Here is an 81,930-nt window from a genome sequence, read left to right as displayed (position 1 = left end):
CCCAAGGTACCTCAGGTTGGTACGCCAGGGCGATACCTTCAGTGCGTATGGTTCCCTGACCAATGGGAACTGGGAACTTTTGGGCAGCAGGGTAGTGGCGATGCCCACCACGGTCTACGTGGGATTGGCTGTGACCTCGCACAACGACGGTGTTGTTGCCACGGCGACCTTTGACGATGTAGTGGTACAGGGTCTTGCGCCAAGTGGCAATGAGCCACCGGTCGCTGTTGCCGGCGGTACGCCTTTGGGGGGCAGTTCCCCATTGGACGTTTCCTTTACGGGCAGTGGTTCCACGGACGATACGGGTGTAACGGGGTATAGTTGGGACTTTGGAGACGGTAGCCCGCTTTCCACGGAAGCGGATCCCTTGCATACGTACGTTACCGATGGTACGTATACTGCTGTCCTTACGGTTACCGACGCAGAGGGCTTGACGGCCACTGCCACGTTAACGATCGGTGTAGTTGCCGTACAGGACTGTACCGCACTGTCCCCTCCCTGGCAGGGCCAGGACATTGGGGCGGTATCTGTTGGCGGGAGTTCCTGCCAGGACCAAGGCACGGGCACTTATGAGATACGTGCCTCGGGTTCCGATATCTGGGGCAGAGCGGACGAGTTCCATTATGTGTACCAGCAATTGAGCGGTGACATGGAGATCACGGCGCGCGTACTGTCGTTGGACAATACCAATGGCTGGGCCAAGGCTGGGCTTATGATAAGGAGCGGCCTATCGGCTAACGCCTCCCTGGCACTGGTTTCGATGCACCCTAACCCCTTGGGCTCTGGCCCGGGCTACACCTTACAGCAGCGTGATACGGACGGTGGGGCGATGAGCTCCTCCACGGCACATAACATAGGCCCCGTATCGGGCGGATTCCCAAGGTACCTCAGGTTGGTACGCCAGGGCGATACCTTCAGTGCGTATGGTTCCCTGACCAATGGGAACTGGGAACTTTTGGGCAGCAGGGTAGTGGCGATGCCCACCACGGTCTACGTGGGATTGGCTGTGACCTCGCACAACGACGGTGTTGTTGCCACGGCGACCTTTGACGATGTTGTGGTTAATACTTTGGTGACTGCCTTACAGGTTAGATTACCACAGGAATTGGCGAACTTAGAAATTAACGCAGAGCCAATTATATATCCAAACCCAACAACAGATGTAATTAAAATTTCAAACTTATCCAGTTTAAAAAAGGAAGTTTTAATCTTGATTTTTGACTCTTCAGGTAGAATGCTTCAAGAAAAGAAATTTCAGATTTCATATCAAGAAATAGAAATTAATGTAAGTCATTTACCTGATGGGAATTATTTTTTAAAACTTATAGGAGAAGGAAACTCTTTTGATTATCAATTCGGTATTAAGCATTAGTTTATTTCCCTATATATTATATCACAATTCCCATAAATAGGGGAGTAGGCGTAACAAGGGTGGAAAATAGGTGTACCCCAATGTTTTCCTTTTTTGTGGTTTTATTTGCTAACTACTTCTATTAAAGGACTAAAATAACAAACTTCTTTGACAATGAATATTCTATTTAAAAGTTGACTTAAAGTCAGCCAAGGCTAATGATTTTTGGAACGCAAAAATACATAATTTAACTTTCGTGAAAATGAAAGTAAATATATATACTTTCTAGGGGTGCGATAATCTATTCAACTGCTAAGGGCTTATTTACTTTTTGAGATGTTTGAATAGCGTAATATTAACTCTTGGTTCCAAAAAGTTCTTTAGGCATTCCCAAAGCAGTTTCAATTTCATATGCCAACTCTTCCACTACTTTTATATCATTCAGATTTCCAGAAGAAATTGAAAACAAACCATTATTGTTTTTCACTGCGAAATACAGTTGTTTGTCCTGAAAAGACATGCATATGGGACGGTCGAATTTTTCCTTTAAGGCAACGATCTTTTCCATAATTGAAGAGGACAAAACATAGCGAGCCTCCACTTGGTCTGTACTGTACACGGTAAAATTGCGAGTAAATCTTGGATCCTCCAAATGTATTTCTTGTTCCTCTTTGAAATTAAGGCTGGCCCATTGGTCTAATTGTGTCAATTTGTTTTTGGGCAGCATCACCGTGTGCCCATTTAATTTCTTCTTAAAATGCATCCAGCAGAACATACCGCGGAAAGAATAATTGGTGTTATCGCCCAATTTGTTCGTTGCCAAATTCTTGAAGACATTTTGGTACAAAATCCCTAACATATTCAGAATAGGAATAGTCATGATTACGCCTAGAAACTGGTTGGTCATATTGCTTTCTACTATGCCCAAGTCCGCAATGTTTATTTCTGTATCCGTTATTCTGCATCTTATTTGGCCGTAGTTGTAAATGGGCGACCCTTTCTTAATCCATGCAAAAAGCTTGCTCTTTACCGCTTCTTTGGCAGGGGCCATTGCCCCCTGTGTAAATTCAACTTGTGGAAACAACATTTTCACCATCTTGGCCATGGTTTCCTTTTCTATGGTTTTGAACTTTTGAAATGCTTTTGCAAAAGCAATTGTGGTAGGATACAAAAGTATTATTAACCCAATTATTGGATAGAGGGTGGCATAGGGATTATTGGGGGTGGCCTTAAATGGTTCCAAAAAGTTCCAAGTCCTACTTTGTGAATATGGTATAAATTGCAACCCCAGCAATACCAACATAAAAACAAGGTACAAACCCATAATGCCCCACATGACCTTCTGAAAAAGCAATGTGCGTTTTCGCTTTTTGTACAATACATTCAATACCTTACTGGTTTGGAAATAGGCCTCTTGTATTCGTTCTTGCATCGCTTTATCTTGTTGGCCAATCCAAGGTGTTCCATGGGCTGGTCGGTTTTACCAAAACCTGTTTGTACAAGTGGTACACTTCTTCTTTATAAGTCTTGTAATCGGCCCTCATATCCAAAGCAAAACCAAGGACAAAGCTTTTTCCAAAATCGTCCCAAGATGAAAAATTTTTCAATGCCAATTCCCTGCCAAAATTGATAACCTTCCAGGCTTCTTCTTCAGTAATAATATTTCCAGTATATGCCTTACGGGCCTGTCCTACCAATACTGCGGCATCATAACCGGCAACACCTAGTTCCATATCTGAATCAAAGGTGAGAATACCTTTTTGCTTCAGCGTATGTAAAGTTTCACCGCTACTCAATTGCGCTAGATAACGGTTTGCGCGTTCGTTATTTCCAAATTTTCGGGTCATCAGTTCCTCCCATTTTTCTTTGGGCTCGGTTAGAACCATATGCTGTATAAAATCGAAATACCAGCGGCGACCATCTTTCATAAAATACTCGGTCAAATCCCAGTATCCTTCAGGGCTATTTATTCCCCAACCTTCCAAATAGGGCTGAACTTCTTTTGAAGTAAGGAATGATAAGGTGTTGGTGTTGGCTTTCCACCATTCGGCAATGGGTGTGTAAAACGCTAAAGCAAACAACTGTTCTTGATTGAGTTGGTTGTTTGGCGATTTTCTAAATTTTGCCTCGGTAATATCCGGGGCATCGTATTCTTTCTTTCCGATTTTAAAATACCGCACGGCATAAGAGGCAACGGCAATGGCCAAAATAACATAGCCATACCAAGGCAGATTTTCGAACATTTGCATGATTTTATAGATTTAATAGTTGATTGACATTAATTTCTTTTTGTTCCGATTTAGGAATTTCCAATAAGGTATAGTCTTGGTCTTTTCGAATACCGGCAACTATATTCGAGGGAAACATTTGTACGGTGTTGTTATAGCTGGTCACAGCAGCATTGTAGGCTCTTCGCGCAGCAGCTATCTGGTCTTCTATGTCCGATAGTTCAAATTCGATAGTTGTGAATTGTTTGTCCGCTTTTAGATTAGGATAGTTCTCTACATTGATGTTCAGCCCGCCCATAATTTTGGTCAGTTCGTTCGAGGCTTTTATTTTTTCATTGGCCTCTGTGGCCTTCTCTGCACTGCTCCGCAATTCGGTAATCTTTAGTAAGATTTCTTTTTCATGTGCCAAATATTTGTTCAGTATGGCGATTAGGTTCGGTATCAGGTCGAACCGTTTTTTCAGATAAATCTCAATACTTCCAAAGGCTTGTGCCACTTGGTTCTTTTTGCCAATGATTTTGTTATTAAGCACAATGGCCAAGATGCCGATTAGGGCAAGAACCACAATAAGAATAAAAATGATTTTCATATATAGAAGGTTTTGATTGTTAAATGCGTAGTTGAAGAAATTCCCATTCAAAGGGTTTTCCTAAAGACTGAATTGTTTTTAAGTGATGTAACTCAAATTTCTTTAAGGTTTCGTCATATTCAGGTTCATCGTCTTCATTGCGTGTTTCGGTTGTGATTTTCAGAGTCTTAATTGGAAAATCGATGTTGTAATAAATTTCATCACCAGTTACCCTTTGACTTATACTTTCTAAATACGTAATCAATTCAAAAGCCTTGTTTTGATACCTGAATCGGTATTCGTGGGACGACCATGAGGTGCAATTCCTGCACGGCCATATATAGAAATCTATCTGCAGGTCACCATTTGGGAGGATCTGTATGCCTTTAAAAGGTTCCTCCATGGTCGGTGTATTTCGATTGATGATAAACGTATTGGACTGTAACGTTTTTTTGAATTTTCCATTGCGTTTGCCAAAATAGATACCCAGTACTCTAGGATTTGTTTGTAGTGAATCACTTTCAATACCATCGTTATATTCAATCGTCTCTTTTACAGGGCTTTGTATGGCAAATGCCAAATCTTCGTAACCATCACCATTTAAATCTCCCGAGGTTTGCGACAAAATCTCCCAACCCGTCGGGATTATATCTTGTAGCTCCTTTCCCGATTTTGGTAATTCCGGATGCTTTGAATCCTTTTGGGCGTTGAGTTCAAGAGCCCAAAGTACTATGCATAAAAAAATTATGTTCTTAAAACTCATGGGTTGTTTGATAGTAAGGATAGTTCCTTGTTTTTGTAAACATATCGTGCATTATTGTTTGTTATCACTTCATCTTCCGTACCAGGGCCCAGCAATAATTGTTCTGTTTTAAAAGTGAATTCAATAGCATTATTTACCTCTTTTATTTCTATGATATCAACCATGTACTTTCCATCATCTTCCTCGTAGTAGCCTTCTATATCTAGTCTCCCCATATACATTAGGATTCCATTTTCGAGGATAAAGGCCTCGCCTCCAAAAGGGTATTCAAAGGCCAACTGACAGATAATGATGATTTTATCTGAACCGTCAACTTCATAAAAGTGAGGGTCATATCGATAAACATCACCAACACCCTGTGATTTATAGACTATGTTGTTGGTTGAATCCAACATTAAAAGTCGGTCGCCCCAATCGTTCTCGGTATCCGGTGCCACATTTTGCCCGTTTACGGGTTCAAAATTTCCAGCTACAATTTTATACCCATTTACTTCAAAGGCCTGTTCGATATGGAATCTGTCTATTTGGATGTTGTCCAATTTCTTGGGATGGAACTCGGAATACACATTAGTTTCCGCATCATATTCGCCATACCTCCAGCCATTAAATTTTAAGGTTGCATTTTTGGTGTCGTTCTTTTCATTAACAAGGCATTCATCGTTTTTGTCTTTAAACTGCGCCGTATAGGTCATTTCTTTGGTCACTTCTATATCAAAATAGCCGTTGGTCTTTTCCTGGCTCAACATCAAGCTTTTTTTCGTCTCATTAAACTCACCATCACAATCACCGTCCCATTCGCCGCCATAATCTGCAATGGAGTAATTGGAAAGCACTTTGAGAAGCTTGTTTTCAGATTTTACAAAAAGTGAAAGATTTTCTATGGAATATGGATTCACTCTCGAAGACCCGAAATGCGAAACCTTTACCCCAAAGGCCTCTTTATCTTCGGCGATCTTGTAAGGGTTACTTTCTATTTCAATGCCATCTAGCCTTACCGCATCAGATACCCATCCGTTTGTTTCGTGGCTTTCAAAATAGTTGTACTTTATTCTTTCAGTATTGTTGTCGGCAATGACGATGTGGGTATTGAGGGTAAAATACATAACACCCTCATCTACGATTTCTGGAATAACAACAATGGTCTCACCTGGGCTTTCAGGAAAAACCTTGGTAGTTATCAATTTGGTTTTTGCGTGTATCCAATCTAATTTTGAGTTCAATAAAACATCATTGATTAGAGTAAAATCTTCAAAAATTTCGTTCAAGCTTTTGGTGTCTATTTTTTCTATTTTACCATCATTCAAGATTTCGAATGTAACTTCTTCAACTTGTTTAAAATCGCCCCAGAAAATACGGTTTACCGTTATATTGCCTTCGCTTATTCTGGAGACAACTTGAGACATACCTTCTGCAATTTCGTCATAAGCAACTTTTTCATGGGCAATTACTTTTCCGTTGGCATCGTAATTAACCAATAAGGTCTCCATTTCTACCTCGCTCTTTAAAATGGTTATTGCCAGTGAAATATACCTGTCTGACAATGGAAGCCTGTACATAGCAGTAACCTTTGGGTTAAAACCCTCCCTATGGTAATCAGGATAAATCTGGTCTAGTTGTAATGCTTGGGTATCTATTACTTTGTAGTCCTCAGCTTCAACAAAGCTGTCAAAATTTGATTTTTCAAAATGAGGTAAGGTTTTGGTTGGTAAGCTTTTAATTGTTTTATTAAAATCAAAATATTCCACATTGGTTAAAGAATCGATAACTGTTTCATTGATTTCAACGGCTCCTTGGGTTTCCCCATTCGCTTCTTTTTCCTTTTTGGAGCTTTGACCACAAGAAAGAATTAGAAAAGCAATCGCTGTGTAATAATTTTTTATTTTGATTTTGTGAGCCATGTTTTCAGAATTAGTATGATTTCTCAGTCCTTAAACGCACTATGGTAGTGTCATTCATTATAAATTGGTAGCCAACCCGTTCCCCATGCTGTGACCATACCGTGGGAATTGTATCCGTTTTATAACCCTCTTTTACAAATACCAACCTTGTAAGTCTATCATTAGAACTGTCCAATAAAAAGTATCCCCGAGTGTCCGTTCTAATCATATTTTCTGTGCCAAATTCTTCAAAAACCTTTACGTTTTCAATGGGTCTATCGTTTTTATCTAGGACCACTCCTTGATAAAAATTGTTTGGTTTTTGACCACAAGCCAGTAGTGTAAAAACTAGCGCAAAAAAAATATTGTTTACGTTCATCTTTACTCCACTATTTTGGTTTCCCCTTTCTTTATGTCAAAATTTTCGGTATCCAAAATGGTTAAAATATAGGTTTCGTCTATTATCACATTACCACCTGCTCCGCCACCTTCATTACCAATCGTTAGGTATACTATCTGCGGGTCATCCGTACCGTTAATGATCATCTCCTTAAAATCATAATTGCTTAAGGCAAATCCTTCCTCGCCTTTTATGTTTAGAATATTATTGGTGAAGGTGATATCTAGCGTGTCAAAATTGTCATGTTTCTTCCATTGGTTGAGTATGTGGTCTTTCAGCGCCAAAACAAAGTTTTGAGGGTCAATATTCTCCGCAGTTTCTGGGTTCATGTTTGTCTCCTCTTCGGTCAAATCCGTTTTTTTGGAGTCTACCAACACGATATGTTCTGGGCCATACTCAAAAACATCGGTCTGGGAGCGGTGCCATTTTTTTGATTCCCGCATATTTATACCTGTAACCTTATAACTCACCGTAATCGTCTTTTCGGTTTTGTTGTTCTGTACCAGAATCTCATTAAAAGTGGTCTGAATCGTTGCGGTGTTGGGCATGGTGCGACAACTTTTCAGTTTTTCTAGAGCGAGAGTATCTTTGGAAAACCACGTACGTAAAAAGTTCAGTTGTTTATCGGAACATTGGTGGCCCAAATCTAAAGCAGATACAATTTGGCACCATAGTACACGTTTATTCCCAGTGGAGTCATAGCCCCACTCACATTCGTTGCCAATATCATAGGCTATAAAGGCCAAGGCCGCCTTTTCTGGTGGTAGGATGTTTTGAAGATAGCTCTGGTTGATTACCATAGTGCTTACTTCGGCTCCAACTGTTTCATCATATGCCATTTTGCGGTTTACAAATTGAATCGGTTGGTTACCCGGTGCTATTTTTTTCGCATCAATGGCCATTTCTACAATATCCACGACTTCTTGGTCACCCGGCATGACAATACGGTCCATTTTCCATTGAACTGCTATCAAATCGCCCTGTCTGAAATTGTATTCTTGATTATTGTACCAGTCCCAATTATATACCAGTGAAACCTCGGTGCCATCTTTTTGACCAAATATGTAGCTGTAATCAAAATCATCATTATAGTCACTGAATTCAATGGTATCTGTATATATTCTATTAAAATCAATTAATTCGTTTGGGCGTAAAGCACTATAAAATGTTGTTTGCTTTTGATGCCTTACTATGGTGTCAATTTTCTTTTCATACTTTTCTATTTCTTGAGCCTTGGTTATAGTATTCTTTTTCGCTTTAGTACCTTGTTGGCAAGAGAAGAAGAGTAGAATAAGTATAATTAAGATATATTTCATTTCTATTTTTTTAGATAACATCAATAACTTTTTCAAGGATGTAATGTGCAATGGCGATCATCACGGTAATTATCAGTAATAACGCTAAACGGATGATGGTCTTTTTTGGGTTGTTTATTAATTTATTACGTAGATATAGTACATCTAGAAATATGAAACAGAAAGCAATGATTGCTCCACCCCATAATCCTACTTGTATCAACCCGATTTCAAAAAACAAATGAAGTAAATACCACAACCCCTCTTCAGGCACATTATTGGGACCCAAAAAGAGTCTCATATATGCAATGCCCAAAATAAAAGACAACACCGTCCATAATAGGTAGGCAACTATTTGTTTTACAATACGCATCGCCCTTTGTTTTAATTTATTATTTCTATTGTACAAATACGTTCCCTTTCCTTCTCGTCAGGCATCCATTTTAACTGCTCAAAAAAATTGGCATCGGCCAGATTCAATCCTTGTTGTACATCACAGACATAGATAAAGGCATCTTCTTGATTGCTACTTTGTGTTTTGTAAACAGTATTGGTCAATACCCAAGTGTTATCTTTAAATGTAATGTGGTGATATGCCTCGTTTAGCCCCCTATCAGGAAATGCCGTTTTAACGAAAAAGCCATTTTCTTCTGCAACCACATCAATAATTTGGTTGCCACCGTCTTCCGAAAAATTGGTGATTTTTAAAGCAAATGCGTAGCTGTTTTTATTGTTGATGAAAAGTAGTAGTTCATCCCCTTGGTATGGCCCTGCACTCACGATTTTGTCCACTAGGCCATCGTTATCTAGATCGATATCACGAATAAAATAGCGCTCATTGTTTTCAAAATCAGATATATCATAGGCTATTGACCCGTCATAATCTATTGGATCCGGTGTTTCAAGGTCGATTTCAATTGGGTCCGGGTTTTGATTATCATCATAAAAACCTATGACAAATAGTTCTTCCAGTATTCCTTTTTTGGACGGACTGAGCTGAGCGGCAAAATTGGTATCCAATTTGGGATGTGGACCGTCAAACAAAAAGAATAACACCGATTTCGCCTCATCAGATGACAGTTTATTAATGAGGTCGTATCGTTTCCCATTCTTTATATACTCCAATGTCAAATCTTGAAAATAATTGACTCCGTCCTCCTGCCAAGCTCCATTCCTCGCAATGCCGACTAGCTTCTTTTCAAATTTTCTGTAGGTATCTTGAGACAATAATTCAAAGTAGTAATTAATGTAGTTGTAACTTTCTTCGTAAAGTTCGTTGGGTTGGTCCTGCCGCTCGTCCCAACCAAAGTACTCAATGAATTGTTGGAAGCCAGACGGAAATTGATCTAAAAAAAGTGCTTCTTTTTTGTCCCTAAAAGCCTCTTTAAGTTTTTTAATATCAAAAGCCTGATGTATTGGATCAATTTTGCCCTGATCGCTACTGATTTGACTCTCTGACTTTTTTTGATATTCTGTGGCCCGAGGTACCTTTTTAGGTGTTTCCATAGCGCCTTGACCATCTACTTTACCCTCCTTGCAGCTAATTGATAGCATAGCCAGTGAAATCAAGAATAAGTGTCGTATGTGTTTTGTTTTCAGCATAAATTTCTGCGTTATGGACAACTGGAAACGGGGTTACCGCAGAGCAATCTCGAATCTACCCATCCTATTAAACCTTGGTACTCAATCTTTATCCAATCCTGCTTTAAATCGATAATATTCAAATCCTCGTCCGCTGGTACAAGACCAATCTGTTTGCCGGTTTTTAGGGTATCAAGGATGGGTGCGTCCCAATTGGCCCGAATTCCTATGACCGAACTGTGTATCCATAAAATACCCTGGGGCATTTTTATTTCCCCATCATCTACAGTGTCAATCCTTAAAACCCGGAACCATCCGTTTTTTCCTTGAACAATACTAAAAATGTAACCGTACTCTGGTGGTTTAAGGGTTTTAAGGATTTTGCCATTGGGCTCGTCCCGTAGATTGATTCCCTTAGGGTCTAAATCGGCATTATAAACTTCCAAAACGTAATATTCTGGATTTTGTGAAATTGCATAGTGAATTTTACCCCTGTTCGATATACTGATTGTCACTATTTCGTGTGCCAGGGTGTCAATGGTTTCTTGCTGATTACTTTCTGTCATTCCCCAAACTACTTTATTAAAGACCATAATGCTGTCTTTAAGTATTTCAAAATCAATAGTTTCGCTTTTGCTGTTATCAAAATCCGTGGTTGTCCCAATGTAAAAGGAGTCAATAGTCTCGAAGTATTTGTTATGGGTAGATAAAAAATAGCGGGTGTAAGAATCTACAAATTGCAAAAGACTCACAATAACTCCTTGATTATTAGTTACAGCTATTCTTTCGGCATAGAAATTTCCATTTTGGCCATGCTCGTTCAAAATGTTTGGATAATACTTGGCTACCGCCTCTTTATCCAATATTCCATGAAGTGGCAGTTTTTCTTCTTGATTTTCATCAATCCCTTTAGGGCTTTGCACAGTTTTTTGTTTGGAGGCTATTTTTAAATCTTTTGAAGGTTTTGTGTTGCTGTTTACAGAACCAAGGTTCCTTAAACTATCAACTTTAAAATATTCACCCTCTTTATAATAGCCAATTTCACCGCAATACATAGTGGTATCCTGAGGACATGCGTCGTAGTAAAACTCGGCCAATCTATAATTGGTATACATGCCCAGTTCCTCACTTACAAAACCGCCCAAATCCTCTTCATGGTCTATGAAATAACCCGTGCCGGCGTCTCCTATAAAACCAAAGGTCCTGCCACCCAATTCATAAAAATAAATGCCGTTTTCATTAGTGTAGGCCAACGGTTTTCCTGTTTTGTGTTCGGTACTGAGGTGATTCCTTATTTTTTCTTTGATCGCTTTTTCTACTGCGGAATAGTTCTTATCTGGATATTCGACCAAATACAGGTTCGGATATACCTCGGACTGAATAAACCGCATATTCTTAAAAAAGAAATGGTTGATACCAAAAGCCACACCCCCAACTACTAACATCACCAGAGCTACCTGAACCCGCCTTTTACTTTTTAAGGTCCATTTGAACAACCTAAAGCAAAGGATGAGCAGAAGTACAACTATGATAACCAGTATGACGATGATTACTATGAACACAAGGTTGTTTTTTTAAAGTATTATTTGGTTTGATTGGTTCCCGCCGAATCAACAATCTCTTTATCAATATTAACGGTATACAAAGGTTTTTCGGCATAATCTGAATCCTCATGCAGGACCCGTACCAAATATCTGCCTTTGCCCATTGTATTCTGGTATCGGTCGAATAACGGAGACTCTTTTTGCAAGTATTCTTTTACTGTGTGAAATCCTTCATTCTTAAATACCGAAAACGTAAAGTCCTTTCCTGCTGTTTTTGATTCTATTCGGATCGACACTTTGGATCGTTCTTCTATATTCAGCAAAAAAAAGGTCGCAGTGGCATAATAGGCATTGGTAAAAGAGGAATAGCTCATAGGTTCATCAATGTCCATCGCATTTGCGTAAACCAGAGGTTCTACAAAGTTGATGATTTGATACGCTCCATTTTCATTGGGTCTTTGATAGGAAAATAATCCGCCATCGATTTTAAAACGCATAGTGGGACTTTTTTCCGATAGGTTTATCTCATAGTTGATTTTTGTTGGGAACATGGGCTGATACCATTGGTTGTTCAATTCCGATTGGTATTCGAATGCAACATGTTCTAGGTAGATATTCTTTTTATCGATTTTGATGGGATACACCCCTTCCAAAAAGTAGCCTATGCTTTGCATGTCTTTAAGTACTTCACGGATGTGTTCCTGTGATTCGCCTTGAAACATATCAAATCTGGTCATAAAAGCGCCGCTTTTTTTGAAGACCCAATTTTCCACACCCATTTCGTTTTGAAGTCCGAAGTGGATAAACTTTCCTTTAGTAATCCTATAAACCGGCTTAAGCCTGCCGATAGTATTCGAGCAACCAACACATTCCGTTTCCAAAAAATTTTCCAAGAAGGGAATGGAATCGCTAAAATTTTCCAAGGTTGAAATTTCCTCCTCGGTCAAAATATTTTGAAGGGATTCGGTTACATATTGGTTTTCGACTGCTTGATAAGGATAGTCTATTTCCTTCAACAACTTATAAGCTGCAAGTTCTTGTTTGTCAATAAACAAAGACTTGCATGCCCCCAATAGCGAAACAAGAAGTAGCATAACACAACCCCTCATCAAGGTCGTGTTATGCTTTAAGATTTTCGTTTTTAAATGCATGAATCTCTTCAACTCTATTTAGCTCGTTTTTATTGCTAAGGCAGGCTATTTATCAATGCCTCAAGTTCACTTTCAGTTGAGGTTTGTAAATCAGTTTCTTCAATAACAATTGTTTGGCCATCTACAATGGTGACCGATTTAATGGCGTAGAGCCATGCTTCATTTTCCTCACTGGTAAAGATTACATGGCATTCCAAACCGATGGGAATTTGTCCGTAATGCTCACTAAAGCGTCCGGTCGCGGAATCGTAGGTATCCAAATACGCCAAGGCATTAGGCTCCCCAGCATAGGATAGGTATACCCGACTGTTTTCATCATTGAAACCCTCTGGGACTTCTACCAGTATGGTGGTCTTCGGTCTGGGGTCGCTAAAGAATCGGTCTACATTTGTCCATCCAAAATCACCAAACGGTGCTACATAAAAGCGTTCGCCTTGGTCTCCGTCCTGTACGTCTGCTTCAAGGGGATTTCCGTTGGCATCCAAGTTTTCTGTCCAAACAAAACCATCACAATCATCGTCCAGTCTATCACAATCCTGATCGCCACCATTTCCTTTCCAAAGGGTCATTCCCATATCCGCTCCCCCTGTTAAATCAGCAGGGATGGTTGCGACGATATCACAGTCCTCGTCCACAGGTTCCCCATCTTGGGCAATGGTCAAGAAAAACTCGCCACCGGAAACCATCAGGGCCTTATCGCCATTGGGCAGGGCTCCCATGGTGGGTTTGTCGGTCGTCAGCATAGCGCCCCGATCATAAAGTTCCACCACTTGTACATCTACCATTCCAGTAACCGGATTACCATTTCTAGAAAGGCAATTGCCATTGATAACAAAAAACACCCCATTTTCGGTAGTGAAAAAGCCCGTTTGTGAGGCATCCAATTGAAAGTTCTGCACTTTGTTCTCAAGCGAGGCACTTTTAAGTTGGGCAAAAGCTTGGGGAGTGGCCCTTACGGGAATTTCCCTTTCAGAGGATTCATCGTCGGAGCAGCTAACAGTAAAGGCAAATGCTACGATAAATACAGTTTTGATAAAAGGTGTTTTTTTCATGATTCAAAGTTTTGTGGGGTTTGTTTGAATTTGGTATCTCTACATGTTATTTGCTATAATGGGTCATTTCAGCTCCAAAATCGTTTACGAAGGTATCGTCCAGTTCATCGGCCTTCGTGGCCAATTGCGCAATATTCTTCAGTATTTCATCTTTTTGTTCAGAATACAGATCGCTAATATGAATGCGATACGAGAGGTAAATCTGATTGTCCGAAATGGATAAGCGATGTAATCCCGTATCTGCGGTTAAGATATACTCATAGACCTCTGCCAGATTTTTGCGAGGCAGGTCGTTGAGGGGAGAGGTGGCGAAGAGGTAATTGTTGTCGTAAACGAACATTCGTATTTCCGCACTACCTTGGTGAAAATACCATCGCTCTCTACCGGACCTTGCCAAAACGGGATTGCTGTCTAATTTGGATATGGCCTCCTCAACCATTAGACTAAAATCGGAAAGGACCATTTCTTCAAATAGCTTTTCGTCTACGTTTGTTCCACAATTGGGACAATAATCGATCTTTTCTTCAATCAACCCACCGCAGTTGGAACAGCCTAAGGTAAATGTATCTGATAATTCCTTTACGACCTGCAATTCTTCCAGAAGGGTTTCTAAAGGAATGGCAAACCCCATATTATCGGCATCGGAGAATTTTGAGGTTACGATTCCCATCAGCTCCCCTTTCTCATTGATTACTGGTCCTCCGCTATTACCAGGATTAATGGCCGCATCCGTTTGAATAAAGTAGCTGCCACCAATGCTTTGACGAGGATTTGAAACTATGCCTTCGGTAACCGTAAACGGCATACCGTAGGGGTAGCCGAGCACGATAACCTTATCACGGGTTTGTGAAACGGTACTGTGATCTAGCAAGACCGTATTGGCGGGTTTGGGAAGGCTATCCGCCCTAAGAAAAGCGATATCCTTACCCGGATTTGCATATAATACATTGGTCAGGTATCTATTTTTATCCATTGCCTCCACGCTTACGGTATGACATCCTACAACTACATGGTAGTTGGTGATGATGATGTCATTTTCTTGGTTGTAAAAACCTGTTCCCGTGCCGTTCGCGGTATTTATTTTATATACTGAACCTTCAATATTGTTCATAATCACATGTATTTAATTCGTTTTATAGTTCGCCATGAGCTGCTGCATCATCGCCATGGATTGTTGCATTTGTTCGCCCATTAGTTTGGAGAGGTCCATGCCAAAATCCATACCCGTGAAGGCATCTTCCATAATGGCCTGCATGCCCTTTAAGAGTTTGGGTGCCGCTTGGTTCCATTCCTGATTACTGGCCTGTGCCAAGGCATCGGTAATGGGTTTGCTGATTTCCTCGTTTACCAAGTTGTAATAGAACAGGCTGTAAAAACAGGACTGCATTAGGTTGGTGGCATCTTCAAATCGGGAATTTGAGATCAGCTCCTGTGCCTCTTCATAACTTTCTTGCCAGTTTTCCCTAATATTCTCTTTTTTACCACTGTATTTATAGGGCACGAAGGTTTCAATTTGGTAAAGGTCTTCCATGAATTTATCTTGTGGAATTGCCCTTAATTTTTCCAAGTCCGATTTTCCGTTCAGCAATCGGTCATGAAAAGGAATATTACCATCATAAAGTCCATCCACAGCCTTTTCCAATTGGGTTCGCAAAAACCCCTGGGGTTCTATATAAAACTCGATTTTTTTAAGGGTGACGTTCAAGGCGTACCAGGCATTATTACCATGGCGTTTTTCCATATATCGGTCAAAGCGTTGAAGGCCATCCTGCAATATGTTTTGATAATTGGCGAAGGCTTCCCGCTTTACATCCATCGAAAAAGAAATGGTCTTTGGCTCTTGTAGGTGCTCAGCATCAAATTTTTCGATAAACTCATCATCAAGGCTATCCGCATAATAACAAATCTCCCTAAGCACTCCATAAATTTTGTAAGGCTCACAAAGGCTTATGGGGCATGAAAAGGTGAAATACACTAAATTACCCTTTAGCAACAAATTGGTTAAATTCAGGGGAGACATACGCAGCTCCGCCAAACGGCGCATCAAGGGTACTTTTTTGGCATTTTCCAAATTCAAAAAAGGACACTTGACAAAAAGTTCATGGGCTGTTTGGGTGATGGAGATGATTACTGAACCATGTGGAATCTCATAGGTGTCTCCCTTCTTTTTGCCGTCAAGGGTTGGGTCGATATAATCCAATAAGGTAGAGACAATCTTATCGTATTGTTTACCGTTGAAAAGAGCCACCACTTCATCCCATTTTTCATCCTGTCTGGTGGATGATTTTTTTGGATTAATGGGTGTATAATATGTATAATTTACATTCATATTTTATGGTTTGTTCGGTTACGGGTGCAAGAATGGTTAGGCACCTATTGAATTTGGTAATTATGATGCCTTTGAAACAAGCTGTTCCAATTCTTCAAATGCTTTTTGTTGAGGCCCTTTTAACAGGGTTTGCTTTATGGCATCTGCTGCGATTTCTAAAATGCTTCTATGCGTCTTCACACTCTTACCGAAGTAGGCATTCATCATCTTGTTGGGTACGATGTGGTTTATCTTAAGGGTGTTCTCATTTACATGGAACACTTTTACAGCGTTCATGCCATTTTTCTTGATCACAAGACATTGTGCCATTTGATTATTGGCGTCGGTACGGGTTTCCCATATGTCGTAATCTATTGTACACTCGTACTCCGTTTGTGTTTCTAAAAAACCTTTGAGGCTATCTAATGTGTTGTATTTGCTTTTAATCTCTATTAAGTTTTCCATTTTAATACATTTAATTTTACCAAGGACATTCCGAGAATTATGAAAAGTGGCTTAAGTGACGAATCAGTTTATTGCCAAAATAGAATGCTATCCATAGTAACATTCTTTTACATTTTAATTTTCAAGGTGTAATTTCACCATCGTCACTTTTGCAGGTTGTACTTAGTATAAGTACAGATTATTTTAAACAAGCAGATTTGAAATATGCCTTTCAAGATTTTTGTGATTTGCTCGATTAATCGAATTGCAGAAATTGTCTAGAATGTCAATAGTCCATCTCTGTTAATGAACCGTCCAATTGGTATGAAAAGGTGAACGAAGTACCTCCGTTTTCAGGCTGAAGTTTTACAATGTATTCTGCAGCCTCAATATCTCCGTTTTTTGGATAGTTGACGAAGGCCATTTCAAATCTCGGGTTGTCAATGTCTTTCTCGGCATTTAACTGTTCTTTCGATTTCTCAACAAGTTCACCTAAGTTTTTCAGGCTTATTTTTTCATCCAATTGGAACATGAAATCTGCCGCTTTGCTACCATTGGGTACCTCAAGAGTTATTTCCGAAGTTTGGTTCCAATTTCCCATAGAGTAGGTCCATTGTCCCATTTTCATCGATTCCGGATTATCGGTTACGGTGGTCGAGATGCTATTTCCGATGGATTCATTGTAAATAATCGTCAATTCCGTGTAGTAGGCATCGTCACCAAATTCGTTTTTCAGTTCTTTTTCAATGTCCGCAAAACCATCTGCATTAGCAGGTTGTTTTGCTGCACCACCACCGCAGGACGATAATATTGTTGAGAATATCCCTAGGGCTAAAACTTGTTTCAAATTTTTCATTGGATCTTTACTTTATCGCTTGGTGTTATTCCTCGTCTTCTTCCGCTCTTCCAAATAGGAAGAACAATGCTCCTCCACCCAAAACAAGGACAATTCTTAAGATCCAGCCCATGGTGCTGCCCCAAATGTCTATCCAGGCCAAAAGCCTAATGTTGTAATTGAAAATGGACAGTATGGCGGATATAATTCCCATGGCCGCTACTACAAGGCCTCCTTGTCCTAATTTAGATTTGATATTTTCCATTATTATTTGGTTTGATTATTTCGTTGATGGTTAACCCATATAAAGGTTTGTAACATACGGGACCAATAAAGAAATGGTTATTGCTGTCTAAAGATGGGGCAAAGTGATTTCCAAAAAAATAGCCAATGTTTTTGTGTGAAACCACAAGGTTTTTGTGTCAGGAACGATCCTATATTTGTTTTTTGAGAGGAAGGGAAATTGCTTAAAAAATGCCTAAGCAGTATTGGCTAGTGACTATTGAATCGCAGGAACGTAGTGATAAAGGCATCTTTTTTTCGGGAGGAAACGGGAATCTTTTTACCGTTTTTTAAATAGATGATGCCCGATTTATCGTACTTGTCAATAAATTTCAGGTTGACCATAAAGGATTGGTGCGGCCGCGTGAAATTTATCTTTTCCAATTTCTCTTCGTATTCTTTCAGCGGCTTGGAGGCTACGTATTTTTTGTTGTCGGCTAAATAAAAAGTGGTGTAGCCTTTATCGGACTCACAATACAATAATTCTTGTAGGTTGATGACTTGAAAGCTGTCGCTTAGCGATAGTACCAGGGTGGCATCATCTTGGTACCAGACCTTTTTGGCGGTGTGTAATTGCTTTTTTTGTTCAGAAATAGGTAAGGTCCTTATCTTTTTAAGGGCCATTTGCAGCTCGTCAACGTCCACAGGTTTTAATAGGTAATCTACCGCACCTATTTTCAGTGCCTTTAGCGCATATTCTTCATAGGCAGTAATGAATATGGTTCTAAAATCAAGATTTTCAGTCTGGTCGAGAAAGTCGAATCCGGTACCATCGGTAAGGTTAATGTCCAAGAACACAAGTTCGGGCTTACAGGCATTGGAGACCACAATCGCTTCTTTCACGGATGCACATTCGCCGATAATTTCTACGTCGGTTTCAATAGTTTCCAAAAGATTGATCAAACCTTTTCGGATATAGGCTTTGTCCTCAACAATAAGTGCTTTCATGCGTTCTCGATTATTTTATAGGGAATGATCAAGGTGACCTGTGTTCCTTGCTTTTGATAATTTTTCCTATCCTCTATGGTTATGCCACTTGGCACGTTGAAATCCTTCGCCAACAGTCGTAACCGTTCCCCTGTGATGGTCGTAGCCAACGACTTCTTTTTTGTATTCGGTTTGTTTGAAATGGCATCGATTCCAATACCGTTATCGGTAATGGTACAGCTCAACTTTTTGTTCTTAAAGGTTAGATGGACTTCTATTTCGCGATGGTCTTCATCTACCGAAAAAGCATGTTCTATGGCATTTTCAATAAAGGGCTGAATAAGCATTGGTGGGATAAGGAATAGGTTAATGTCTATATTTTCATCGACCACTAAACTATAATCATACGGTGGGTCTGTATCTAAGTTTTGCAATATCATATAATTGTCTATGGCATCCAGTTCCTGGATAAGGGGAACAACTTTATCCCTTGAGTTTTCTAGGACAATACGCAACAGTTTTGAAAACTTGGAAAGGTAGGTAATGGATTTTTTCTCTTCCTTGTTTAATATCATCCCCTGCAAGACCGAAAGTGAGTTGAATATAAAATGTGGGGTCATTTGGGAACGCAATAATTTTTGCTCGGTAATGATGCTTTGATTTTTAAGCTTGATGGAATTAAACTTCTGATAGAAAACCACTGAGCCGAACATGATAGAAATAATTAGAATACCAATAACCGCCCAAAGGTAGTTCTGCCTTGATTTGGCAAGGTCCTGCGATGTAGACATTACGGTCTTGGTGAGCTTCAGTTCCCGGATACTTGCGGAATCCAAGGCTTGTTTGTATTTGTACTCATACTCCAACTGGGCTATTTTTTCAACATTCTCTTTATTAAAAAGGCTATCGTTCAATATTTTGAATTGCTGGTGGCTTTCGAGTGCTTTTTTGTAGTTACCGGTGTTGTTATAGATTTTGGAAAGAACCTCAGAAGCTTGTTTTTGATACTCCAAAAAACCGGTTTTTTTGGAGATTTCCTCTGCTTTTATAACATAGCTAAGGGCTCTATTATACGCTTTCTGGTTCGCATAGGTCCTGGCCAATCCAATATAAGCACCGCATAATGTTTCCTGACTTTCATTTTCTAAACTGATTTTCTTTGCTTCTGTGAAGTATCGATTTGCAGCATTATAATCTTTAAATGCTAAATAAATCCCACCAATATTGTTTAGAATATTTGGTGTCTCACTGTTTGCACCAATTTGTTTACCTATACGTAAAGCATCAAGATAATGGTCGAGCGCTTTTTTATAATCGCCATTTTCCTCGTGTATCGCTCCTATACCATTCAAAGATGAGGAAATTCCTAGTTTGCTATTTATTCGCTCGTAGATTCCTAACGACCTTTGGTAGCTCATCATCGCCTTATCATAGTATTTCTGAATCTTATAAATAGAACCGATATTTGAAAGGTTATGGGCCATACTTATACTATCCCCAAGCTTTTCATTCATGTACAACGATTTACTATGGTGTTCTAGGGCAAGTGGGTAATTACCTTGGTTGTTATAAACAATACCCAAATTATTTAAACTATAAGCAACCCGTTGTTCGTTTTCCTCAGATTTAGCAATAGATAGCGCTTTTTTTAAATATAAAATGGCTTCGTCAAAATTACCCAATTGTTCATTTGCAGTTCCCAAATTCAATAGACTGGCAGAAAGATTATCACTTCCTATCTCTTCTTCTATCCTTATGGCTCCTTTAAAGTGTTCTATGGCTTTTTTTAGTTGCCCTTTATTTCTATAGGTAATGCCCATGGCATTGTAACTGTTTGCTATTCCCTTTTTAAAATCAATAGTTGTATACAATTTCAATGCGGCATTATAGTAGCTAAGTGCTTGATCAAAATTCGATTGTATGGCCTCGGTAATACCACGAATGTAGATACTTCTTGCTTTTCCTTTTCTAAAATGGATAGAATCTGCCATTGCATCCGCTTCTTCTAAGTACTTAAGAGTTTTGGCCATGTCACTACCGAAATGAGAAAAAGCCAGTGTATTTAAAAGATTAACTCTTGTCGTGTCTTTTCTGGTATGAAGTGCCAATTCATTTTTTAGGCTGTCAATTTTGCTGTTCTGTGCCTGTATGGCACCTGTAATTAGCAAAAAGCTCAGAATAAAAAGTGTAATGCGGAAATTTAGATGCCGAAAAGTTAACGTATTTCCCATACTTCCTTTATTCGTCGATACGTATAAGAAATACATAGTTAGAATTGCACAATGCTTAATACTGGTTGGACATTCATTTTCTGTTTCGAGGGCAGGCCTAGCCTAAAACAAAATACGGATTTTTAAACTCCTTCAAGAAATAAAACAGAAGTTTTCTTAGTAATAAGCAGGGGTTAATATATATCTGCTTATTTCTATCAAATATTCGAACGTGTAGAATGATTATTCGCGAAGCTACTACATGAATGTTGGGAAGCAATACTCTTTCCTTTAATTTTATTATAGTTTTTAGAGAACTTTTATTTGGAATATTATTGTGAATTGAAAGGATTCAAAATATTTCATTTCCAATTAGATTAACTACTTCCCTAATCCTCTAATCAATGATTATATCATTTTGACTTCTCAACGTTCTGCCTACTTTCCGATACAGAAATTAGCAAAGATATTGCCTAAAAGCTCATCATTGGTTACTTGACCCGTAATTTCACCGAGGTGATATAAAGCCTCTCTAATATCAATGGCCATTAGATCACTAGAAATATGATCGTCCATACCCATTTTTACTTTCTCAATTTCTTCCAGAGCCTTTAAAAGGGCACTGTAATGTCTGGTATTGGACACTATGGTTTCATTATTTCTTAAAGCGCCTGTATTTACAAATGTCAATAATGAATTTCTTAATTCATCAATACCCAATTTTGTTTTAGCGGATAAGGACTGAATTGAAATACCATCTACTTGGGAAAGAATATTTTTTAATTTATCCAGGGAGTCTTGATTAACCTGGTCAATTTTGTTAATAACGACAATGATAGGTTTTAGGGGGTAATCTTCTTTAATTTTATGAAGCTCTAAAAGGGTATGTTGTTCCAATGTTTTGGAATGTATTGCACTATTTCCATCTACCAAATAAAGGATTACTTGGGCATTTTTAATTTTTTCATAGGTCTTTTGAATTCCTATTCCTTCAACTATATCTTGGGTTTCCCGTATTCCAGCGGTATCTATAAATCTAAACCCAATACCACCGATACTAATTTCATCTTCTATAGTATCTCTTGTGGTACCTGCTATTTCTGAAACAATGGCCCGTTCTTCATTTAACAAAGCATTTAATAAAGTAGATTTCCCCACGTTTGGTTCCCCAACAATGGCTACCGGAATTCCTTTTTTGATTACATTACCTATTGCAAATGAATCTATTAAGTTTCTTAAGACAGATTGAATTTTATCAATTAATTCTTTAAATGCAGTCCTGTCGGCAAATTCAACATCTTCTTCGGCAAAGTCCAGTTCTAGTTCAATTAAGGAGGCAAAATTTAAAAGCTCTTGTCGTAACGTTTGTATTTCATTACTAAAGCCGCCACGCATTTGTTGCATCGCTATCTGATGGTTAGCGGCATTGTCACTGGCAATTAAATCCGCTACGGCTTCTGCCTGACTTAAATCCATTTTACCGTTTAGAAAGGCCCTTAAGGTGAATTCACCTGGCTCTGCCATACGACATCCATTTCTAATGAACAGTTGTATTATCTCTTGTTGGATATACATGGAGCCATGACAGGAAATTTCAACCACATCTTCCCCAGTATAGGAATAGGGATTCTTAAATACAGAGACCAAAACTTCATCCAAAACTTTACTATCTTCTATGATATGGCCTAGGTGTATAGTGTGACTTTTTTGATCTTCCAGTTTCTTATTTGATATAGATGTAAAATGTTTGGCAGCTATACGGAGTGCATCCGTTCCAGAAATTCGGATAATGGCTATAGCGCCGGCTCCAGAAGCAGTAGCTAAGGCAATTATAGTATCATGTGTAACCATAATGCAAAAATAGAGAAAATAAGAAGCTTTGGACTTCTTCAAGATTTAATTTGGCACATTGGTAGTATGCCCTATTTTTTATTAACCAATACATATATCAAATGAAATTGAAAAAAAGCATACCATTTATTTTCTTTTGTCTTTTATCTTCAGTAGTCGTTTTAGCTCAATCAGAGCCAACAAAACTAATTGAATATCAAGTAAGTGCCAAGGAGCAACTAAAAGAGGAAAAAGCAGTTCACAAAAAAGTAAAAAAAGCGGCAAAGGATTCTAAAAAAAGGACTGAAGAAGAAAAAGCCTTAAAAAGGGAACAAAAATTAGAACAGCAGATTGTATCTAAAAGGAAGGAAATAAAAAAGGTTGAAAAACAAATTGGAAAATTAACATCAAAGTTGGAAAGAGGAAGGATTAAAGGAGTTTTATCCCCGGTTGATATTGGTAAATTGAATTCTAAAATTGAAAAGCTGCAATCTAAAAATTCTAAGAATGTGGAGCAGTTAAATAAATTACTTAGAAAAAGGTAAAGTCTATTTTATTGGATTTATGTAACTACTTCAACTTTATTGCGTCATATATGTAGTATTCATCATAAATCAATCAAAAAATGGAAATCGTAAATCCAAATGTCACGTTAAGGGAAGATCGAAACATATTGGTTATAACCCATCTTAGTCAATATTTAGATTTTGTAACCGGATTTGGAGGCTTGGTTGTGCCACTAGTATTGTGGTTAACCACCAAAGATTCGGTAATAGGAATGAATGAACATGGGAAAGCAGTACTTAATTTTCAGTTAACCTTAATACTTTACCTAATTATAGGAATCCCTGGTATTTTATTATTTGGGTTGGGCATACTACTCTTGGTATTCGCCGGTTTATTGTCCATAGTGATGCCAGCAATAAATGCCATAAAGGCAAGTAAGGGTGAGTTACCTAGTTATTTTGGAACAATTAGGTTTATCTCTTAAATATCAATTTTAATAAAAAAAGGGGAGCTATAGGCTCCCTTTTTAAGTTTATACTTTTTAGTTGCTTAACTGTTCAGCATCACAGGCATTACCAACATTACAACTTGTTCACCTTCATCCAAACCATCTATAGGGGTTAGGATACCCGCTCTATTCGGTAAACTCATTTCCAATGAAACTTCATCCGACCCCAAGTTATTCAACATTTCAGTTAAAAAACGGGAGTTAAACCCAATTTGCATATCATCCCCTTGGTACGAACAGGTAAGTCGTTCTTCTGCCTTGTTTGAATAATCAATGTCCTCTGCGGAAATATTCAACTCTGCCCCAGCAATTTTCAATCTTATTTGATGCGTAGTTTTGTTGGAGAATATAGAGACCCTTTTCACAGAGCTCAAAAATTGATTTCTTGCTATTGTTAATTTATTAGGATTCTCTTTTGGTATTACCGCTTCGTAATTAGGATATTTACCATCAATTAATCTACAGATAAGTTCAGTATCGTCAAAAGTGAATTTTGCATTACTTTCATTGTATTCGATAAGTACATCAGATTCACTACCTGCCAATATCCCTTTTAACAAATTCAACGGTTTTTTTGGCATTATAAATTCTGCTACTTCAGAAGCAGATACATCCTCTCTTTGGTATTTAACCAACTTATGCGCATCAGTTGCCACAAAAGTTAGATTTTCTGGTGAAAACTGAAAGAAAACCCCGCTCATTACCGGTCTTAAATCATCGTTACCCGCCGCAAATATGGTTTTGTTTATAGCTGTTGCCAAAATATCCCCTAGTAAGGTTGTGGAACTCGGACTTGACAACTCAACGGCTTTTGGGAATTCTGCACCGTCTGCATACGCTAAGGCATATTTGCCGTGATTGGCACTTATCTCTACTGTATTATTATCGGAAACCACAAATGTCAATGGTTGCTCCGGAAAAGTCTTTAGGGTTTCCAAAAGTAATCTTGCAGGAACGGCAATAGTCCCTTCATTGTCAGAATCCACTTTAAGCACAGAGCTCATAGTGGTTTCCAAATCCGAGGCAGATACGGTTAATTTATCTTGTTTAAGGTCGAATAAAAAATTATCCAATATTGGAAGCGTATTGCTGTTATTGATAACACCACCTAAGATTTGAAGTTGTTTTAATAAGTACGTACTAGAGACTATAAATTTCATTAGATATCCTTTGGTTTTATTCCTTTGGAACAACGCAGCTTGGTAAAAAAGTGACCGTTTGTGGTAATAGCTGTTCCTCCGAACAAAGATATTTTAAATGCTTATTTAACGGAAACAAACTTATTAACAGTCTTAGCGTTCCTATTTATTGGCTAAAGTACTGTAGGTTTTGACCTAATGCCAAAATTTCTTATTAATTGAGGGTAGTTATTAACTATGCCAAATAGCAATATGATTGATAATTTTTATCATCCAAATATTTCAAAACCCATTTATAGAAAATCTACGATTATAGTATCCCTGTAGTCCAAACCTAATAACGAAGATGCACCACCAACGGTGGTAAGGTTACTTTTATAAATTGCTAGTTCTATATAATCGGAAGAATTAAAAAGGGCGAGTAAATCCCCATCTCCCTTTCGTCTGCTTTTGTCAATACTGTAATCTACTATATCGCTATAGGCCTTGTTTATTGTTTTAATTTTATGGTTTCGAACTTGTAATTCAAATTCGCGGCCCTTTCTATATGCCTCGAATAAATGTTTTTGAATATTGGTAACCACGTTGCCATAGTTGTCAATGTAGATAACACTGCCAATAATTTTTCTACCATCTTCCACTATCCTAGGAGAGAATTCCTTTAGTGTGTTTAATTCTGTGAAGGGCTTCCCAACAACCTCTAAAGTACCACCACGGCCAATATGGCAAGCTACTTGTACAAAAACACTCAGAACAGGGAATGAACCGTGGATAGGATCTGGAATACTAATTTCTACAACCTTCTCCGGTTTCATCTCAGAAGTTATCAAACCTATAACACCTGTGTTGGCACTAATAAAATAATGGCCATTTACAAAAACGGCAATATGCTTGTTCTGTTCGGTTGCTTCAGAATCTACACCAACAATATGAATAGATCCTTTTGGGAAATTATGATAGGAGTTTTTAAGAATATAGGCACATTCCTGTATGTTGAACGGAGTAATGTTATGGGAAATATCAACAATCTTCGCATCTGGAAGTTCACTGTATATAGTACCTTTTAAAACCCCAACAAAGTGGTCTTTAAGTCCAAAATCGGTTGTAAGGGTAATGATTGCCATGCAGCAATGTTGATATGTTTTTGATTAAACAAACTTAAATTTTACTTAAATTTGAATCACAAAATTAAACAAAAAAACAGCCAAGCGAAATTAATCTTCAACTGGTTTACATCATTCTAAATTCCACTGTTTGAACGAACTTATTTTAGAACTTTCCGAAATCAATCCAAGAGAATTCTTTGGACAACAAAACGAGAACATTGACCTTTTAAAAAAGTATTTCCCTAAACTAAAAATAGTTGCTCGAGGAAATAAAATAAAGGTATATGGGGATGAAGAACTCTTAGATGAATTTGATAAGCGTTTTGATATGCTTACCGAGCACTTTATCAAGTACAACAAATTGGACGAGAACACTATAGAACGGGTTTTGACCAGCAATGGACAGTCTGATTACCAATCACCGGAAAAAAGTGGTGAAACCTTGGTTCATGGGGTAAGTGGTAGATTAATAAAGGCACAAACCGTTAACCAAAGGCGTTTGGTAGATGCTGCTAAAAAGAACGATATGGTATTTGCCATTGGCCCGGCAGGTACAGGTAAAACATATACCGGTGTTGCACTGGCGGTAAAAGCTTTAAAAGAAAAGCAGGTTAGAAGGATAATTTTGACAAGACCAGCAGTGGAAGCTGGAGAAAATCTTGGTTTTTTACCAGGCGACCTTAAGGAAAAGCTAGATCCTTATATGCAACCTTTGTATGATGCCTTGAGGGATATGATACCATCAGAGAAGTTGGAACATTTTATTGATAACGGCACAATACAGATTGCACCTATGGCCTTTATGCGCGGCAGAACCCTTGATAATGCCTTTGTGATTTTGGACGAGGCACAAAATACCACCCATGCCCAAATGAAAATGTTCTTAACAAGAATGGGAAAAAACGCCAAGTTTTTGATTACCGGTGATCCTGGGCAAATAGATTTGCCTAGAAGAACCATTTCAGGACTTAAGGAAGCGTTATTGATTTTAAACAATGTAGAAGGAATTGAGGTGATTTATTTAGATGATAAAGATGTGATACGTCACAAGTTGGTCAAAAAAGTAATTGATGCCTATAAAACCATTGAACACCAAAACTAGAATACATGTCCAATACAATTTACGATACCAATTTTAATTTTCCAGGGCAAAAAAGTGTTTATAAAGGAAAGGTTAGGGAAGTTTATGAATTAGAGAATGATGTTTTGGTAATGATCGCTACAGATAGACTTTCTGCTTTTGATGTAGTAATGCCAAAGGGAATACCCTATAAAGGACAGATTCTAAATCAGATAGCCACTAAAATGATGGAGTCTACTTCAGATATTGTTCCCAATTGGTTAACGGCTACGCCAGACCCAAATGTAGCTGTTGGAATAGCTTGTGAGCCCTTTAAAGTGGAGATGGTGATTAGGGGTTATATATCTGGGCACGCTGCCAGGGAGTATAAGTTGGGTAAGCGAATGCTATGTGGCGTTCCAATGCCAGAAGGGATGAAGGAGAACGATAAATTTCCATCCCCAATTATAACGCCCGCAACCAAAGCGGAAATGGGAGACCATGATGAGGATATTTCAAAAGAAGAGCTATTAAAAAGAGGCATTGTCTCAAAGGAGGACTATGACGTTTTGGAGAAATATACCAGGGCACTTTTTGAACGAGGTACGGAAATAGCGGCTTCTAGAGGATTGATTTTGGTGGATACGAAGTATGAGTTTGGTAAAACTAAAGATGGTAAGATTGTCTTGATCGATGAAATACATACGCCAGATTCATCTCGCTATTTTTATGCCGATGGATATGAGGAACGGCAAGCAAAAGGAGAACCCCAGAAGCAATTATCCAAAGAGTTTGTTAGGCAATGGCTAATAGCAAATAATTTTCAAGGATTAGAAGGTCAGACTGTTCCAGAAATGACCGATGCATATATTGATAGTGTTTCTCAAAGGTATATAGAACTCTATGAAAACATTACCGGTGAGACCTTTATAAAAGCAGATACAGAGCAAATCCAAGAAAGAATAGAAAAGAATATTTTGGCTTATTTAAAAGGTTAGTTTAGCCAAATGATCAAGGTATTGTTGTAAATAAAACGCTAACAGTCACTCAAAAACACACCTACTGCTAGTCCGCCTTGAGAGGTTTCCTTGTATTTTGAGCTCATGTCCTTTGCGGTCTCCCACATGGTCTGTACCACTTTGTCCAATGGGATTTTGGCTTCTGCTGGATCGGTTCCCAATGCGAGTTCTGCTGCATTAATGGCTTTAATGGCTCCCATAGAATTTCTCTCAATACAAGGAATTTGCACTAAACCACCAATGGGGTCACAAGTAAGCCCCAAATGATGCTCCATAGCAATTTCTGCTGCTATAAGTACTTGTTCCGGTGAGCCACCAAGTAATTCTGTTAGTGCCCCTGCGGCCATAGCAGAAGATACACCAATTTCTGCCTGACACCCACCCATGGCCGCGGATATAGTTGCCCCTTTTTTGAAAATACTCCCAATTTCCCCTGCCACCAATAAAAATTGCTTTATATGTTCAAAATTACCTGCATGGTTCTCAATGACCAAATAATACATTAAAACAGCTGGTATTACGCCGGCGCTCCCATTGGTCGGTGCCGTTACCACTCTGCCTAAAGAGGCATTTACCTCATTTACACTAAGTGCAAAACAACTTACCCATTGCAATATTTGCCTAAATTTAACCTCGGTCTGGCGTATGGTCAGTAGCCATTCCTCTAGATTGGAGTAGGGGAGTTCCCCCTTCAATTTTAGGTGCATGTCAAAGGCTCGGCGTTTAACGTTTAACCCTCCTGGTAGTGTACCTTCGGTATGACAACCTGTGTACATACATTCCAACATGGTGTCCCATATCTGTTTAATTTCAAGGTCTATTTGTTCTTGGCTTCTTAAGGATAGTTCATTATCCAAAACTATCTCAGAGATACATTTTTGTTCTTGGTGGCAAAAACCTAATAATTCGGCACCTTTTTGTATTGGAAATGGGAAGGATTGGAAGGCATCAATTTTTTTCTTGGCATTTTTTCGTTCTTCAACCACAACAAAACCACCACCAATGGAATAATACGTTCTTGAAACCTTTTTTCCATTATCCAATATGGCTTCAAATGTGAGTCCGTTAGCATGAAAGGGAAGAAACTCTTTATGAAAAATGATATCATGTTCAACACAGAAATCAATCATACGTAGGTTTCCAAGATGCAACTTTTTTGATTCCTTGACCGAAGTTACCAACGGGTGTATATCTTCTATAGGAATATGGACAGGGTCTTGTCCTAATAATCCCAAAATTATGGCATAATCGGTGGCATGTCCTTTTCCGGTTAAGGAAAGAGAGCCATAGATATGTACTTTTATAGACTGTACTTGCTCAAAAACACTTTTACCTTTAAGTTCATGTAACCACCTCTCCGCAGCTCGCCATGGTCCTAAGGTATGCGAGCTAGAAGGGCCTACGCCTATTTTAAGCATATCAAAAATGCTTATACTTTCCATATCCTGCATATCCTTTCGCATTCTCTGACTAAAGTACAACGTTTGTTTAAGCTGGCAATACTTAAAAAGACAGATGTTGACGCATGAAAAATGACATCATGTCAGTTTTATTCCATTGGCATATTGTTTGTCAATAACTAATCGATTCAAAAATAAAGCACTAATATTTAAAACATATAAAATGAGTAAGATTATAGGAATTGATTTGGGTACTACAAACTCTTGCGTTTCCGTAATGGAAGGTAATGAGCCAGTGGTAATACCAAATGCGGAAGGGAAAAGAACCACACCATCAGTTATAGCTTTTGTGGAAGGTGGTGAAATTAAAGTTGGAGACCCTGCCAAAAGACAGGCGGTAACTAACCCAAATAAAACTATTTATTCCATAAAGAGATTTATGGGAAATAAATTTTCAGAATCTAAAAAAGAAGCTGATAGGGTACCTTACAAAGTAGTTAAGGGAGATAATGACACCCCTAGAGTAGATATTGATGGTCGTTTATATACACCACAGGAACTTTCTGCCATGATTCTTCAAAAGATGAAGAAAACCGCGGAAGATTATTTAGGTCAAGATGTAACAAGAGCTGTAATTACAGTGCCGGCATACTTTAATGATGCCCAAAGACAGGCTACAAAGGAAGCTGGTGAAATTGCAGGTTTAACGGTTGAAAGAATTATCAACGAGCCTACAGCGGCATCTTTGGCATATGGTATGGACAAGAAAAGTACAGACCAAAAAATTGTGGTATTTGATTTTGGTGGAGGTACACATGACGTCTCTATCCTAGAACTGGGAGATGGTGTTTTCGAAGTACTATCAACCGATGGGGATACACACCTTGGTGGTGATGATGTTGACCAAAAAATTATTGACTGGTTGGCTGAAGAGTTCAAGACCGAGGAAGGACTTGATTTACGTGAAGACTCAATGGCGCTACAACGTTTACGTGAGGCAGCAGAGAAAGCAAAAATAGAATTATCATCTTCTGCACAAACAGAGATCAACCTACCTTACGTTACCGCTACGGCTTCTGGGCCTAAGCACTTGGTGCGTACGCTTACATTAGCCAAGTTCAACCAATTAATAGATGATTTGGTCAAAAGAACAATACAGCCATGTGAAACAGCTTTGAAATCTGCTGGATTGTCAAAAAGTGATATTGATGAAATTATTTTGGTTGGTGGTTCAACTAGGATACCTGCTGTACAGGAAGCGGTTGAAAAATTCTTTGGTAAGAAACCTTCTAAAGGTGTAAACCCAGATGAAGTTGTTGCTGTTGGGGCTGCCATACAAGGTGGAGTGCTTACTGGAGATGTAAAGGATGTACTTTTATTAGATGTAACCCCACTTTCTTTAGGTATTGAGACCATGGGTAGTGTAATGACCAAATTAATTGAGGCCAATACCACTATCCCAACAAAAAAATCCCAAGTGTTCTCTACTGCTGCGGATAACCAGCCTTCAGTGGAAATACATGTATTGCAAGGGGAAAGGCCTATGGCTGCGGATAATAAGACTATTGGTCGTTTTCATTTAGATGGTATTCCACCTGCTAAGAGGGGTACGCCACAGATTGAGGTAACCTTTGATATTGATGCGAATGGTATCATTAAAGTATCCGCTACTGATAAGGCAACCAATAAAACCCAGGATATCCGTATTGAAGCATCATCTGGATTAACAGAAGAGGAAATCAAGAAAATGAAAGCTGAAGCTGAGGCGAACGCTGAATCAGATAAAAAGGCGAAAGAAACTGCTGATAAGTTGAACGAGGCGGATGGTATGATCTTCCAAACCGAAAAGCAACTTGAGGAATTTGGCGATAAGTTGTCTGATGACAAGAAAAAGCCGATAGAAGAAGCCTTGACAGCGTTGAAAACAGCTTATGAAACTAAGGATATTGCAGTTATTACTCCGGCTTTGGATAAAATAAACGAAGCATGGAAAGTGGCATCTGAAGAAATGTACAAAGCACAGGCAGAAGCTCAGCAAGGCGGTGCTCCACAAGGTGAACCAACTGCTGAAGGTGGTGCTCCAGAAGGAGACAATGTGGAAGATGTAGATTTTGAGGAAGTGAAATAACTATAAATAATCTTTTCATAATAACTAAAAAGGGACGGTTTAACCGTCCCTTTTTATTTTTGTTATTGGATTTCTTTTCTGCTTGATTTAAATTGAAGTAATTTTGGAACATGATGAAAAAATACAATTACATTTTTTTATTTCTGATTTTAATTGTTTCTGGTTATGCCTTTAGCCAAGAGGTGCGCATTTTTACATTGCAAGACTTTGATTTAAAGGATAGTGTAAAATCTTGTTTGGTCAGTACCAAATATGGGAAGGAAGAATATGACTTTAATAAAAAGGGGTTATTGACGAAATCTGTGACTAGATACAATGAGAATGATTATGACATCGTATTCTACAAATACAAAAATGGCGAATTGTCTGAGAAAAGGTCCGAGACCTATCGTGATAACGTATTCGACCCAACGACTTCAATAGCACATTTTTATACTTTAGATACGACCTCGAATAGAAAGATAACCGAGAAAATATTTACCTATGATAAGGAGTTTATGGATCAATACATTTACTCTTATGACGATAATGGTGATCTTGTGAAAATGATTCATACAGATAATGAGGGTACAGATGAGACCTTGGTAGAATATAAAAAGTATAAAGGAGAATATACCATTACCTATTTTATTAATAATGTACCGCTAAAATCTATACGTACATCCAGAAAAAGAAAAAAGGATGGCTCCTTTCAAAAAATAGTTTTGACGAAAGAATTTTTAAAGGGAGAAGAAAACATAGCTTTTGAGGAGGTATACGATGAAAAAGAAAGGCTTACAGCCCAACAGGAGTTTGACTATGATGAAGAAAGTAAATCCTTTGTGCCAACGATACGGACTACATATGTTTATGATGAAAATGGCATGTTAACAGAGGAATTGGCAAAAGGTCCGCAAAATACAGATAAAAAGGAATATATTTATCAATATGATCGGGGCGGTAATGGTAATTGGGTCAAACAAATAGTTACACCAGAAAATTCGTATACTACTAGAAAAATCATCTATTATACTACAGAGAAATCAAAGTTAAAGGAATAGCGTTGTTATTTATTTTTTGTACTCTGTTCCCATTCCTCTTTTAAAAGTCCATAACAGCACGTATTTCGTTTATACCCATCTAAAAGATAAACGTCTCGCCTCAAAATACCCTCTAAAGTACAACCTAGTTTTTCTACAGCTTTACGGGATTTTAAATTTCTTTCATCAACCCTAAACTCTACTTTTTCAAAACCCATTCTCGTAAATGCATGATCAAGCATTAAAACCTTCATGTTGCTATTTAGACCAGTACCCTGAAACTCGTTGCCTATCCATGTAGAACCAATATGTACTATTTTATTCTGCCAATTAATATTCATATAGCGCGTACTACCGGCATATCTATTCGTATTTTTATCAAATATTATAAACGGTATGCCTTGTTTGTTTTTATTCTGTTCTAGGGCAATTTCAACATAGGATTTGAGGGCAGCCGGTGTTTCTATATCACTAGGTGAAAATTGAACCAACTTCTTTTGAGATGCTACTGGTATTAAATAATGGTAATTTTCCAGGTTTAGTGGCACTAATCTTACCCTTTCATTTTCTAGTATTAATTCCATTAGTGCTTAATTAAAGCATTGATTAATTCCTTTTTAACTTCATGTCCGCCCTCAAAAACTATTTTTATCGCTCTTCTATTAAACAAGTCATCTATTTTTTTATCCTCATCTTTCATTCTTTCAGGGGTTAAATAAGGGTCGTTATCGCCAACTAGGGTAATAACTTCAGTGTTTGATTTCAGTAAATCCTGAAAATCCAAAGATGTTAACTCATTTGGAATACCGCCGGCATATAACACCAATTTATAGCAATTAACGTTTTTGTTCACTATCCACCTAGTAGCTATAGAAACGCCCTGGGAATAACCAAATACTATTAAATTATGTTCGCTTCCAATACCTTCCGCCTTTAAAACCGTGTCTACATAGGTGATAACATTATTGGTTTCTAATTTGGTGTTTTCCTTGGTAAGCCAACTTGCCCCAACATGTTTATATTTATTGTTTAAGTAATATTTAGAAGGCGCTTGGGGAGCAATAATATAATTTTCTTCTGATGGCAATTCATCAAAATATTTTAAGAAATATCTGCTGAGATAGCCAATACCATGAAATACCAACCAGATGTTCTTTGTCTTTGGCGTAAGCTCATTTAAGGTTTCATAAGTATTTGTATGCGTATAGGTTACATTTTTAGATATACTTGTCATAAATTTCTAATTGGTTGGTATGAGGTACTTGGTTTTCTATTCCTTAATTTTACAAAAAAAACATGGGCGAACATAAAGAAAAAATACTTCAAGTTTGTAATGCATCTTCTAAGAATACACTCATGGAAACCTTACATATTGAATATGTGGATGTTGGAGAGGATTTTTTAGTAGGAAAAATGCCTGTGACCCCAGAAGTACATCAACCAGATGGTGTGCTACATGGAGGAGCAATGGTTGCCTTGGCTGAAAGTATCGGTAGCATGGCATCCTATATTTTTTTAGATGCAGAAAACTTTTTTGTAAGGGGAATAGAAATCTCAGCTAACCATGTTAAAAGTATTCGTGAAGGATTTGTATTTGCAAAAGCCTCCTTTATTCATAAGGGAAGAACCACCCAGGTTTGGGATATTCGCTTAACCAATGAGCAAAATGAGCTAATTTCAGTTTGTAAATTAACGACGATAGCATTACCAAAAAAATAATTTACGAATGACCCTTTGGGACCAAGCTAAATTACACCACAGTAAGAACTTACCTTTTGTATTATATAAAAGACCAAGGGAGAGTTACGTTAATGGAGTATTTCAAAATGATGATGAATTAAACCGTGTGGCAGATTTTACTGAACAGGGTTTTATATTTTCCCCCTTTAATGCGGAAGATCAACCACCCGTTTTAATAAAATTCGATGTAGTGCTACAAGGGACATTTGATGTAGACAGATCAAAAACAATATGCGAACCAATTAATGATCATTCAAATGATTTGGAATTTGTGCGCTATCTAGAAATGGTAGATAAGGCTGTTTCTGTTATTAATTCAAATAAAATTAAAAAAGTAGTTCTTTCCAGAAGTCTAGAAGTTAACGTCACTAAATCAAATTTTGATATTTTCAATGATATTATCCAAATTTATGATAACGCATTTTGTTATTTATGGCATCACCCAGGAGTAGGTACTTGGATGGGGGCTACCCCAGAAGTCCTGTTAAAATGTAATGGAAATAGGTTTACCACGATGGCTTTGGCAGGTACTCAGGTTGTTAAAGAAAATTCTTGTAACCCTAAATGGGGAGATAAGGAATTATATGAACAGCAATTAGTAACAGACTATATTGTAGCTGTTTTAGAGCCTCAAGTTCAGAATATCACTGTTGGGGAGGTTGAGTCATCCAAAGCCGGTAATTTATGGCATTTACGAACCAAAATATCTGGTATTTTTCAAAAAGAACATTTTGGCAAGCTCATTAAAAGTTTACATCCAACTCCAGCCGTATGTGGAATACCATTACAAGCTTCTAAAGATTTTATACTAAAAAATGAAAACTATAAACGTTCGTTTTATACTGGATATTTGGGCGAACTTAATCTTTTGAAGGAACTGTCCAGGAATAAAAATCCACGTAATAATGAAAATAGCGTGTATAAGTCGGTTACTAATACATCGGAACTCTTTGTGAATCTTCGTTGCATTCAACGTATTGGAAATAAGGCAATAATTTATGTTGGCGGTGGCATAACCCAAGGGTCGGACGCAAAAAAAGAATGGGTAGAAACCGTGAATAAAAGTTTTACAATGCTTCGTATTCTGAAAGGTATATAACTTAAGAATTGGGCAAAGTTAGTTACAGTCCGTATTTTTGTATTGCATGAAATATTCTACCATACCCTCGGCACAGACCATTGTTAAGCATTGTAAAGCTAAAGGTATTTCCAATATTGTAATTTCCCCAGGTTCTAGAAATGCGCCATTGACATTGTCTTTTACCGAACACCCTTATTTTAAATGTTTTAGTATTGTTGATGAACGGTGTGCCGCCTTTTTTGCTTTAGGCATAGCACAAAGATTAAAAGAGCCAGTGGCGGTAGTATGTACCTCTGGGAGTGCATTATTAAATTATTACCCGGCAATTGCCGAAGCGTTTTATAGTGAGGTACCCTTAGTGGTTATTTCCGCAGATAGGCCAACGTATAAAATAGATGTTGGCGATGGACAGACCATACGCCAAGACCATGTGTTCATTAGACATATAGGGTATTCGGCAAACTTAAAACAAGACAGGTCACATTCGGTAGAAAGAATAAAAAAATATAGTCCAAACTGGATTTTAAATTTGAATATTGATGAAGTTCAAAAGGAAATACAAGAGTTTAATGATTCGGAAATAAATAAAGCTTTTAACATGGCTTTGCACCAAAGCCTTCCAGTACATATTAATGTGCCATTTGAAGAGCCTTTATATGATCATCAATCAGATTTAAGTGTTCAGGTAAACATTGAACACAAAGAAGTTCCTAAGCAAGAATTATTGCAGCTAAATAAGTTGACCAAAATCTGGAATTTAGCATCTAAAAAGATGATTCTTGTAGGGGTAAATAGTCCAAATACCATAGAACAGGAGTTCCTTGATAAATTAGGAAATGACCCATCGGTAATAGTATTAACAGAAACAACATCAAACCTTTACCACACTAATTTTTTCACCAGTATAGACTCACTTTTGGCACCAATAGAGTTACAAGAGAATAGGGATGAACAGTTTAAAGAGCTTCAGCCAGAAATTTTAATTACGTTCGGCGGATTAATCGTTTCGAAAAAAATAAAGGCTTTTCTGCGGTCTTATCCTCCCAAATATCATTGGCATGTTGGGGATAAAAGGGCCAATAATACTTTTTTTGTACTAGAAAAGGACATTAAGATAGATGTCAATGTTTTTTTTAGGGCCTTGCTTGTATCTGAAAAACCCTCTAGTGCTAACTACTATCCTAGATGGGATAATGTACGAAAGAACTACCTTTCTAAAAGAAAGGAATATAGCAGACAAGTTTCATTTTCAGATTTTATCGTCTTTGATGCTGTTCTTGCAAAAATTCCGGAAAACTATCAATTGCATTTGGCAAATAGTTCCACTATTCGTTATGCCCAGTTGTTTGATGTAAATAAGACAATAAAGGTTTTTTGTAACAGAGGAACGAGTGGTATAGATGGGAGTACTTCCACCGCTATTGGCGCCTCCATCTATGAAGAAAACCCTACGTTGCTCATAACAGGAGACCTTAGTTTCTTTTATGACAGTAATGCGTTGTGGAACAGTTATATACGAAAGGATTTCCGAATTATAGTAATTAATAATAATGGTGGGGGCATTTTTAGAATTTTACCAGGAAAGGAGGAAACCGATAATTTTGAAAACTATTTTGAAACTGTTCATAATTTAAACGCATCGGCACTTTGTAATATGTATGGGATTGGTTATCAACTAGTAAATGATGAACCTTCCCTCCAACATGAGTTATCGCTTTTTTTTGAACCTTCATCAGAGCCTAAATTACTAGAGATACAAACCCCTCGATTATTAAATGATAAAATTTTGATGGATTACTTTCATTTTATATCTTAGAGTCAAATTAACTATTAACTAATTAGACACTAAAAATTATGAGTAAAAGAGACGAACTTATTGAAAAATACGCCGCAGATATTAAGGATAAATTCGGTGAAAGTGCAGATATGGATCTTTTAAAAAAGGTGACCGTTGGTTTAGGACCATCTATCTATAATCTAGATGCTTCAAAAGTTTCAGGTGGTGACGATAAAGAATTGGCTACCGTAAAGAATAATTACTTAATTAAGAAATTAGGCTTAAAGGATAGTTCAGATTTGGATGATGCTATTAAAAGTGTTATGGACCAATATGGTTCGTCAAATAAAAATAAGCATAGGGCTGTAGTTTATTATATGCTTTGTAAGCATTTTAACAAAGCCTCTATCTATTAATAGATTCAGCTAAGAAGTATTTAAGTCGTTCCCTATGGAGCGACTTTTTTTTAATCGAAAATAACTTTATCACCTCTAAACCAACAGTGCAAATATTAAAACGTAATTTTGCAATATGATAGAATTAGGAAGAAAAAACACATTGGAAATACTAAGAGATACCAGTGTTGGTCTTTTTTTAGGTGATGGTGAAGGTCAAGATATTCTTTTGCCGAATAAATATGTACCTACTGAATATGAAATAGGTGGGTCCATTGAAGTTTTTTGCTATTTGGATTATGATGAACGTCCAATAGCCACGACGTTGGAACCTTACATAATGCTTGGCGAGTTCAGGTTACTACAGGTTGCAGAAGTAAATGAATTTGGAGCCTTTATGGAATGGGGACTTGAGAAGCATTTATTGGTTCCTTTTCGGGAACAACGCGATAAAATGAAACAGGGACAATGGTATGTGGTACACTGTTACTTAGATCAAAAAAGTGGAAGGTTGGTAGCATCCAACAAAATAGATAAATTTCTTAGTAATGAGAATTTACAATTAAGAGAATGGGATGAGGTTGATCTTGTGGTTACCAGACAGACAGATCTTGGTTGGGAAGTTATAGTAAACGAAAAACATAAAGGTCTTGTTTATTTTAATGAAGTTTTTAAATCCATTAATATCGGGGATGTTATTCCTGGTTGTATTAAAACTATTAGAAAAGACAATAAATTAGATATCTCACTACAACCCCTTGGAAGTAGGGTTTTAGAACCAGCAGCGAACAAAATATATGAGGTAATCAAACAAAATGGTGGTTTTTTGCCTTTGCATGATAAGTCCGATCCAGAAGAAATTAGGGATACAATGCAGATGAGTAAGAAGACTTTTAAAAAAGGCTTAGGTACTTTGTATAAAGCTAGAAAAATTAAACTTGAGGATGATGGTGTTAGTTTAATTGACGATTAGGCAATTAATCGTAAGAAAATTCATCATTTGATTGACAATCAGATTTATACCTTATAAAATGGAGTTTATATTGGTATTATATATGATTAATACTATTTTTGTGATTTTATAAAGATTAGTTTATATCTTTAATAAGATTTTAATTAAATTTAGGCAAGAAAAGCCCCCTAATTAATACTTTATTATGCCTTTTATAGAAGAGAGCGATCTACTAGAATTACATAAGGATATTGACAAGGCCCAGATTATTAACGAGCGGCTTTTAGATCAGATAAAATTTAAGAATAAAGAGTTAAAGAAAAGTAAGATTCAGCGTAATATATTTGCAGGCATTACAGCATTCTTTTTAATTGGTGGTTTGGCATTTACCTCCTTCACGGCTGGGCTAAGCAGCTCTAATTCCTTTGATAAACAGAATAACAACCTTTTGGTTTCTATCGATAGCTTGGATGCGATTAAAACTAGGATTAGCAATCTAAAAGAGCAAAATGAAGAACTAAGCTTGGTTAAAGAGTTTTATTTGGCAAAGGAGTTTTTGGCTAAGGAAAAAATTTACTCTGTACAGGTGAAATCCTTCGTAGATAACAATGTAACGCTTGCTTCTGAAGCACTAACCAATACGCTGTTTGTAAAAACAAATCCTTTTTATTCCTATTCATTAGGTAATTTTGAAACCTTACAGGAAGCCCAATCTTTTAGAAAGCAGTTGGTTGATATTGGTTTTGAGGATGCATTTGTTGCGTCATATAAAGAAGGTAAGAGAATTCAAATAGAAGATCCCTATTAGTGCCCGAATTTAAGTCTTGGATAAAGGCAGCTAGGCCTAGAACACTTCCGTTATCAATTTCAGGTATTTTGGTTGGTACTGCATTAGCTGGTTATTACGGTAGTGTGGACTATATTGTTTTTTGTTTGGCCTTATTGACTACCATAGGTTTTCAGATTACTTCAAATTTTGCCAATGATTATGGAGATGGGGTAAAAGGAACCGATAATGATAAAAGAATAGGCCCCAAAAGAGTAATTCAAAGTGGTCTAATAACCGCAAAAGAGCTTAAACGAGGTATAATCATTTCTGTAGTTATTTGTTTGCTTCTTGTTTTTAGTCTGTTATTTACTGCTTTTGGCATGCACAATATGCTATTTTCTTTAGTGTTCTTACTGTTAGGTTTTTTAAGTATCTGGGCAGCACTCAAATATACCCTTGGTGAATCCGCATATGGTTATCATGGTTTGGGAGACTTATTTGTTTTTATTTTCTTTGGTTTGGTAGGGGTAATAGGTTCTATGTTCTTATACATAAAGGAAATACCTCCTTTATCTTTACTGCCGGCTGTAAGCATGGGATTATTAAGTGTGGGTGTTTTAAACCTTAATAATTTAAGGGATTATGAATCTGATAAGGACGCAGGTAAGAATACGATTATTGTGAAAATCGGATTTTTAAATGGTAAGGTATATCACTATTTTTTATTGATTATATCCTTTATTTGTCTTTTATTTTTTGTGATTTTCACATACCAGAATTGGCTTCAATTTAGCAGTCTATTGGCCTATATTCCAATATTTATACATCTGATAAAAATTAAGAGTACGAACATTGCCAAAAACGTAGATCCTGAGTTGAAAAAACTTGCTTTAAGTACATTTTTAATGGCAATTCTCTTTTATTTCAGTTATAATATTTTTTTGTAGATTTGAATGTTAACCATCTAAACCATATATTCACTTGGAACAACCTATTAAAATACTCATTGTAGAGGACAATGTTATTATCGCAGATGATATGCAGTCCATGTTGGAGGAAATAGGCTATGAAATTGTTGACAATGTCATTGTTTATGAACAAGCTGTAGAGGTACTGAAAAGCCAGCAAGTAGATCTTGTTCTCATCGATATCATTTTAGCATCTGATAAAACAGGCATTGACTTAGGTAGGCATATTCGAGATAATTACGATATACCATTTATTTTTGTCACCTCTAATTCTGATAGGGCTACTGTTGAGAATGCTAAAACAGTAAAACCCAATGGGTATCTTGTAAAGCCATTTGAACAGCAAGATCTATATACGTCCATAGAAATTGCACTTTCTAATTTTATTTATGGTAAACAAGCGAAAAGTATTGATGATGATAATAGCGAGATAAGTTCAGATGCCCCAATGTCCAATTCTATTTTAAAGGACTCTATTTTTGTTAAAAAACAACATTTGTATTACAGAATTCAGTTTGGGGATATTCAATTTATAAAAGCTGATAATGTTTATTTAGAGGTGAATACCATTGATAAAAAGTTTTTGGTTAGATCGCCATTAAAGGATTACTTGGAGAAGCTGCCCAAGAATAAATTTTACAGGGCACACAAATCTTATATAGTTAATGTGGATCACATTGACGCTATAAATTCCAAGGACATTATGATAAATAATACACTAATTCCAATTTCAAAGGATTTTAAGGAGTTTATTATTTCTGCAATGAATTCATAATTTTACTTCATAATTTTTTGGAGGTGATATTTTAATTTATATGTGATGTTTATATCTTTTTAAAAACCGATAAAACACACAGAATCATCGATGAAATACGCGTATTTAAGCCAAATAACTGCTTCACAACAAAATATAGGGGTTACACAACAATACTGTAAAACTTGAAGTTCTATATAATATTTTTGTTAGGTAGGTATTTGGGAGCTATATAATATTGATTAGATTGTTAAGTAAATTATTCAATACTTGACACTTTCCTATATTTTCCAGTCTATCTGCGATAAACACTTTTACTTTTAAGAATAAAAGTAATACCATTGAGAGCACAATTTATTTCACTTAGAAACCGTTTTTGTAATCCACTTCATATAAGATGTTATGAAAGGTGAACAACAATGATTTGAAAAGGCATTTGATTTGTTTTAGGTTTGCTTTTGAGTTTTAATTAGTATGAAAAGAAATTTCTATTATAGATTTTTATTTGCATTGATGCTATTGTCCACTCTTATGGGAGTAGCTCAAGAATTTGAAAATGCCGAGGAAAACTATTTTGAAATGTTTCAGGAACTTTCAGACGCTGATCTTCGCACGGTATTTTTCTTCAGCACTTCCAATAGATACAATCAAAATTCTGCATATGACTGGTTGGATTCGGTCAACGTATACCTAAACAGTTCAAAGAAAACCAGTGATTCTACAGCCATTGTAAATTATCAGTTAATTCAATCTCAAATTTATAATGATTTAGGGGATTATGAGAAGAGTCTGGCACTTACAAAGGAGCTATATGATACTTTGGAGCTATATAATATAGATACCCAAATACTCATATTGGAATTAATGGATTCCAATTACGCTAAACTTGAGTTGTATGACAAGCAAATTGAAATAAGACGTCGCAAAAGGGATTTAGGTATTACGGACAATATTTTCTTTTATGATATCTACTCCAATTTAGGACAGCACCGTAAGGCCATGAAGGATTATATGACCGAGGAAAAAAAGAATATTGCTGATGATGATTTTTTTGCTCAAGCGGTTTATAATAATAACATAGGGAATTACCTAAGACTGGATAAATCTACACCGACGGCACTGAGTTATTTTAACAAGGCAAATGCTTTGATAGATGTATATTTCAGTGATGTAATAAAAGTTAAGACCGATAATCAAATTAACGAGGCAAATACCCTTAAAGGAATAATTTTAGGTAATATAGGTAAATGCCATGTACAACTTAAAGAGTATGAAGCTGCCATACCTTTTCTAGAAGAAAGTATTTTAACCATTAAGAAACACAAATCAGGCAAGTTTTTATCTGAGCTCATGGAGAACATCCTGGCAATTGCCAATTGCTATTTACAGCTGGATAATTTTGAAAAAGCAACCGACTATTTAACTGATGATTTAAACCCGATCAAAGCAGAGAATATTCTTCAAAAGAATAGATTATATGCCATGTATTATGATAAAACTGGCGATTTTAAAAGTTCTGCCACCTATTTAAAACGTAATATTAGAATAAGGGATTCTATTGATCTTAAGGAATCAAACATCAAAAGTCAACAACTGGCGGCTGTAATAAATCAAGAGGTGGAATATTCAAAGGGTATGATCGAGGAGCAGAAAAAAGCGCTTGAGAAATCACGAAATGATATTGCAGAAAAGGATAAGAGTATTAGTCTAGTATTTATCTCATTGGTATTCACTCTTATGGGATTTGCAGGTTTGGTGTATGCGTACTTAAAAAGTATAAAAAACCAAAGATTAATAGCAGAGCAAAAACATATAATTGAAAATTCGCTTGTTGAAAAGGATTCATTATTAAAAGAGATTCACCATAGGGTTAAAAATAACCTCCAAATGGTTTCTAGTTTGTTGAGTTTGCAAACTAAAAATACACGGAGTAAAGCCGCCATACAAGCTCTGGAGGAAGGTAAAAGTAGGGTTAAGGCCATGGCATTGATTCATCAAAAATTATATCAGAATGATGATTTGTCTGTGATAGAGATGCAAGGGTATATAGAAAGTCTTATTAATAGTGTGCAATCAGTTTACAAAAAAGGCGGACATAATATTAATATTACTATCGATGCAGAGGGAGTGGAATTAGATATTGATCGAGCCATTCCATTCGGACTAATATTAAACGAGTTAGTTTCTAACTCATTTAAATATGCATTTCCACATGATGAGGAAAATGGAAAAATTTATATCCATTTAAGAAAAATATCTGGTAGTGAAGGCTTTTTTGAATACACAGATAACGGAGTTGGTTTACCGGAAGATACACAAGAAAGGGCTGAATCCTCTATGGGAATTCGGTTAATGAACAGACTCGCCAATCAGTTACAAACCACATTGAATACAGATAAAACGTCTCAAGGTGTTCGTTTTTGGTTTAATTTTAAATAAACCACAGCTACCTCACTGTACTTCTTAAAACAAGCTCATGTAGTAGTTTTGGAAAAAAACGTTTAATATAGATAGCGTAAATTTCCTTCCTCCCAATATAGGTCTCAAATTTTTTCTGCTCTATTGCTTTAATGATTTTCTTGGCACAGATAACAACAGGTAATCCACTTGAAGTTGCATCATCATTTTCACCTTGCCTACTTCCGTCAGCAGTTAAAGCGTTTTTGGCTACATTGGTCTGTATAAACCCTGGGCAGATTAGGGTAACACTTATATTGTCTTTTTCGTGCTCCATTCTTAACGCATCAAAGAAACCATGAAGTGCATGTTTGGCCCCACAGTAGCCAGATCGGAATGGAGATGAAAATTTCCCCATTAAACTGGTAACCGTAACAAAATGACCTTGTTCCCGCTCTATGAAATGCGGCAACAATGAATTAGATATGCTTATGGTACCCAGATAGTTAATATCTATTAACTCTTTATATACTTTAAACTTTGTTTTGGCGATTAATGAACGTTGGCTAATACCGCCATTATTTATAAGGATATCTATTTTGCCAAAAAAATAAATGGCCTTATTCACCATTTTGTCTGAAGATTCAAAATCTGAAAGATCCAATGGAAGCACTGCAATATTCTCTGGGTACTTACATGATAATTTAACCTTTTCCAATTCATTTTCCCTGCGAGCAGAAATAATTAATAGACAACCAAGTTCATTAAGTTGATGCGTCAACTCCTCACCTATACCAGAGGACGCCCCAGTAATCCAAATAACATTGCCGCGTATACTTTTCATTGTGCTCTTTTCTTAGCCAAAAATATAGTTAAATTTGAATGAATTTATGAAAGCTATATTTAAAAAGCGTCTCCTAAAGTTTAAAAGCCCTAGTGGTACATCTAGGGGTATATTAAAATCTAAGGAAACTTGGTATTTAATTCTTCAAGAAAATGATAAATGGGGAATAGGCGAGTGTGGAATATTTAGGGGTCTAAGTTTTGATGATGTTCCAGAATTTGAGGATACGTGTGACTGGATTATCAAAAATATTGATAGAGGTGAGGCTTATTTGTTGGAAAATTTGAAAAGCTTTCCAAGCTTACAATTTGGGGTTGAACAGGCATTTTTATCTTTTAGGTCTAGTAACCCTTTTGAACTTTTTGAAACATCATTCTTAAATAATTATAGGGGAATACCTATTAATGGTTTGGTATGGATGGGTGATGCTGGTTTTATGAAGAACCAAATACAGGAAAAACTGGAACAGGGTTTTAGTTGTATAAAAATGAAAATTGGTGCTATTGATTTTGAAACAGAAATTAGGTTATTAGAATCCATAAGGAATCAATTTTCAAAAGATCAAATAGAGCTACGGGTAGATGCCAATGGTGCTTTTATGCCCAGTGAAGCGCTAGAGAAGTTAGAAAAGTTAGCTACCTTAGAACTTCATTCCATAGAACAACCAATAAAATACGGTCAATGGAATGAAATGAAAACACTTTGTGCCCAAACACCGTTGCCTATAGCACTTGATGAGGAATTAATTGGCCTTATAGATGTAACAATAAAGAAAGAACTGTTACTAACGGTTAAACCACAATATATTATTCTGAAACCTAGTTTAGTTGGTGGTTTTAAGGGAAGTATGGAATGGATAAAATTAGCTGAAGAACTTAATATAGGCTGGTGGATAACCAGTGCCTTGGAAAGTAATGTTGGTTTAAATGCCATTGCCCAATGGACAGCAACATTAAATAATGATATGCCACAGGGTTTAGGCACTGGTGGTTTATTTACAAATAATATAGATAGTCCGTTAGAGGTGAAACATGGAGGGCTATACTACAACCGTTCCAAAAATTGGGACATTAATATGTTTAAGAATTTATGTACATAGAGCAGGCTTATAAAGGTTTAAGTGATAGTTGGAGGTATTTTTTAGGTATTATTTTGATATTTTTTGCATGGCAATTTATTGGAGGTATACCCTTAGTTGTAGCCCTGATTTTGTCAGACGATGGTATGTCTACATTAGCTAGTGGTGAAATGGGGGCAATGTCCGATGCCTTAGGTTCAAATACATTTTTCTTTTATATGTTATTAACTTTTGCCATAGGTTTGTTCTTTCTTTTTTTATACGTAAAACTGGTTCATAAACAAACTATTAAATCCTTAACTACTTCAAGAAAAAAAGTGGACTGGAAACGTATCTTGTTTTCATTTTTTCTTTGGGGTATAATTTCAGTATTTTTTATTTTCCTGGATATATACCTTTCCCCTGAGGATTATAAATTTAATTTTAATTTATATCCCTTTTTAATTTTAGCTTCAATCGCAATTTTTTTAATCCCAATACAAACAAGTATGGAAGAATATTTTATGCGTGGCTATATGATGCAAGGACTTGGGGTATTAACTAAAAACAGATGGTTTCCATTGGTTTTTACATCTTTATTGTTTGGCTTAATGCACATATTCAATCCTGAGGTAGAAAAATTGGGTTATGGAATTTTAATTTTCTATGTTGGTACTGGATTTTTTCTAGGAATATTAACCTTGATGGATAAAGGGCTGGAATTGGCACTGGGTTTCCATGCGGCAAATAACTTGACCGCTGCTCTTTTGGTAACGGCAGATTGGACAGCATTTAAGACCCACTCTGTATATACAGATATTTCTGACCCAGTTTTGGGATGGGATGTGTTGGTGCCAGTTTTTGTAGTATTTCCTATTTTATTGGTCGTATTTTCTAAAAAGTATGGTTGGTCTAATTGGAAAGAACGCTTAACTGGTAGAGTGGTTTCCGAAGAAGAATTTTTAAATGCTGATAACACATAATTTATTGTGGCTGAAATACACCCAAAGTTTAAATTAAACGGTTTGGCCCTAAATGAAAGGGATTTAATTGAAGTTGGGTATTGTTTCATAAAAGAAGGACAAGCATTTGAGAGGGAAATAGGGGTATTTTTACTAAACTGGTTAGATGCAACAAATGAAGTTAGTGTACAAACTTCAGGTTCTACTGGCTCCCCGAAAGAGATTATACTACTTAAAGAACATATGGTTAATAGTGCCAAGGCTACTGGTTCTTATTTTGATCTACAACAAGGAGATAGTGCTCTACTATGTTTGCCGGCAAGATATATTGCAGGTAAAATGATGTTGGTGAGGGCTATGGTATTAGGTTTAGAATTGGACACCGTTGAGCCTAGTTCTTCTCCCTTGCATATTTTTAGTAGGGATTACGATTTTTGTGCTATGGTTCCAATACAGGTTCAAAATTCACTTTCGCATTTATCCCATATTAAAAATCTAATTATTGGTGGAACCACGGTATCTTCCTCTTTGAAAAAAGAGTTGAATAGGCTTAGGGTTAATGCTTTTGAAACCTATGGAATGACGGAAACAGTTACCCATATAGCGGTTAAGAAATTAATTGAGGATGAGTTAAAAGGAGAAGGTATTCCATCACTTTTTTTAACATTACCCGGTATTAGGATAGAACAAGATGAAAGGGGATGTTTGGTAATAAATGCCCCAAATATTTCCAAAACTAAAATTGTCACAAATGATGTAGTAAAGTTACATTCAACGACAGAATTTGAATTGTTAGGTAGGATTGATAATGTGATTAATTCAGGAGGGGTTAAACTATTTCCGGAAAATATCGAAAGAAAATTATCCCATATCATAAAGAATCCTTTTTTTGTGGCAGGAATACCTGATGAGGAATTAGGCGAAAAGTTGATTCTTATAATTGAAGGGAAAGGTAATTTAGAAGAAATAGCTAATCTACTAAAGCTGGCTAAGGATTTAGGACCCTATGAAACTCCCAAAACAGTTTGTTTTTTGGAGAATTTTGAACGTACTGAGAATGAAAAAATTCAACGCACGCCCACTTTGAACAAGGTATTTGGAATTCATTAAATTTCCTCTATATTTCTAAATAAGACGTAATAACTCACCAAATGAAAAAACTTCTCTTTTTACTGCTTTTTGTTTTGAGCTTATCCCTACATGCACAACGAATCTTAAAAGAAAAAGAACGGGCCGTGGTTATTGATGATATTTTGGATGACCGTTTAACTAATTTGTTACCCAATTTAATGGATATGGCCGGCATAGACATGTGGGTTGTGATTTCAAGGGAATATAACGAAGACCCGGTTATAAAGACAATGCTTCCCGCCACGTGGCTAAATGCGCGTAGAAGAACAATTTTATTGTTTTATCGAAACAGAGAAAAAAATAACATTGAAAAACTGGCTGTAGCTAGATATAATGTAGGTAAGAACATAGAATCGGCTTGGGACAAGGAGAAAGAACCTGATCAATGGAAGCGGTTAATGCAACTTATTATTGAACGTCATCCTAATAAAATTGGATTAAATTTTTCAAAGGATCACAACATAGCAGATGGCTTGGATAAAACGGATTACGATGAGTTTATGTCCAATCTACCCAAAAAATATAAATCTAAAGTTGTTTCTGCCGAACAACTTGCCGTACGTTGGATAGAAACTCGTACCGAGCGTGAAATGGTTATTTATAACCAGCTGGTAGCTATTACCCATGATATTATTGCGGAGGCGTTTTCGGAAAAAGTAATTACCCCGGGAATCACTACCACAAAGGATGTGGAGTGGTGGATGCGTCAAAAAGTTACCGATTTGGGGCTGGAAACTTGGTTTCATCCAACAGTAGATATCCAAAGGGCTAAAGAAGAGCTGGCTAGTCATTTGTATTCTTTTTCAAGTAGGCCTGAGGATATGGTAATTTCACCAGGTGATTTACTGCATTGCGATTTTGGCATCACGTATTTAAGGTTAAATACCGATTGTCAAGAATTGGCATATGTTTTAAAAGCAGGAGAAAAAGGTGCACCACAGTTTTTAATAGATGGTTTAAAAGAAGGTAATCGAGTTCAGGATTTCTTAACGACAAATATGGTAGGGGGCAAAACCGGAAATCAGATTTTGGCAAAGTCATTATCAGACGCAAAAAACGTAGGATTACGACCTTCCATTTATACACATCCGTTGGGACTTTATGGCCATTCTGCGGGAACCACAATTGGCATGTGGGATTCCCAAGGAGGCGTAATGAAAGATGATGGAGAAAATTACCCCCTAAACACCAATACGGTTTATGCCATTGAATTAAATACTTCGATAACAATACCAGAATGGAACCGTGATATTCGTATAATGCTAGAAGAAGCTGGTTTCTATGGTGAAAATGGGTTTAGATATGTCAATGGTAGACAAACTGAGCTTTTGTTGATTCCTCGTGTAAAAAAACATCAAGGTAACTAAACTTGTATAACGCCTAGATTAAACGGTTTTTCTATGGGTGCGTGGTCTGCAGCTGAAATGCCCATGCTGATCCATTTGCGTGTATCTAATGGATTTATGATCGCGTCTGTCCATATGCGGGCCGCAGCATAATAGGGAGATACTTGATTGTCATATCGTTTTTTGATTTTATCGTACAGTTCTTTTTCTTTCTTTTCTGTTATGGTTTCGCCCTTTTTTTTAAGTGAAGCTTTTTCAATTTGTAAAAGTACCTTGGCGGCAGAATTACCACTCATAACTGCTAATTCTGCACTTGGCCAAGCCACTATTAATCTAGGGTCATAAGCTTTACCACACATGGCATAATTACCAGCGCCATAGCTGTTACCAATTATCACTGTAAATTTTGGCACCACGGAATTGCTTACTGCATTTACCATTTTCGCACCGTCTTTTATTATTCCTCCATGCTCACTTTTACTGCCCACCATAAAGCCGGTAACATCTTGCAAAAATACAAGGGGAATCTTTTTTTGGTTGCAATTCGCTATAAATCTGGTGGCCTTGTCCGCAGAATCTGAATAGATTACACCGCCAAATTGCATTTCACCTTTTTTAGTTTTTACGACCTTTCGCTGATTGGCAACAATACCTACAGCCCAGCCATCAATACGGGCATATCCCGTTAGGATAGTTTGTCCATAACCTGATTTGTATTCCTCAAATTCAGAATTATCAACCAATCGTTTAATAATGTCCATCATGTCATATTGTTCGGTTCTAGAGCTTGGTAATATGCCATAAATATCCTCAGGATTTTCTTTTGGTTTTTGGTTCTTTATCCTATTGAAACCTGCTTTGGGGAAATCACCAATTTTGTTCATAATGTTTTTTATGGTGTCCAAGGCGGCTGCATCATCCTTGGCCTTATAATCTGTTACACCACTTATTTCGCAATGCGTGGTGGCACCACCAAGTGTTTCATTATCTATATTCTCTCCAATGGCTGCTTTCACCAAATAACTCCCAGCTAAGAAAATACTCCCGGTTTTATCAACTATTAAAGCCTCATCACTCATAATAGGTAGGTAGGCGCCACCAGCAACACAACTACCCATGACTGCAGAAATTTGGGTAATTCCCATACTACTCATAACCGCATTGTTTCGGAAAATTCTACCAAAATGCTCTTTATCAGGGAAAATTTCATCTTGTAAGGGCAAATACACACCTGCACTATCAACCAAATAGATAATTGGTAATTTGTTTTCTATAGCTATTTCCTGTGCCCGCAAATTCTTTTTTGCGGTTATTGGAAACCAAGCACCTGCTTTAACAGTAGCATCATTGGCCACTACTATACATTGCCTACCTTGTACATAACCAATTTTTATTATTACGCCACCAGAAGGACATCCACCATGTTCCTCATACATTCCCTCGCCAACAAAAGTTCCTATCTCTATAGAATCAGTTTTGTCGTCCAATAGATATTCTATTCGCTCCCTAGCAGTCATTTTGCCCTGGTCATGCTGCTTTGCAATCTTGTCTTTACCACCTCCTAAATGTATCTGGGCAGTTTTTCTCCTTAATTCTGATAATAAAAGCTTGTTGCTATCTTCGTTTTGATTGAATTTAATATCCATTCTTGTGCATTTCATTTCCATGGCTAAAGATAAGGAGTTAAATTTGGTAAAATCAATCCTAAAAACAAAAGTATGATCAGATGGGGTATTGTAGGAGCAGGAAAAATTGCCCACACATTTTCTAAGGATTTGGCATTGGTGGATGATGGAAGGCTTACCGCTGTTGCCTCTCGAAGCTTTGATAAAGCAAGGGAGTTTGCTGATGAATATAGTGCAGAACATGCATTTGGTAGTTATGAGGATTTGTTTAAAAGTGGTACGGTGGACGTGGTTTATATTGCTACCCCCCACACTGGGCATGCAGATCTGGCGATACAGGCCATGGAAGCGGGTATTCATGTTCTATGTGAGAAACCATTGGGCGTAAATAAGACAGAAGTAGTTGCGATGTTGGCCGCAGCCAAAAAGAACGGGGTGTTTTTAATGGAAGCACTATGGACGCGTTTTAACCCAACAATAAAAGCCGTTAAGGAATTGGTAAATTCCGGTGAAATAGGGGAAGTTGGTCACTTATATTCAGACTTTGCGTTTTATGCATTGGATAGGGATGTTAACGGAAGACTTTTAAACCCTGCTTTGGCTGGTGGTTCTTTATTGGATATTGGTATTTACCCTATATTTTTAAGTTACTTACTTTTGGGTATGCCCAAAAATATCTTGGCAAATGTGAAATTTCATGAAACTGGTGTGGAAAAACAATGTAGTATGATATTTGATTATCCTAATGCAGATGCTATGTTATATAGTAGCTTAACCACAACGTGTGAGATGAGAAGTACCATATCAGGGAGTGAAGGAACTATTTATATTAATCCTCGTTGGCATGAAGCCACAAGTTATACCTTGGTGAAAGGTGATAATGAGAAAACAATAGAGGTTCCTAAACTGGGTAAAGGGTATACCCATGAAATTGAGGAGGTCCAACAATGTTTAATAAATAATAAACTGGAAAGTGATTTATGGAGCCATCAGAACAGTTTAGATTTAATTACCTTAATGGATACTGTGCGTACACAAACAGGAATCGTATTTCCTTTTGAGGAATAAAGCGGTTTAAAATTGGATTAACATACTAAAAATACCGATATTTGTTGTTCTTTTAATCTTTTTAGAATGGGAATGAATAAGAACACGGTATTGGCCTGGGCCACATTTATTATGATTTTTGTAGGTCTTGCTTTAATAGCCCTTGGCGCATTTAGATATGATGAGGTTGCCGGATGGGGATTTGCATCAGTTGGCATTGGTTTCTTCGCAATAGCCTGGGTTTTTAATGCATTAAAAGGTAGGGTTTAATTCCACGATTTTAGTTTAATTTTCACAACCAATAAATACAGTATTTTATGTCCGACGATAAGAAGGTCATCTTCTCCATGTCTGGAGTTACCAAGACCTATAAAAATGCCAACACTCCAGTTTTAAAGAATATTTACCTCAGTTTCTATTATGGCGCTAAAATCGGTATCCTAGGTTTAAACGGTTCTGGTAAATCTACACTCTTAAAAATTATTGCTGGTGTTGATAAAAATTTTCAGGGTGATGTAGTTTTTTCCCCGGGTTATAATGTAGGATATCTTGAACAAGAGCCAGATTTAGATGAGGATAAAACGGTTTTAGAGGTTGTTAAGGAAGGTGTAGCTGATACGGTTGCCATTCTAGATGAATATAACAAGATCAACGACATGTTTGGGTTGCCAGAAGTTTATGAGGATGCTGATAAGATGCAGAAACTTATGGACCAGCAAGCAGTTTTGCAAGATAAGATTGATGCATCTAACGCATGGGAGTTGGATACCAAATTGGAAATTGCCATGGATGCCCTTAGGACTCCAGAAGCAGATAAGAAAATCGCAGTGCTTTCTGGTGGAGAAAGAAGAAGGGTGGCACTTTGTAGATTGTTGTTACAAGAACCTGAAATATTATTGTTGGATGAGCCTACCAACCACTTAGATGCAGAATCTGTACATTGGCTCGAACATCATCTCGCCCAATACAAAGGAACGGTCATTGCAGTAACCCATGATAGATATTTCTTGGATAATGTTGCAGGATGGATATTAGAATTGGATAGGGGTGAGGGTATACCTTGGAAGGGGAATTACTCTTCTTGGTTGGACCAAAAATCAAAAAGGTTGGCCCAGGAAAGTAAAACAGCATCTAAGCGCCAGAAAACATTGGAAAGAGAGTTGGAATGGGTTAGACAAGGTGCGAAAGGGAGGCAGACAAAACAAAAAGCCCGACTCAAAAATTATGACAAATTAATGAGTCAGGATCAAAAGCAGCTAGACGAGAAGCTGGAGATTTATATTCCTAATGGACCTAGATTAGGAACCAATGTTATTGAAGCGAAAGGTGTAAGTAAGGCGTATGGTGACAAATTACTTTATGAAGACCTTAATTTTAACTTGCCACAAGCAGGTATAGTTGGGATAATTGGTCCGAATGGCGCAGGTAAGACTACTATTTTTAGAATGATAATGGGTGAGGAAACTCCAGACAAAGGAGAATTCATTGTAGGTGATACTGCTAAAATTGCTTATGTAGATCAGAGTCATTCAAATATTGATCCAGAAAAAACTATTTGGCAAAATTTTAGTGATGAACAAGAGCTCATTATGATGGGCGGCAGACAAGTAAATTCTAGAGCATATTTAAGTCGTTTCAACTTTTCCGGAAGTGAACAGAATAAAAAGGTAAGCATGCTTTCTGGTGGGGAACGTAACCGCTTACATTTGGCCATGACACTCAAGGAAGAAGGAAACGTATTACTTTTAGATGAACCTACTAACGATTTAGATGTGAATACCCTTAGGGCATTGGAAGAAGGTTTGGAGAATTTCGCTGGCTGTGCCGTAGTCATTTCGCATGATAGGTGGTTTCTAGATCGTATTTGTACACATATCTTAGCTTTTGAAGGAGATTCACAAGTATATTTCTTTGAGGGGTCATTCTCTGATTATGAAGAGAATAAGAAAAAGCGTCTAGGTGGCGATTTAATGCCTAAACGAATCAAGTACAAGAAATTAATAAGATAGCAAAAAAGGCTCCCAGTGTGGGAGCCTTTTTTAATTATTAGTAATCTTCATTAGGATACCAGTCCAACTGTACCACTTCAATATTTGGATTTCCTTCGTTTATTAATTTTTTGAAATTAGAGACATCACTTACCTCGGGTCTGCCCCTAAAGTGATACGGGTAAACTTGTTTTGGTTTAAAATCTAGTACTGCAGAAGCAGCACTTTCAACTTTCATTGTATAAGGAAGGTTCATACATATAAAGGCCTTGTCAATATTTATTAAACTTCTCATTTCAGGTATATCCTCTGTGTCTCCTGAAAAATAAACACGTTGTTCGTTAAAATTTAAAATGTATCCATTACCACGGCCCTTTACATGAAAATCTTTGGCTTCTTCCCTAAGGTTGTACATAGGTACAGCTTCTATTATAATTCCAAAGTGTTCTTTAGATTCGCCATTCGCCAATACATCAACTTGATTTGCAAATTCTTTAGCAAGCTGATCTGCAACAGCTTTGGGAGCAATTATTTTTGCTTTAGAAGTGTTTAGTGCTTTAAGTGTTTCAATACTTAAATGGTCTCCGTGAATATCTGTAATTAAGATGAGGTCTGGAATATCTTGGCCTTCAAATGCGGAGGCCCCACCCGTTGGATCTATATAAATGGTAACACCCTCCCATTTCAAGACTGCGGTAGCATGTTCAATGGGAATAATTTGTAAATCTTTGTGTTCAGTCCTTTTTGATTTATCAGATTCTTCTATTTTTTCTTCAATGGCAACAGCATCCGATTTAGATTTTTCCTTACAACTTAAGAACGTTAATGAGATTAATAAACAAATAATTGATCTTTTTATTTTCATAACTAATATTTTAAAGTTCCATTTCCATTTTAATATCACTTCTAGCATAAGGTAAGTCTTTTTCTAAAGGTACTTCTTGAAACCCGAACTTACGATAGATATGAAGTGCAGTATCTAATTTAGTACTAGAATACAAGATTATTTTTTTCCAGTCCTTGGATTTTGCAAATTGTACCGCATGTGCCAACATTTCTTGACCTATTTTTTTGCCTTGATGGTTTTCACTAACAGCCATTTTACCTAATTCAAAAAAACCATCTTTATTTGGAATAAAGGCAAAACAACCAGCCGGAGTATCGTTCCACAAGGCAATAAAAATATAACCACCTTTATTTATAATTTCTTTTTTACTATCATTTAATAATGCTACATCCATTTTTTCAACAACGAAGAACTTCTCTAACCATGCAATATTCAAATCTCTAAAAGAATGTGCATAGATATCTTTATAACCAACGATCTTCAACATTAATTCCTATGTTTTAAGATTAAAAATAATGGTTACTGATGTGGAATTTGATGTAAATAAAAAAAAAATAACATTAAAAAATCTAAAAAGAACATCTGTACGTATATAGAATGATACAAACAACCAATTATTAGTTGAAAATTCAACGAGAAAATTAAATATTACATTATGAGTGAAACAAAGAACAACAATGGATTAAAGGTATTGGCGGCCTTATTGGGTGTAGTACTTTTAGGTACTATTATTTACACAGTTAGTCTATATCAAGACAAGAAAAAGACAGAAAATGTCTTAACTAAAGAAAAAGAATTAGTAGTTGAGGATTTAAATAGCTTGAAATCTGAATACGACAAAGCTATTTTGGAGAGTAATGCTACTAATGAGGAATTGGTATCAGCAAGGGATAACATTGCTAAATATATTGATTCTGTTAATACAATGAAAGCTGATATTTCTTCTTTGGCAAGATACAGAAGACAAGTGGGTGTTTTGAAAGCTGAAAGAGAGCAATTATTAAAGCAAGTTGATTCTTTAACACGTTCTAACACTATGATTGCTATGCAGAGAGATAGCACATATGTTGAATTAGAAAAACAAACCGTTTTTAATGATTCTTTAGTTGTACAGAATACACAATTGGCAGATGCTGTTGAAAAAGGTTCAGCTTTAAACCTTTCTAAATTTAATGTAGATGCGGTAAGGGAGCGTAACAGTGGTAAACTGGTTTCTACCCAAAGAGCAAGAACTACAGATAAATTCAAGATTTGCTTTACCGTTGCTGATAATGTAATTGCGCAAGCTGGAGATAGAGAATTTTATTTAGAAGTATTGGATCCACAAGGTAATGTTTTAGGAGAAAGTTTTTCTAAAACTAATGATGGAGGTGCATCTGTAACTTATAGTAAAGGAACAGCATTTTACTATGAAAATAAATCTTTAGATGTTTGTGATTATATAAACAAACCAGCTGGTGATTTCCAAAAAGGGAACTACATGGTTAATGTTTATGATGACAAATTAAAATTATTGGGTACATCTAAATTTACTTTAAAGTAATTCATACACTATCCATTTAAATAAAAAAAGGGCGGTCTTCAAAAGACCGCCCTTTTACTTTTATAAAAATCAATAAACAATTATTTTAAGCTCCCTACCATATCTTCTGGTTTAACCCAAGCATCATAATCCTCAGCGTTAACATATCCAAGATTAATGGCTTCCTCTTTTAAGGTAGTACCATTCTTATGGGCGGTATTTGCAATTTCCGCTGCTTTGTAATATCCAATTTTAGTATTTAATGCGGTTACCAACATTAAGGAATTGTTTAAAAGCTGTTTGATTACCTCATGGTTAGGTTCTATACCCACAGCACAATTTTCATCAAAACTGGCACATGCGTCACCTAATAATTCTGCTGATTGTAAAATATTTGCAGCCATCAATGGTTTAAATACATTTAACTCATAGTGTCCTTGGGTGCCTCCAATTGTCACAGCTACATCGTTGCCCATTACTTGAGCACATACCATGGTTAATGCTTCGCACTGTGTTGGGTTTACTTTTCCTGGCATAATGGAACTACCTGGCTCGTTTGCAGGAATAATAATTTCTCCAATACCGGAACGTGGACCTGAGGCCATCATTCTAATATCATTGGCAATTTTATTTAAAGATACTGCCAGTTGTTTTAGGGCACCATGACTTTCTACGATAGCATCATGGGCAGCTAAAGCCTCAAACTTATTTTCGGCCGTTTTAAAAGGCAGGCCTGTAAATTCAGCAATATAGTTAGCAACCAAAACATCATATCCTTTTGGTGTGTTAAGCCCTGTTCCTACAGCTGTTCCTCCTAAAGCCAATTCACTTAAATGATCCAATGTGTTTGTAAGTGCTTTTATCCCATGGTCTAATTGTGATACGTAACCAGAAAATTCTTGACCTAAGGTTAAGGGAGTGGCATCCATTAAGTGCGTTCTACCAATCTTAACCACATCCTTAAAATCTTTAGCTTTTTTATGAAGTGTATCACGCAATTGAGTAACACCAGGAATAGTAACCTCTACAATTTTTTTGTAAGCTGCAATATGCATTCCTGTTGGAAAAGTGTCATTGGAAGATTGTGATTTGTTTACATCATCATTTGGTTGAATCGTTTTTTCACCTACTCCTATTTCTTTACCGGCAAGTTCATGTGCCCTATTGGCAATAACTTCATTCACGTTCATATTGCTCTGGGTTCCGGAGCCTGTTTGCCAAATTACCAAAGGAAACTGATCATCATGTTTACCATCAAGTATTTCATCGCAAACCTTAGCGATTAAATCCCTTTTTTCCTTACTTAAAACATCCAACTCGCAGTTGGCATATGCAGCTGATTTTTTCAAATAGGCAAAGCCATAAACTACATCTAACGGCATTGAGGCTACTGGTCCTATTTTGAAATTGTTTCGTGATCTTTGGGTCTGTGCGCCCCAGTACTTATCCTTGGGAACTTCTACATTTCCCATGGTATCTTTTTCTATTCTAAATTCCATGATTTTTTATTATAAAGTAGTGACTTGCTAACTATTTGTTTCAAAAATAAGATTTGTATTTATTTATTGACAACAAAGAAGTAAGGATATGTAAAATTAATTTGCCTTTTGGTTTGCAAAAAATAATTCGTTTATGGTATCTTTGTTAAGAATTAAGATGTAAGATATGTTCGAATTTGATCAATATTTAGGTTTTTTAGCTTTCTTAACTATTTTAACCATTGGTTTTTGGTTAATGATGTTCTTGTTATTGTTCGTTGTGCCTTATTGGTTAGGTGGTAACATCATAGAATTATTAAAAGAAAGACGCGATAAGAAAAGAGCTGCGCGTAATGAATAAAAAAAAAGAAGCCATTTGGCTTCTTTTTTTTAGGGCAACTTGTTTGACTATCCTTCTATTTCAAATTCTCCTCCATCCCCACCTCTAGGGCTTTCTCCATTTCTTCTTCTTTGATTCTTCTGCTCATTGAACCTATATAAAAAAGACAAATTTATCTGTCTTTGTCTCCATTGAAACTCACTATAGGTAAATACATTGTCCGTTCTGGTTTCACTTTTGCGCTTACGTGAATTAAAAAGATCGCTCACATTCAAAGATAAGGTGGCCTTATCTTTTATGACATCCTTACTAAAGGCCAAATTAGTGCTCAATATTCCTTTGTTTTTTGATTGGGCATCTTCTGAAGGGCCTCTATAAAAAGCATTGGTTTGAAAATCTATTTCCCAAGGCAATGGTAATTTGGCACTTAATCTTGAGAACCACGTAAAATTGTTTGCATCAAAATTTTGTGTAATTTGCTCATCTTGGAAATTTACATAGCTGTAATCTCCCCTTAATTTTTGTTGAAACACATTTACATTCCAAGTAAGGCGCCAGTTTCTCTTAGGTGTATAGGTAGTGGTGAATTCCATACCATATCTCTCATCCGTTGCCAAGTTAATTGGTGTCCTCGCTTGTACAGGTACTACCACTGGGTTAGATGGATCTGAAGGATTCTCAATGGTAACAAAATCACCAGTTTCTTGTGTAATGAATTGAAATACACCTGTAGACCTATTAAAATAAGCGGAAGTGGTAAATGAAAGTTTTTCCCATCTTTTTAAATAACCGAAGTCATAGGCATCCGTAAACGTGGGATCCAAATCGGGATTTCCTTGGAAAAGGTTTGTGTTGCTAGAACGTGATGGGAATGGATTTATAAAACGAGACCATGGTCTTCTTAATCTTCTACTGTAACTTAAGGTCACTTGCTCCTTTTCCGAGAATTCATAACCCACAAAAATAGAAGGAAACCAATTTGTGTAATCCTTGTCCGTAACGTCATTGGTGTTCACCAACTCAATACCTATATCGGAAGTCTCCATACGTAAGCCCCCAAGGAGGTTCCATTTGCCAAATTTACTGCCCAATTGGGTGTATAGGGCATTGACATATTCTTTATAGTTCAGTTCGTTACTGAAATTAGGATTACTGTACAGAACCCCGTTTTCCAAAATACCGAAATCAAAATCAGTATTGAAATTATTAAACGTACCGCGATAACCCAATTCTAATTGGGATTGATTGTCTTTGCCAAAAGGAAGTACATAATCAGCCTGGAGTAATTGATTTTTTTGAGACTCGTCATTAATAGTCTGTTCGGTGTCCAATTGTATGTTATCGCCTAATATTACTTCATTTATTATGGAATTCTCAAGTTCATTACCTGTAGAATATTGGTAATCCACTTTTAATTCATGGCCATCATTGTTAAATCTTTTGATGTAATTCACAGAGTATTGAATATTCTCTTCATCTTCAAGCTCATTGGTAAACCTGTTTCTTCTAATTGTTGGATTCTTGGCCGCATCATAATTGAAAAAATCAATATCAGTGGTATCATCACCATTGGAATTTCTGTACACGAAAGAGTTGGTAATGCTACTTGTGGAGTCTATAAAATATTCAAAGCCAATATTAGTGTTGAATCCTTCACTTTGTCTTTGGTAATCCCTATATTCATCCTGAAAACTTGCCGTACTACCGTCTTCATTGAAATTTTCTTGCTCAAATAAAGCGTTACCAGGCCCTTTTGTATATCTATATGATGTATTGGAAAAAATATTGAATTTATCTCTTCGTAAGTTTAAGCTGATATTACCGCCGTAACTGTCCGGATTGCCCGCAAAAACATTTACTGACCCGTTTAAACCCGCAGTCTTACTTTGTTTTAGTATAATGTTCAATATTCCTGCAGTACCTTCAGCATCATACCTCGCTGACGGATTGGTAATGACTTCTACGCGTTCTATGGCGTCTGCCGGTAATTGTTGTAAGGCTTCAGGGCTCAATCCAGAGAGGGCAGAGGGCTTACCGTTTATAAGTATCCTTACGCTTTCATTTCCTCGTAGGCTTATATTTCCCTCAACATCTACACTTACGGATGGTACATTGTCTAAAACATCCGTAACAGAACCCCCTTTCACAGTGAGGTCAGAGCCCACATTATACACTTTTTTATCTAGTCGTAATTCTACAGTAGTGCGTTCGCCAACAACCTCTACGGCCTCCAATTGTTCAACATCAAGGGCAAGTTTTATGGTGCCTAAATCAGTTGCGCTTCTAAGGGCCTGTCTTTCCAAGGCATAGGTTTTATAGGAGATATATTCTATCCTTATATTATAGTTTCCAGGTATGGTTTCTACGGCAAAATCACCATTGGCGTTGGTAATACCACCTGTAACATTTTCAGGGTTTCTTACACTTTGTAATATCAAAGTAGCATATTCCAAGGGTTGTCCTGTTTCTTGATCTAAAACTTTTCCAGTTATGGTAATCGGGTCTGGCCTTTGGCCTTGATTCCCTCCCGGTCTTTGGCTGTGTAGTGCAATTACGGAAATTAATGGGAGCAATAGGAAAAGTTTTTTCATGTGTTTATGTTTTGGTTTTCTTTTGTTTCTTTTTCTTCTTTTTGTTTTCTTTTATAGTCTTGGCAACCCCGTTTTTTTGGAGTTCTACAAATGCCTCATATTTTTCCAGCGGTAATCCCGCTTTAAGTTCTTCGTCTTGTCGCTTGGTTATATTTTCATAAACTTCCCTCATTTTTTCTGGCGGAAGTTTTAATATTTGAGCCTCAATTCGCTCCTGAACATATTTTTTTAAAACAGAACTCAATACAGCCGATTCAAATTCATTTAATGACAAAGCTTCCGTAATGGAAGGCATTTCACCATCTACTAGTTGTTCTGCAGTTTTAGGTTCTTCTTTTTTAGGTGTCTCTTGAGTCTGGGGTATCGCACTGCGTTGTCTTCCATACCCGTAACCACCGCGGCCATATCCGTAGCCACCGTAACCATATTGACCAAAAATTTCAGAACTTGTAAATAGTATTAGCAGTATTGCTAAAAAATGAAATCCGCTTGGTTTTACTATTTTTTTCATAACGTTTGATTGTTAAATTAGATTTTGGTTTAACCGCTAATGGTTAATTGTTTGTTAACATATGTCTAAATAATACTTATTTGTTAAGGAAATTTTATGAAATAATCTTTTCAATATTGTCAACCGGTCTTCCAATTACCGCAACACCGTTATTGATTACAATAGGTCTTTCTATAAGTTTAGGGTATGTAATCATGGCATCCAATACTTCTTCATTGGTTAATAACCTATGTTTAAACTTTTCTTTCCAAATAGCCTCATTTTTTCTTACCAGATTCTCTGGAGTAATTCCTAAGCAGTTTATTACCTCCCTTAGCTCTTCCTTTGTGGGAACTTCGTCTAAGTATTTCACTACTTCAAACTTCTTGCCAGATTTTTCTAATAGCTCAAGTCCTTCTCTAGATTTTCTACATCTTGGATTGTGATATATTTTAATCATATCATTACAATAGTAAGTTATACTTCATCTTTTTGTCCCATCATCATTAAATATGACTTTAAAAATCGGTCAATATCACCATCCATTACAGCATCTACATTACCTGTCTCTTCAGCGGTCCTGACATCTTTTACTAATTTATATGGATGCATAACATAGTTGCGAATCTGGGAGCCCCATTCTATTTTCATTTTGGATGATTCTATTTCTTGTCTTGCTTCCATTTTTTTTCGAAGCTCAATTTCATATAATTGTGATTTCAACATTTTCATGGCAGTGGCCCTATTATCATGTTGGCTTCTACTGTCTGAACAAGAAATTTGTATTCCTGTGGGATGGTGTACCAATTGAACTTTAGTTTCTACCTTATTCACATTTTGTCCGCCGGCCCCACTAGATCGTGCGGTGGTAATGGTTATATCAGCCGGATTTACATCTATTTCTATACTGTCATCCACCAGGGGATATACATATACAGATACAAATGAGGTATGTCTTTTTGCGTTGCTGTCAAACGGGGATATACGAACCAATCTATGTACACCGTTTTCACCTTTTAGCCAACCAAAGGCAAAATCACCGTCAATCTCTAGAGTTACTGTTTTTATTCCGGCAACATCACCTTCTTGATAGTTTAATTCTTTAACCTTATACCCATTCTTTTCTGCCCACATCATATACATGCGCATAAGCATGGCGGCCCAATCACAACTCTCAGTACCACCTGCGCCGGCAGTAATCTGTAACACAGCCGGAAGCTCATCTCCCTCTTCGGATAACATGTTCTTGAACTCCATTTTTTCCAAAACCTCAATGGCCTTTTTATATTGGAGTTCTACTTCCTGCTCAGAAACTTCCCCTTCAGCCAAAAACTCTATCAACACCTCTAAATCCTTTACCAAAAGTTCGGCAGTATTATAGTCATCTACCCATTGTTTTTTAGACTGGATAAATTTCATATGCGCTTGTGCTTCTTGTGGATTATCCCAAAAATCAGGAGCTAAGGTCTTTTCTTGTTCGTTTTCTATTTCTATTAATTTGGCATCAATGTCAAAGATACCTCCTTAACGCACCAAGGCGATCTATAAGACCTTTGTAATGGTCTGTAGTAATTATCATGCAATTCTATTTTACACAAAAATAATACTCTTTTAGGCAATGCACGAAAATATTTGAATTTTACTGTTGCTGATTGGTAACGGTTACTGAATACGTAGTTTTGTTTTTTCCCTTAGTATAAATCACTCCTTTTATAGGGGGGCAATCATTATAGTCCTTTCCATGACAGACTTTAATATGGTTGCTGTTAGCAAGGATATTGTTGGTTGGGTCAAATGCCAACCACCCTAAATAAGGTACATATGCCTCTACCCAGGCATGCATTTGGGAATCGCCAAAGTAGCCGTTTCCTTGATTTAGATAACCAGACACATATCTGGCAGGTATACCATTTAGTCTAGCCAAGGCACAGAATAAATGTGCAAAATCTTGACAAACCCCTTTTTTAAGGTTTAGAACAACATCTAAGCTAGTATTGGTGTTCGTCACACCTGTGGTAAATTGTAAGTGTTTATATGACCAATAATTTAAATCTTGTAGGTTTTGAAAAATGGACTTCTCCTTGTTGAATTCAAAATAGTAATTAGGGCCAATAATTTTGGTTAACCGTGTTTCTTTTAAAAAGGAAGTGAAATTTACCTTAAAATCTAATTCTTGTAGCTTGGTATACGCCGTTTTATGGTCTTGTTCTAGAGCAAAATCAAACGGATTGATATCAGTTTTTATAAGCTTAAAACTAGCCTCAAAGGATATTTCCTTAAATTTTTTCTTTGGATGAACCCTTATGGTATTAAAACCGTAGCCATTAATTGAAAATTCGTTAATGGCATGAATGGAGTTAGAAAAATCTATCTCCACTAATTCTTGGGAATCATTCTCTTGCGGTATTATTAAAAATTGCCAAAAAGCATCATTTACCCAATTTTCATATGTATTATCCGCCCTGTAGGTAACCGTATATTCTTCTGACATCTTAGATGCAAAAATACACTATTTGAACCCGCTAATAATGAAAGAATTCCTCATCTACCTTGTTGCTTATTTCTGCTAGACTTTTAAGAATATTCTCTATAAAGGACTTTATGTCTTGCTCAATTTCCTCAATAAATTTAAATTCATATTCTGCCCTTACCCTACCAATAAGAAATGCGGTTGAGGCTTTGTTATATCTTTTTTCTGGATTAAGTATTCTAACGTGTTTATATACTTGGTTAAGCGAATTCATTACCGATCTAGGACAATTAGGATTCAATATCAGAAATTCAAGGGTTGAGATACTAGTAGGGGTCTTTTTGTAAAACCTACGCATCATATCATATGATTCTGCACATTTCAGTAAGGTGGTCCATTCAAAACTTTTACTAAACTTTTCGTTATAACTCCCTTGTGCCAATAAAGCATCGTTATATTTTGAATTGATCATACGGGTAACTTGGGTAGCCCTTTCTATATTAACACCCATAAGAATAATAGCGTAAACGGAATCATGAAGTAGTGTGCCCCTAATTTTGCCTCTTAAAATAGCGCTCATTTCGGCAATATTCGTAGTAAAGTCATGTAGACCACTTTTTACAAAAATCGCTCTGGGGTAGTTTAAAACAAAGTGATAAAACTTGTTGATTGCCTCATACAATTCGGTTGAAATAAGGTCTCGTGCACTATTCGCATTTTCACGGGCCAGTTTTACATTGTTCAAAATAGAAAAATGGAATTCTGGGTCAAGTCCTATCTTGTATAAAATATTTTCTTCGGTCAATATTTTGTTAAAGTCCTTTTCTGGCTCTCCAACCATAAACAACATTGATCTTAAAACAAATTGTCGGTCTTGCGAAATTTGATTTGGGGCATCCAATGATGAAAAATAATTAACGCTCATATAACGTGCAATATGCTCTGAACGCTCAATATACCGACCCATCCAAAAAAGATTATTGGCTACTCTTGCTAACATGTATTTTTATTTTTTTAGTACCCAAGTGTCTTTTGAACCACCGCCTTGAGAGGAGTTAACTATTAAATTTCCTTTTTTAAGAGCTACTCGGGTCAAACCACCTTTGAGTACGAACTCTTTGTCTTTGCCTAAAATCGTGAATGTCCTTAAATCTACATGCCTTTGTTCAAAGGATTCAGAATCATCTATATATGTTGGATGTACTGAAAGGGACATAATAGGCTGGGCCACATATTTTCTAGGGTTTTCTTGGACTTCCTTCTTAACTTTCTCGATTTCTTCTTTGGTAAGACAATTACCAATAGAAATTCCATAACCACCAGCTTCATCCACAGGCTTTATGACCAATTCTTGAATATTCTCCAGAACATATTTTAGCTCATCGGGCCTACTACAGTGATACGTATGTACGTTATTTAAAATAGGTTCTTCATTCAAATAGTATTTGATTATCTGTGGCATATACGTGTACACGGCCTTATCATCAGCAACACCGGTACCTGGAGCATTCGCCAATGCTACATTTCCTTTTTTATATGCGGCAAACAAACCTGGGACACCAAGGGTAGAATCGGATCTAAACTCTAACGGGTCAATAAAACCATCATCTATACGCCTATAAATCACGTCTACACGCTCCGGACCTTTTATAGTTTTCATATAGACAAAGTCGTTTTCCACAAATAAATCTCGTCCTTCCACTAGCTCTACACCCATTGTTTTTGCCAAATAAGAATGTTCGTAAAAGGCAGAATTGTACATACCAGGGGTAATAACCACGCAGTTTGGAATATCTACGCCCTTAGGTTTAACAGACTCTAGTAATTCCAAAAGATTTTCCGCATAATCAGTAACCGTATGTGTCTGATAGTGATTAAAAACACCAAAAAGGGCTCGTTTAAGCGCTGTTCTATTGCAAATAACATAACTGACCCCTGATGGGCACCTAATATTATCTTCTAAAACATAATATTTACCGTCCTTATGTTTAATGATATCGGTACCTGAAATATGGTTGTAAATACCTCCAGGAGGATTTACCCCGTTCATTTGGTCTAAATAATTGGCGGAAGATGTAATTAGTTTTAAAGGAACTATGCCTTCCTTTAAAATATTTTTGTCATGATAAATGTCCCAAAGAAATAAATTAAGGGCCTTACTTCGCTGTATAGAACCTTTTTCAATTATATCCCATTCATCGGGATCTATAATTCTAGGAAAGAGGTCAAATGGAAAAATTTTCTCCTGGACATTGTCTTCCCCATAAACTTGAAATGTAATTCCTTGATTAAAAAAAGAGGCTTTGGCCTTTGCGTTTAGATTAATATAATCTTGAATGGAATGTCCTCCATAAATATCAAATAACTTTTGATAAACATCTTTGACCTTCCCTTCTGAGTCATAAATTTCATCATATAAATCAGGGTTTTTTTGATAGGATGAAAAAATTTGATTTTCGATGTTCAGCATATAAATTGTTTTCCTAAAAGGTAGTTTTTTTTTAAGTATTTACGGGTGTTGTTTCAATATTAATAGGGGGTTTAAATTTTGTTTTCCATAAAAATTCAGAGTATAATTTATCTATAATGTGTTTTTGCATCATCACCGTCTAGGTTAAATTTATTATTGGTAAATTATATATTTTTAAAGCCAAACTAATTTGAAAATGAAAAACAGAATTTTACTTCTTTGCACAATAACGATGCTATGCTTAGCACAGGTAACTGCACAGTTTTATGAGAAAAAAAAGGATTACTCCAAATATGAGGGACTTTTTAATTTCTATTATGACGGGGCCACCGATAAAATTTTTATGGAAGTTGTAGACTTGAATAAGGAATTTCTATATGTATATTCCCTTAGTAGTGGTATTGGAAGTAATGATATTGGATTGGATAGGGGACAGTTAGGGAATGAACAAGTGGTATTCTTTAAAAAAGCAGGTAATAAACTTTTGTTGGTTCAGCCCAATTTAAAATATAGGGCCAACACAGATAATGTTTTGGAGAAAAAATCTGTGGAACAGGCTTTTGCTAAGTCCATATTATATGGTTTTCCAATTGTAGAGAAAAGAAATGGCATATATGTAATAGATATAACTGATTTCTTATTACAAGATGCCCACGGGGTTGCCAATAGATTGCAAAACAGGGACCAAGGTAATTATAGTTTAGACAAAGATAGGAGTGCCATGACATTAGAACGTATTAAGGCATTTCCAAAAAATATTGAATTTGATGTCACCTTGACCTTCAAAGGAACTCCAAAAGGCGAATTTATAAAAAGTGTAGTGCCAAATCCAAGTTTAATAACGGTTGCACAACACCATTCGTTTATAGCATTACCAGATGATAATTATAAAAAGCGGGTATTTGACCCACGTTCTGGATCTTACCCTTTTTCTTTCTACGATTATGCAACACCGGTTCAGGAGCCGATTTTAAAGCAATTTATTACACGACATAGATTAGAGAAAAAGAATCCTGAATTAGGGGTAAGTGAAGCCGTCGAACCTATAATTTATTATTTGGATAATGGCACGCCGGAGCCTGTTAGGTCAGCGCTGTTGGAAGGTGGGCGTTGGTGGAACCAGGCTTTTGAGGCCATTGGCTACAAAAATGCGTTTCAATTGGTAATGTTACCGGACGATGCAGATCCTTTGGATGTTCGTTATAATGTAATACAATGGGTTCACAGATCTACTAGGGGGTGGAGCTATGGGAGTAGTATAACAGATCCTAGAACAGGTGAAATAATTAAAGGACATGTAAGTTTAGGTAGTTTACGAATTCGTCAAGATTTTCTTATTGCACAAGCATTAATGAACAAGCCATTTAAGGAGAGGGATGACAATGACAATACAATGTTAGATATTGCCCTTGCCAGAATAAGACAATTGTCCGCACATGAAATAGGCCACACACTAGGGTTTGCCCACAATTTTGCTGCAAGCACCAATAACAGGGCATCTGTTATGGATTATCCCCATCCGCAGTTCTCATTAAAAAATGGGGAGATTGACTATTCCAATGCATATGCAACAGGAATAGGCGAATGGGACAAAGTAACCGTGGCATATTCTTATCAGCAGTTTGATGGGGCTTTGGACGAAAGAGGACAATTGAATAAAATATTGGCCGAAGCTAAAAACAAAGGATTAAGATATATTTCCGATCAGGATGCAAGACCGCAAGGTGGCGCACATGTATTGGCACATCTTTGGGATAACGGTAAAAGTATAAGTGGTGAATTAATTGATATGTTGGCTATACGTAAGCAAGCTATAGAGAATTTCTCCATGGACAATATCCGTAAGAATGAGCCAAATTCGGTTTTAGAGGATGTATTTGCCCCATTGTATTTCTTTCATAGATATCAAACAGAAGCGGTAACAAAACAAGTTGGCGGATTAGATTATAATTACACGGTAAAAGGAGATGGCCAATTGACGGTGGCTCAATTGGACAAAGCGTCACAACTTGATGCTTTAAAGGCTGTTTTACAAACCTTAGATGCCAAAGTAATTGCTATTCCTAAGGATAAATTATCCTTATTTCCGCCTAGGGCCATTGGGTATGGAAGAACACGGGAGTCCTTAAAAGGTAAAACGGGAGTTTCGTTTGATGCGCTTTCCGCTGCGGAAACCGCTGCAGACATGTCTCTTGGTTTGTTATTACATCCAGAACGTGTTTCTAGGTTAGTGCAGCAAAAAGCAACAGAACAAGATAATATTGGGTTAAAGGAGGTTTTAGACGATTTAGTTTCTGAAACTATTTATAAGGTTCAAAAAGACCCCTATCTTAATGCTGTGCAGCAAAACATTAATTATAGGGTACTCTTCCATATAATGAATTTGGCCGCACATGACAATGTTCATCCTCAGGTAAATGCCATAGCAAATAAAAGCCTTATGGATGTATCCACTTATTTTGGAGGTAACGGTAAGGATATTAATTCAATTGAAATGATTAGAAGAATAAGGAATTTCATGGATAAACCCCATGAGTTTAAATTAATTCCAGTGTCATCGATTCCTGACGGTTCTCCAATTGGTATGGATTGTTTTGATTAAGCTGTAAATTGGACCGTTAAATTTAGATACAATTGAAATTGTGAATATGGAAATTAACTTGATAAGTGATACTGTTACCAAGCCTACACCTGGAATGTTGGATGCCATGATGAATGCCAAGGTTGGGGATGATGTGTTTAAGAACGACCCATCCGTGAACGCTTTAGAAGAAAAGATAGCTGCCCTATTTGGAATGGAGGCCGCACTTTTTTTCCCTAGTGGCACTATGACCAACCAAACCGCAATTAAATTACATACACAACCCGGTGAACAATTGATTTGTGATAAATATGCCCATGTATATAATTATGAAGGAGGTGGTGTTAGTTTTAATAGTGGAGTGTCCTGTAGATTGTTAGATGGTCATAGAGGTATGGTAAACGCCGCACAGGTAGAAGAAGCTATAAATCCGCCTGATTTTTATCATAGCCCACTTACCTCTCTGGTATGCATAGAAAATACGACGAACAAGGGAGGTGGTGCTTGTTGGGATTTTGAAGAGCTTAAAAAAATCAAGGCTGTTTGCATAGAACACGGGTTACACTATCACTTGGACGGTGCTCGTCTTTGGAACGCCTTGGTGGCCAAAAAGGAAACACCTAAACAGTATGGGGCAATTTTTGAGACTATAAGTGTTTGTTTGAGCAAAGGCCTAGGTTGTCCTGTTGGATCTGTTCTGTTAGGGAGTAAGGAAACCATTCATGATGCACTCCGAATCAGGAAAATTTTGGGTGGAGGAATGCGACAATCGGGGTTTTTAGCTGCTGCCGGTATTTTTGCGTTGGACAATCATATAGAAAGACTTTCAGAAGATCATGTCAAAGCCAAAGAAATAGGTGATAGGCTTTTGTCTTTGGATTTTGTTAAAAAGGTAGAGCCAATAGAAACGAACATAGTAATATTTGAAATAGATCAAAATTACATGTCAAGCATAGAATTTATGTCAAAACTACTCGATAAGCATATACATATTATCAGCATGGGTCAGGGGAAACTTCGTATGGTAACCCATATGGACTATACCGATGATATGCATAGCTATTTTTTAGAGGCAATGGGTACATTATAGCGGTATAATGTATTTAGGGTTGACTTAGTATGGTTTTTAAATTTTTGATGCCATTTTCCATACCAGCTTCGGAACTATATAGTCCACTGTTGCCAATAATACTTCCTTGTTCGTTCTTTAACGTAAATAGAAATTTGCCATCAAAGTTGGTTTTACGTTCAAAGTGTTTGGAAGAAGTGTCTACATCCTTTAACCCAGAAAGTGTTGTTTCCAATGATGCGTTGTCTGGAAAAATTGTGCTTTCCAATAAGGTCTTTCCCATATTGGATTTTACTATAAACTGATAATCTTGATTGTCAATCTTTTTAACCTCGATCATAAAATTTCTTTCTTTTAAAGATAAGAAATTTGGACAGATTTGTAATTGGAAAACGTTTCGGAGTATTTATTTAAAAAATGAGTCCATGCCAGGAATATTAGGCATGCCTTCTTTTGCTACGGCTGCAAGCTCTGCTTCATTTACCCTTGTGGCCTGTTCTATGGCCTTATTTAAGGTTATAATCAAATAATCCTCTAGTTGGTCTTTATCGGTTAAAAGACTATCGGAAATTTTAATTTTTTTTATTTCCCTATTAGCAGTTATCGTTACTTCCAACAAGTCATCAGATGATTTTTCCGTCAATAATATGGTATTCATCCTTTTTTTGGTTTCTTCTACTTTTTGCTGGGTTTCTTTTAACTTCCCCATCATTCCCATCATATCTCCAAACATGTTCTATATTTTATAGTTTAATCATGTAAAAGTAATAAATTGGATGGATTTAAATAGTACATATTGATTCAAGGACCATTCAAGTTTAGGTACATATTATTAGTGTTATTTTTGCATTCTCTTGTAAAAATGACAATACCAAAGAAATGAGCATACCAACACCTCCCATAGCAGACAAAAAGCCTAAAGAATTAGTGCAAGATGGCAAAGTTCGTGTAGATAATTATTATTGGCTTAATGACAAAGAAAATGAGGAAGTACTTTCTTATCTAAAAAGCGAGAATAGTTATTATCAACAAGTAACGGCACACACCAAAAAATTTCAAGAAGTCCTTTTTGAGGAGATGAAAGCTAGAATTAAAGAGGATGATTCCTCTGTGCCTTATAAATTAAATGGGTATTGGTACAAATCCAAATATGAGGTTGGTCAGGAATACCCAATATATGTAAGGTTTAAAGAGACTTTGGATGCGCCTGAAGAAATTATGTTCAATGGTAATGAAATGGCAAAAGGGCATGAGTATTTTAGCATAGGGGGTATAGCTATAAGTCCAAATAATAAACTTGCCGTTTTTGGCGTAGATACAGTTTCTAGAAGGCAATACACCCTGGGTATTAAGAATTTGGAAACTGGTGAAATATATCCAGATAAAATAGATGACACAACAGGGGGTGGCGTATGGGCTAACGATAATAAGACGTTGTATTATACTAAAAACGATACAATAACTTTACGGTCAGATAAAATTTTCAAGCATGTTTTAGGTACGGATACTTCAGAAGATGAGCTAGTTTTTCATGAAAAAGACGATACTTTTAGCACATTTGTTTACAAGACCAAATCTAAAAAATATTTGGTTATTGGATCATATAGTACGCTAACCTCTGAGTTTCAGATCTTATCATTAGATGCTCCTGAAAAAGGATTTAAAGTTTTTTCACCACGTGAGCGAGGGTTGGAGTATTCTATTTCTCATTATGGAGATTCCTTTTATGTTTTAACGAATAAGGACAAAGCCACCAATTTTAAATTAATGAAAGTTGGAGAAGATAAAACGTCATCTGATAATTGGATGGAATTTATACCACACAGAAAGGAAGTATTATTAAGTGATATTGAAATATTTAAGGATTATTATGTGCTTTCAGAAAGAGAAAATGGCCTTAATAAACTTAAAATGGTAAGATGGGATGAGAAGGAATCATACTACCTTCCTTTTAAAAGTGAGACATATACCGCATATGTAGGTAACAATCCAGATTTTAATACAGAAATAGTAAGGTACAGTTATAACTCTTTAGCAACACCAAGTTCTGTTATAGACTTTAATATGCGCACCCAAGAGAAAGAAATTAAAAAAGAACAAGAAGTCCTTGGAGGTAAATTTAATAAGGAAGATTATAAAGAGGAAAGAATTTGGGCAAATGCTAGGGATGGAGTAAAAATTCCAATGTCTGTAGTATATCACAAAAATACCAAACTAACAAAGGACACCCCTATTTTACAATATGCATACGGTTCATATGGGTATACTGTAGATCCTTATTTTTCTACCATCCGTCTAAGTCTTTTAGACCGTGGGTTTGTATATGTAATATCCCATGTTAGGGGAGGTGAGTATTTAGGGCGTGAATGGTATGAGAATGGTAAGTTGCTGCAAAAGAAAAATACATTTACGGATTTTATAGACTGTTCTAAATTTTTAATTGACCAAAACAAAACGAGCAAAGGTCATCTTTACGCCATGGGTGGTTCTGCTGGTGGGCTTTTAATGGGTGCGGTTGTTAATATGGCACCAGAGCTTTATAATGGTGTAGTAGCCTCGGTACCTTTTGTAGATGTAGTTACTACGATGTTAGACGATACTATTCCCTTGACCACTGGAGAGTATGATGAATGGGGTAATCCTAATGAGGCAGAATTTTATGAATATATGCTATCATATTCTCCATATGATAACGTAAAGGCACAGAAATATCCTAACTTACTGGTTACTACTGGCCTGCATGATTCTCAGGTACAGTATTTTGAGCCAGCAAAATGGGTGGCCAAATTAAGAGATTTAAAAACCGATGATAACCTTTTATTGTTTGATATTAATATGGAAGCAGGACATGGTGGTGCGTCGGGTAGGTTTGAATCCTTAAAGGAAGTGGCAAAGGAATATGCTTTTTTACTGGATTTGGAAGGTAAAATTTCACTCTAGAAAAAAAATAGTAGATTTGTACGGAAATTTACCCAAATCTTGGATTTGATAAATGGAAATAAATAAGCATCCCCTTATGAAAAATGAGATAAAAGCTCATAATAATATCCTAGAACTTATTGGAAATACACCCCTTGTCAGACTTAATCGTATGACGGAAGGATTTCAGGGTGATTTTTACGCGAAAGTGGAAAGTTTTAATCCGGGACATTCATCTAAAGACCGTATTGCAATCCATATTATTGAAGAGGCAGAACGCAAAGGAATACTAACAAAAGGCAGCACAATTATTGAGACTACTTCTGGTAATACTGGTTTTAGTATTGCTATGGTAAGTATTATTAAGGGTTACGATTGCATTTTAGCCGTTAGTTCTAAATCTTCTAGTGATAAAATAGATATGCTGCGTTCAATGGGAGCAAAAGTATATGTTTGCCCAGCCCATGTAAGTGCAGATGATCCTAGGTCTTATTATCAAGTAGCAAAGCGCCTACACGAGGAAACAAAAGGATCCATTTATATCAACCAATATTTTAATGAGTTGAATATAGATGCACATTATAAATCTACGGGTCCTGAAATTTGGGAACAAACCGGAGGTCAATTAACACATTTTGTTGCTTGTAGTGGCACTGGAGGAACAATTTCTGGAACTGCAAGATATCTAAAGGAGCAAAATCCAAAAATTAAGGTAATTGGGGTGGATGCGTACGGTTCAGTCTTAAAAAAGTATCATGAGACCGGTAATTTTGATACCAATGAAATATATCCATACCGTATAGAGGGATTGGGAAAAAATTTAATTCCATCTGCAACAGATTTTGATACCATAGATAAGTTTATAAAGGTAACCGATGCCGAAAGTGCACATACAGCAAGGGAAATATCTAGAAAGGAAGGGCTTTTTGTTGGGTATACCAGTGGTGCTGTTATGCAAGCATTGAAACAACTTAATGAAGAAGGGGAGTTTAACAAGGACAGTAAAGTTGTTGTTATATTTCCAGACCACGGTTCTAGATACATGAGTAAAATTTATAGCGATAAATGGATGGAGGACCAAGGATTTTTGGAAAACGAAACGGTAGAGGAAACTCAGGCCATACAGTTTGTTAAATAATACCTCCAATAAGATTAATTTAAAAGCGGGTAGTAACCCGCTTTTTTGTATTCTAAATAATTTGTGAATGCATCTTAAAAATATTTACTTTTGCAAACAGAACCAAATTTAGGTAATGAGAGATTTATTTGATAGAATCGTTGAAAATAAGGGCCCTTTAGGAAAATGGGCTTCACAGGCCGAGGGTTATTTTGTATTTCCAAAATTGGAAGGTCCTATTTCTAATAGGATGAAATTTCAAGGTAAGGATGTAATTACTTGGAGTATAAATGATTATTTAGGTCTTGCCAACCTTCCTGAAATAAAAAAAGTTGATGGAGAGGCCGCTGCTGAACATGGTGCGGCATATCCGATGGGTGCTAGAATGATGAGTGGTCATACAGAGTATCACGAGCAATTGGAAAAAGAATTGGCAGCATTTTCGCAAAAAGAAGCTTCTTACTTGTTAAACTTTGGTTATCAAGGATTTATGTCTGTAATAGACGCTTTGGTCACAAAAGATGATATTATTGTTTATGATGTAGATTGTCATGCCTGTATTATTGATGGTGTTCGTTTACACATGGGAAAACGATTTACGTTTACCCATAACAATGTAGAAAGTTTAGAAAAGAACTTAGATCGTGCCACAAAAATGGCAGAACAGACAGGAGGTGGAATTCTTGTGATTTCTGAAGGCGTTTTTGGTATGCGGGGTGAGCAAGGTATCCTTAAGGAAATTGTTGCTCTTAAAAATAAGTACAAATTTAGGTTATTGGTCGATGATGCCCACGGATTTGGAACACTAGGTGCCACTGGAGCAGGAGCTGGAGAGGAGCAAGGCGTGCAAGATGAGATTGACGTGTATTTGGCAACATTTGCTAAATCAATGGCTAGCATTGGTGCGTTTGTAGCAGCAGATCAAGAAATTATAGATTATTTAAAATATAATTTACGTTCACAAATGTTCGCAAAGTCACTACCAATGGTATACGTGAAAGGGGCTTTAAAGCGATTGGATATGTTACGAACACAACCAGAGCTAAAAGCTAAGTTGTGGGAAAATGTAAATGCACTTCAAAACGGACTTAAAGAAAAAGGATTTGATATAGGTACCACTACTAGTTGTGTAACTCCTGTGTATTTAAATGGAAGTATACCAGAGGCCATGGCCTTGGTAAAGGATTTACGGGAGAACTACGGAATTTTCTGTTCCATAGTGGTTTATCCAGTCATTCCAAAAGGATTAATCTTGTTAAGGTTGATTCCTACGGCAACACATACCATGGATGATATTAAGGAAACCTTGGCCGCTTTCTCTGGTATAAGGGAGCGTTTACAGAATGGTACCTATAAAAGATTATCTGCTGCGGTAGCTGCGGCTATGGGAGAATAATTCACTCAACTTTTAATAAAAATTAAAAAGTCCGAATTAATTAATTCGGACTTTTTTTGTACTTGATTATAGGTTTTTCTTGTACGTTCTTCTACGTTTATAAATGACTGGATCAAAGTGTTTCCACATTTGTTTAATAGCAATATTTTCTTCTAATTCGGGAGTCCTATAACACATTTGTATTCCCTTTTCTTTAAATGTTTTATAGTATTCATTAAAAATAATTGCGGTTACACCTTTATTTTGATATTCTGGGTGAATGCCTATGAGGTAAAATATAACGTCTTTGCTGTTCTTTTTTGCTTTTAGTAAATGATAGATTCCAAAAGGAAACAATTTCCCCTTTGCTTTCTGTAACGCTTCCGAGAAAGAAGGCATCACAATGGCAAAAGCAATTAATTTATCGTTCTTATCCTTTATAAACTTTATGTATTCAGGATTAATAAAGCTTATATATTTCTTCTTAAAATATTCTTTTTGTATTGGTGTTATCGGCACAAAAGAAGAAAGATTGGCATACGTTTCGTTAAAGAGATCAAACATCTCATCGGCCATAGGCATAACTTCCTTAGTACTGTTAAAATTAACCTCTATTAGACCATATCGTCTTTTGATGAGGTCATTTAGTTTGGTGAACAATTTAGGGTCTGCATTTGCCGCTGGAAACTTATTTTCCATATATTCCTTCTCCTTAACAAATCCTAAGGCTTCATAATGATTTTTATAATAAGGATGGTTATACCAAGTAATCATGGTGCCTATATGATCAAAACCTTCAACCAAAACACCCACTTTATCCAAATTTGAAAATCCTACCGGACCTTCCATATACTCTAGTTGATTGTCATTACCTATTTCTGCCACTTTTTGCAATAGCGCGGTTGAGACATTTTTGTCATCAATAAAATCAAACCAACCAAAACGCATTTTATTGACCTGTTGGTGGTTTACTTCAAGTCTATTTATTATTGCGGCGACCCTACCAACAATTTCATTGTCTTTATAGGCTAAAAAGAACCAAGCTTCGGCATCTTTAAAAACAGGGTTTTTTGTTTTGTCAAAAGTTTCCATTTCATCCTTAATAATAGGTGGAACCCAATATTTAGAACCCTTGTACAAGGAGAAAGGAAAGGTTACGAATTTTTTTAAATCCTCTTTTGAGGAAATAGATTTTATACTGACCATTGAAGCTATTTATAACCTTCAATAATAGGTATATTATTCTACACTTGAAAATATGAAAAGGACGTATTTGTAAAAAAAAGATGGTTTTTAGAACTCAATCTCATCACTATCTTCTTTCTTCTTTTTTTGGGTTTTCTTGAGTTTTCGAAGTTGTTTCTTAGATGGACCAAGATCAATATCCTCAGCGCCACGACCTTTGTTTTTTACCTTTTTGGTTTTCCTTTTTTTCTTCATGGTGTTTTTAGGGATTGCGCCACCATTTTCATCGGCATTTTGATCTTCAATAGGTACAAGGGTATCTTTGTGAAAATCAAACCTATAAGAACCGCCAATGCTCATGAACACTCGTGAGGGCGTGTTTTTGAAACTGGCCCCTAGGTTCATATCCACTTGTAATTGTTCACTTAATAAATGAGCAACCCCACCACGCAAAATCATATCGGCATAGCGGTCACTTTTAATTCCTTGATATTCTGTAAAGGCACTCCATTTGGGGTTTCTAAAAGCGTGTGAAAGGGAAATCAGAACACTTAATTCTGGGAATTCTGTTCCTATTCTGTCATATGCTGTGTTTGTAATCATAACAAACCTGGGAGTTAACCTACTTTGTGTGGCAATCATTGCCCTAGGAGATATAGTGGCTTCACCGGGAAAATATGGATTGTCCCCTAAAACAAAATTAGCACCGCCATAAAGGGATATTGCAGGTAACAAATTTTTAAATTGAAATTTATGATTCGCTCTCCAACTATAAAGGTTTGGTTTATTTCGTTCTGGATTCTTAAAAGGATCATAAACAAGATACTTTAAACCTAATCTATTTCTTGAGAAATCCCTTCTTTTGGCTTTTATTCCAAAATTTATAAATGTTATATCCTGATCTTGGAAACTGCCTTCATAATTGAGTTCTAACCTTTCAAATAATAAACCATATCGCAAGGATAGGTCCGTACCCCACATGTCTGATTGCGTATTTAATAAACTATGGTCACTCTGTTCATAAAAAAGGCCTAATTCTGCCTGAACTACGTTTTTACCCACGGCATAGGCACTAACGGAAAGTCCAGGCCTATTGGAGTTGATAACGTCCGTATACTGTGCTGTCACATAAATTGGCGAAATAATAACTATTATAAGAAGAATAAAGATTCTTTTGATATTAAAGGGGCTCCCCATAGAATCGACTTTATAATTATTTTAATACTTTGAACCTAGTATTACAACGTGATAATTGTATTTTTGATATAAATCACATTAAATAAAATGGCTTTATTAAAAACAATATTGATAATTCTATTGGTGTACTACCTTCTAAAGATTTTAGCAAGGTTATTTGTGCCAAAGATATTAAGCTACGCAGCCAAAAAAACAGAATCACACTTTAAACAAGCTTTTGAAGGCTTTGAACAAAATACAGGCACTAAGGAAGAGCAAATAGGAGATGTCATAGTCAATAAAAAGGCGAAAGCCAAAAAAGGAGATTCTGAAAAAGTTGGTGAGTATATAGACTTTGAGGAACTAGACTAGTTATATTTGCGTAACCAACCACCATCCTGTAAATGAAGAAAGGTTTAAAATTCTTTTTCACTAATTTTTTTGTATCCGTATTTTTCATAATTGCGGCGTTAGCATATTTCCATCCAGTACTGCAAGGAAAGGTTATTTATCAACAAGATATTGTCCAGTATACTGGCATGGCCAAGGAGCAGAATGATTTTAGGAAACAAAATGATGCTGAACCCTATTGGACCAACAGCGCATTCGGTGGTATGCCAACCTATCAATTAGGTGCAAATTACCCTCATAATTACATTAAAAAGTTAGATCGTTTGATACGGTTCTTACCACGGCCTGCAGATTATCTATTTCTGTATTTCATTGGTTTTTATATTCTATTATGCTGTTTAAAGGTTGATTATAGATTGGCGATTCTTGGTGCTTTAGCTTTTGGATTTTCAAGTTATTTAATTATAATAATTGGCGCAGGCCATAATGCAAAGGCACATGCGTTGGGTTATCTGCCTATTTTACTAGCTGGTATCGTCCTCGTTTTTCGCAAAAAATATCTAGTAGGCTTTTTGGTCACCGCTATTGCCATGGCCTTGGAAATTGTAGCCAATCACTACCAAATGACCTATTATTTTATGTTGCTAGTATTGATTTTGGGAGTGGTATATTTAATTGATGCCATTAAAAGAAAAGAGCTTAAGCATTATTTCATAAGTGTTGGAATTCTTCTTGGTGCCGTACTTTTGGGTATAGCTTCAAATGCAACTGGATTATTGGCGACTAAAGAGTATGCGGATTGGAGTACAAGAGGTAAGAGCGAACTTACTATAAATCCCAATGGTACATACAAAGACAATACAACCGGACTCAGTAAGGACTATATCACACAATGGAGCTATGGCATTTCAGAATCACTAAACCTTTTTGTTCCAAGATTATTTGGTGGTGCTAGCCAAGAAAATCTTGGAGAAGATTCTAAATCTTTCAATTACTTGATTGACAAGGGCCTTCCAAGGTCTAGTGCATTGGATTTTGTTAGTGGACTGCCTTTGTATTGGGGTGAACAGCCTGGTGTTTCTGGTCCCGCATATATTGGGTCTATTGTATTTTTCTTATTTATTCTTGGATTGTATTTGGTTCGGGGTAAGCACAAATGGTGGTTGTTTTTTGGAGCTTTGTTTTCTTTGGCTTTGTCTTGGGGTAAGAATTTTGGATTGCTTACTGATTTTATGATAGACCATTTCCCGCTATATGATAAATTCAGGGCAGTAAGTTCTATCCAGGTAATATTGGAACTTTGTGCGCCGATTTTGGGAATTTTGGCACTTAAGAAAATGTTCTCATCTAAGGTAAACATAACGGACAAATTTAGATCCTTAAAATATGCTGCTGGAACTGTAATTGGTATTGGGGTACTTTTATTTGTTTTTAAGGGTATGTTCGATTTTATTGGCCCTTCAGATGAGCGTTTGAGAATGACAGGGTTGGAAGAATTGCCAGAAATGTTGAAGTTAGACCGTAAGGCGGTTTATACCAGTGATTTATTACGTTCTTTAGGTTATGTTGCAATTAGTATTCTATTACTTTGGTTTTATTTAAAGGAGCAATTGAAAATGAACCTTGTTCTAATTGCAATTGGAACTTTACTTGTTTTTGATTTAGTAGGCGTAAACCTTAGGTATGTCAATAGCGATAGTTTTGTTTCAAAGCGAACAATGTTAGAACCGTTCCAAGCTACTGCGGCCGATAGACAGATTTTGAAGGATGATAGTGTTTACCGGGTTTTTGACCAGACCAATGGTTTTGATTCTGCCAAAACTGCTTACTTCCATAATAGTATAACCGGATACCATGCAGCTAAACCCTCAGGTATGCAAGATTTATTTGAATTTCATGTCTACAAGGGTAACCTTTCAGTATTTAACATGTTGAATGTAAAATACGTTGTGAGACAAGATGAAGATGGTAACGCGTTTCCTATAGAAAATCCCAATGCCAATGGGAATGCTTGGTTTATCAAAAATTTAAAATCAGTTGGATCGGCAAATGAAGAAATTGTGGCATTGGATAGTTTAGATACAAAGACTACGGCTGTTGTAAATACGAACACGTTCAATAATATAAATAGGTTTGATTATCAACTAGATTCTATTGCTTCCATTGAGTTAATTGATTATAAGCCTAACCATTTGAAATATACGTCGGAAAACCCTAATGCTGGTATTGCTGTTTTTTCTGAAATGTATTATGCGAAGGGTTGGAATGCCTACATTGATGGTAAGTTAACAGACCATTTTAAGGTAAATTATGTTTTAAGAGCTTTAAAGATTCCTGAAGGTAAGCACGACATTGAATTTAAGTTTGAACCTGAAGTGGTAGAACGTGGTAGCAAGATTACATTGGCCAGCACCCTGTTGTTAGGTTTGATTCTTTTAGGGGGTATTGTTTTTTCTTTTATGAAGGCTAAAAAGGAGGAAAAAGAATAATGAGAAAAGTCTTGGTCATTACGTATTATTGGCCACCTGCTGGGGGACCAGGCGTACAAAGGTGGCTTAAATTCGTCAAATATTTACAGGATTTTAATATAGAACCTATAGTCTATATTCCAGATAACCCCCATTATCCATTAGTAGATGAATCTTTTAAGGCAGATATACCAAGTAATATCAAAATTTATAAGCATGCCATTTTTGAGCCTTATAATTTGGCCAGTATTTTTTCTGGTAAGAAAACAAAGCGCATTAGTAGTGGATTGATTAATACAAAAGATCAATCTTTTTTAGAAAAGGTTATGCTTTGGATTAGGGGTAATTTGTTTATTCCTGATGCCAGAAAATATTGGATAAAACCTTCTGTACGTTTTTTGAATACTATTATTGAAGAAGAAACTATTGATACGATTATCACAAGCGGTCCACCACATAGTTTACATTTAATAGGATTACAATTACAAAAAAAGTTAAATGTAAAATGGATTGCAGATTTTAGGGACCCATGGACTTCTATAGGGTATCATAAGAAATTGAAATTAACCAATTATGCCCAGAAAAGACACAAACAGTTGGAAACTCTGGTGCTAAGAAGTGCAGATAAGTTACTAGTGACAAGTAGAACTACAAAAGCCGAATTCAGCAGCATAACCTCAAAACCTATTGAAGTAATTACGAACGGATATGATAACCAAAAAATTGAAGGACTACCCTTGGATCAATTTTTTTCAATTTCACATATTGGATCTATGCTTACAGGGCGCAATCCATTAAATTTGTGGAAAGCACTTTCAGAATTAATCCAAGAGCATCCAACTTTTAAGGAAAAATTAAAGTTGCAATTTATAGGGGTTGTAAGTGATGATGTGTGGGAATCGATCAGTGAATTTGGTCTACAGGAATTTACTGAATTTTTGGGGTATTTGTCACATGAAGAAGCTGTTATATACCAACAAAAATCACAGGTGTTACTTTTGGTTGAAATAGATTCAGAAGAAACAAAAGGAATTATTCCGGGAAAACTTTTTGAATATATGCTGGCAGAAAGACCTATTCTTGGGATTGGCCCAGAAAATTGGGAAGTTGCTACTATGGTTTCTGAAACAAAATCTGGTTTTGTATTTAATTACAAGGCCCATATTCAGCTGAAAAATGTACTTTTAGATTGGTTTGGGCAATATCAAAATCAATCGTTACATATTGATCCGGTTAAAACGGAACACTATAGCAGACGTGAACTTACACGTAAATTAGCAGCGTACATCTAAATGGGTATAGTATTTAAACAATCCTTAAGTAATACCATTGTAACCTATATTGGGTTTGTAATAGGCGCTATTAATACTTTGATGTTCTATACCAATTTTATGCAAGCCAGTAATTACGGATTGGTACAGGTTATTTTATCGGTTTCTGCAGTTTTAATGCCCATTCTAGCCTTTGGTGTACCCAATAGTATAGTGAAATTTTACAGTAATTTTAATGCTAGTAAAGAACGGGAAGGTTTTTTGACAATGATGCTTTTGTTGCCTTTATTCTTGATACTACCCATTGCCTTGTTTGGTTATTTAGCCAACGATGTTGTTGGTAGTTTACTTTCAAAGAAAAACCCAATAGTCCATGATTATGTATGGCATATATTTTTAACTGGAATGGCAATGGCCTATTTTGAGGTATTCTACGCTTGGGCCAGAATTCAATTAAAGTCGGTTTTTGGCAACTTTATGAAAGAGATTTTTTGCAGGGTAGGTCAATCTATTTTATTGCTGTTGTTTCTATTTAAATATATAAGCATAGATGTTTTTATAAACAGTTTAGTAGGTTTTTATTTGGTAAGAACGTTGATAATGAAAATTTACGCATATCGCTTGCGAAAGCCAGATTTCACCTTCCAATTACCTAGTAACTGGCAGCAAATAATAAAATATAGTGCTTTGATTATTTTAGGGGGATCTACCGCTATGGTATTAATGGAGGTTGATAAGGTAATGTTGAATAATTATTTGCCAATTGAATATGTTGCATACTACGGTGTTGCCGGTTTCATTGCCATAAGTATTGTTGTTCCTTCAAGGGCAATGCACCAAATCAC

Annotated in this window: 75 protein-coding genes (1 of these 75 running past the window's edge); 34 read left to right on the top strand and 41 right to left on the bottom strand. The window is 36.5% G+C overall.

The features are described from left to right. Window positions 1–1,372: T9SS type A sorting domain-containing protein (locus ACOCEA_RS14895; protein ID WP_420757056.1), on the top strand; the 1,372-nt coding region annotated here is incomplete at its 5' end. Between the two features lie 334 nt (window positions 1,373–1,706). Here the strand turns inward: ACOCEA_RS14895 and ACOCEA_RS14890 are convergent. The 20 genes from ACOCEA_RS14890 to mnmE form a co-directional block, all read right to left on the bottom strand. After that, complete coding sequence (locus ACOCEA_RS14890; RefSeq protein ID WP_420757055.1) at window positions 1,707–2,783, bottom strand: DUF3137 domain-containing protein; 1,077 nt, start codon at window positions 2,781–2,783, stop codon at window positions 1,707–1,709. 4 nt (window positions 2,784–2,787) lie between these two features. Continuing rightward, a complete protein-coding gene (locus ACOCEA_RS14885) occupies window positions 2,788–3,600 on the bottom strand; it encodes a DUF1266 domain-containing protein (RefSeq protein ID WP_420757054.1) in 813 nt (270 codons plus the stop codon). 4 nt (window positions 3,601–3,604) lie between these two features. Next, window positions 3,605–4,168 carry a LemA family protein gene (locus ACOCEA_RS14880; protein ID WP_420757053.1) on the bottom strand — a complete coding sequence of 188 codons (564 nt, stop codon included), beginning with the start codon at window positions 4,166–4,168 and terminating at the stop codon, window positions 3,605–3,607. Between the two features lie 19 nt (window positions 4,169–4,187). Continuing rightward, window positions 4,188–4,910, bottom strand: coding sequence for a hypothetical protein (locus ACOCEA_RS14875; protein WP_420757052.1), 723 nt, complete (start codon window positions 4,908–4,910; stop codon window positions 4,188–4,190). Then, window positions 4,907–6,808, bottom strand: a complete 1,902-nt coding sequence (locus ACOCEA_RS14870) for a PA3715 family protein (RefSeq protein WP_420757051.1) — start codon at window positions 6,806–6,808, stop codon at window positions 4,907–4,909. Before ACOCEA_RS14870 ends, ACOCEA_RS14875 begins: the two co-directional genes overlap by 4 nt. Window positions 6,809–6,818: 10 nt before the next feature. Further along, window positions 6,819–7,166, bottom strand: a complete 348-nt coding sequence (locus ACOCEA_RS14865) for a carboxypeptidase-like regulatory domain-containing protein (RefSeq protein ID WP_420757050.1) — start codon at window positions 7,164–7,166, stop codon at window positions 6,819–6,821. A 2-nt stretch (window positions 7,167–7,168) separates the two neighbouring features. Further along, window positions 7,169–8,503, bottom strand: coding sequence for a hypothetical protein (locus ACOCEA_RS14860; protein WP_420757049.1), 1,335 nt, complete (start codon window positions 8,501–8,503; stop codon window positions 7,169–7,171). 10 nt (window positions 8,504–8,513) lie between these two features. Beyond that, on the bottom strand, window positions 8,514–8,855 hold the full coding sequence (locus ACOCEA_RS14855) for a hypothetical protein (RefSeq protein ID WP_420757048.1): 342 nt from the start codon (window positions 8,853–8,855) through the stop codon (window positions 8,514–8,516). An 11-nt stretch (window positions 8,856–8,866) separates the two neighbouring features. Continuing rightward, the gene (locus tag ACOCEA_RS14850) at window positions 8,867–10,084 is read right to left on the bottom strand and encodes a hypothetical protein (protein WP_420757047.1); all 1,218 of its coding nucleotides are present in this window, start codon (window positions 10,082–10,084) and stop codon (window positions 8,867–8,869) included. A gap of 11 nt (window positions 10,085–10,095) precedes the next feature. Further along, entirely contained in the window at window positions 10,096–11,625 is a 1,530-nt protein-coding gene (locus ACOCEA_RS14845) for an SH3 domain-containing protein (RefSeq protein WP_420757046.1), read from the bottom strand. Between the two features lie 20 nt (window positions 11,626–11,645). Next, on the bottom strand, window positions 11,646–12,770 hold the full coding sequence (locus tag ACOCEA_RS14840) for a hypothetical protein (protein WP_420757045.1): 1,125 nt from the start codon (window positions 12,768–12,770) through the stop codon (window positions 11,646–11,648). A gap of 23 nt (window positions 12,771–12,793) precedes the next feature. Next, complete coding sequence (locus ACOCEA_RS14835; protein ID WP_420757044.1) at window positions 12,794–13,810, bottom strand: hypothetical protein; 1,017 nt, start codon at window positions 13,808–13,810, stop codon at window positions 12,794–12,796. A gap of 46 nt (window positions 13,811–13,856) precedes the next feature. Further along, a complete protein-coding gene (locus ACOCEA_RS14830) occupies window positions 13,857–14,921 on the bottom strand; it encodes a trypsin-like peptidase domain-containing protein (protein WP_420757043.1) in 1,065 nt (354 codons plus the stop codon). A 12-nt stretch (window positions 14,922–14,933) separates the two neighbouring features. Further along, window positions 14,934–16,139, bottom strand: a complete 1,206-nt coding sequence (locus tag ACOCEA_RS14825) for a type III secretion system chaperone family protein (protein ID WP_420757042.1) — start codon at window positions 16,137–16,139, stop codon at window positions 14,934–14,936. Window positions 16,140–16,199: 60 nt separating this feature from the next. Continuing rightward, on the bottom strand, window positions 16,200–16,583 hold the full coding sequence (locus tag ACOCEA_RS14820) for a hypothetical protein (protein WP_420757041.1): 384 nt from the start codon (window positions 16,581–16,583) through the stop codon (window positions 16,200–16,202). Between the two features lie 265 nt (window positions 16,584–16,848). Then, complete coding sequence (locus ACOCEA_RS14815) at window positions 16,849–17,418, bottom strand: hypothetical protein (protein WP_420757040.1); 570 nt, start codon at window positions 17,416–17,418, stop codon at window positions 16,849–16,851. Window positions 17,419–17,443: 25 nt separating this feature from the next. Then, window positions 17,444–17,662 (bottom strand): hypothetical protein, encoded by a 219-nt coding sequence (locus tag ACOCEA_RS14810; RefSeq protein ID WP_420757039.1) that lies wholly within the window; start codon window positions 17,660–17,662, stop codon window positions 17,444–17,446. A 227-nt stretch (window positions 17,663–17,889) separates the two neighbouring features. Beyond that, complete coding sequence (locus ACOCEA_RS14805) at window positions 17,890–18,627, bottom strand: LytR/AlgR family response regulator transcription factor (protein WP_420757038.1); 738 nt, start codon at window positions 18,625–18,627, stop codon at window positions 17,890–17,892. Continuing rightward, window positions 18,624–20,837 (bottom strand): tetratricopeptide repeat-containing sensor histidine kinase, encoded by a 2,214-nt coding sequence (locus ACOCEA_RS14800; protein ID WP_420757037.1) that lies wholly within the window; start codon window positions 20,835–20,837, stop codon window positions 18,624–18,626. The genes ACOCEA_RS14805 and ACOCEA_RS14800 overlap by 4 nt, the downstream gene beginning before the upstream one ends. Window positions 20,838–21,254: 417 nt before the next feature. Beyond that, the gene (gene mnmE, locus ACOCEA_RS14795; RefSeq protein WP_420757062.1) at window positions 21,255–22,667 is read right to left on the bottom strand and encodes a tRNA uridine-5-carboxymethylaminomethyl(34) synthesis GTPase MnmE; all 1,413 of its coding nucleotides are present in this window, start codon (window positions 22,665–22,667) and stop codon (window positions 21,255–21,257) included. Between the two features lie 101 nt (window positions 22,668–22,768). On the opposite strand from mnmE, the gene ACOCEA_RS14790 reads away from it, so the two are divergent. Further along, on the top strand, window positions 22,769–23,191 hold the full coding sequence (locus ACOCEA_RS14790; RefSeq protein WP_420757036.1) for a hypothetical protein: 423 nt from the start codon (window positions 22,769–22,771) through the stop codon (window positions 23,189–23,191). Window positions 23,192–23,271: 80 nt separating this feature from the next. Then, a complete protein-coding gene (locus ACOCEA_RS14785; protein ID WP_420757035.1) occupies window positions 23,272–23,637 on the top strand; it encodes a DUF4870 domain-containing protein in 366 nt (121 codons plus the stop codon). A gap of 65 nt (window positions 23,638–23,702) precedes the next feature. On the opposite strand, the gene dnaN is transcribed toward ACOCEA_RS14785, so the two are convergent. After that, window positions 23,703–24,821, bottom strand: coding sequence for a DNA polymerase III subunit beta (dnaN, locus tag ACOCEA_RS14780; RefSeq protein WP_420757034.1), 1,119 nt, complete (start codon window positions 24,819–24,821; stop codon window positions 23,703–23,705). Between the two features lie 272 nt (window positions 24,822–25,093). After that, window positions 25,094–25,924 (bottom strand): SAM hydrolase/SAM-dependent halogenase family protein, encoded by an 831-nt coding sequence (locus ACOCEA_RS14775; protein ID WP_420757033.1) that lies wholly within the window; start codon window positions 25,922–25,924, stop codon window positions 25,094–25,096. 130 nt (window positions 25,925–26,054) lie between these two features. Between ACOCEA_RS14775 and ACOCEA_RS14770 the strand changes: the two genes are divergently transcribed. Further along, window positions 26,055–27,008 carry a PhoH family protein gene (locus tag ACOCEA_RS14770; RefSeq protein ID WP_420757032.1) on the top strand — a complete coding sequence of 318 codons (954 nt, stop codon included), beginning with the start codon at window positions 26,055–26,057 and terminating at the stop codon, window positions 27,006–27,008. A 5-nt stretch (window positions 27,009–27,013) separates the two neighbouring features. Beyond that, a complete protein-coding gene (locus ACOCEA_RS14765; RefSeq protein ID WP_420757031.1) occupies window positions 27,014–27,964 on the top strand; it encodes a phosphoribosylaminoimidazolesuccinocarboxamide synthase in 951 nt (316 codons plus the stop codon). Window positions 27,965–28,002: 38 nt separating this feature from the next. Here ACOCEA_RS14765 and ACOCEA_RS14760 read toward each other — a convergent pair whose 3' ends face one another. Next, window positions 28,003–29,427, bottom strand: a complete 1,425-nt coding sequence (locus ACOCEA_RS14760; protein WP_420757061.1) for an L-serine ammonia-lyase — start codon at window positions 29,425–29,427, stop codon at window positions 28,003–28,005. Window positions 29,428–29,608: 181 nt separating this feature from the next. On the opposite strand from ACOCEA_RS14760, the gene dnaK reads away from it, so the two are divergent. Then, window positions 29,609–31,513, top strand: coding sequence for a molecular chaperone DnaK (gene dnaK, locus ACOCEA_RS14755; RefSeq protein WP_420757030.1), 1,905 nt, complete (start codon window positions 29,609–29,611; stop codon window positions 31,511–31,513). 110 nt (window positions 31,514–31,623) lie between these two features. Beyond that, window positions 31,624–32,553, top strand: a complete 930-nt coding sequence (locus tag ACOCEA_RS14750; protein ID WP_420757029.1) for a hypothetical protein — start codon at window positions 31,624–31,626, stop codon at window positions 32,551–32,553. 5 nt (window positions 32,554–32,558) lie between these two features. On the opposite strand, the gene ACOCEA_RS14745 is transcribed toward ACOCEA_RS14750, so the two are convergent. Beyond that, window positions 32,559–33,116 carry a GNAT family N-acetyltransferase gene (locus ACOCEA_RS14745; protein WP_420757028.1) on the bottom strand — a complete coding sequence of 186 codons (558 nt, stop codon included), beginning with the start codon at window positions 33,114–33,116 and terminating at the stop codon, window positions 32,559–32,561. Continuing rightward, window positions 33,116–33,766 (bottom strand): alpha/beta hydrolase, encoded by a 651-nt coding sequence (locus ACOCEA_RS14740; protein WP_420757027.1) that lies wholly within the window; start codon window positions 33,764–33,766, stop codon window positions 33,116–33,118. Before ACOCEA_RS14740 ends, ACOCEA_RS14745 begins: the two co-directional genes overlap by 1 nt. 62 nt (window positions 33,767–33,828) lie before the next feature. Here ACOCEA_RS14740 and ACOCEA_RS14735 point away from each other — a divergent pair, with 62 nt between their 5' ends. The 9 genes from ACOCEA_RS14735 to ACOCEA_RS14695 all read left to right on the top strand — a co-directional run bounded on the left by ACOCEA_RS14735 (window position 33,829) and on the right by ACOCEA_RS14695 (window position 43,407). Further along, window positions 33,829–34,251: a PaaI family thioesterase gene (locus ACOCEA_RS14735; RefSeq protein ID WP_420757026.1), complete on the top strand. Its 423-nt coding sequence runs from the start codon at window positions 33,829–33,831 to the stop codon at window positions 34,249–34,251. A 7-nt stretch (window positions 34,252–34,258) separates the two neighbouring features. Then, the gene (locus ACOCEA_RS14730; protein WP_420757025.1) at window positions 34,259–35,371 is read left to right on the top strand and encodes a chorismate-binding protein; all 1,113 of its coding nucleotides are present in this window, start codon (window positions 34,259–34,261) and stop codon (window positions 35,369–35,371) included. Window positions 35,372–35,417: 46 nt separating this feature from the next. Beyond that, entirely contained in the window at window positions 35,418–37,169 is a 1,752-nt protein-coding gene (gene menD / locus ACOCEA_RS14725) for a 2-succinyl-5-enolpyruvyl-6-hydroxy-3-cyclohexene-1-carboxylate synthase (protein ID WP_420757024.1), read from the top strand. A 38-nt stretch (window positions 37,170–37,207) separates the two neighbouring features. Continuing rightward, window positions 37,208–37,546, top strand: a complete 339-nt coding sequence (locus ACOCEA_RS14720) for a DUF2853 family protein (protein ID WP_420757023.1) — start codon at window positions 37,208–37,210, stop codon at window positions 37,544–37,546. Between the two features lie 115 nt (window positions 37,547–37,661). After that, window positions 37,662–38,498, top strand: a complete 837-nt coding sequence (locus ACOCEA_RS14715; protein WP_420757022.1) for a CvfB family protein — start codon at window positions 37,662–37,664, stop codon at window positions 38,496–38,498. 184 nt (window positions 38,499–38,682) lie between these two features. Next, a complete protein-coding gene (locus tag ACOCEA_RS14710; protein ID WP_420757021.1) occupies window positions 38,683–39,285 on the top strand; it encodes an SPOR domain-containing protein in 603 nt (200 codons plus the stop codon). Continuing rightward, window positions 39,285–40,193, top strand: coding sequence for a 1,4-dihydroxy-2-naphthoate octaprenyltransferase (gene menA, locus ACOCEA_RS14705; RefSeq protein ID WP_420757020.1), 909 nt, complete (start codon window positions 39,285–39,287; stop codon window positions 40,191–40,193). Before ACOCEA_RS14710 ends, menA begins: the two co-directional genes overlap by 1 nt. Before the next feature lie 34 nt (window positions 40,194–40,227). Further along, a complete protein-coding gene (locus ACOCEA_RS14700; RefSeq protein ID WP_420757019.1) occupies window positions 40,228–40,989 on the top strand; it encodes a LytR/AlgR family response regulator transcription factor in 762 nt (253 codons plus the stop codon). 453 nt (window positions 40,990–41,442) lie between these two features. Next, on the top strand, window positions 41,443–43,407 hold the full coding sequence (locus ACOCEA_RS14695) for a sensor histidine kinase (protein ID WP_420757018.1): 1,965 nt from the start codon (window positions 41,443–41,445) through the stop codon (window positions 43,405–43,407). A gap of 7 nt (window positions 43,408–43,414) precedes the next feature. On the opposite strand, the gene ACOCEA_RS14690 is transcribed toward ACOCEA_RS14695, so the two are convergent. Beyond that, window positions 43,415–44,209: an SDR family oxidoreductase gene (locus ACOCEA_RS14690; RefSeq protein ID WP_420757017.1), complete on the bottom strand. Its 795-nt coding sequence runs from the start codon at window positions 44,207–44,209 to the stop codon at window positions 43,415–43,417. Between the two features lie 46 nt (window positions 44,210–44,255). Here ACOCEA_RS14690 and ACOCEA_RS14685 point away from each other — a divergent pair, with 46 nt between their 5' ends. From ACOCEA_RS14685 to ACOCEA_RS14670, 4 genes are read left to right on the top strand one after another with little or no spacing between them, the layout of a single operon-like run. Beyond that, window positions 44,256–45,308 carry an o-succinylbenzoate synthase gene (locus ACOCEA_RS14685; protein ID WP_420757016.1) on the top strand — a complete coding sequence of 351 codons (1,053 nt, stop codon included), beginning with the start codon at window positions 44,256–44,258 and terminating at the stop codon, window positions 45,306–45,308. Continuing rightward, on the top strand, window positions 45,299–46,249 hold the full coding sequence (locus ACOCEA_RS14680) for a CPBP family intramembrane glutamic endopeptidase (RefSeq protein ID WP_420757015.1): 951 nt from the start codon (window positions 45,299–45,301) through the stop codon (window positions 46,247–46,249). The genes ACOCEA_RS14685 and ACOCEA_RS14680 overlap by 10 nt, the downstream gene beginning before the upstream one ends. A 6-nt stretch (window positions 46,250–46,255) precedes the next feature. Next, window positions 46,256–47,338 carry an AMP-binding protein gene (locus ACOCEA_RS14675; RefSeq protein WP_420757014.1) on the top strand — a complete coding sequence of 361 codons (1,083 nt, stop codon included), beginning with the start codon at window positions 46,256–46,258 and terminating at the stop codon, window positions 47,336–47,338. 41 nt (window positions 47,339–47,379) lie between these two features. Beyond that, window positions 47,380–48,726 carry a M24 family metallopeptidase gene (locus ACOCEA_RS14670; protein ID WP_420757013.1) on the top strand — a complete coding sequence of 449 codons (1,347 nt, stop codon included), beginning with the start codon at window positions 47,380–47,382 and terminating at the stop codon, window positions 48,724–48,726. Here ACOCEA_RS14670 and ACOCEA_RS14665 read toward each other — a convergent pair. Further along, window positions 48,723–50,351, bottom strand: coding sequence for an acyl-CoA carboxylase subunit beta (locus ACOCEA_RS14665; protein ID WP_420757012.1), 1,629 nt, complete (start codon window positions 50,349–50,351; stop codon window positions 48,723–48,725). The genes ACOCEA_RS14670 and ACOCEA_RS14665 overlap by 4 nt on opposite strands. 72 nt (window positions 50,352–50,423) lie before the next feature. Between ACOCEA_RS14665 and ACOCEA_RS14660 the strand changes: the two genes are divergently transcribed. From ACOCEA_RS14660 to ettA, 3 genes are all read left to right on the top strand, one after another. After that, a complete protein-coding gene (locus ACOCEA_RS14660; RefSeq protein ID WP_420757011.1) occupies window positions 50,424–51,398 on the top strand; it encodes a Gfo/Idh/MocA family protein in 975 nt (324 codons plus the stop codon). A gap of 66 nt (window positions 51,399–51,464) precedes the next feature. Further along, window positions 51,465–51,647 carry a CAL67264 family membrane protein gene (locus ACOCEA_RS14655; protein WP_013995358.1) on the top strand — a complete coding sequence of 61 codons (183 nt, stop codon included), beginning with the start codon at window positions 51,465–51,467 and terminating at the stop codon, window positions 51,645–51,647. Between the two features lie 47 nt (window positions 51,648–51,694). Further along, the gene (gene ettA, locus ACOCEA_RS14650) at window positions 51,695–53,386 is read left to right on the top strand and encodes an energy-dependent translational throttle protein EttA (protein WP_420757010.1); all 1,692 of its coding nucleotides are present in this window, start codon (window positions 51,695–51,697) and stop codon (window positions 53,384–53,386) included. A gap of 37 nt (window positions 53,387–53,423) precedes the next feature. Here the strand turns inward: ettA and ACOCEA_RS14645 are convergent, their stop codons facing one another. Together ACOCEA_RS14645 and ACOCEA_RS14640 are read right to left on the bottom strand one after the other, a co-directional pair. After that, complete coding sequence (locus ACOCEA_RS14645; RefSeq protein WP_420757009.1) at window positions 53,424–54,230, bottom strand: MBL fold metallo-hydrolase; 807 nt, start codon at window positions 54,228–54,230, stop codon at window positions 53,424–53,426. Window positions 54,231–54,240: 10 nt separating this feature from the next. Further along, window positions 54,241–54,699, bottom strand: coding sequence for a GNAT family N-acetyltransferase (locus ACOCEA_RS14640; RefSeq protein ID WP_420757008.1), 459 nt, complete (start codon window positions 54,697–54,699; stop codon window positions 54,241–54,243). Window positions 54,700–54,867: 168 nt separating this feature from the next. On the opposite strand from ACOCEA_RS14640, the gene ACOCEA_RS14635 reads away from it, so the two are divergent. Beyond that, window positions 54,868–55,755, top strand: coding sequence for a hypothetical protein (locus ACOCEA_RS14635; RefSeq protein WP_420757007.1), 888 nt, complete (start codon window positions 54,868–54,870; stop codon window positions 55,753–55,755). A gap of 80 nt (window positions 55,756–55,835) precedes the next feature. Here the strand turns inward: ACOCEA_RS14635 and fumC are convergent, their stop codons facing one another. Next, window positions 55,836–57,233: a class II fumarate hydratase gene (fumC, locus tag ACOCEA_RS14630; RefSeq protein ID WP_420757006.1), complete on the bottom strand. Its 1,398-nt coding sequence runs from the start codon at window positions 57,231–57,233 to the stop codon at window positions 55,836–55,838. A gap of 166 nt (window positions 57,234–57,399) precedes the next feature. Here fumC and ACOCEA_RS14625 point away from each other — a divergent pair, with 166 nt between their 5' ends. Further along, a complete protein-coding gene (locus ACOCEA_RS14625; protein ID WP_420757005.1) occupies window positions 57,400–57,573 on the top strand; it encodes a hypothetical protein in 174 nt (57 codons plus the stop codon). Window positions 57,574–57,620: 47 nt separating this feature from the next. On the opposite strand, the gene ACOCEA_RS14620 is transcribed toward ACOCEA_RS14625, so the two are convergent. From ACOCEA_RS14620 to ACOCEA_RS14590, 7 genes are all read right to left on the bottom strand, one after another. Beyond that, window positions 57,621–60,143 (bottom strand): TonB-dependent receptor, encoded by a 2,523-nt coding sequence (locus tag ACOCEA_RS14620; RefSeq protein ID WP_420757004.1) that lies wholly within the window; start codon window positions 60,141–60,143, stop codon window positions 57,621–57,623. A gap of 4 nt (window positions 60,144–60,147) precedes the next feature. Continuing rightward, window positions 60,148–60,654 carry a hypothetical protein gene (locus ACOCEA_RS14615; RefSeq protein WP_420757003.1) on the bottom strand — a complete coding sequence of 169 codons (507 nt, stop codon included), beginning with the start codon at window positions 60,652–60,654 and terminating at the stop codon, window positions 60,148–60,150. 94 nt (window positions 60,655–60,748) lie between these two features. Beyond that, window positions 60,749–61,093 (bottom strand): arsenate reductase (glutaredoxin), encoded by a 345-nt coding sequence (gene arsC / locus ACOCEA_RS14610; protein WP_420757002.1) that lies wholly within the window; start codon window positions 61,091–61,093, stop codon window positions 60,749–60,751. Window positions 61,094–61,110: 17 nt separating this feature from the next. Beyond that, window positions 61,111–62,209, bottom strand: a protein-coding gene (gene prfB, locus ACOCEA_RS14605) for a peptide chain release factor 2 (RefSeq protein ID WP_420757060.1) whose coding sequence is annotated in 2 segments (ribosomal slippage) — window positions 61,111–62,145 and window positions 62,147–62,209 — 1,098 coding nt in all. Because the reading frame shifts where the segments join, the coding sequence is not laid out codon by codon here. A 63-nt stretch (window positions 62,210–62,272) separates the two neighbouring features. Then, entirely contained in the window at window positions 62,273–63,124 is an 852-nt protein-coding gene (locus ACOCEA_RS14600; RefSeq protein ID WP_420757001.1) for a transglutaminase-like domain-containing protein, read from the bottom strand. A 31-nt stretch (window positions 63,125–63,155) separates the two neighbouring features. Next, window positions 63,156–64,103, bottom strand: coding sequence for an alpha-E domain-containing protein (locus tag ACOCEA_RS14595; protein WP_420757000.1), 948 nt, complete (start codon window positions 64,101–64,103; stop codon window positions 63,156–63,158). A gap of 6 nt (window positions 64,104–64,109) precedes the next feature. Continuing rightward, window positions 64,110–65,573 (bottom strand): circularly permuted type 2 ATP-grasp protein, encoded by a 1,464-nt coding sequence (locus tag ACOCEA_RS14590; RefSeq protein WP_420756999.1) that lies wholly within the window; start codon window positions 65,571–65,573, stop codon window positions 64,110–64,112. A 196-nt stretch (window positions 65,574–65,769) separates the two neighbouring features. Between ACOCEA_RS14590 and ACOCEA_RS14585 the strand changes: the two genes are divergently transcribed. Further along, on the top strand, window positions 65,770–68,175 hold the full coding sequence (locus ACOCEA_RS14585; RefSeq protein WP_420756998.1) for a zinc-dependent metalloprotease: 2,406 nt from the start codon (window positions 65,770–65,772) through the stop codon (window positions 68,173–68,175). Between the two features lie 46 nt (window positions 68,176–68,221). After that, window positions 68,222–69,244, top strand: coding sequence for a threonine aldolase family protein (locus ACOCEA_RS14580; RefSeq protein ID WP_420756997.1), 1,023 nt, complete (start codon window positions 68,222–68,224; stop codon window positions 69,242–69,244). Window positions 69,245–69,257: 13 nt separating this feature from the next. Here the strand turns inward: ACOCEA_RS14580 and ACOCEA_RS14575 are convergent, their stop codons facing one another. Beyond that, window positions 69,258–69,563 carry a YegP family protein gene (locus ACOCEA_RS14575; protein ID WP_420756996.1) on the bottom strand — a complete coding sequence of 102 codons (306 nt, stop codon included), beginning with the start codon at window positions 69,561–69,563 and terminating at the stop codon, window positions 69,258–69,260. A 66-nt stretch (window positions 69,564–69,629) separates the two neighbouring features. Further along, window positions 69,630–69,956: a YbaB/EbfC family nucleoid-associated protein gene (locus ACOCEA_RS14570; RefSeq protein WP_420756995.1), complete on the bottom strand. Its 327-nt coding sequence runs from the start codon at window positions 69,954–69,956 to the stop codon at window positions 69,630–69,632. A 146-nt stretch (window positions 69,957–70,102) separates the two neighbouring features. Here ACOCEA_RS14570 and ACOCEA_RS14565 point away from each other — a divergent pair, with 146 nt between their 5' ends. The 3 genes from ACOCEA_RS14565 (at window position 70,103) to capB (ending at window position 74,655) form a co-directional block, all read left to right on the top strand. After that, window positions 70,103–72,163 (top strand): S9 family peptidase, encoded by a 2,061-nt coding sequence (locus ACOCEA_RS14565; protein ID WP_420756994.1) that lies wholly within the window; start codon window positions 70,103–70,105, stop codon window positions 72,161–72,163. A gap of 76 nt (window positions 72,164–72,239) precedes the next feature. Then, on the top strand, window positions 72,240–73,280 hold the full coding sequence (gene capA / locus ACOCEA_RS14560) for a cysteate synthase (protein ID WP_420756993.1): 1,041 nt from the start codon (window positions 72,240–72,242) through the stop codon (window positions 73,278–73,280). Window positions 73,281–73,395: 115 nt separating this feature from the next. Further along, window positions 73,396–74,655: a cysteate-C-fatty acyltransferase gene (gene capB / locus ACOCEA_RS14555; protein ID WP_420756992.1), complete on the top strand. Its 1,260-nt coding sequence runs from the start codon at window positions 73,396–73,398 to the stop codon at window positions 74,653–74,655. A 66-nt stretch (window positions 74,656–74,721) separates the two neighbouring features. Here capB and ACOCEA_RS14550 read toward each other — a convergent pair whose 3' ends face one another. Next, window positions 74,722–75,840 (bottom strand): GTP cyclohydrolase, encoded by a 1,119-nt coding sequence (locus ACOCEA_RS14550; RefSeq protein ID WP_420756991.1) that lies wholly within the window; start codon window positions 75,838–75,840, stop codon window positions 74,722–74,724. Between the two features lie 87 nt (window positions 75,841–75,927). Beyond that, a complete protein-coding gene (locus ACOCEA_RS14545) occupies window positions 75,928–77,016 on the bottom strand; it encodes a transporter (protein ID WP_420756990.1) in 1,089 nt (362 codons plus the stop codon). An 87-nt stretch (window positions 77,017–77,103) separates the two neighbouring features. Here ACOCEA_RS14545 and ACOCEA_RS14540 point away from each other — a divergent pair, with 87 nt between their 5' ends. The 4 genes in view from ACOCEA_RS14540 to ACOCEA_RS14525 are tightly spaced (at most 32 nt apart) and all read left to right on the top strand, a layout consistent with a single transcriptional unit that may run on beyond the window. Then, a complete protein-coding gene (locus tag ACOCEA_RS14540; protein WP_420756989.1) occupies window positions 77,104–77,367 on the top strand; it encodes a DUF4834 family protein in 264 nt (87 codons plus the stop codon). Between the two features lie 32 nt (window positions 77,368–77,399). Beyond that, a complete protein-coding gene (locus ACOCEA_RS14535; RefSeq protein WP_420756988.1) occupies window positions 77,400–79,835 on the top strand; it encodes a YfhO family protein in 2,436 nt (811 codons plus the stop codon). After that, a complete protein-coding gene (locus ACOCEA_RS14530) occupies window positions 79,835–81,106 on the top strand; it encodes a glycosyltransferase family 4 protein (protein ID WP_420756987.1) in 1,272 nt (423 codons plus the stop codon). The genes ACOCEA_RS14535 and ACOCEA_RS14530 overlap by 1 nt, the downstream gene beginning before the upstream one ends. Continuing rightward, window positions 81,107–81,930: the 5' portion of a lipopolysaccharide biosynthesis protein gene (locus tag ACOCEA_RS14525; RefSeq protein ID WP_420756986.1), read on the top strand. It continues 631 nt past the right edge of the window; only the first 824 of its 1,455 coding nucleotides appear in the window; the start codon lies at window positions 81,107–81,109; the stop codon falls past the right edge of the window.

The organism is Maribacter luteocoastalis (genome assembly GCF_048890225.1).
Lineage (GTDB): Bacteria > Bacteroidota > Bacteroidia > Flavobacteriales > Flavobacteriaceae > Maribacter > Maribacter luteocoastalis.
Note: the sequence above shows the minus strand (reverse complement) of the source record. Positions and strands in the feature narration are given on the sequence as shown.

Bases quoted from the DNA above. Each gene is read 5' to 3' on its own strand.
- ACOCEA_RS14890 (WP_420757055.1), bottom strand. From the start codon at position 2,783: ATGCAAGAACGAATACAAGAGGCCTATTTCCAAACCAGTAAGGTATTG.
- ACOCEA_RS14885 (WP_420757054.1), bottom strand. From the start codon at position 3,600: ATGCAAATGTTCGAAAATCTGCCTTGGTATGGCTATGTTATTTTGGCC.
- ACOCEA_RS14880 (WP_420757053.1), bottom strand. From the start codon at position 4,168: ATGAAAATCATTTTTATTCTTATTGTGGTTCTTGCCCTAATCGGCATC.
- ACOCEA_RS14875 (WP_420757052.1), bottom strand. From the start codon at position 4,910: ATGAGTTTTAAGAACATAATTTTTTTATGCATAGTACTTTGGGCTCTT.
- ACOCEA_RS14870 (WP_420757051.1), bottom strand. From the start codon at position 6,808: ATGGCTCACAAAATCAAAATAAAAAATTATTACACAGCGATTGCTTTT.
- ACOCEA_RS14865 (WP_420757050.1), bottom strand. From the start codon at position 7,166: ATGAACGTAAACAATATTTTTTTTGCGCTAGTTTTTACACTACTGGCT.
- ACOCEA_RS14860 (WP_420757049.1), bottom strand. From the start codon at position 8,503: ATGAAATATATCTTAATTATACTTATTCTACTCTTCTTCTCTTGCCAA.
- ACOCEA_RS14855 (WP_420757048.1), bottom strand. From the start codon at position 8,855: ATGCGTATTGTAAAACAAATAGTTGCCTACCTATTATGGACGGTGTTG.
- ACOCEA_RS14850 (WP_420757047.1), bottom strand. From the start codon at position 10,084: ATGCTGAAAACAAAACACATACGACACTTATTCTTGATTTCACTGGCT.
- ACOCEA_RS14835 (WP_420757044.1), bottom strand. From the start codon at position 13,810: ATGAAAAAAACACCTTTTATCAAAACTGTATTTATCGTAGCATTTGCC.
- ACOCEA_RS14830 (WP_420757043.1), bottom strand. From the start codon at position 14,921: ATGAACAATATTGAAGGTTCAGTATATAAAATAAATACCGCGAACGGC.
- ACOCEA_RS14825 (WP_420757042.1), bottom strand. From the start codon at position 16,139: ATGAATGTAAATTATACATATTATACACCCATTAATCCAAAAAAATCA.
- ACOCEA_RS14820 (WP_420757041.1), bottom strand. From the start codon at position 16,583: ATGGAAAACTTAATAGAGATTAAAAGCAAATACAACACATTAGATAGC.
- ACOCEA_RS14815 (WP_420757040.1), bottom strand. From the start codon at position 17,418: ATGAAAAATTTGAAACAAGTTTTAGCCCTAGGGATATTCTCAACAATA.
- ACOCEA_RS14810 (WP_420757039.1), bottom strand. From the start codon at position 17,662: ATGGAAAATATCAAATCTAAATTAGGACAAGGAGGCCTTGTAGTAGCG.
- ACOCEA_RS14805 (WP_420757038.1), bottom strand. From the start codon at position 18,627: ATGAAAGCACTTATTGTTGAGGACAAAGCCTATATCCGAAAAGGTTTG.
- ACOCEA_RS14800 (WP_420757037.1), bottom strand. From the start codon at position 20,837: ATGGGAAATACGTTAACTTTTCGGCATCTAAATTTCCGCATTACACTT.
- mnmE (WP_420757062.1), bottom strand. From the start codon at position 22,667: ATGGTTACACATGATACTATAATTGCCTTAGCTACTGCTTCTGGAGCC.
- ACOCEA_RS14790 (WP_420757036.1), top strand. From the start codon at position 22,769: ATGAAATTGAAAAAAAGCATACCATTTATTTTCTTTTGTCTTTTATCT.
- ACOCEA_RS14785 (WP_420757035.1), top strand. From the start codon at position 23,272: ATGGAAATCGTAAATCCAAATGTCACGTTAAGGGAAGATCGAAACATA.
- dnaN (WP_420757034.1), bottom strand. From the start codon at position 24,821: ATGAAATTTATAGTCTCTAGTACGTACTTATTAAAACAACTTCAAATC.
- ACOCEA_RS14775 (WP_420757033.1), bottom strand. From the start codon at position 25,924: ATGGCAATCATTACCCTTACAACCGATTTTGGACTTAAAGACCACTTT.
- ACOCEA_RS14765 (WP_420757031.1), top strand. From the start codon at position 27,014: ATGTCCAATACAATTTACGATACCAATTTTAATTTTCCAGGGCAAAAA.
- ACOCEA_RS14760 (WP_420757061.1), bottom strand. From the start codon at position 29,427: ATGGAAAGTATAAGCATTTTTGATATGCTTAAAATAGGCGTAGGCCCT.
- dnaK (WP_420757030.1), top strand. From the start codon at position 29,609: ATGAGTAAGATTATAGGAATTGATTTGGGTACTACAAACTCTTGCGTT.
- ACOCEA_RS14750 (WP_420757029.1), top strand. From the start codon at position 31,624: ATGATGAAAAAATACAATTACATTTTTTTATTTCTGATTTTAATTGTT.
- ACOCEA_RS14745 (WP_420757028.1), bottom strand. From the start codon at position 33,116: ATGGAATTAATACTAGAAAATGAAAGGGTAAGATTAGTGCCACTAAAC.
- ACOCEA_RS14740 (WP_420757027.1), bottom strand. From the start codon at position 33,766: ATGACAAGTATATCTAAAAATGTAACCTATACGCATACAAATACTTAT.
- ACOCEA_RS14735 (WP_420757026.1), top strand. From the start codon at position 33,829: ATGGGCGAACATAAAGAAAAAATACTTCAAGTTTGTAATGCATCTTCT.
- ACOCEA_RS14730 (WP_420757025.1), top strand. From the start codon at position 34,259: ATGACCCTTTGGGACCAAGCTAAATTACACCACAGTAAGAACTTACCT.
- menD (WP_420757024.1), top strand. From the start codon at position 35,418: ATGAAATATTCTACCATACCCTCGGCACAGACCATTGTTAAGCATTGT.
- ACOCEA_RS14720 (WP_420757023.1), top strand. From the start codon at position 37,208: ATGAGTAAAAGAGACGAACTTATTGAAAAATACGCCGCAGATATTAAG.
- ACOCEA_RS14715 (WP_420757022.1), top strand. From the start codon at position 37,662: ATGATAGAATTAGGAAGAAAAAACACATTGGAAATACTAAGAGATACC.
- ACOCEA_RS14710 (WP_420757021.1), top strand. From the start codon at position 38,683: ATGCCTTTTATAGAAGAGAGCGATCTACTAGAATTACATAAGGATATT.
- ACOCEA_RS14695 (WP_420757018.1), top strand. From the start codon at position 41,443: ATGAAAAGAAATTTCTATTATAGATTTTTATTTGCATTGATGCTATTG.
- ACOCEA_RS14690 (WP_420757017.1), bottom strand. From the start codon at position 44,209: ATGAAAAGTATACGCGGCAATGTTATTTGGATTACTGGGGCGTCCTCT.
- ACOCEA_RS14685 (WP_420757016.1), top strand. From the start codon at position 44,256: ATGAAAGCTATATTTAAAAAGCGTCTCCTAAAGTTTAAAAGCCCTAGT.
- ACOCEA_RS14680 (WP_420757015.1), top strand. From the start codon at position 45,299: ATGTACATAGAGCAGGCTTATAAAGGTTTAAGTGATAGTTGGAGGTAT.
- ACOCEA_RS14670 (WP_420757013.1), top strand. From the start codon at position 47,380: ATGAAAAAACTTCTCTTTTTACTGCTTTTTGTTTTGAGCTTATCCCTA.
- ACOCEA_RS14665 (WP_420757012.1), bottom strand. From the start codon at position 50,351: ATGGATATTAAATTCAATCAAAACGAAGATAGCAACAAGCTTTTATTA.
- ACOCEA_RS14660 (WP_420757011.1), top strand. From the start codon at position 50,424: ATGATCAGATGGGGTATTGTAGGAGCAGGAAAAATTGCCCACACATTT.
- ACOCEA_RS14655 (WP_013995358.1), top strand. From the start codon at position 51,465: ATGGGAATGAATAAGAACACGGTATTGGCCTGGGCCACATTTATTATG.
- ettA (WP_420757010.1), top strand. From the start codon at position 51,695: ATGTCCGACGATAAGAAGGTCATCTTCTCCATGTCTGGAGTTACCAAG.
- ACOCEA_RS14645 (WP_420757009.1), bottom strand. From the start codon at position 54,230: ATGAAAATAAAAAGATCAATTATTTGTTTATTAATCTCATTAACGTTC.
- ACOCEA_RS14640 (WP_420757008.1), bottom strand. From the start codon at position 54,699: ATGTTGAAGATCGTTGGTTATAAAGATATCTATGCACATTCTTTTAGA.
- ACOCEA_RS14635 (WP_420757007.1), top strand. From the start codon at position 54,868: ATGAGTGAAACAAAGAACAACAATGGATTAAAGGTATTGGCGGCCTTA.
- fumC (WP_420757006.1), bottom strand. From the start codon at position 57,233: ATGGAATTTAGAATAGAAAAAGATACCATGGGAAATGTAGAAGTTCCC.
- ACOCEA_RS14625 (WP_420757005.1), top strand. From the start codon at position 57,400: ATGTTCGAATTTGATCAATATTTAGGTTTTTTAGCTTTCTTAACTATT.
- ACOCEA_RS14620 (WP_420757004.1), bottom strand. From the start codon at position 60,143: ATGAAAAAACTTTTCCTATTGCTCCCATTAATTTCCGTAATTGCACTA.
- ACOCEA_RS14615 (WP_420757003.1), bottom strand. From the start codon at position 60,654: ATGAAAAAAATAGTAAAACCAAGCGGATTTCATTTTTTAGCAATACTG.
- arsC (WP_420757002.1), bottom strand. From the start codon at position 61,093: ATGATTAAAATATATCACAATCCAAGATGTAGAAAATCTAGAGAAGGA.
- ACOCEA_RS14600 (WP_420757001.1), bottom strand. From the start codon at position 63,124: ATGTCAGAAGAATATACGGTTACCTACAGGGCGGATAATACATATGAA.
- ACOCEA_RS14595 (WP_420757000.1), bottom strand. From the start codon at position 64,103: ATGTTAGCAAGAGTAGCCAATAATCTTTTTTGGATGGGTCGGTATATT.
- ACOCEA_RS14590 (WP_420756999.1), bottom strand. From the start codon at position 65,573: ATGCTGAACATCGAAAATCAAATTTTTTCATCCTATCAAAAAAACCCT.
- ACOCEA_RS14585 (WP_420756998.1), top strand. From the start codon at position 65,770: ATGAAAAACAGAATTTTACTTCTTTGCACAATAACGATGCTATGCTTA.
- ACOCEA_RS14580 (WP_420756997.1), top strand. From the start codon at position 68,222: ATGGAAATTAACTTGATAAGTGATACTGTTACCAAGCCTACACCTGGA.
- ACOCEA_RS14575 (WP_420756996.1), bottom strand. From the start codon at position 69,563: ATGATCGAGGTTAAAAAGATTGACAATCAAGATTATCAGTTTATAGTA.
- ACOCEA_RS14570 (WP_420756995.1), bottom strand. From the start codon at position 69,956: ATGTTTGGAGATATGATGGGAATGATGGGGAAGTTAAAAGAAACCCAG.
- ACOCEA_RS14565 (WP_420756994.1), top strand. From the start codon at position 70,103: ATGAGCATACCAACACCTCCCATAGCAGACAAAAAGCCTAAAGAATTA.
- capA (WP_420756993.1), top strand. From the start codon at position 72,240: ATGAAAAATGAGATAAAAGCTCATAATAATATCCTAGAACTTATTGGA.
- capB (WP_420756992.1), top strand. From the start codon at position 73,396: ATGAGAGATTTATTTGATAGAATCGTTGAAAATAAGGGCCCTTTAGGA.
- ACOCEA_RS14550 (WP_420756991.1), bottom strand. From the start codon at position 75,840: ATGGTCAGTATAAAATCTATTTCCTCAAAAGAGGATTTAAAAAAATTC.
- ACOCEA_RS14545 (WP_420756990.1), bottom strand. From the start codon at position 77,016: ATGGGGAGCCCCTTTAATATCAAAAGAATCTTTATTCTTCTTATAATA.
- ACOCEA_RS14540 (WP_420756989.1), top strand. From the start codon at position 77,104: ATGGCTTTATTAAAAACAATATTGATAATTCTATTGGTGTACTACCTT.
- ACOCEA_RS14535 (WP_420756988.1), top strand. From the start codon at position 77,400: ATGAAGAAAGGTTTAAAATTCTTTTTCACTAATTTTTTTGTATCCGTA.
- ACOCEA_RS14530 (WP_420756987.1), top strand. From the start codon at position 79,835: ATGAGAAAAGTCTTGGTCATTACGTATTATTGGCCACCTGCTGGGGGA.